This is a genomic window from uncultured Campylobacter sp., from assembly GCF_938015785.1.
GTDB lineage: Bacteria > Campylobacterota > Campylobacteria > Campylobacterales > Campylobacteraceae > Campylobacter_B.
Map to the genome: position 1 here is coordinate 57,672 of NZ_CALLWC010000065.1, position 88,696 is coordinate 146,367.

Below are 88,696 nucleotides of genomic sequence, written 5' to 3' on the forward strand. Positions count from 1 at the left end.
ATTCGACGAGGCGACTTCTGCGCTGGATAATGCGAGCGAAAAGGAGATCTCAAACGTCATCGAAAAGATCAAACAAAGCAAAATCGTCTTTGTAATCGCCCACCGCCTATCCACGATCGAGCGCGCCGATAATATCGCCGTGATGAAAAACGGCCGCATCCTCGCTATCGGCACCGACGCAAAGCTGACGGGAGAGTGCGAGGAGTATCGCAGCCTAAAGGGGATCATGCAAAACGGCTAGAATTTTAAATTCTGCCCCTTTTGCGCCCCGGTTTTGCTCTATGAAATTTTAAAATTTTATCTTTGAAGCAAGCCGCATAAATTTATCCGCAAAGACCGAGGCTCTACTCTGAAATTTAGCCGCGCGGATAGCCGCTTTGGCTGCAGAACTTTTTAATAAAGCTCGATTCTTTGGTGCGATGAGGCACGACTGCTAGAGCTTTAACGTTTGGATTAAAATTTTATCTTAAAATTTCAGCGCTTCGTTGCGAGCCCGCCTCTAAATTTAAACGCTCGCGCCGTTTTAAAACCGCTGCGGTAAAATTTTATCGTACGCTGGGCTTTTCGGCGCACTACCTGCACTTGATCTTAGGCATCTGCGGTAAAATTTTAGCTTTATTTTCCTTTATAAATTTTCGCATCTTTTTAAAATCTCTATCCGAATCAAAATTTTTCGCGTATTGCACAAGTACAAGTCCGCAGCTTTGCATATCTGCAACCATTAGATCGACTTCATATTTATTGAAATTAGGATCTCCGGGAGCGGGCGGATTGAGGAGTATTATTATAGCTTGCGTATGGTTGGTCTTTAAAATGCCGAAGGAGCGTCGATCCTCTTGTTTTTTTCCCGCATTGGCCTCTTCGATCGCTTGATATATCCCATACGCATACTCATCGATATTTTTTACGTCGTTGAAATATGATATAGATACGAGCTTACTCCAGCCAAATCCTTCCTCACCGTTTAAAAAATAATATGCCGCCGCAAGATTTTTATACTTTCTGGTAAAAGTTTCTCCATCTATCTTAATGCTATACGGTAACTCTATCGCGCTATATGCTTCCTTTACCTTGGGATCCTCCAATATATATACCTTGCCTCGAAACGCCGCGCATCCGCCAAATATCGCCGCCAGTAAAAATGCGGTTAAAATTTTTAATCTCATACCCGCTCCTTCAAAATTTCAAATATTTTGCCATAAAAACCGAGCTTTAATCAATAAAAGGCTACAATACGCCAAATTTAATTCCAAGGGAAAGTCATTGTTTGAATCTATGCGCGCGGCACGCTCGCTAAGCCCCCTATTTCTAGGGATTTTCTTTATGTTTATCGGCGACGCGCTAGTCATCGCAAGCGCGGGCATCATGCTAAAAGAATCCGGCCACAGCGAGCTTGAGATCGGAGCGATTTCTGCGTTTTTCTTTTTAGGTGCGATCTTTAGCGGCTTTTTCGTGCCTTCGATAATCGGCGCGCTCTCGTACGTGCGGGCATACGCGGTCTTTACGGCGCTTTTCGGAATTGCTGCAATGCTGCACGATCTTGGCTCAAACCTCGTGTATTGGGCAATTTTGCGCTTCATTTTGGGCTTTTGCTACTACGCGCTTTTGATGATAATCGAAAGCTGGATAAACTCAAAGATCACAAACTCCATCCGCTCCCGCGTGCTGGCGATCTACGAAGCGGTTTTTTACGGCGCGTTTGCGATAGGAGTTGCAATTTTAGCGCTAAATTTCGGAACGATGAAGGTCTTCGTGCTAAGCGCGTTTTTCATCATTCTGGCGCTGCTGCCGGTAAATTTAATCCGCTTCAACCCTCCCAGAGTTCCCGCTCGTATGCGAGTTTCGATGCCGCAAATTTCGATCGTGCCGCCGCTTGCGTTTGCGACGGTGGTTTGCGCGGGCATTTTGATTAACGGCTTTTTTTCGATGGCGAGCGTTTTCGTGCTAAGCGCAGGGCTTGGAGTGGGCTCGGTGGGCGCATTTATGGGATCGGCGATGGTCGGAGGTTTCCTATCGCAGCTCGTCTGCGGCGTAATCTCTGACAAATTCGGCCGCAAACGCGCCATAATGATAGTTTGCGCTATCGGCATCGTAGCTTGCGCAGCGCTATTTTTTGCCAAGAGCTTCATCCTAACATGCGCGCTTGCGTTGATGTTGGGATTTGGCGCTTTCCCTTTGTATTCGCTTGCCATAGCGCGCGCAAACGACTCCATCACCGGCGAGGGCGCATCTCGCGTGCAAATTTCGGCGGCGATGCTTTTTATCTATTCGAGCGCGTCGCTCTGCTCGCCTTTGATAATCGGCGCGATGATGAAATTTTTGGGCGCAAACGGCTTTATCTTGGTGTTTTTCGCAGCGATGAGCTTTTTATTTATATTTGCTATCTTCCGCCCCGAGATCGCGCCGAAAAGATAGCTTTAAAATTTTAAATTTTTTCGTAGATCAAAAATTTATAATAAAACGCCGCGATTGCAAACATAAAGCCCATGCCGAAGGTGATTTGCGAAAGCGAAAATCCAAGCTCGAAAAAAAATCCGATCGCAGCCGACACGAGCGTCGCGACGATGAAATACGCCATGTCGTTGTAGGCGATAACGCGCCCGAAAAACTCCCTATCGACGTGACTTTGCAGCTGCGTAAAAGAATACGACCACACCGTCGTGATGAAAAATCCCGCCGCGATCATGCCCGCAAACGAAAGCCAGTAGTTAAACTCCAGTGCCGCCCACAGCGCGATGCCCGCAAACTGCCCCAGCAATAGCCAAAAAAACGTATGTTTATTCACGATCTTGCTTAGCCATATCTGTCCGAAAAACGCAGCCGCCGAGCGCGACATATTCATAAGCCCGATGACTAGCGAGGCGCTTAAAATTTCTTTATATTTATACTTCGCAAGAAGCGCGATGAGATTGTCGTAGGTAGTGACGGCGACGAAAGCGTGAAGGACGATGAGATGCACCACCAAAGGATGCGAGCGCAGATAAGAAAAGCCCTCCTTTAGCATCTTAAACACGGGCCCTGGCGCGTTTCTTGCGAGGTCTTTAAAATTTAGCCGCAGCAGGATGAAAAACGAAAAAACATATAAACAAAAATCCAAAATAAACGCCGCTCGCACGCCGAAATAGTGGATAAAAATACCCGCGCTCGCCATACCGAAAGTATATGTGACCGTCCAGATAATGCCCGTCATCTCGTTAGCAAGCTTGAGATAGGGGCGGCTTAGAAATTTTGGTAGCGTAGATGATTCGGTTTGAAAAAACAGCGTGCCTGCGACACTGCGCACGACCACGATCAAAAGCAGCAGCCACAAATAATCCAAGCTATCGATAAAAATCAGCATGAAAATACTGATCATCTCGGTTATGAACATCGCCGTCATCAGCGGCTTTGGTTGAAATTTATCCACGATGATGCCGTTAATGGGCGCTAAAAAAACGTTCGGCACGAACGAAACGACGCCCACTGCCGTAATCGCCCACACCGGCGCGCCAAGTTCAATCAGCAGCGTAGCGATCCCAACGACCGAAAACCACAAGCCGAACATACATATAAAACCCGCCGAAAAGAGCAGGCGGTAGTTGCGCGAATGGCGAAGCAGCACGATGTATCTGATCATAAAATTTTATCCTGTAAATTTATATAAAAAATCTAGCGAAATTGTATCACGACGCGCCTTAAAAGCCAAAATAAGCTAAAAATGCTATAATTGCGAAATTTTAATTCAGGAGTGAAAATGGAAGGGTTCGTAACTACGGTAATAGTATTTTGCGTCCTCATCGCGGCAATTCTAAAGATGGGGGTCAAGATCGTCTCGCAATCGGAAATTTTAATCATCGAGCGGCTGGGTCGCTTTCACAAGGTGCTCGACGGCGGCTTTCACATCATCGTGCCGTTTTTTGACGCGGTACGCGCGAAAATGAGCGTGCGCGAGCAGCTGGTAGACATCAGCAAACAGCAAGTCATCACTAAAGATAACGTCAACATAAGCGTCGATGGTATCGTGTTTTTAAAAGTCATCGACGGCAAGATGGCGCTTTACAACGTCGAGGATTATCGCCGCGCGATTTCAAATTTAGCGATGACGACGCTACGTAGCGCGATCGGCGAGATGAGCTTAGACAGCACGCTTAGCTCGCGCGATCAGCTAAATTCCAAGCTGCAAATCGCTCTGGGCGACGCCGCGGATAACTGGGGCGTAAAGATCATGCGCGTGGAGATCTCCGAAATTTCGGTACCGCACGGCATCGAAGAGGCGATGAATATGCAGATGAAGGCCGAGCGCGAAAAGCGCGCGATCGAGCTTAAAGCCGAAGCGGAAAAAGCGGCTCTCATCCGAAACGCCGAAGCGCTAAAGCAGGAGAAGGTGCTCGAAGCCGAGGCGATCGAGCGTATGGCGGATGCGAAAAAATATGAGCAGATTGCGCTTGCGCAAGGTCAAAAAGATGCGATGGACAGTATAAATTTAGCGATGAGCGCTTCCAGCTTTGCGGCGGAATACCTGCTCGCGCAGGGTCGCGTAAATGCTTTCAGCGAGCTGTCCAAAAACCCGAGCAAGGATAAAATTTTGATCCCTTACGAAACGAGCGAGCTTATCGGCTCTCTTAGCGTGCTTAAAGAATTCCTCGGCAAAAACGGCGCGAAGGAGCTCAAATGAACGCGCTGATTTTTATCATAATCGGCGTGATTTTGGCGATCGTCGAGCTTTTGGTGATGGATTTTACCTTTATATTTTTCAGCGCCGGATTTTTCATCACGGGGCTATTGAGCTTCGGCTTTCATCTTGATTGGGATGTGCAAATTTTGCTTTCGTTTGTGCTTTCTTTCGTACTTCTAATCGTACTTAAAAGGCCGCTTAAATCGCGATTTTTCAAACCAGAAGAGAAACATGAGGATAATTTTTTAGACGAAAGCGGCACCGGCACCGTCAAAAACGGCATGGTCTATTTCAAAGGCACGTTTTGGAAAAGCGATGAAATTTCAGATCTTAACGATGGCGATCGCGTCGAAATTTTAGGCGTAAAAAACGGCCAGATCGTGCTTAAAAAAGATAGTAGTCGAAATTCTAGCGGTGTAGACGGCGTAAATTTAAATGACGGCGACGCAAATTTAGGCGGTGCGGACAGCACGAGTGCCGACGATAAAAATTCTAATGCCGCCGCGAGCGATGCAAATTTAAAGGGAGCCAATGGCTAGAATGAGCGCCGATGAGGCGCTAGAGCTGATCGAGCACGCCGATCTAAACGAGCTTGGGCGCGCGGCGTTTGCGCGCAAGCGCGAGCTGCATCCGGATCGCGTCACGACCTTCATCATCGATCGAAATATAAACTACACCAACGCCTGCATGATAGATTGCAAATTTTGCGCATTTTATCGCCACGCAAGCGACGCGGACGCCTATGTGCTGAGCTTTGAGCAGATCGGCGAAAAGATCGAGGAGCTCATCGCCGTGGGCGGTACGCAAATTTTATTTCAAGGCGGCGTTCATCCGAAGCTGAAAATCGAATGGTACGAGGATCTCGTGGAGTTCATCCACAAAAATTACCCGAGCATCACGATCCACGGCTTCTCGGCGATTGAGATCGATTATATCGCGCGCCTTAGCGGCATCAGCACGCTTGAAGTGCTTCGTAGGCTGCAAGCCAAGGGGCTTTACTCGATGCCGGGAGCTGGAGCCGAAATTTTAAGCGACCGCGTGCGAGAGCTAGTAGCGCCGCGCAAAAGCGACAGCGCCACGTGGCTTAGAGTGCACGAGGAGGCGCACGACATTGGCATGAAAACGACCGCCACGATGATGTTCGGCACGCTTGAAAGCACGCGCGAGATCGTAGAGCACTGGGATAAAATCCGCGAGCTACAAGACCGCACGGGCGGCTTTCGAGCGTTCATTTTATGGAGCTTTCAGGGGCAAAACACCCGCCTTTTGCGCGAGCATCCAGAGATCAAAAAGCAAAGCCCGAACCGCTACCTGCGCCTACTCGCCGTCTCGCGGCTATTTTTGGATAATTTCAATAACGTCCAAAGCAGCTGGGTCACGCAGGGCAGCTACATCGGGCAGCTGGCGCTGAAATTCGGCGCGAACGATCTGGGAAGCACGATGATGGAGGAAAACGTCGTAAAGGCGGCGGGCGCGAGTTTTCGGATGAGCAAAGACGAGATGATAGCGCTAATCCGCGACGTGGACGAAATACCCGCCAAGCGCAACACCAACTACGATATTTTGGAGACGTACGCTTAGGTGCGGGCTTTTGCGCGTTTACGGCAGGAATTTATGCGCTTGCGGCTAGAATATAGCGGTAGAATTTTGTCTTAAAACAGATAGCGAATTTTCGTGATCGTGAGCGTGGAATTTCGCGGCAGGATTTAAAATTTTGATATCGGTACGGGTTCAAATTTACGGATGCAAGTGAAATTTATGTAATAAAATTTCATTCCGCTATGGAATTTCGCCTTAAAATTTTTTTGACGCGAAATTTCGCGCCGCAAGATCAATGCGACCGAGACGGCACGTGAGAGACATTTCGTTTACAACGCTTGCCGTGTTTGAGTACGGATATATTTCGTCTCGTACTGCAAATACGGCGCGGCGCGCTGTTTTGGGCGCTGAAATTTTACAAAAAAGCGGTGCGATTAAATTTAAAATTTTAAGCAGGATGAGTAAAACCGTCCGAGCGTAAAATTTTAAAGCGAGTTTGAACGAAATTTTGAAAACTTGTTTTAGCGAAATTTTTAAAACGAGCCCGGCGCAAATTTTAAAAGCGGCGCGGCTATGTCAAAATTTTAAAACCGCGCCCGTAAGAACGATGAAATTTAAAAATTTTATAAAGGAAAACGATGGAAAAAAAAGAGATTTCACTTAAAACCAAAGGCGGTAAGAGCGCTAAAATCGACTTTTTGTATCAATTCGACGATTCGCTGCCGGTGGCGAGCTTCAAGCTAATTTTCAAAGCAAGCGGTGCGGTGAGCGAGAAGACCCTGGGTCTTGCGCGCATCTGCGCGGGCGTTTTGGGCGAGGGCTCAAAGACGCTGGGAGTGAGCGAATTCCACCGCAAGCTCGATATCCGCGCGGTCGAAATCAGTGCCGCGAGCAATTTTGAAACCTTCGGCATCCAGCTAAACTGCCTAAAAGAGCACTTCGATTTCGGCCTAGATATGCTGCGAGAGCTGCTTAGTGAGCCCAATTTAACGCCCTCGGTGCTCGAAAAGCTAAAAATGCAAACCATAGGCGAGATCGCCGTGCTAAAAAGCGAGTTCGATTACATCGCGACGTGCAACCTAAAAGCGCTTCTGTATCCGCGCACGAGGCTCGAGCGGCCGCTTATAGGCGACGAGGCGAGCATAGAGCGGATCACGATGAAGGACGTGCGGGAATTTTTCGCCTCGCTGAGTTTAGAGAATTTATACGTCGTTTTATGCGGCGACGTGAGCGATAAAAACCCAAAAATCGCGGAAATTTTGAGCCTCTTTACAAACGGAGAAAAGCGCGAGCTGCCGTTTTTCACGCCGAGCGATGCGAAAAAAATAAAGATCCAAAAGGAGCAGACACAGCAAGCCTACATCTACTTCGGTGCGCCCTTTACGCTGCCAAAGGAGCAGGAGTTCATCGCAAACACCGCGCTATTCGTGCTCGGAAGCAGCGGTTTCGGCAGCAGGCTGATGGAGCGCATCCGCGTCAAACACGGCCTTGCGTACTCAGTCTATGCGCGCGGCGATTTCGAGCTTAGCCACCGCGAGTTTTGGGGCTATCTGCAGACCAAAAACGAAAATTTGCAAAACGCCGCCGCGCTCGTAAAAGAGGAGATCGCGAAATTTATCGCCTCGGGCGTGAGCGAAGCGGAGCTGAAAAGCGCTAAAAAATTCCTAATCGGAAGCGCAGTGCTGCAAAAAGAGACGATGTTTAAGCGCGCAGCGATCGCACAGAGCGAGTATTACAAGGGCTATGTATTCGGCGAGTTCGAGCGAAATTTAAAGCGCATCGAGACGCTAAAACTCGGGGCGCTCAATGATTTCATCAAGTCGCACGACGAGATCATGAACCTAAGTTTTTCCGTCATTTGCGACGAGGCAGCTGCGAAAAAGGGGCTTAAAATTTAGTCCGTCGCGGCACAGCGAGTGCATACCTGCGACCGGCTTAAAATTTGGGTAAATTTTAAAATTTGTAAAGCGGCGCGGATAATATTAAGGCGCGAACGGCGCTAAATTTTACTTTTGCGCTCCGTTTGCGGACGGCTTGCGTTTTTAAATTTAAAACCGTGCTTGCGTCGCGCTAAAACTTGCGGGGCTTTGCAAAAGTAATTAAATTTGCAAGCCCTACAAGAGCGGCTAAATTTAAAGGCGCGCCGTGCACGACTCGGTAAAATTTCAGCGCGCAAAATAAAGCCCGATTTCGCACGCCGTCTGTAAGCCGCGCCGTGAAATTTCAAGCGATCGCGCTATGTTTTAAAACGAGGTGTGCACCGCAAAGACGCGGTTGCCAAACAAAGTGCGCGCAAACGAGTAAAATTTATGGGCGAAGCCGGCGAGCAAATTTGCCGCAATGGGCGAAATTCCGAGCAAATTTAGGCAAGCGTTCGATGCGGCGCGTAAAATTTCGATCAAATTTAGGCGAGTGATTTCGCTTCGGCGCGTAAAATTTCACAGCGCAAGGGCTTAAACGCCTATCAAATTTAAAGGATGAAAATTGATTTTTGAAGCAAAAGACGCGGCAGCGCTGCAAAAGGCGGGCATTACGACGCTTTTGGATCTGGCGCTGCTTCTGCCCAAAAGCTTCGACGATCTAAGCGTTAGAGACGCGCCCCGCGCGGGCGAGAGCACGGCGGAGGTCGAGTGCCTCTTCCAGCACAGGCGCGGCTCGATGCTCATCGTCACGGCGCACTGCCTCAGCTGGGAGCGCGAGATCAAAATAGTGATCTTCAACGCCAAAAGCTGGCACTTCGGCGCCTTTAAGCGCGGCAAAAAATTTTTCATCCACGGCAAATGCGACGAGAGCTTCGGCTCGTGGCAGTTCGTAAACCCAAAAATCGTAAGCGAGCCGGGCAGGATCGCGCCCAAATACAAAGCCGCGCTGAGCGACGCCGCGGCGCAAAAGCTGATCAAAAAATATCTAAGCGCGGGCGCGCTTCTAGGCTGCGGGCTGCGCGCGGACGAGGCGGCGGTACTGCTTGCGCTACACGAGAGCTCGCCGCGCAGCGTGCGAATGCTAGCCGCGCTAAATAGGCAGCTCAAGGAAGGCGGCGCGGAAAATTTTAGCGAGCGCGACGACGTTTCAAACAGCGGCAAAATTCCGAATGGGAATGAAATTTTAAGAGGCGAAATTCCAAGCAGCGATAAAATTTTAAATGGCGATGGAATTTCAGATAATAGCAAAATCCCAAACTCGCAAAGCCCCGCCGCCGCCAAAATTTTAAACGGCAGATCGCAAAACGGTGAAATTTTTAGGAGTAAAATTTCAAACTATCCGCAAAGCGGCGGAGCTCTTGCCTGCGAAGCAAAGCACGGCGCGGAGAATGAAATTTTAAGCGGCGGAATTCCAAATGGCGCAGAAGCCTCGCCCAGCCAAAATATCCACAGCGGAGAGGCTGTGAGCGATAAAATTTTGGACGGCGAGGAACCTCAGGCGCGCGAGGAGGAGATTTATAACGACGAAAATTTTAACGTCCAAAGCGACGAGGATTTTTTTGCCGCAAACGGCGCCGAGGCGCGCAAGGATGAAATTTCAGACGATCTCAAAAGCGACAATGATGCGGCGGCGAGCGGCGATAAAATTTCAAAAAATCTAGTATACGACACCCGAGCAATGGCACGGTCAGCAGACACTCGAGCTTTGACCGCGCAACCCATGCTAACTCATGTCGCGCCCGAGCAGTCCATAGCCGAGCAAGCCGCAGTCGCAAAACAAAATTTAAGCACCCAAGACATAGATACGCAACCCACAGCCGCCCAAACTCAAGACGTAGATACGCAATCCGCAGCAATCCAAACTTCAAGCCAAGTAGCGAGCGCGCAATTCGCGACCACCCAAACTTTGAACGCACAAGCTACGGGAGTGCAGCCCGTATGCGATCAAACCAAAAATATTCAGACGGCAACGGCTGTGCAGACCACAGAGCCTACGATCGCTCAAAATGCAAGCGCCGATGCTGTTCAAGACGCGCTCGCCGCACCGATGAGCGCTTCACGCGATTGTGCCGTGCAGCCTACGCATTATCAAACTGAAATTATCCAGACCGCAGCCGCCCAAGCTACAACCGCCATACCTACAATAGCTCAAATTGCAAGAGACGCTGGAACTGTCCATGCCGCCAAGACCGCTCGGGCCGTAGCCGTCGCAGAGATGAGCGGAGCTGCGATTTTACGTACGCTGAAATTTGTAGAAATTCTAAACTACCTGCAAAAACTAAGCGCGAAAAAAACGAGTTTCCCGGCGCAAATTTACCCATTGCACGACATTTCGGATTGGCTTGCTTCACTTCCTTTTGAGCCTACGCGCGATCAGCTAAGCGCGATAAAGGATATTGCTAGCGATCTGCAAAGCCCTCTGGCGCGCCGCCGCGTCGTCATGGGCGACGTAGGTAGCGGCAAGACTCTCGTGATCCTCGCGAGCGCGGCTATGAACTATCCGCGCATCAGCTATCTGATGGCGCCTACGAGCATCCTAGCCGAGCAAATTTACGCCGAAGCTCTCCGTCTGCTGCCGCCGCAGATCAAAGTCCTACTCGTAAAAAGCGGCGATCGCGAGCCGAATTTTGCGGGCGCGCACCTTATCATCGGCACTCACGCCCTGCTCTACCACGAGCTCGCGCCGTCAAATCTCATAATGGTCGATGAGCAGCACCGCTTCGGCTCCAACCAGCGCGAAAAGATCGCGCGCCTAACGGGAAGCGGCGAGTTTCGCGCGCATTTTATTCAGTTTAGCGCCACGCCGATACCGCGCACGTTAAGCATGATCCAATCCGAGCTCGTGAGCTTTAGCTTTTTAAAACAGCTGCCGTTTGAAAAACAGATCAAAACCAAAATCCTGCAAAACGACGGATTTACGGGCTTTATGCAGGATCTGCGCCGAGAGCTCGCCGCGGGCAATCAAGCAATCATCGTCTATCCGCTCGTGCAGCAAAGCGAAAGCTCGGTCTATCAAAGCCTTGAGGAGGCGGCGCCGTTTTGGAAGGCTCAGTTTGCGGACGTGATGATTACTCACGGCAGCGACAAGGACAAGGAGGAGATCCTGCGCCGCTTCCGAGACGAGGGGCGACTGCTGATAACCACGACGATCGTCGAAGTGGGCATCTCGCTGCCGCGGCTTAGCGTCATTTTAATCGTGGGTGCCGAGCGGATGGGGCTCGCGTCGCTTCATCAGCTGCGCGGGCGCGTCGGACGCAAAGGCCAGGCGGGGCGCTGCTACCTCTACACCAAGCTCAAATCTCCGCCGCAGCGCCTGCGCGAGTTCGCAGCGACGCTGGATGGATTTAAGCTCGCAAATATCGATCTGAAAAACCGCCAAGGGGGCGATCTGCTGGGCGGCTCGGTGCAGCACGGCGCGATGTTTGCGTGGTATGATTACGAAGAGGACGTGACGGCTGCGGCAAAGCAGCGGCTAAAGGACATAGGACGGGGCGCGTGAAATTCTACGAGATGCGATAGAATTTAAACGTAATTTTAGCCGCGGCAAAATTTTACGAAGCGAATGCGATTATGAGGTAATGAGCGATCTGATATAAAATTTGAAATTTCACGGTGCAGATTGCATCGGATAAAATTTAGAGCTTTACCAAGCGTCGTTTGCTTTTAATTTCTAAAATTTATGCAACTTAAAGTCCAAAAAAAGGAGAGCAAAATGGCTTACGTGACCTACGACAAGGCAAAATGGCACTGGGGCGCGAAAAATGCGCCGACTGACATTCCGCAGGAAAACGGCGCGACGCACATCGCGTTTTTCTTCCGCTGGTGTATGGAGCGCAAGCTCTACTCCAAGGACTTCGCGGCGGATTTCGCGGGCGATATAGCGCGGATGGACGATAGCTTTGATTATCGTCAGTATTTTTTTGGCGCCATGGACGGCGTGCTGAGCAGCGATGAGCTAAACACTGCGGGCAAGGCCTTTGCGAAGGCCTACTACACCACGGACCGCACGAAATTTGCCAAAACGCACGGCTGGTATTTGCAGGATTACGACGATTTCGTCGCGCGAAAATTTGGCGATAAAAACTTCGACAACGCCTATTTTTACATAGAAAACTCGCCGCAAAATTACGCCGAGATCAAAGAGATCATCGATCGCCGCTACGAGGAATTCTTGAGCTTCAAGGCGGCGAGGTAGAAATTTTACCGCCGAGCTTAACCGGTTTAAAATACACGCCTAAGCCGAAACGGCGCGCGATGCAAATAAGTAAAACCGACATAAAACCGCGAGCGGCAGGGCTTAAAATTTAGGAAAATTTAACTATAATCGCCGCAAAAATTTGAAAATTTTAAAATTTCACAAAGGATTTTATCGATGATCAAAGCACTTCGCGGTATGAACGATATTTCAGGCGAGCAAGCGCGCATCTACTCGCAAATTTTAAACGTGTGCGAGCGCGTGGCGCGCAATTACGGCTTTTGTCTCATAGAAACGCCCAAGCTCGAGCAGACCGCGCTATTTCGCCGCAGTGTCGGCGAGAGCAGCGACATCGTCGGCAAAGAGATGTATGAGTTTAGCGACAAAAGCGGCGATAGCGTCTGCCTGCGCCCCGAGGGCACCGCGGGTGTCGTGCGCGCCTTTATCGAAAAAAAGCTAGACCGCAGCGGCGGCGTACATAAATTTTATTATCAAGGCTCGATGTTTCGCTACGAGCGCCCGCAAAAGGGACGCCTGCGCGAGTTTCATCAATTCGGCGTCGAGTGCTTCGGGCAAAGTAGCGTCTATGAGGATGCGAGCGTGATTTTGATGTTAGCTCAAATTTTACGCGAGCTAAATGTCGCCGCAACGCTTAAAATCAACTCTTTAGGCGATGAGGAGTGCATGCCTGCGTATAAAACCAAGCTCGTAAATTTCTTGCAAGATCGCAAAGACAGGCTCTGCGAGGACTGCCAAAGGCGCATCGACACCAATCCGATCCGCGTGCTGGACTGCAAAAACGAGAGCTGCCAGAAAATTTTAGCCGCCGCGCCTCTTATAACTGAAAATTTAAACGACGCTTGCGCCGCGGAATTTGCGCAGCTGCAAAGAATTTTAACCCAAAACGGACAAAAATTTGAGATCGATGCGAAGCTCGTGCGCGGGCTTGACTACTACTGCAAAACCGCCTTTGAGTTCGTCTCAAGCGAGCTTGGCGCGCAAAGCGCCGTAGGCGGCGGCGGGCGCTACGACAGGCTCGTGGAGTTTTTAGGCGGTAGAAAGACGGCGGGCGTGGGCTTTGCGATCGGCATCGAGCGAATAGCCGAAATTTTAAAAACGCGCGAAGCCCCTCAAGAGCGCGAGGGGATTTATATCGGCGCGCTGGATGAGGCGTTTGTTAGCACGGCGTTTTCGTTTGCATTAAAGCTGCGAAAGTTTTGTAAAACTCAAATTTCATACGAGCCCAAGAGCCTAGCCAAGCATTTAAAAGCGGCTGACGCAGCGGAGGCTAAATTTTGCCTTTGCATCGGACAGGACGAGTTTGATCGCGCCGAGGTATGGTGTAAAAATTTAGAGGATCAAACCACCTTTGCGATTAAATTTAAAGAGGTCGAAGCATTTTTTAAGGATAGAGCATGAATGATTACGGACTAAATATTTGGGGAAATTCCAACTTCACGATAGACGGCGGCAAGCTATGCCTAAACTCCGATTTCAAGCAGCCTTTGGTGGATATCATAAAAGAGATCCGCGCAGACGGCGTGCGAGGCCCGATACTACTGCGCTTCCCGCACCTCATCAAAAAGCAGATCGTCGAAATTTATTCAAATTTTAACCGAGCCATAAAGGAGTTCGGCTACAAGGGAAAATTCCACGCCGTCTATCCGCTTAAAGTAAATCAATTCCCTGGCTTCGTTAGAAATTTAGTCGATATCGGCGAGCCTTACGGATACGGACTCGAAGCCGGCAGCAAGCCCGAACTACTGCTAGCGATGGCGTATAATAACTACGGCGCACCGATTACCGTAAACGGTTTTAAAGATAAGGAGCTTATAAATATCGGCTTCATCGCCGCAGAAATGGGGCATAACGTGACGCTTACGATCGAGGGGCTAAACGAGCTTGAAACTATCATCGAAACGGCTAAGGAGCGCTTTGCGCCAAAGCCTTTCATCGGGCTACGCATCAGGCTGCACAACTCCGGAAGCGGACTGTGGGCAAAAAGCGGCGGGATAAATTCCAAATTCGGCCTTACCTCGACCGAGCTTATAGAGGCGATAAACTTACTGAAGAAAAACGATCTCATCGAGCAGTTTACGATGATTCATTTTCATATCGGATCGCAAATTACAGAGATCCACCCGCTCAAAAAGGCTCTCATCGAAGCGGGTAATATCTACACCGAGCTTCGCAAAATGGGTGCGAAAAATTTAAAATCTATAAATTTAGGCGGAGGTCTTGCTATCGAATACTCCCAAGCCAAAGAAAGCTCCAGCCGCAACTATACGCTAAAAGAATACGCCAACGACGTGGTTTTCCTACTAAAATCGATCGCAGAGGATAAAAAAGAGGCCGAGCCGGATATTTTTATCGAGAGCGGCAGATACGTAGCCGCCAGCCATGCGGTGCTCGTAGCGCCGATTTTGGAGCTTTTTACCCAAGAATACGCCGAAGAGAAGCTCGCCCTAAAAAAGGATAATCCGCCGGTAGTCGCCGAGCTATACGATCTGTATAAAACTCTAAAGCCGTCCAACGCGCTAGAGTATCTGCACGACGCCATGTCGCATATGGAGAGCGTGCTTACCCTTTTTGATCTAGGATATGTCGATCTGATCGACCGCTCAAACGGCGAAATTTTGGTTCATCTAATAATGCGAAAGGCGTATGGAATTTTAGGCAACAAGCAAGAATACAGCAATTTCTTAAACTCCCTAGGCAACGCCCAAGAACGCTATTTGGTAAATTTCTCGATCTTTCAAAGCTTGCCCGATTTTTGGGGCATCAAGCAGCACTTCCCAATCATGCCGTTAGAGAGGCTGGACGAGCGCGCCACGCTATCGGCGTCGATCTGGGATATCACCTGCGATAGCGACGGCGAGATAGAATTCGACAGCCAAAAAAATCCGCTCTTTCTGCACGATTTCGATCCTGAAAAAGAGGAGTATTTTTTGGGCTTTTTTCTTGTCGGAGCCTACCAGGAGGTGCTTGGCATGAGCCACAACCTCTTTGCACACCCAACAGAGGCGACCGTGATTTTAAAGGATGACGGCGGTTTTGAGATCAAGGATTTCATCGAATCGCAATCGGTCATCGACATCTTGGAGGATATGGACTACGACGTAGTAGATATCCGCGAAAGCCTAAACGAGCGCGTCGAAAAATCAAATCTTATCGGAGATAAAGAGAAAAAGCATATCCTGGGCGAGCTATATCTGTTTTTAAACGACAATAGCTACTTAAAGACGATCAAATGAGTTTTTGGCAAATTTTAAAACAGGACTTTACCGAGCCCTTGCGTCAAGACCCCGCATGCAATAGCGTATTTGAGATATTTTTCTGCTATCCCGGCGTCTGGGCGCTGATAAATTACCGCTTCGCACACTTTTTCTACGAGCGAGGTTTTAAGCTTATAGCTCGCGCGATCAGCGGACTTGCTCGTATAATCACCGCAGTAGATATAAACCCGGGCGCACGTATCGGCTCGGGCGTGTTTTTCGATCACGCCACGGGGCTTGTCATCGGAGAAACGGCGATCATCGGCGATAACTGTCTGATCTATCAGGGCGTCACTCTCGGCGGCGTGAGCTTAGAGCACGGCAAGCGCCATCCGACGCTGCAAAACGGCGTCGTAGTGGGTGCGGGAGCCAAAGTGCTAGGCAACATCACCATCGGCGAAAATTCCAAAATCGGCGCAAATTCCGTCGTCATAAAGGATGTCGAGCCAAACTGCACCGCCGTGGGCGTGCCCGCTAGAATTTTAGGAAGCTGCGAGAGCGATCCTTTGGCACATAATAAAATTCCCGATATCAGCCAGGAGCTTATCAAATATCTCATCAAGCGTATCGAAATTTTGGAAGATTGCATCTGTAGCGGCAGAAAAGATATCGCCGAAATGGATGAGGATCTCAATAAATTCTACGAAGAGTATCTGAAATCATTAAAATAAGAGGGTTAAAGTGAAAAAAGCTCTATTTTTTATAATTTGTGCTATTTTGTCGGCAAGCGGCAGCGATGCTAATAGCGCAAAAAATTCCGCGGACGACGCCAGAATAAGCCTAGTAAAAAGTCTATACATCAAGGACACCTATTTTGGCGATCACAAAAATGCTCTATCGGCTTCTTTCAGATCCGTGCTTATGCAGGATGAAGCATCTACTGGCGAAGGTGAGGTAGGCTGCTTGGACTATGATCCGATAATCGGCGGTCAGGATGTCTGCGACGACACGAAATATGATTTTGAGCTAGGGCAGCGCGATACCGTCGTAGTAACTCAGACCTGCCCCTACGGTGCGCAGACGATAATCTACAAACTCGTCCGTAGCGGAGGTAACTATAAAATCGACGATATCTACGACCAAGACCCAAGTAGCGGCAGGGCTTTTAGCGTCAAAAATCAAATTTTAAATTGTCTAAACCAATCCAAGGAGCATCAATGAAATTAACACTTTCAAGTCGCGTAAGCAAGCTCGGCGAAAGCCTAACGATCGCAATCAGCACTAAAGCCAAACAGATGAAAGCCCAGGGGCAAGACGTCGTAATCCTAAGTGCGGGCGAGCCTGATTTCGATACCGCAGAAGTCGCCAAAAGGGCTGTCATAGAGGCTATGGCTAAGGGCTGCGGAAAATATACGCCGGTTGCCGGCACGCCTGAAATTTTAAATTTAATCGCGCAAAAGCTAAAGCGCGACAACGACCTAGATTACAGGCCTGATCAGATCATCACCAACGTAGGCGCCAAGCACTCGCTATTTAATGCCTTTAACTGCATCTTAAACGAAGGCGATGAGGTCATAATACCGGCACCTTATTGGGTCACCTATCCCGAAATTGTAAAATTCTGCGACAGCAAGCCCGTCATCGTAGACACCAAGGCGGAAAACCGATACAAAATCACCGCCTCGCAGCTCAAAGCCGCGATCACGCCGCGCACGAAGGCGCTGTGCCTTTTCAACCCAAGCAACCCCGCAGGCGCCGTATATTCGCGCCAGGAGCTACAAGAGCTTGCGGAAGTACTAAAAGGCACGGACATTTTAGTAATTGCCGATGAAATTTACGAAAAAATCGTCTTCGGCAAGAGTTTCATAGCCGCAGCAAGCATCAGCGAGGATATGTTCGGGCGCACCGTGACGATCAACGGGCTAAGCAAATGCGGCGCGATGCCCGGCTGGCGCTTCGGATACACGGCGTGCGCGATCGATGAGCTAAATAAGGCGATGGTAAACCTGCAAAGTCAAAGCGTCAGCAACGTAGCAAGCATCGTCCAGGCAGGCGCTATGCCGGTGCTGCGCGGCGAGGCGGACGATTTTATCGAGGAGATGAGGCGCGAATACGAGCGCAGGCGCGATTTTGGCACGGACGCGATAGGCGCGATCCCAGGGCTTAGTGTCGTAAAACCAGATGGCGCATTTTATTTCTTCATAGATTGCTCTCAGGTAGAACCTGATAGTATGAAATTCTGCATGCAACTGCTAGATAAAGGGCTCGTAGCCACGGTGCCAGGAAGCGGATTTGGTATGGATGGGCACTTCCGCATAAGCTTTGCATGCTCCATGGAAAATCTAAAACGCGGCTTTGAGCGCATAGAAAAATTCGTAAAAAATTACCACAGATAGGCATGCTAGCGAAATTTTGATCTAAATTTTAACGCAGCTCGCCGCAGTAATGGATTTTGAGACAAATTTGACTCGACGATACGGCGAATTTTGTGCAAATTTTGCGCGGCGCGACGACGAAATTTTGACCGTAAATTTAGTGCGCACGACAGCAAAATTTAAAACAAATCTAGTGCGGTGCAACTCGGCGGCAAAATTTAATGTAGATCCTATCGGGCGTAGTACGGCGCGGCGGTAGAATTTTACGTAATCCCGCGCGGCGCGGCGGTAGAGCTTAACGCCGATCTGACGCGATGCGGCTCCGCACGATACGGCTAGCGACGGAATTTATATGACCGCCGGGCGCGGCTAAATTTTGTGCCGCCTGAGGCGGCTTGGAATTTTTAGAATTTAATGCGGCGGCTCAGTGCGATTAAATTTCGCACCGTTTTAATTTAAGAGCATTTAAAATTTCATGCCGTTTTATTTAGGAGCGTTAGAATTTCATATCGCCGCATTACGGTGCCTGCCGCGCGAAATTTTATCTCGGCGGCGATAATTCTAACGCGGATACGGTCCTGCGCGGCGCGCAGGCAGATCTGACCGCCAAAGCCCAAATCCGCTTAAATTTAAAATTCCTAGCCCGCTCGGGTTAAATTTCAAACCTAGCGCCCGTTTAAGGCGAGTGCAGGGCAAACATAAATACGCGCGCCTCCAAACGGCGCATAGATGAGACGATCCGCCTCGTCCTATCGCGCCGGCAGACCTAGATAAATTTCAAATGCGCCGGCGATCCTGCTACGATGAACCGCGACATGCTTTTGCAAATCTCGCGCTGAAATACCGATTTGCGCTTGTATTTCGGCGGCATGCCGCGATACGTTTTTGCGAACGGCTCGTTCGTGGCGGAGTAGCAGGGCGGCACGGATCAAATATACCGCGGTTGCGAATGAGCGAAATGCCCGCTTAAATTTTACCCGTTCGCTTCTCGCAAGCACTTGCATGCGCTCCGCATTTGTACGCGGTGCGGCGGCGCATCCGCGACAAAAAATGCAGCGGCGCAAAATATAACAACGCAGCAAGCGGCCCAGCAGTGCACAAAACGAGCCGCAAAAGTGAAAGCACCTTTAGATTTGCGCTCTTGCAAGCCTTCAAAAATCGGCTTTTTTAAAATTTCCCTGCGCGCAGATCGCAAAAATCAGCTTTTTAAATTTTTTCGCCCGCTCAAATTTTAAAATCGGCTCTTTAAAATTCTCCCCTATGCGAGCTCTCGGATTTTCTCCTTTTTTTAAAATTTTAACGCACATTTAACTAAAAAATTCAATAATTTCAAATGTATATTTTACTTTTTTAAAGGAGAACATATGAGAAAAACCGCCCTTGTTTTAGCGCTTCCGCTCTTTTTTACGCCCGTTTTAGGCTTTGATTTAGCCAAACTCAACGCCAAAAAAGCCGTGCCGTACGAGCAAAAGACGCAGGAGTTTAGGCTGCCCGTAGGCATCGACGAAAACGGCATCATAGACGAGGCAAAGCTCGGCGACTCGCCTTATGCAAAGACCGTCATCTACGGCGCGAAGCTCATCAACGAGACGACGAGGTATCTCGGACCGCAGGCAAAGGATGAAAAAATGCGCTTTGCGGGCAACAACCTCTCTTGTTCGAGCTGCCATACGAGCGGCGGCGTCGTGCCCGATCAAAGCCCGTTCGTGGGTATCTACGCGAGATTTCCGCAGTATGTCGCGAGATCGAATCAGCTAGTCACGCTGCAAGACCGCATAAATGGCTGTTTTCAGCGCTCGATGGCGGGCAAGGCGATCCCTACGAACTCCAAAGAGATGCGCGCGATGATCGCCTACATGCACTGGCTCTCCGCAGGATATGAGGTCGGCGCAAAAGTAAAAGGCCAGGGGCTGCCGAAGGCGCAGTTTTTAGACCGCGCGGCGGATCCTAAAAAAGGACGCGAAATTTACGCCGCAAAATGCGCCGCCTGCCACGGCGAAAACGGCCAAGGGATAAAAAACGAGGGGTTTGCTCAAAGCGGTGATTACTACACATTCCCCGCGCTTTGGGGCGATGACAGCTACAATACGGGCGCCGGTATGTATAGGCTCATCGAAGGAGCGAGGTATGTCAAAGCCACTATGCCTAAAGGGGACGCCTCGCTAAGCTGGGAGGAAGCTTTCGACGTGACGGCGTATATAAACTCAAAGCCGCGCAAGATCAAACCCGATAGGAAGAAAGATTTCCCCGATCTAGACGTCAAGCAGATGGATATGGACGTGGGGCCTTACAACGACGGATTTGACGAGAACGATCACCGCTTCGGCCCATACAAACGCATGATCAAAAAATAAAATCAAACGCCGTCCTCGCGGCGGCGGAATTTTGACGTAAATTTAATGCGGCTCGGAATTTAACGCAAATTTAGTGCGACGCGACACGGAATTTAATACAAATGGCGCGATGCGGAACGAACCTTAAAGCATTCTGCTCGGCGCAGCGCGGCACGGCTCGGGATTTAATGCGGTTGCGCTAGCTAAGCGCGATTGAATTTCATGCCGCTTTAATTAAATTTCAAGCTGCCGTATTCAGGAGCGCTTAAATTTTATGCCGTTTTATTCAAATGCAGCTAATTTTGCGCTGTTATACTACGACGCCTGCTGCGTTACGCACTGCTCGCGATTTAAAATTTCGCTTCGGAATTTTAAAATTTTATCGCACGACGCATCCGGATTTCGTCGCGAAAGCTCTAGCATAAACGCTGCATGCGGCAGAGCTTTTAAAATTTCATCGTGAAATTTTAAAATTTTCCGCCGAGGCTTTCAAACCTTGCGCTGTTTGCCGCCACTACTCTAAAAATTTAACCAAATAGGCAATCGCACGAGATGCGACGGACAAAGCAGCTGCAATGAACACAACCTACGCCGCAGAGCGAGACGCGACGAATCAAAAAACTTACAACGCAATTCATAAGCGAGCTAAATTTTAAAATTTTACCGCGCCCGAAGCTCTCGTACAATTCAAAAATACGATAAATTTTATGTTTTAGTGCGCCTTTGAGCCCAAGCGTATCAAATAAATTTTAAACGAAATTCTAACGCCGCCGCGCTATTTTATATTTTTATAAAGACTATTTTAGTAAAATCAGAGCTTTATGAGCGAGATAAAAATTTTAATCACCGACAAGGATCTGTGCGCTCCGCGGCGGCTTTTGAGCAGGCGCGATAAAAAGCTGGCGTGCGTGCGAGCCCATCTGCGCGAGTTTCGCGTTTCGCGAGCACTTAAAACGCGCTTTAAAAAACGCGGCAAATTTTGCATCTCGCACAAAAGCGCGGATGGCAAAACGATCGTCGCCGTGGGTTTTGCGAGGCAAAAGTTCGGGCTTGATCTTGAAATTTTAAAACCGCGGAATTTTGCCGCAGCGAGCGAGTTTTGTTTCAACGCCTTTGAGCGCGAGCTTTTAGCGGCGACGGACGAGAGCGAAAAGACGCTCGTTTTTTATAAAATTTACACGATCAAAGAGGCACTGATTAAGGCGCGAAGCCTAGGTTTTTACGCGCTTGCTCGCGTGGGGCTGGCGCGCGGCGCAGATGGAGAGGCTTTGGCGCTTGATGAGCGCGGCAGGGCGTGGCCCTACAAGAGCTATATTTTGAATAGCGAGATTTTGATTTCGCTCGTTTTTAGGGAGAATTTTTGAGACCTGTTTGTCATTTTTACGCTATTTCCAAAACGGCTTTCATTCTGCTTTGCGCCGCGTTTTTTATAAGCGGATGTGCGCGCAAAGCGCCTGGGCAAATAGCGGAATTTAGCCAAAAACAGTTCATCTTGACGGATACTAACGGCGTGAAAAGTAGAGTCCTAATCTCAAAAATTTCGCCCGCAAGCGGCGAGGAGAGCCGCTACAAGCTCGTCTGGCTCGATATGCTAGGCGCGCCGATCGCACGTAAAATTTTATCGATCGCGGACGGCGAGGCTAAATTTCGCAACGACGGCTTCCTGCCGCCCGATTCGCAAAGCGAGCGAGTATTTTTAGCCCTGCTTGAAAATGCAGATAAAGCGAATTTCACCATAAACGCAAAGGGGCACCGATATGACGCAGTATCTAAGTAGCCCCGGGCTCATCTGCGCGGGTGCAAACAGCGCCGCAGAGCTTTTTGGCGCGTTGTGCGAAAAAAGATCCTCGCTGCGAAAACTTGGCATCTGCGGTAAAAATTTCATCTTTGGGCGCGTGGATACGCCGCTGCCGCAGATCAAAGATCGCGCCTACGCTACGCGCACGAACGCCCTAGCGCTTTACGCTTGCCTAGGCGTGCAGGGGCAGATCGAGCAAGCCGTGCAAAAATTCGGCGCGCACCGCGTAGGCGTAGTGTTTGCGACCACCAATACCGGCGTGCAGGAAAACTATGCGGAATTTTTTGCTTGCAATAAGGACGCGGAAAATTTTATCTCGCAAGACGGCGAGAGCTCCGCGCCGTGCAGTGAAATTTCTACTGCAAACAACGAAAATTTCGCCAAAAATTCAAAAGCCGTAAACGATAAATTTAAAAACTTCTGCTTCGAGCGCAACTCCCACGCAAACCCCGCAAATTTTATCCGCGAACGCTTCGGGCTAAAATCCGTCGCGATCGGGGTTTCGAGCGCTTGCACCAGCGGAAACAAAGCTCTCATCGAAGCCTCGCGCCTCATCTGCGCGGGACTTTGCGATGCGGTCGTATTCGGCGGCGCCGACGCATTAGACGAGCTCACGCTGCAGGGCTTTAGCGCGCTTGAAATTTTAAGCGAGCAGTCGCTAAAGCCGTTTTCAGAGGCGCGGACAGGTACAAATCTAGGCGAAGGGGCCTGCGCATTCGTGCTTTCGCGCGAACGCATAAGCGACGTCGCGATTTTGGCTCATGCCGCAAACTCCGACGCCTACCACATCACCAAGCCCGATCCTAGCGCGCGTATGCAGATCAAAGCGATCAAAACCGCGCTAAAATCGGCGCAGCTGCAAAGCGTGGACTACGTAAATCTACACGGCACGGGCACTGCGGCTAACGACGCGATGGAGGCCCTGGCTATGAGTGCCGCCCTGCCCTTAGCGCCCGCAAGCTCGTCAAAATGGGCGATCGGACACACCCTGGGCGCTGCGGGGGCGATCGAGCTTGCCGTGTGCTACGAGGCGATGAGACAGGGCGTGATCCCGCCGAATTTTACGAATGATAAAATTTGGCGCGGCTCGGAGATTGAAATTTTTCGCGGCGTGCAGCCGCGACGCGGAGAGCGAAACGATGAAATTTTAAATAGCAAAAGCGATCAAATTTCATGCAGCTTGGGCGATGAAATTTTACAAAACGCGCAGGGTGAAATTTCAAAAAGCAGCGCGGATGAAATTTTGGCTGCGTCTAAAGCTTTACGAGGCGCGGACGATAAAATTTTAAAAGACGCCGCGGATCAAGCTTCGCAAACGAGCGAAATTCCGGCTGCGCTGTCTAAATTTAATCTCGCATGCGAAGCCAAAAAAGCGCGCGTAGATACCGCGATGAATCTAAGCTTTGCTTTCGGCGGCGACAACGCCGTAACCATAATAGGACGCGTATGAAAGCCTCTAGCATCCTACCGCAGAGCGGATATATGGTCTTCGCGGATGAAATTTTAGAGATTAGCGACGGATATGCGAGCTGTGCATTTAGCGTTAAAGAGGACTCACCGTTTACCGAAGACGGCGAGCTCGACAGCTACGCGTATATGGAGATAATGGCGCAGTGTATCGGCGTGTATTCGGGCTACAGAAACGACGGCGAGGCGAGGCTTGGGTTTTTGCTGGGCGTGCGGAACCTGGATATTTCGCGTGCAAGCCTGAAGGTGGGCGAGCGCGTAATCACGACGGCGAGGCAGAGCGTAAGCGACGGCGAGGGACTATATATCTTCGACTGCGAGATCCGCTGCGGCGACGAACATATCGCAAGCGCCACGCTTAGCGTGATGAACCCAAACGATGAAATGCTAAAGAGTATAAATGGCTAAGAGAATTTTAATCACCGGAGCAAGCGGCGGTATCGGCGAGGCGTGCGCGTTAAATTTAGCGCAAAAGGGTTACGGCTTGGCGCTAAACGGGCGCAACGAAGCAAAGCTAAAAGACGTGGCGAGGCGCTGCTTGGACGCGGGCGCGGCGGAAGTTCAAATTTTAAAATTTGACGTCGCAGATACCGCTGCGGCGCAGAAGCGGATCGAAGCAGACATAGAGGCAAACGGCGCATACTGGGGCATCGTGCTAAACGCTGGCATCACGCGAGATAACTCCTTCGTGTGGTTCGAGCGCGAGGATTGGCAAAGCGTGATAGATACGAATTTAGGCGGGTTTTATAACGTCCTAAAGCCCGCGCTGATGCCGATAATCCGCGCCAAAAAGGGCGGGCGTATCGTGGTGATGAGCTCGGTTAGCGGAATTGCCGGCAACCGCGGCCAGAGCAACTACGCCGCTAGCAAAGGAGGCCTAATCGCCGCGGCAAAATCCCTGGCGATAGAGCTTGCAAGTCGCAAGATCACGGTAAACGTGGTAGCTCCCGGGCTCATCAAAACAGCGATGAGCGAAGGTATAAATGAAGCCGCAAGCGAGCAAATTTTAAGCGCAATCCCGCTAGGCCGCATCGGCGAGCCGAGCGAAGTGGCGCATTTGGTGGAGTTTTTACTAAGCGAAAATTCCGCATACATCACAAAAGAGGTTATTAAAATAGACGGTGGATTATGTTAAATAGAGTAGTTATTACGGGTTTTGGCAACGTCTGTGCATTCGGGCGGGACTGGGCGAGCATAAAGCAGAATTTGGCGCATCAAAAAAGCGCCGTAGTTTATATGAGCGAATGGGATATCTTCGGCGAGGAGCTAAACACCAGGCTTGGTGCGCCGATACAAAACTACGCGCCGCCTGCGCACTGGAGCCGCAAAGATACCCGCTCGATGGGCAAGGTAGCGATGTTTGGCGTAGATGCTGCGGGCGAAGCTCTGGCGGATGCGGGACTTTTAGATGATGAGCGCATAAAGGACGGTCGTATGGGCGTCGCAGCGGGTAGCTGTAGCGGCGATGCGAAGGCTACTGGCGAGGTCATAGATATTTTGCATGGCAAGGATAGCACCTTCAACGCCAACTCATACGTAAAGATGATGCCCCACACCGTCGCTGCGAATATCGCGATCTACTACGGACTAAAAGGCAGGCTCATACCTACGAGCTCTGCGTGCACGAGCGCGTCTCAAGCGATCGGCTACTCCTACGAAGCGATAAAATTTGGCCTTGCGGATATGATGCTGGCAGGCGGCGCGGATGAGCTACACCCAAGCCAGGCATTCGTATTCGATAAGCTCTACGCGACAAGCTGCAAAAACGACACCCCTACCCTCAGCCCTGCACCTTTTGATATAGCGCGCGATGGACTGGTTTTGGGCGAAGGCGGCGTTATATTCGTGCTGGAAAGCCTCAGAAGCGCCCTTGCGCGCGGCGCTAAAATTTACGCCGAGATAGTAGGATTCGGCACAACCTGCGACGGCACGCATATCACCCGCCCGCAGAGCGAGACTATGCGTGCGGCGATGCAGCTGGCGCTCAAAGATGCCGCGATTTCGCCGGATCTCATCGGGCACGTAAACGCCCACGCTACGGCGACCAAGCAGGGCGACGTCGCAGAATCTACGGCGACGCATGAAATTTTCGGCTCGCAGACGCCCGTGAGCTCTTATAAAGGCTATTTGGGTCATACTTTGGGCGCGTGCGGGGCGCTGGAGAGCTTCATCTCGGTGATGATGATGAATGAGGGGCTATTCTATCCGAATCTAAATTTACAAGCTATCGATCCGGAATGTGCGCCGCTTAGGTACCTCACGCAGCCACAGGAGATAGAGACGAATTACGTTATGAATAACAACTTCGCTTTCGGCGGCGTGAACACCTCTTTGATTTTTAAAAAATTTATCGATTAAAGGAGAGAAAATGAAAAAATTTCTATTTTTCGCAGTTGCGGCGCTTTTCGTCGCTAATGCGGCTTATGCCAAAAACGACATCGTGCGTTTTCCGATCGCCGCGGCACTCGCAGAGCCTGATGCTAAAGCTAAGCTTGATCCGAACATAAAATTCTACTTCGGCAACAAATCCGCAGGTAGAAAGATCACGCAGCAGCTAAGCTCGAACAAAAAAACAAACAGCATCAACAAGACCGATCAAGCCGCATGCAACCGCGCGTTTTTGTCGGCACTGCTTAGCTTTCAAGACCGAGCCAAAAAAGAGGGTGGCAACAAGGTCGTAAACATCACGAGCTACTATTACAAAAACGTTTTCGTGAGCGACAAGGAGTTTGAATGCGGCGTAGGCTCGATAATGAACGGCGTCACGCTAAGAGGCTATATTGCAAAATAAACTAAGCTTCGGCGTAGCTTACGCAAGCGCGATAATTTCGGGCGAGCCGGCGGAGTTTTATAAAAATTTCGCCGCTTGCTCGGACGGAATTTCCGAAGTAAATTTAGGCGGAAATTCCGATCTCGCTTGCGATACAGGTCAAAATTTTACGTATGATTTTACGGCAAATTCTACGCAAGATTTTACAGATATTTTGGACTGCGAGCAGAATTCTATCAATTCCTCAAATTTTGCAGCGTGCAAAAATAACGAAAACGCGGGTTGTGACCTTGCTACAGAAGGTTTTGATGAAAATTCTATTAAGCCCCACTCGGAGCTAGGATTAAAACAAGAAGCGGATGCGTCTAAATTTAACTCCTCGCGCGCTTTTGATTGCAACTCCGAAGAGGCGGCGGAGCTTTATAAAAATTTCGCCGCGCGCGAGGACGAAGCTTTACAAAATAGCTCTGTAGAAAATTTAGAAATCGCTGCCCGCTTAAAAGAGGAAATTTTAGCACTCGAAGCTTTAAAGAAAAAGCCGGCTCTTGCGCACATCCCGCCGTTGCAGCGCCGCCGCTTGGGGCTTGGGGCGAAGCTTTGCATCTCGCTTTTAGGCGAAATTTCGCAAAATACGCCGCAGAGCTTAGCCGAGAAAAGCTCCTTAAATTCTACGTCGCAAGATTTAGATGCGAATAAAAGCCAGGCCGCCGCGCAAAACCTGTCGCCGCAGGATTTTTCAAATGAAAATTCCTTAAATTCGGCAAGGCAAAATTTCAAAACAGACGATAATGCCGCGACGCAGCACTCGGAGCTGCCGCTCGTTTTTTGCTCGCGTCTCGGCGAGATCAACCGCTGTTTTAACCTGCTCGGCTCGATGAGGGAAAGCGTTTCGCCTTCGAGCTTTTGCGTCAGCGTACTCAACGCGATCGCGGCGCAAAATGCGATTTTTACGCAAAACCACGCCGAAATTTCGACGATCTCTGCGGCGTGTGCGCTTGAAAACGGCGCAATAATCGCCGCTGCAAGGCTGAAAGAAGGCGCGGAAAATTCCTACTCCGCGCAGGACGCAAACGAAAATGGAAAAAACGGCGAATGCAAGTCGGATAACGATAAAATCGCCCTGCTCTGCTATTTTGAAGAGGCAAATAACGACTATCTGAAGCGCTGCGACTTTGCCTGTGCCCTACTTCTGGTGCTTCAGCGAGGAGATGACGTGCAGATTGAAATTTCACCGCACATTACGGACGCGACGGCACAGAGCCTGGGGGCACAAGATCCAAAACCGCGAGCCGAGAATGAAATTTTACGAAGCTTTAAAAAAGGCGGCGAGATCCCGCTAGATACCGCGGTGGAATTTTTGGCCAAAATCCTCTTCGGCAAGCGCGAATGGCGCAGTAGCGACGGGGTTTTGGACTATCTTTGGCGCGTCAAAGATCCCGCCAAAATCGCAGCTTTTTTAAGGCAAAATCGTGAGCATTAAAATAGCAAAATTTCATCGCATGTGCAAGCGCGGTGAGACGAATAAATTTGACCAAAATCTCAGGCTACACGGAGCCGCAAAAGCCCGAATGACGAGCTTTAAATTTAGCCTCTCCTCCAAGCTCAGATATAGTGAAAGTTTTAAATTTAGCTGCGCTATCGAATATGAGCTCAGCCAAACGGCGCATCTTAAAAGCACGCCGAAAGGGCGCGCACCGTGCGCCCCCAAATCGCGTTGCAATGAGGCGCGCTGCGAAGATGCGCCGCCGAGGCATACGCAACAAACCCAAAAAAATCCGCCTAAACGCTGCGAGCTGCGAGCTATAAAAATTTTACTGCAGCGGCGCATGGAAGACACCGTAAAATTTCGCTATAAACACAGATGCGGCAGGCTGAAACGGTACGCGCATCAGGCTGTAAATTTCATAAATTTAGCAGAGCAAAGCTTGGGCTACGAGTTTAAATTTAGCCGCGCGATGAACCGAGTAGCCGCTCAGGCAAAATGCGCACGACAAAGCGTTGCGATGAATTTCAAATTTAACTGCGCCGCGAGCTATAAATTTAATCAAACGGCGCGTCATATGGTAGCGCCAAAACAGCATATACGGCGCTTCGCAGAAATTCTATCGCAACGGCGCGCGTGGCAAACCGAGGAAATTCTACCGCAACGATACGCGCGGCAAAAGATAGAAGCTCCATCGCTGCAATACGCACGACGAAGCACGTGGCAAGCTGAGGAAATTTTACTGGGGCAGCATATACGGCAAACGGCAAGAATTCCACAAAAACGCAGTTTATCGTGCGCCGCAAAAATTTTATTGTTTCGGCACACGCAGAGCGCCGAGATCGCCTCCGCTCAGATCATGAAAGCTCTATTATTTCGGCGCATACCGCGAGGAGAAATATCGCGCGCAGAAAACTGCGAAAACTCCGCTGCGATGCGGCGAGCGGCAAGCCGTAGAAATTTTATCGAGATCGCGCGCATGACGAGCCATCAAATCCCCGCCGAGAACCACAAAATCATCGCCGAAAACTGTAAAATCCTCATCGAGAGGCATAAAATCCCCGCCGAAAGAGGCGCCGCGTAATGAAGCAGGCAAATCCGATAAGGCGCAAGCTTAAACAGATCGGCATCGCGTTATCCTTCTCAAGCTTCGGCGCGCTGTGTATGATAGGCAACCTGCTCTTCCTCCCCGTAGCGCTGCTGAGGCTAAACCGCATAGAGGTCGTGCGAAATTTCGTGCGCGATTTTATAATGATCTCGTGGCGCATATTTTTGCTGCTAGCGCGTCTTTACGGCAGCATCGGCGTGAACTGGCGCTGCAAGCTCCCGCCTAGCGGCACTCTCATCATCGCAAACCACCCTAGCCTGCTTGACGTGGTGATCTTTTTAGCTCACGTGCGGCGCGCAAACTGCGTAGTCAAGGAAAGTCTGTGTAAAAATCCCTTCCTCTCCGCCGCCATCGCAGCCGCGGGCTACATCCCAAACACCGGCTCGGAAGCGATGATAGATGCATGCCGCAGCGCCCTTGAGCGAGGAGAAAGCCTAATCATCTTCCCAGAGGGCACGCGCACCGCAGATCGCATCGCCATGCACAAAGCAGCGTTTTACATCGCGATAAATTTCGCAAAAAATATGAATTGCGTCGCGATAAAAATGGATCCTAAAAGCCTAAAAAAAGGACAAGTATGGTACGATACGCCCGAGGTTCGGATGAAGTACGACCTCTACGAGCTGTGCGCGCTGGATCTAACGAGCTTTGAGCCGGATCGCCCAAACCCGATCCGAGTGCGCAAACTCTACGAAAAAATATCAAATCTATATGAAAAGGAGAATCTGTGAACGAAGAAATTTTGGAGCTTAAGGAACTGATCATTTCGGGGCTGAACCTCGAAGACGTCGCGCCGGGCGACATAAATGACGATGAGCCGCTTTTTGGCGACGGGCTCGGGCTCGATTCGGTCGATGCGCTGGAGCTAGGGCTTTTGGTGCAGAAAAAATACGGCATCGTGCTTAACTCAAAAACCCAAAATTTAAAGCAAATTTTCTCATCCGTTGCGTCTTTGGCGCAATACATCGCCGAAAATAGGAGTAAAAATGAGTAAAGATGAAATTTTTGAAATTTTAAAAAAGGCGCTCGTGGAGCTTTTTGAGATCGACGAGAGCAAGGTCGTGCCTGAGGCTAAAATTTACGAGGATCTGCAGATCGACAGCATCGACGCGATCGATCTGGTCGATTACGTCAAGAAAAACACGGGCTACAAGCTGATGCCAGATGATTTTAAAAATATCCAAACTCTCGGCGACATCGTGGATGCCGTAGCCACAAAGCTCGATCAGGGCGCGAGCGGGGAAACTACGAGCGGCGAGAGTTAAATTTCGCCGTGCGGCGCGGCAAGATCGCGTGCGTTGCGGTTTGGTAGTTTACTTTGCGGCGGCGTTTGGCTTGATAGATAGCATACGGCGGCGTTTGTTTGACGGCGCATGTTGAATTGATAACGTGCGGCACATATTATCAAAGGTGTGCGGCGAGCGGAGAACGTTTTATTAAAGCATGAGGAAGCGAGCGGCTTTTACGGGCTTAGCACTTAAGCGGCACGACACAAAGTCCGCTTGCCCACCGCTTTTGGGCTAGTATGTAAAGCGCTTTGCAGATTTAAATTTTAAAATTTTAATCTGCGAGCTTGAATGAAATTTTGAAATTTTAAAAGGCATTGTTTCTTTTGCGACCGCTGTTTTCGTAAAATTTCAAAATTTTAAAATTTCGGCTAAATTTGATTTAGCGGATCTGATCGCGGGTGCGGCAGTGCGAGTTAAATTAAGGTGCGGCTAAATTTAAAAGCGGCGAGCAAAACTAAATAAATTTTAAAAGTGTGGCATCTAAAATCGAACGCTAAGGCCAAATTTAAAGTATCGAAGCGTAGTAATAATCGCGCCAATCGCACCCGCGGCAAGAGCCTAAGCGCCGTAACAAAAACCAAAACTACCGCAGCAAAGCCCAACGCCGTGACAAAGCTAAACCGCCGCGGCAAAAACCAAGCCCTCGCGGCTAAATTTAAGGATTGCAAAGATTGCGACGAACGATATTTTTAAAAACGGCTACCATAATTTTAAGCGTGTTTTACCCTTTCGGCCTCTATTTTTTACACGGCGGCGCGCGAGTCTGCTTGCTCGCGGCGATGAGCGCGCTATGGGGAGCGCGAGCTGTTTTTGAAAGTAAAGATCGCGCTATTAAGGGCGCGTGTGCGGCATTTTTTGCGCTGTGCGCCATATTCAGCGGCGGAGCGCTCGCGTATCTGTATCCGCTCATAATAAATTTCTCGCTCGCGGCGCTTTTCGCGCTCAGCCTAAGATCGACGCCTGCGATCACGCGCCTAGCGCTTTTGAAGCAGCCAGGTCTTAACGAGCACGTCCGCGCCTACACGCGCAAGCTAACCGAAGTTTGGCTCGGATTTTTCGTGCTAAACGGCCTGCTTAGCGCGGCGCTGCTGCTACCGCGAGATAAAATTTATTGGAGCGTTTATTGCGGCGCGATCTCATATGTCCTCATCGGCGCGCTGATCGGCGGCGAGATGATTTTTAGGAAATTTTATGTTAAAAAATTTGATTAATTCTTTGAAGCCTTACGAGCGCGAAATCCTTGCCGCGGCGGCTCTTGCGCGCGATTTGGCAAAAACTGGATGCAAGCAGAGCGAAGCGGCAAACTTAAAAAGCGCGGACAAACTCCAAAGCAGCGCGGCAAATGTAAATTTAAAAGATGCGAAAAATTCTAACAGAAGCGCAAATTTCAATGACGCGGAAAATTCTAGCGGCGGCACAGATACCGCGCGCGACCTGCAATCGGCGCAGACGCAAGAGCAAGAACGCGCGTCGATGATTGAAATTTACGGCGAGGATGCGGCGGAGTTTATTGCGTTTTTTTTCGGCGCGCTGATTGCGGGTTTTGCGCCGGTGCTGCTGCGAGAGCCAAAATTTAGCGGCAAATTTCATCTCGGCGGCGACGTGAAAATTCTAAATCTCGCCGCAGCACAAAATTTAGACGAATTCAGCCCTAATGATTTAGAAAAAATTTCGCCGCACGATACGGGAAAATCCGCGCTTAAAATTTCATCTAAAAACGCGCCGCAAAATCACGCGCCGTGCGAGCAAGAGGCTGTCTCTTTGCATCTACTGCGCGCCGATCAAAAATTTTATATCAAAACTTCGGGCTCGACGGGCGAGGCGAAAAATATCGAAAAAAGCCTGCGCGATATGGTTTTGGAGGCGGAATTTTTAGTAGAAAGATTCGGCCTTTGCGCAAGCGATCGATTTTTATCGGGCGTCTCGCACCAAAATATGTTTGGGCTTACTTTTAGCATCTTCGTGCCGCTGCTTTGCGGCTCACGCACGCAAAAAGGCGGCCTAAATTACCCTGAAATCATCCTCGCAGCCGATCTTGCGGGCGCCGTGCTGATCAGCTCGCCCACGGTGCTCGGCGCGCTGTGCGAACACGCAGATGCTGCAAACATAGCGCCTTTGAGCACCATTTTTAGCGCGGGTGCGCCGCTAAGTCCTGCGATCCGAGATAGATTGGCAGTGCTTAGCAATGCCCGCATCGTCGATATTTACGGCTCCAGCGAAACGGGCGTGATAGCTTGCAACGAGGGCGCGGGACTTAAGAAATTTGCTCCCGTTAGCGTGCAGATCCGCACGGATATCGATAGCTGCGGCACGACAAAACGCGAGGGCAAGCCCTTCGATCTCGCGGCAAGTTCTTGCGACAAAAATTCTACGGCAGAGCCTAAAACGCGCTGTGCGGACGGGCAAGACGCAAACCGCTCGGGCAAGCAGGCGTCTAAATTTAATGCAGACGTTAGCGATAAAACCGCGACCGATACAGAAAACAGCTCCGCACCGAACTCTGCGACCAAACACGACGATAAATTTACGCAAGAGGGCGAGCTTTGCGATAAATTTGGGGCAAAGCAGCCCACCGACAAATTTTTGCAAACGGGCGAGTTTACGATCAGCTCGCCTTGGTGTAAGAGCTTCGAAAGCCGCGATTTCGGCTATGTGCGCGCAGATGAGATCACGCTTTTGGGGCGCGGCGACCGCACCGTCAAAATCAACGAAAACCGCGTGAGCCTCGATCTGCTCGAAGCCAAGCTTCGCTCGCACGAATTTATCGGCGAATGCAGGATCGATCTGCACCCGCAGCGCGACCGCGCCGTAGCCCTTATCAAACTTAGCGAGCGCGGCGAGCAGGCATTTCGCGTAGGCGGCAAAAAGGGCGTCACGGACGAGCTGAAGGCCTTTTTGAAGCCCGAATTCGGCGCGATTTTGCGCTACTTCAAAATCGCAAGCAAGCTGCCTTTTAACGAGCAGGGCAAGCTAAGCAAAAAGGACTTTTTAAGCGCCCTGCAGCGCTACGAGGTGCCCGTTTTCGAGCAAAGCGCGGAGAATGAGTTTCGCGCGAAGGTGCGCGCTAGCGATTTTTATTTCGACGGACACTTTGCGCGATTTGCGCTAGTGCCCGCGTTTATGCAGCTTCGCTTCGTATTGATCTGTGCAAAAGCCCTCGGCTACGAGCTAGACGGCACGCAAAAGATAGAAAATTTAAAATTTACGAATTTCATCCGCCCCGGCGATGAAATTTTAATCAAAATCACCGAAGCAAGCGGCAAGCTCCGCTTTGAAATTTCAAACGACAAGGTCTGCGCCAGTGGAAGAATTTGCCTTTAAGCCCGCGTTTTTGCTGCCCTACTTCAACCACCCCGCGCGCATCGCCGAGCTCGTAAGCGCCCTGGCGCCCATCGCGCCCGTGCTGATCGTGGACGACGGTAGCGACGAAGCGAGCAAAAGCGCGCTAAAGGGGCTTGCGGCTCAAATTTACACCCGCGCGCAAAACGGCGGCAAAGGCGCTGCCGTGTGCGACGGGCTGGCGTGGGCGAAGGAGCTTGGATTTACGCACGCCTTTCAGATCGACGCAGACTTTCAGCACGACGTAAGCAGGTGCGGGGAGTTTTTGGCGCTTGCGGCGCAGCAGCCCACCGCGCTGATCTGCGCCGCGCCCGCGTATGACGAAAGCGCGCCCAAATCCCGCCTGCACGGACGCAAGATAATGAATTTTTGGTGCGTGGTAAATACCCTTTCGCACCGCATAAAAGACGCGATGTGCGGCTTCAGAATTTACCCGTTAGAGGGGATCGTGCCGCTTCTGTCCCGCACGAAAAGCCGCAGGATGGGCTTTGATGCCGAAATTTTAATCCTAGCCGCGCGGGCTGGGCTAGAGATAAAATGGCTCGATCTGGCGGTGCGCTACGAAGCAGGCGGAGTGAGCCACTTCGCGCCGTTTCGGGATAATTTCGGAATTTCGCTGATGCACGCGAGGCTATTTTGCGGGCTCCCGCTCTGGCTTGCAAAAAGGGCGCTTCGCCGCTTTAGCTCGCTTTTTGACGACGATGGCGGGCATAATGACGCGATAAGGCCGCGCAACATGATCGGTGCGGCGAAAAAGTACGATCGAGGCGCCGTAGAAAATAGCCGCGATATGGGGGCGCAAAATGATCTCGCCGCCGCACGAGAGCCGAAGGCTAAGAGCGCAGATAGCGGGCCTTCCGTGCAAAAAGGTGTAAAGAGCACTCCCGTCGCTGCAGAAGAAAGCCCTTATGCCGTAAAAGATCTCGATTCAGGCACGACGGAAAGCAGCCGCGACGAGAGGGGGCGAGAGGATACCAACACCGCGCAAAAACCCATAGCAAAGAGCGAGCGCGAAACGACCAGCAGCGGTACGCAGGCTAAGCACTGGAGCGAAAACAACGAAAAAGCGGGCGTGGCGCTTTTAAATTTAGCTCGCTTCGTCACGCTTTACACGCCTGATTTTTGCATGCGAGGCACCGCGCTTTGTATCTCGGCGATCTATTTTGCACTGCTTAAAAACGAACGGCGCGCAATCAGGGAGTTTTTGCGGCGCGCGCTTGATCGCGAGCCCAAGATCCGCGAAATTTACGCGAATTTTTATAAATTTTCCCTCAGTCTGTGTGAAAAAATCGCGGTTTGGAACGGCAAGATCGCGCTGGATCAAATTCGCGTGCAAAGCGGTATGAAGGAGCTTTTAAGCGACGGAACGGGCAAAATTTTAATCACTTCTCACTTCGGCAACACCGAGATCGCGCGCGCCCTTTCGGCAAGCACGGCGGGGATAAAAATCAACGTGCTGATCTTTCGCAAACACAGCGAAAATTTTATGAAATTTATCGAAAAAATGGGCGGCGGCGTGAAAATTCTATACGTCGGCGAGCTCGGCATCGGCGAGATGCTGCAAATCAAAGAGCTACTGCAAAACGGCGAGCATATCGCAGTGATGGGCGATCGTATGCCGGTGGGCTCAGATAAATTTCAAAGCGAGGATTTTTTAGGACGCAGCGCGAACTTCCCGATCGGCGGCTATCTGCTCGCCAAAATTTTAGACGCGCCGCTATTTAGCCTATGGTGCTACGAGGGGCGCAGCGGCCACGAGCTTCGGCTACAACCGCTGCCTGCGCCGCTAAAAAGCCGCGATAAGGCGCGATCTGTAGCGGCGCCGCTTAAAAGCTACGTGCGGCAGCTAGAGCTTTATGCCAAAGAATTTCCTTCTCAATGGTATAATTTCTTTGATTTTTGGGCGCAAGGAAAAGACGTGAGCGAGACGATGCGCGACGGCACCGTAAATTTCGGCGAGACGAGCACGGATACTGCGTCAAATTTAAATGGCGCAGCGGATTTAAACGACACGGCAAGTTCGAATGCCGCATCAAATTTAAAAAATGCGGCGGACTCGGATACTGCGCTAAATTTAGATAATTCAAATTTGAGCGCTGCAAAATCCGCATCGCAAGACGAAAAATTTCATAGCGGAGAGAGGAATGAAAGAGTATAAATTTCGCGCCAGATTTTACGACGCCGATCCGATGGGCGTGATGTGGCACGGCAACTACGTAAAGCTCTGCGAGGACGCTAGATGCGAGTTTTGGCGCGACGCAGGCTACACATATATGCAGATGAGAGATGATGGATTTATATATCCCATTATCAAAATGGAATTTAAATTTATCGCGCCGATACTTTTTGACGACGAGGTTGCGGTAAGCATCGAGCTGCTTGAGTGCGACACGATCATAAAATTTTCCTACCGCATCAAAAGCCCATCGGGCACGCTATTGGCCAAAGCTACCACGTCGCAAGCCGCAGTGGAGCTTGATTCCAAAAGGACGCTGTATGAGATACCGCCGCAGTTAAGGGCGTGCGCGGATAAAATTTTAGCAAAGAAAAATCCCGCGAGTAAAATTTCAATGGTAAATAAAATTTCAGCAGCAGATAAAATTTCATCGGCAAGCAAAGCCGCGTCCGAGCAAGACCGCTCTCAAAACGTCGCGGCAAATGAACTTTTGCCTAGCAATAACGAGCAGTGAAAATTTAGCGAGCATAAAAAATTTAAAGGACTACGATGAAAATTTTAGCTTTATTTTTAGCGATTTTAGGGCTTGCGGGCGCGCTTGAAGTAGGCGATCTGGCGCTTAAGACCGACAATATCGGCGGCAAATTTAGCGAAACGCTCAGCATCGAGGGCTTTGCCGAGCCCGTACGAAGTAGCGGTGAGTTTAGGATCAAAGGCGGCGAGCTGTTTTGGACGACGCTAGAGCCGGTGCGAAGCGAGCTAAAAATCGGCGCGGACGGCGTCTTTGAGCGCAGCGGCGAAGCGTGGGTCAAAAGCGCCGATTCGCTTTTTGACAAGGACACCTTTTTGGCGATCTCGCGCCTGGACGTAGCGCGACTTAGCAAAAATTTCTCGATCGCGCTAAGCGGCAGCAAAGATGCGTGGCGTGCCGAGCTAAGCCCCAAGGGGATGCTGCAAAATATCTTTAAAAATATCGTGATCGAGGGCGGCGCCTACGTCAGGGTGCTGCGGATCAGCAGCGCTAACGGCGACGTGAGCGAAAACGTATTTTCGGACGTCGTGAGCTTAGATGAGTAAGAGCGCGATCCTAGCGGCATTCGGCGCGGTTTTCATCGCGCTTTGCGCCTTTATAACGTTAAATTTAAACCGCGTAAATTCCGATTTTTACAAGCTGAGCGGCATCGAAATTTCGGGCGAGCAGAAACAAAGCGTCGAGGATTTCAACCGCGAGATCGCAAGGCAAATCATCGTCGCAAGCGCAGAGAGAGCGAGCTTTGACGCGTTCATTGCAGATATGCAAAAAAGCGGGCTTTTTGAGAGCATAATCTACGAGGTCAAGGATGCGAGCGTGTATCAGAGCGAGCTTGCGCGCTTTGCGCCCGCGATGCTCGATGATGCGAGCGTGGAGCTTTTAAAAAGCGATCCGCAGGCCTTTTTTGAGCGTAGCGCGCGTGAGATTTATTCAAAATTTCGTCCGCTTAGCCTCTCGCAGGACTTTTTCTCGCTTAGCCTTCACTCGCGCCTCAGCTCTCGCGGCGCGATCAAGCTCGATCCTGCACAGAACCGCTTCATCGCGACCATTGACGGCGCGCCGCACTACCTCGCTACGGCCAAACTCGCTCCGAAAGCAAACGACGACGCGCTTAGCGCGCTGGTGCGCGAGGCGCAAAAGAGCGAAATTTTAATCTCCGGCACCGCCCTTTTTAGCGCATTAGGCAAGAGCGCGGGCGTGCGCGAAAGCTCCATCGCGGGCGCCGTTTCGCTTAGCCTGTGCGCGGCGCTGCTGCTGGCGGCATTTTCGCGCGCACGGATCTTCTGCCTGCTGCTGCCCGCGCTTTTCGGGCTTGCCTGCGGCGTAGCGGCTACGATGGCGATCCGCGGCTCGATCCACATCCTAAGCGCCGTGGTTTCGACGAGCCTAATCGGGCTGATGTTGGATTACGCGGTGCACTGGCTCGGCACAAATATCGCGCGCAAAATCGAGGCTCGCTCGATAAAAAGCATGCGAAACATCCTGCTTCTAGGGTTTTTCATCACGGCTGGAGGCTACTTCGTATTTTTATTCAGCCCGTTTTTTTTGCTAAAAGAGATCGCGATCTTTGCCATAGCCGCACTTGTGGGGGCGTTTTGTTTTAGCTACTTCGCCCTGCCGCTACTTCTTGAAGGAGCGGAATTTCGCCCTGCCCCGCTCTTTGCAAAAGCTCTTGAGCTCTACGCAAAGGCGCTTTGCAAGGTAAACCTAAGCCTAAAAGCGCTCGCCATCGTTTGCGCGGCGTTGCTTGCGTTTTTGTATTTTAAAATGGAGCTTAAGGACGACGTCAGTGAATACGCGAGCCTGGATAAAAACCTTATCGCGATGAGCGCCAAGCTCGCAAGCATCGGAGGCTCGAGCTTTGATCTGATCGTGGGCAACGATGCGGGCGCAGTAGCCAAAGAGGCCGTAGCGCGCAGTCTTGCGGACTCATACACCGGCGCGCCGATTTTGGATCCAGCTACGCAGAGCTTTATCAAGCAGGCCTTTGCAAACTACGATAGAAGCGCATTTTTACGTCTCGGGCTTAGCCGCGAGCTCGTGGACGCAAACTTTGCCAAGATCGCGGATGCGCCTATTTTAAGCTACGAGCAAGCTAGAAGCTCCGTTCTTTTTGCCGCGATGCCGAGCATCGATCCGCATATCGCTTTTTTGCGCGGCGTGCGCGATAAGGCAGCCGTAAGCGAGCTTGCCGCGCAGATGGGCGCGCTACATCTAAATATGCGAAGCGCCATAAGCGAGGCGTTTTCGCAGATCAAAATCAACGCCTTGTATCTAAAATGCGCCGCGTACGCCCTTGCCCTCGCGCTGCTGTGGGCGTTTTTCGGCGCGCGGACGGCGTGGCTGATCGTCATCTGTGTTTTTGCGACAAATTTGGCCGTACTTGCCCTGCTTAGCGCATTCGGCGTGAGCGTGAATATTTTTGCGATCTTTGCGCTGATCCTATCAGGCGCCGTAGGAATAGACTATATGATCTTTGCAAACAACGATAAGATGGCGCTTAGCGATAAAATTTTCGGCATCACGCTCGCGTCTTTAACCAGCATAATCTCTTTTTTTACGCTCGCTTTCAGCTCCACCAAGGCCGTGGCGCTGTTTGGGCTCTGCGTCAGCCTCAATATCGCGCTAGCGGCGATCTTAGCGCAAGTTTTGGCGGCAAGTAAGAAAAGCCAATCAAGCGAGAGCCAAATAACTGAAAGCACCGGATAGACGCTATTTGCGTCGCTTGCAGATAAAATTTTATAAAAGAGCGCGCCGTAAATTTACGTAGCCGCGGCGAATGAAAATTTAGCCTAGCGCGCCGCGAGGTAAAATTTAACTGATTAGCGCGAAATAAAATTTTAGATAAAATTTCAGCCAAGCAAGCTGCGAGCTTAAATTTAAAAAGCAAAATTGCAAGATGAAATTTTAAAAGCAGATCTTCGGTGCAGCGTCTCGCGGCGCGCTATTAAATTTGAACCTTTGCGGCGCGTTATTAAATTTAAACCCGTGCGCCCTACGCGTCGCTTTTGCCCGCTTTTATCATCTTTATAAATTCCTTTGCGAGCTTGGAGGGTTTTTTATACACGACCGAAAACGACACGTCCAAAAGCGGCTCATCTGCGACGTCAAAGAGCGTGATGTAGTCCTTCTGCGTCTCAAAAATGTACCGCGCAAAGCTGAAACTCACGCAAAGCCCCGCCGCAACCATCGCGTTAGCCACGTACAGATAGGAGGTGTCGCAGAAAATTTGAGGCGTAAAGCCGGCGTTTTCAAAGATCTTTTTGAAGTTCGATTCGCTTTTTAAAATTTTACTGCTAATTGCAAATTTATCGGATTTAAACTCGCTAAGTGCGATCTTGGGGTATTTATCGGTAGAATTTATACTCGCTCGCGAAACGGCAGGATGAGAGGAGCAGACGCTTAGAAGTAACCTGCGCCTTTTTATAAACTCGCACTCAAGCCCCTCCGCAGAAAGCTCGCCGAAATGCGAGGCATAGACGATGTCAAGCTCGCCGCTTTTTAGCATCTCGATGAGCGCAGGCTCGGAGTGAGCGTGCAAGACCCTGATATCGGCTTTGGAAAACCTGCTATAAAACATCGCGATGATCTTTTCGATAAATTTAAAGCTAGTCGAGGTCGCGCCGATAACGAGTTTGCCCGTTTTGATCGACGAAAGCCCGCGTATTTCGTTATTTAGCTCCTTATTGAGCCTAAGCATATTTTTCGCTCTGGCGATGTAAATTTCGCCCGCATAGGTAAGTTCAAGCCCATTTTTTCTATCGAAAATTTCGATCCCGAGCTCCTTTTCTAAAAGCATAATGCTCTTTGAAAGCGACGGCTGCGCGATTCCAAGCTCGCTCGCCGCTTTTGTAAAGCTTTTAAGCTCCGAAATTTTTACCGCAAATTCCATATGTCGCAGGCTCATTTTTTGCCCCTTCGGTTGAAATTTTATAGCCTTTAGCTATTAAATTATATACCAAATAACATTTGACTTACATAAAGATTTAATATAAAATTACGACATTAATCTTTAAGGTTAAAAAATCTCTAAGTAAAGGGGCAAATATGCAGAGACGCGACATACTGAAAATGGGTATGGTAGGAGCCGGCGCACTTGCGCTTGGCGCGGTGAATGCGCAAGCAAGCGCAGTGGACGCAAAGGACGTCAAATTTGACGAGGAGTGGGATGTAATCATCATCGGCAGCGGCTTTGCGGGGCTTGCGGCGGGCTTAAAAGCAGCCGAAAAGGGCAACAAAGTCTTGATTCTCGAAAAGATGGGTCGTATCGGCGGAAACTCCGTCATCAACGGCGGCGGCATGAGCGTGCCGATGAACCCCGTGCAGGAAAAAACGGGCGTTAAAGACAGCAAAGAGCTATTTATGAACGACTGCCTAAAGGCGGGCCTTGGCATCAACCACCCTGAGCTTTTAAGCACCCTAGCCGATCGCGGCTTGGATGCGTTTAAATTCCTCGTAGATAGCGGCGTGCAATTTAAGATGGATCACTGCGCCCACTTCGGCGGACACAGCGTCGCGCGCTCGATGCTAACTACAAATGATAGCGGCTCTGGCTACATCCAGCCGATGCTTGAAAAATTTGAAGCGCTAAAAGATAAGGGCTGCGAGCTTCGCCGCCGCGCAAAATTTGACGATTTCGTAATGGACGGAGATCGCGTAGCGGGCGTCGTGATCCGCGAGGAGTATAAATTTGATCCGAATCTCTACAGCGACGATCTTGAAAACACGAGCGGTACAAAAAAGACGCTCAAAGCCAAAAAGGGCGTAGTGCTCGCAGCGGGCGGATTTTGCCGCGATAAAATTTTCCGCAAGCTTCAAGATCCGCGCATCCCTGATGACGTCGATAGTACAAATCACGCGGGAGCTACCGCGGGCGTGCTGCTAAAAGCCTTTGAGATCGGTGCGTATCCGGTGCAGGTCGATTGGATCCAGTTCGGTCCGTGGGCAAGCCCTGATGAGAAGGGCTTCGGCACTGCTCCGATCCTAACTCAGCAAGGCACCTTTAAATACGGCATCGCCGTGGACGTTCGCAACGGCAAGCGTTTTATGAACGAGCTTGCAGATCGCAAGACTCGTGCGGATGCGGAATTTAAAATTTTACGCGAGGATCCAAAAGCCTATCCGATAACCTTCGCCGATACCAAAATGGCGTTTAAAGACCTAAGCGAAGAGATTATTTCTAAAGGCATGGCAAGTGGTAAACTCGTGGGTGAATGCGCGAGCCTAGATGAGATCGCTAGTAAATACGGCGTGCCTGCGGATGCGCTAAAGCAGAGCGTCAAAAAATACAATGAAGGCGTCAAGGCTAAAAAAGATGAGTTCGGCAAACAAGAAAGCGCGCTTAGCGAGATCAACGAAGCGGGACCTTTCTACGTCATCCGCCTCTCGCCGAAACCTCACCACACGATGGGCGGTCTAAAGATCAACACCAAAGCCGAAGTCTTATCATCTAAGACGAATAAACCGATCCCAGGCCTCTGGGCTGCAGGCGAGATCACCGGCGGAACTCACGGCGCGAGCCGCTTAGGCACCGTCGCGATCACCGACTGCATAGTTTTCGGAATGATCGCAGGCGAGCAAATCGCTTAGCTAGGTCTGAGCGCAAGCTCTTTAAAGCCTTGCCAGTAGCGAAAGCGGGTCGGCAAGGCAGTTTTCTAAAAGGTTGTAAATGAAAAATTTCAGTTTTACGGCGCTGTTTCTGTGCTGTATCATCGCGACTTTGTTCGGCGCGCCGTCTGCCAACGACGCCAACGCCACGACAATAGTCGTTTCGGATGAGCTTAGAGCAAAGCACAAACTAAAGCCGCACCACGAGCATTTGGCGTTTGACTGCGTCGATTGCCACGTAAATCAAGGAAGCGATCCGTCTAAATTTAAAAGTATCGGCGACAAGGGCTGTATCAGCTGCCACGGCGACAAAAAGCAGCTCGCTTTGAGGCTAAAATTTATGGATACGCTCAAGGCTAATCCGCATAACTCCGTCCACGACGGTCCTACGCTATACTGCGACGAATGCCACAACGAGCACAAGGCATCTACGAATATGTGTACCGAATGCCACGAGCACGAAGTGCCGCAATGGATGGGGGTGACGCCATGAGAATTTCTAAAAAATTACTAGCGCTTATCATCTTAATAAGCGGTATTATAGGGTTTTTCGTCGTCGTGCCGGTGCATTACGCGCTTGAGAAAACAAGCACCGATAAATTCTGCGACGTCTGCCACGAGATGGATCCGATGGTGATCGCCTATCAAGATGATGTCCACTCGGGCAAGGGCAAAACGGGCGTCAAAGCCAAATGCGTCGACTGCCACCTGCCGCACGACAACATCGTAAAATACGTCTATCAAAAAGCCAAAAACGGCGTGTTGGAGGGCTACTCGCACTTCTTCGACGAGCCTGAAAAATACGACTGGAATAAAAGGCGCGAAAACCGCGAGCACTATGTGTTTGACAACGGCTGCACAAGCTGCCACGCCACCGTGATCGACAGCAAGATCACCTCCGAGCAAGCGCAGCGCATGCACGCGCACTACAAAAAGCTCTTAGGCACCGAGCGAGAACTCAAATGCGCGAGCTGCCACGTAAGCGCGGGCCACGGCATCGGGCTTCGCAACTACCTAGAGTACTGGCGACCGACGTATAAAATTTACGAAAAGAAGATGATGCAGGAAAAGATCAAAGCAAAGAAGGAATTTTTCGGCGACGAGTATAAACCGAGCGCCGAAGAGCAGGCGTTTATGGATGCTTCTAGCGCGAAGAAATAACGCTTTGAGATTATAGGCGTTCAATTCACGCCTCAATTCATGCTCCGCCGCGGGTTAAATTTAAAGCTCAAATTTAGGGCTTCGATTTAATCTGCGGCGGCTTAAATTTAGCGGGGTCAAATTTTATCCCGCTTGATCCGACGAGCAAAATTTTATCCTTTCCCATCTTTTTTCGCTTTCGGATGAGCTTTAAAATTTATCTAAATTTAAAATTTCATCGAAAGAAGCCGTGCAAAAATCATCGCTTTTTTTGATATCTTAGCGCCGTATACTAGGGCGCAGCCAACGCCTGCTATATGAAGGGCTTAAAGACAAACATCAGTTTGCCGATGTCAGATATACAGTGCGCTTATTCTACGAAATGCTGCTGAAATTTTACTAGATTAAATAGCTGCGTTAAATTTAATAGTAAGGCTTTATAATTTTAAAATTTAGCGGAGCGGATCGGCAAATTTAAAATTCCGTCTCCCTGAAATTTCGCCGAATCTATCATTAAATTTATCGTCTAAATTTCGTCCTTGCTTCATTAAATTTAAGAGTCCGTGTAAATTTAGAGAGTTTAGATTAAAGCATTTATCAAGCGCGAGCCCGCTTGATAATGCAGATGAGAAAGAGTAAATTTTTCGGGTTTAAACGCTCTTTTTTGCGTCATATACGAGGCAAAATAATACGGATGAGAAAGAGCGGAAAATACTCCGCTCTTTAAAGCTTTAGTTGCCGCTTAGATCAAATTTATACGCAGCTTGCAACCATATCTCGTTCTCGTCGAACTTCCTATTTACGCCGCTAGCGTAGTGGTCGCTCCTCTCAAGCGCAGTGTAGGTTACGCCCAAGCTTAGCCCCTTAACGGCCTTAGGAGCGTAGTTTGCCGTTACCGCCCAGCCCTCTACGTCCATGCTGGTGCCGACCTTTTGGCCCGCAGCCCCGCTAGCATTGATATTATTCGTGCCACCTACTCTGTCCTGATCGCCTTTTACGTAGTGTAGCGCAGTTTTGAAGCCATCTAGGCCAATAGCGCCGAAGTCGTAATCAAGCACGATCTTGTGCGTATCCATACCCGCATATCCCGTGAAGACGAACGGACCTCTAATAGGCAGCGCGGTGTATGATCCCGGGCCATTGCCGACGCCCAAAATAACGGCATCGTCATCGCTAACGGTCGTATAGGCATACGATAGACCGAATCCGAAAAACTCGCTAACCGAGACTCTTGCGCCGAACATATCGCCGTCAAGCCTTCTTGACTCCAGCCCTCCGTCCACGCGCGAGCTTTTGTAGTTAAGATCAAATCCTAGCTTTAAAACCTCGCCTACCGGCACTTTTATATTTGCCTCGGCAAGATACAAGCTAACGTCGCCGTCTTTTAATGCGTTAGCGGGTTTTACGTCCGTTACCGCTGCGTAAGCGCCGGTTAAAGTAGTATAAGGCAAGGATTTATTTTGAACGTATGCGGAGAAGATATTTTCAAATTTTACGGCGATAGGACCCGTCATATTACCCAAAATCACCCTATCTTTAAACAAAGGAGCTTTTCCTTCGCCTGCAGGAGCGCCCATAGCGGTTTTGCTCCTTCCTTGGAATTTATAAAACCATCCGCCCCACAAGGTAGTATCGGAGATATCTTTATTAGATATCGCCACGCCCTCGAAAGCTTCTTTAAACGCCCTCGTATAGTTGCCCGCAACGAGCGGAGTAACGACATATTGTCTTCCTGCTTTTATATCAGTATTTCCTATGCCGTATCCTAGGTATAATTCCGATAATACCGCACCTTTAGTATACCACTCCTTATCGTAGGCGATCTTATTGCTTGAGCCTACGTGATACGGCATCAACCAGCCTTGCCCGGTAAGCCCTATTCTAAAGCCGTAAAGAGGATCGGTGACATATCCAAGTTCAAGACCCACGCCGAATGCCTCGTAGTCGCTATCGCCCGTAGCGGTTTCGCCTCTATTATCTACGGTTTTATTGGCGTAAGTGGTCTTTACCGTTCCGCCAAACTTACCGTTAGTGATCGCCTCAGCTACGCTATCCGCCGCGCTTAGCGAGGATACCGCACATGCGCAAACCGCCGCAGCTAAACTTAGTTTGATTAGTTTCATTCGAAATCTCCTTTCATAAAGATTTATAAATATTTATAAAATGAATTATATCAAACAATCTCGCTGTTTGCGATAAAAAAGGGGAAAATTTAAAATAAAATTACGCAACTTTGTAAAGATTAAATTAATGAATAGTGAAATTTATCGCCCGATTTATGATTTCATGCTTTGGCGAAAATTTTTGGCTTGCGCCCCAACCTCGACTCGCGAATAAAAGCGATCGAAACCTCAAAATTTCTAAAACGTCAAACCGAGCCGCCGGATAAAATTTTTACTGAAATCAGAGAGTGAAATTCCGCCGCTTTTAAATTTTAAAATTTAAAAAGCTCGTGAAGTTTGCCTGCAGAAATTTCTCTTTAAATTTAAAACGCGGCTACATAGATATATGCAGCCGCGCGGAATGTTGCTAGCGGATCGAAGCCTTAAATTTAGATAATCTTATAGAGCCTTTGCGATCAGCTCGTTTACGTTTTTGATAAACTCGCTCGGGTTTTCCAGCTCCTGCCCCTCGCTAAGGCGCGCCAGATCGTAGATTATTTCAGACACTTGCGGCAGCATCAGTTTATCGGCCTGCAGCTTTTTGATGATCTCGTGATCTGCGTTGATCTCCAAAATCGGCTTTATTGGCGGCAGATTGCGGCCTCCCATCTGCTTAAGCAGCTGCTGCGTCGCAAAATCAGGATCGTTCTCGTCAAAAACAAGGCAGGAAAGCGAGCCGCTTAGACGCGATGAAATTTTAACGTCTTTGACGCGTTCGCCTAAAATTTCTTTGATCTTTGCGGCGATCTCTTTGGCTTGCGGCGTCGCAGCGTCGTCGCTCGAAGCCTCTTGCTTGATCGAAGTCGCGTTTTTTACAGGCGTTTTATCAAACTCAAAAACGCCAGGCATCACGATCGTATCGATCTCATCATCGCAGAGTAGCACCTCCGTACCCTCGGCGTTAAATTTTTCGATCAGAGGCGAGCTTTTAAGCATCGCGGCGCTGTTTCCCGCGATATAATAGATCTCTTTTTGCTCCGCGCCCATTTTTTCCTTATACTCGCTAAGCGTGATGAGTCCGTCTCGCAGGTTCGATTTGAAAAGACAAAGCTTTAAAATTTCCTCTTTGTTTGCGCCGAAGCCGTAAAGCCCCTCTTTCAGAACTTTGCCGAATAATTCGTAAAATTTTATGTATTTTTCGCGATCGCTTCGCAAAAGCTTTTCCAGCTCGGATAGAATTTTTTTCACGCTCTGTTCGCGGACGTAGGCTAGAATTCGATTTTCTTGTAAAATTTCGCGGCTTACGTTTAGCGGCAGATCCTCGACGTCCATTATGCCGCGTACGAAGCGCAGGTAGCTAGGCAGCAGCTCCTTAGCGTCGTCGGTGATAAAAACGCGCTTGACGTAGAGCTTCACGCCGCTTTGATAATCGACGCGGTATAGATCGAAAGGCTCGCTGCTCGGCACGTAAAAAAGCGTCGTGTATTCGTGCGTGCCCTCGGCCTTAGTGTGGATGTAAAACAGCGGATCGCCGCTGTCGTGGCTGATCTGCTTGTAAAATTCATTGTAATCGCTCGGTTTTAGGCTGCTTTTCGGCAGCTGCCAAAGCGCGCTCGCGCGGTTGATCTGGACGTTTTTAACCTCGCTATGTCCCTGCTCGCCCTCTTTTTGCGCGGGTACGTATTCTTCTTTATCCATGAAGATCGGATAGGGGATGTGATTGGAGTATTTTTTGATAATGCCTTCGAGCCTATAGCCGTCCAAAAACTCCTCATCTTTCATATGCAGGATTATCGTCGTGCCGAAGTCCTCTTTTTGTGCCTTTTCGATCGCGTAGTTGCTCGCGTCGCTGCTCCATTTATAGCCGTCCTGCGAGAGCGGCTTGCGGCTGATAACATCGATATGATCTGCTACCATAAACGCCGAATAAAACCCGACGCCGAACTGCCCGATGAGGTTGCTGTCCTTCGCCGCATCGCCGCTAAGGCTTGCCATAAAGCCCTTAGTGCCGCTGCGCGCGATGGTGCCTAGATTGCTCTCAAGCTCGGCTTCGTCCATACCGATGCCGTTGTCGCCGATGCTTAGCGTTTTGGCCTCCTTGTCGATCTTTATATCGATGCGCGGCACATACGAAAGCGCCTTGTAATCGTCGTTCGTAAGGCTTAGGTAGTTTAATTTATCCAGCGCGTCGCTTGCATTTGAGATAAGCTCGCGCAGGAAAATCTCCTTGTTTGAATAAAGCGAATGGATCATCAAATTTAGCAGATCATTCACTTCGGTCTTAAATTTTTTCTTTGCCATTATGCGGTCCTTTTTAAAAATTTTGGCAGATTATATCATGGAGTGCTAATCTTGTCAAGAGTAGAATAAATAAACTTGATATGAATACTATCAAGTTTTGGAAATTTACGCGCGCCCGAAGTATATGAAATTTAAACCCGGCTGTGGATTATACAGCGAGAACTAATCCGAATTTAACGGCGCATCTGCGCTAAATTTACAAATTCTTTTTAGTCGTCGTTTTTTGAAAATTTCAAAATAAGATGATATAATTCACCCAGCTTCGATGCGATTTTGATGATAAAACCGGGTGTTTGACTAAAACAAAATTTATCTAGCAAAAAGGATTTCATTTGAATAACGAAGAAATCATACAACGCATAAATGAGCTGAGAAAAAAGCGGGGCAAAAATTTAAAAAGCCCAAGTGAAACTGTCTGCGAAACGGATGTTAATGCAGATATGGATACGGACGCTGCCGCAAATTTGACCGAAAAATCAGACGCAGGTTCGGCAGTAAATTTAAGCCAAAAACCGAGCTCTAAGCCCTCCGTCGCTACCGCAAGAGATAAACAATCGATCAAAGACGCAGATCTCCGCACTCCGCACAAAAATCGCTCTATGCCGACAATACTCCCTCTCGTCATCGTATGTATAGTCGCGGTCTTTATAGCGATAAAAGCGCCTTTTCGCACAGAAATTTTGAACGAAACCCGAATTCCCATCAATCAAGCAAACGAAGACGCGAATAAAAATCCTAAAGAAATTTCTATTCGCACCAAAGATGGCACTTTAAAAATGAAAAATCCCGTAAGATTTCGCGAAGATTGTGACGGCGGAGACGGCGATGCCTGCGCCGTACTTTCGAGCCTTCTGCTACTAAATGGCGAAATTTCGCAAGAAGGCGCCAAAGATCTGCTTAAAAAAGGCTGCTACGAGCTTAGCGGCGGCGAAAGCTGCACGAGACTCGCAGGCTACGAGGATAGAGATTCTCAAGAGGGCAGAAATCTGTATAAAAAAGCATGCAAGCTCGGCAATGGCGAGGGCTGCTTTATGTTCGGTTACGTCGCGTATTTTGATGATGACGACAAAGAAGCGGGTACGCGATACTTTGAGCGATCGTGTGAGTTGCGATTTGCGGAGGCGTGCTATTTTCTAGTGGGAATTTATTCAAATGATCCGGCAAAATCGCAAAGATATCAGGCTCTGTTTGAAAAATATCAACAAGAAAACGACGATGCGATAATCAGCTTTAGGCGCAGATAATTTTACGGCTTAATGCACTTTTGCGCATTGCGTTTGCGGATTTAAATTTGCGCAAATCAAAAAAACGTCCGTCGCCTGCAAGCATGTAAATTTCAAATTTTTACTCAAACCGAAGCGCCGCGTAAAATTTACGCAAACGCAAAAGTCAAATTTAATCGGTTTATAAATTTAAAGCCTCGTGCAGAGGTCGCCTCAAATTTACGCAAGCGCGCCTGTGCTCTTTTAAATTTTACTCATCACATCGTCGATTATCGCTTGTGCGCCGTTTCGATCAGCAAGCTCAAGCAGTCCTTTGCTCGCTCGCGCCACGTCGAAGCTCTCAATCAAGCCCAAGATCCGCTCGCTGCTCGCATCCTCTTGACGTAAAATTTCGCAAAGTCCGCGCTCTTTAAGAAATTTCGCATTGTAAAACTGATGATCCGCCGCCGCGAACGGAAATGGCACGAATATCGCAGGCAGGCCGTTTGCGCAGAGTTCCCACAGCGTGCTGGCACCGCTGCGTCCGACGCAAAGATCGGCGCTTGCGATGAGCTCGTGCATGTTTTTGCAAAAGCCCACGAGCTGTACGTCAAGACCCTGCTGCGCGTAAATCTGCGAGATGCGCTCAAACTCGCGCTCGCCGCACTGATGGATCACGCCGTAGCCGAGGCTCAAAAGCTTAGGCGAAAGCCCCACGGCAAGCGAGTTAATAAAGCTCGCTCCCTGCGAGCCGCCCAAAAAGATGACCCTCTTAAGCGCCGTGCGCGGCCGCGCCGTCTCGAAAAAAATATCCGCGATCGGATAAGCAAACGCGGGCTTTTCATAGGAGCTGTAAAACATGCGCGCAAAGGGCCTCAGCAGGCGGTTGAGCCTCCCACAAACGGCGTTTTGCTCGTGTATAAAAAACGGCACGCGAGAAAGGATCGCCGCGATGGATGCGGGCGCCGAGCTGTATCCGCCCACGCTGATGAGCGCGCGGGCGCCGTTTTGCTTTAAAATTTTACGCGCCGCAAGCGAAAGGCGCAGGATATTTAGCAGCGAGGCTAGCTTGGCAAAGCCCTTTTTATCAACGACGCCCGAGCTTTGCAAAAAATAGGTGCGCGCGAAAAGCTCGCTATCTTCAAACCACGCGCGATCCTGCCCGCGGTTTGAGCCAATGAAGATCGTCTCGGTGCCCTGCTTCGCAAGATGGGCGACTAAATTTTTAGCGATTATCAGATGCCCGCCGGTGCCGCCGCCGCTGATTGCTATGACCATACTTTTCCTTTAAATTTATAAAATTTCGCACTTAAATTTAAGCCTCGGCGCGCTTCGGCGCAGAATTTCAAACGCAAAATTCGCCTCTAAATTTACGCCTAAATTTAAATCGCACTCGCCCAAAGCCTGTAAAAGCCTTAAAATTTAGCTCTTTTCGACGCCATCAAAACGAGCCCCACCGCAAACGAAGCCGCGAGCAGGTGGCTGCCGCCGTAGCTTAGAAACGGCACGGCGATGCCCTTAACCGGCGAGATCGACGTGATGCCGTAGGAGTTGATGATGAACGAAAAGAAAAACATAAAGCCGATACCCAGGCAGAAGAGGAAATTTACGTTACTCGGCGACTTACTCGCCGTCTGAAAGATGCGAAATAGCATCGCATAAAATAGCGCCACGATGAGCAAAATCCCGACAAATCCCCACTCCTCGGCGATGCCTGCGAGCACGAAGTCGGTATGTACCTCGCTTAGATAGCCGAGCTTAAAGCTTCCCAGCCCAAGCCCCTGCCCGAAAAACTCGCCGTTGTTTATCGCATTTAGCGAGTGTCCGACCTGATACGGCGCGCTAGCGTCCTCTATACGCAGCCCGGCAGCTGTCTCCGGCGACATAAACGACAGTACGAAATCCTGCACGCCGCCCCACCACGAGCGCACGCGATCTACCCTGTGCGCGCTCGTGACGATAAAAACGTAAGCAAGTCCCAAAATCCCCATAAAGCTAAAGCCGATGAGCTTGAAGCTAGTGCCCGCGAAAAGCGACATAAAAATCATCGTAAGCCCCAGCACCGCGACCTGCCCCAGATCGTTTTGCACGATAGCGACCAGGATCACCACAAAGCCGAAAAGCGCTACGTAAGGAAGTAGCGTCGCGATCTCGCGCCCGATGCTTTTTTTGGAGTGATCGAGTTTGCGCGAGAAGCTCCACGCCAAAAAGTAGATAAAGCCCACCTTGAAAAATTCCACCGGCGCGAGGTTAAAAAACGGCAGCCTGATCCAGCGCGCCGCACCGTTTACGTCGGCGACCAAGGACTTGGGCAAAAAGCCCATCGCGAGCATCAAAATCCCCATTATCGCAAAAAGCGACATACACACCGGCGTTAGGCATTTATCGGGGTTGGCGCGCGAGACAATCCACATCACCGAGATGCACGCGATCCCCACCGCGCACTGACGATAAAAAAAATGCAGTGGCGTAGCGCCCAGCAAAAGCACCGTATATGAGCTCAACGACAGCGAAAATATCATGCCGATCGTAATGAGCGCGCAGGTGAAGTAGTATAGCCATTTATCGGTTCTCAATCGTCTCTCCGTTTTAAAATTTATTCGCATTTACGCGCGCCGTGCACGCTTCGTCCGCCGCACGAGGCTCAAACCTCGCATCGCGCCCGTGCCGCACGGCGCCGATCGTGGCACTGCCTTTTAAAAAGCATACGGCACGACCACGTATTATTGTCTTTTGGCACGCAGCACGATCGTGCGTCTTTGGCGCACGGCGCACATTCTATTTTCGCACATAAGGCGGCTTTGCGGTGCATGCTGCAGGATAGTACGCCACAAGGTACGATCTCTCGTTATCCCGTAAGACGCGTATTGCCTACGCTCTATTCTAACATATCGCGACGACTTTCGACGCACGCTGCAGATAGAGCGCCGCAAAACACAATCCACGCCGCTTTTTAAGCGTGCATTTTACTCTCGCGTATCGCGCAGCCTTTCGACACGCTACCACGCCGTAGAGCGCAACCTCGCACTATCTTTTAATACACAGGCGGGTGCATTCTACTCTAGCAGGCGTATTGCGGCGACTTTCGGCGCGCGATACAAGGTCACAAACCGCAACCACGCAAAATCGTACACGAATAGCGCGTGGTAGTTGCAAAATTTTACGCCGCAACATCATTGCAAACGCGCTCGCGTGCCGATCGATTTTCAGCGCTCGGACGATGTAAAACGCGCCGCATCTTATAATACAGCCACACTGAAAAATGCAACTTGGCTACAAAAACGCGTTTGTACTTGCAGTCGGTGCAAAATTTCGTTTTAAATTTATTTGCCGCTACGGCGCAAATTTCATTAAATTTATGCGCACAGCGATAAATTCTGTTCTAGAATTTTACGTCGCAGAGCATTTGTAAGCACTCGCTCGCAAAACATACCGCAAATGCAGTTGCACTACGAAACACGCCCGACAAAACACCGCGCGCCAAACAGCTTGTCGCGCGGCTTGCTACACAACGGTTTTTGGCGTGCGACACGGGTACTCGCGCTGCAAATCAGCCGCTGCGAACGACTGCGATACTCCGCTACTAGCCTTCAGCGCGCGACCAACTTCTCACTCATATACTCGCGCGCCGCAAGCCAAGCCTGCGGCAACTTCTCCTGCTTGTGCAGTCGCAAGACACTTCATATCGGCGCGGCGTGATTTAAAATTCAGGTCCGTTGCGGCAAATTTTAAAATTTCAAAATTCCAAAACCCTAAAAAAGCGAAATTTTAAATTCTGCAGGGCTCTATAAATTTATAAAATTTAAAATCGCAAAATTTTTAGCGCTCAATCTTTAAATTTTAAACCCCGCCCTGTTTCTACTCCGCTTGCACTCTAAAATTTCACGCCGCGATTAAAATTTGGCGCCAAGAACACAGCTCGCAATTAAACTACACCTTATAAATTTAGACAGCGAACACGCCACAAATGCAAGCTGCAAAACGCGCTGTTTGCACCGCGCTACATCCATCTTTAAAGCGCCGCCGCACCGCAAAGAACTTTGACACATCCTCGCATCCGTATAAACCGTCCGCCTTGTTGCAGCCACAGAAGCACAAGCACAAGCTGCAGAACGCGCAAATTTTAAAATTTAAAATCCGCCATGCAGATCAAAAAATTTTAAAATTCCATCGCTTCAAATCCGATAAATTTTAAAATTTTACCGATGCAGATCGATTAAATTTTAAAATTCCGACGCCGTAAGTCTAATAAATTTTAAAATTTCGCCGCTTAAATTTTATCGAAATTTTAAAGCTCATTTGATTATGTCGCGCTGACCTTTGGCGTTGATCTCGCTTAAAACGCCCATCTGCTCGAGCTGCTCGATGATCGTCGCGGCGCGGTTGTATCCGATGCGCAAGCGGCGCTGCAGGTAGCTGATCGAGGTCTTCTCCTCCTCCAAAACAATCGCCTTCGCCTCGTCATAAAGCTCGTCAAGCACGATATTTTGCGGATTGATTATGCCGCCTTCTTGCTTGGCGCCCTCGTTTTCGATCAAAAATCTCTCGTCATAAACGACGCTTTCTTGCGCCTTTAAAAATTCCGCGATCTTGTTGATCTCATTCTCGGTCGTAAACGGCGCGTGCAGACGGATGAGTCCCGGCGCGGTAGGCGGCGTAAAGAGCATATCGCCTCGCCCAAGCAGGCTGTCTGCGCCCATCTGATCCAAAATCACCTTGCTATCGACCTTCGAGCCCACTCGGAAGCTGATGCGGCTAGGTAGATTCGCCTTTATCAGCCCCGTGACGACGTCCACGCTAGGGCGCTGCGTCGCTACGATGAGATGGATGCCGCTGGCACGCGCCATCTGCGCCAGACGCGCGATGTAATGCTCTACGTCCTTGCCGCTCGTCATCATCAGATCCGCGAGTTCGTCGATGATAACGACGATGTAAGGCAAAATTTCGCCCCCCTCGCGCAGCATCTTTTCGTTGTAGTTGTCGATATTTTTCGTCCTGTTTTGTGCCATGAGCGAATAGCGCTGCTCCATCTCTGAAACGAGGTTGCTTAGCGCGATGATCGCCTGCTTAGGCTGCGTGATTACGGGCGTTAGCAGGTGCGGGATGTCGTTGTAGATGCTAAACTCGAGCATCTTCGGATCAATCATTATGAGACGCAGGCTTTTGGGTGAGTTGCGATACAAAAGGCTAAGCAGCATGGCGTTGATGCCCACGCTCTTGCCGCTTCCGGTGGTGCCTGCGATGAGAAGGTGCGGCAGCTTCTTAAGATCAGTGACGAAGGGCTGGCCCACGATGTCCTTGCCAAGCACGATGGTAAGCGGGCTGGAGGCACTTTTAAACACGTCGCTTTCTAAAATTTCGCGCAGATAGATCGTATCGATATTTTGATTAGGGATCTCGATACCCACGACATCTTTGCCAGGAACCGGCGCCTGGATGCGGATGGTCTGCGCCCTAAGAGCCATCGCCAGATCGTCTTGCAGCGTTAGAATTTTACTTACCTTAATGTGCGCGGCGGGGCGAAACTCAAATGTCGTAACGACCGGGCCCGAATAAGTCCGCACCACGTCGCCGTCGATCTTAAATTTACGCAGTTTATCGAGCAGGTCGTAAATTTTACGATCGATCTCGCTCTCGTCGATGCTACTTTTCTTTTTCGGCGGCAGGTTTAAAAAATCAAGCGGCGGCAGCTTAAAATCCTTGGGCTTAGCCACCCTGCCCTTGTCGAGCTGATCCAAAAGCCTTTTGTTTTCGGCGACCTCGCTTAGGCGCTCGACCCTTTTTAGTCTGCTCGGCTTTCCCTTTTGCGGTATTTTAAGCTCGCGTTCAGCGGAAGCCTGCGGACCCTGCGCGTCACCGAAATTCTGCTTATTCTCGGGCTCGCGAGCATCGTTTAAATTTTGTAAATTTTGCTCGCCTTCAAAACCACATCCGCTTGCACCCTGCTCCGCAAAACCGCTCTGTCTCGCCGAACTGTCCTCTGTGCTCAAAGCGTTAAAATTTTCCGCACCTCTCAAGCTCTGCGCAGACGAATACCTTGCGAGCCCGCCTCTTTGTACCGCATCTGCGTCGCTAGCAAAATCGTCTCCAATTTCATCCTGCGAGCTTTCATCTCTTGAGCCAATAAAGCAGTTTTTGATGATGTCGGTAAAACGGTCTTCAAATATGAGCACTAGCGAAAGCACAAAAATCGTAATATTAAAAATCCACACGCCGACGCTTCCGATCATTCGCCTAAGCCCGTCCACCGCGAAGCTACCGACTGCTCCGCCGCTAGCGCCGAAGAGACTCGACTGCACCATCAAAATGGTAAAAAACAGCAAAATCGCGCCAATGCTAAACTCAAAAAATCTAAAGTCAAAACCGCGAAAATGCTTATAGGCTACGTATGCTAAGGCGAGCAAAAATAGCGGATAGATGTATGCAAAATAGCCGAATAGCTGGGTATTAAATGAGCGGATGGCATTGCCGGCGCTGCCTACAAGCGCGGAATCGGGCGCAATAGTAGCAAGCCCAAAAAATATTATGATAGCCGATATGACGATAAAATATACTTCTTTGATTATGATAGATCCTTAAATTTAAAGCGGTATTTTAGCCAAACGAAGGTTAAAATTTTATTTGAAGGATGAAATTTTAATGCTTTGATAAAATTCCGCGCCCTCACAGGCGCGGAATTAAAGGAGTTAGTTTTTGACGGCTTTGCCCAGATCCCACATAGGCATAAAGATACCAAGAGCCAAAAGAAGAACCATGCCCGCCATAAAAAATAGCATGATCGGCTCTACGTAGCTTGAGATATTATCGATGATATCATCGAATTTCTCTTTATAATAATCCGTGACGTTACCGAGCATCTTATCGAGGTTACCGGCCTGCTCGCCCGCGCTGATCATCTGAATAAGCATACTCTCATAAAGCCCTGTATTGTTAAACGCCTCGGTTAGGCTCACGCCTTGCTGCACGGCAATTTTAACAGTAGAGAGTTTCTCTTTTAAAGTATGATTATCCACCATTAAAACAGATGTATCTAGTGCATCTGCGATAGGAATACCCGCTCGCACAAGCTCTGTAAAAATAAGCATAAATCGCGACATCGTCGAGAAAAATATGATCTTACCGAATAGATAGACCTTTAAAATCGTCTTGTCAAAGCCCTTTTTAAACTCGGGATTATTGCGATATGCCCATCTAAGAGCTATAATAGTGCCTATAATGCCCGCTAAAACAAAAATTCCATAATTATTAAGAGTGCTTTCGATACCAAGTAGAATTCTAGTAGGTAGTGGCAAATCTGCGCCCAAATCCTCAAAAATCTCGCGGAATTTCGGCACGACATACATCATCAAAACCGAAAACGCAATCGCCATAACGATCATAAGGATCATCGGATAACGCATCGCCTTTTTAAATTTACGCTGGTTTTCCCAAAGCTCTTGAAGCATAGCGGCAAGCTTGGCTAGGGATTCTGCCATATTACCGGTTGCTTCGCCCAGACTTACCATCGCAACGACGACATCGCCAAGCTGACCTCTAAATTTCTCCGTAGATTCGGTCAAACTAAGACCTGCATTAAGATCATCGTTCATAGCGCTAAAAATCTCTTTTAGCGTCTTATCTTCTGCCGCCCTTGCGACCTCTTTGATCGAGTCGTGGATTGAAATTCCGGCATTTGTCATAACGGAAAGCTGCCTGATCGACGCTACTAACGGCAGCGTTCTAACTCTTCCGCTACCACCTAGCATGCGCGAAACCTGCGCCTTAAAATCGCCGCCCGTATTGGCTACAACCTGGGTTTCACCTCTTTTTACGATCGTCCCGCCTACGCGCTGCTTCATGAGGTTGTTTGCTTGCACCTTATCGCTAGCTTGCAAAAACATCTTCCTTCTTGCGCCCTTGGCGTTGTATTCAACTTCTAATTGCTTTTTCATTGTTTAGCCACCCTATAAATTTCTTCTATACTAGTTACTCCGCGCGCAGCACGTATAACACCATCTTCAAACATATCTATAAAACCCTCCTCCTTCGCTAAGGCTCTCATATCGTCCTTTGAGCCACCGTTAGCGATCAAGCTCTGCATTTTATCGGTAATAGGTAAAATTTCACTAATCATCTCACGCCCCATATAGCCCGTTTGACCGCATTGATCACAACCTACAGCCTTAAAAAATGTGTATTTTTCAGGCAAAAATTCCTTCAGCTGATCAAGCATTGATTTAGGCAGATTCGTAGGCTGCTTGCAGTGCGGGCAAAGCTTTCGCACGAGACGCTGTGCCTCTACTGCAATGAGCGCACCACTTATGAGGTAGGCCTCTATACCCATATCCACTATTCGCGGGATCGCACTAACGGCGTCGTTGGTGTGTAGGGTCGAGAAAACCAAGTGTCCCGTAAGAGCAGCCTGGATCGCGATCCTAAGGGTCTCTTGATCACGGATCTCACCGATCATTATGATGTCGGGGTCTTGTCTTAAGATCGAGCGCAATGCTGAAGCGAAGGTAAGACCCGCTTTTTCGTTAACTTGGACTTGTTGGATTAAATTTACTTGATACTCGACCGGATCTTCTACGGTAATGACCTTAGTATCGATATTTTTAATATCGTTTAGCGCCGCATATAGCGTCGTAGACTTACCGCTTCCCGTAGGTCCGGTAACCAAGATAATACCATATGGAGCCTTCATAGCGTTATTAAATTTCTTAAAGCTATCAGGGTGCATGCCGAGCTTTTCCAGGCTTATGATAACTTTGGATTTATCTAGAATACGCATAACTGTAGATTCGCCGTTGATAATAGGCAGTGTCGAGATACGAAAGTCGTATTCGCGACCTGAAATTTTCATACTAAACCTACCGTCCTGCGGCTTGCGGCGCTCGGCAATATCCATATTCGAAAGTAGCTTCAATCGGCTTACTAGCGGTGGATAGATATCTTTATCAAAGATAAAAATTTCAGCGAGCATTCCGTCGATTCTGGTACGCACGACGCAGTTATTCTCGGTAGGCTCGATGTGAATATCACTACCGCGCATCTTAATAGACTGGCTGATTATCATCTCAATGAGCTTCAAAATCGCCGAGGTATCATCGCTGCTTCCGCTACCGCCAGTGTTGGCGAGCTCTTTGCGGATCTCTGCTACGAGCCCCTTAATACTCTCTGAAAGCTCAAGCTTAGATAGATATTTATTTACTTGATTTGGATCGGCTACTACGATTTTAAGCAGCTGTTTACTAAACATAGCCTGCGCTTTATCTTGCGACTCAAGATTAAACGGATCAGAAAAAGCAACGTAAATATTCAGATCATCCGCTTTAACCGGTATCACGCCGTATCTTTTAAGCTGTGCGGTAGGAGTGCGTTCTGATAGCCTAAAGTCTATGTCAATATCGTCTAAATTCATATACGACAGATTCATCTTTTTAGCTAGAATTTGCAAAAATTCCTTCGGATCCATCGAAAATTTTTCGCTTATATCGTCAAATTCTATCTGACGACGCTTGTATAACTCAACTAAAATCGAGCAAAAATCATCCTGGCTTAGATAGTTATCTCCGACTAAAACCTCGCCTAGCGTCAAGCCGATATCCATCTTGTCCTTTATTTCCGGAACAACGGTGCTAGTAAGGATATTGTTTCTTATTAAAATCGCAACAATCTGCTCTTCAATCTTCGTCATCGCAATCACCAATAAATTTTAATCGAGCTAAGCTTATCGCCAGCATAAATTGCAATTACCATCTTTTTTACCCCTTCCTCTTCTTTGATAAAAAGCTCGGCACGCTCGCCGTTTTCTAGGGTAAAGACATACGTATCACTCTTTTTTACGTATGCTCTCTCCGTAAATTTATCAAAAATTTCAGATAAAATATAATTAATTTTAGGCGTTCTTATATAGCTTATGTCTACGCCGTCGCAAAGCGCCAAATAAAGCATCTTTTTTTGAAAAATTATGGTCGAATAAAGAGAAGCATTCTCGCGAGCCTCTTTCGTCTTATAAAGCATCACCGTAGGCACGACAAGCTCATTTACTTTGTCCATCTTCAGGCACGCTTTAGCATACATATTTGCAAGCGCCTCGCTTTGTTCTTCAATGAATAAATTTCGCACGCTTTCTTGGCAGATACGGTTATACTGACCGATCTGATCCCAGTTGCGCACATCATCGGCGCTAACTGCAAATAACAACGCGATCGCAAAAGCTAAAATATATAAAATTTTCATAGTTTATCGCTTCTTATCTTTGAAATGAGGTTAGAAATTTCGCTATTTTTCGCCTTTGCATTAAAGGTTTCAAGAGCGTAAAGCGCGTCTTCTTTACGACCCTTTTTATAATTGGCTTTAGCAAAAATTATCCAGCTGGCGACGTTGTCCTTATCAAGCTCATTTGACGTAAGAGCCCATTTGATCGCATTGTCGTAGTCTTTCTTATTATACGCTTCTTCGGCTAGCGATAGCGAATACTCAATCTTATTCGTCGCGTAAAATTTGCTCTCCAAGCTCTGCTTGTCTTCGCTTAAATTTGAAGTTTTTATCTCAATTCTAGAACTTAGTGGAGCGCTTGCAGTATTTGTAGAACCTCCAGAGAAATTTGATTTAGGCGGCAATGGAGCACGCCCAAAATCTATAACCTCGTTTTTAGGCGGCTGATTTGCGAAAGCTGCGTTATTGGTATTAGGTACGTTAAACGTAGGAACATTTTGATTGCCAAAATTCTGATTGCCAAAATTTTGACCGCCGAAATTTTGCGCCTGAGCCTGCCCGCCATAGTTTCCGCCATTTTCGTAATTATTGGTTATCTTAAACCCACCGGAATCCTCGCTGGATAGCACACCCACATCGTTTAAATTTAAGCTTGGGCGTTCCTTTTCGTGCTTAGAAGTACGGGCAACTTTCGGCGCGCTAATGTTGTAATCCTCTTTGGAGATATTATTTTGCACTGCAAGATCTGCCGCCTGCTGCTCGGCATCATTAGCAGAATTTGAAGCACCGCCCTTGTCCTCAATATTTTGATTGATACTTGCCATACTGACGCTATCACTATCTTTAAGCAGCCAAAATATCGCTCCGATCGCAACCGAGATCAATATCAAAAGCCCCAAAATCGTCTTGTCGAATCTCAATACGAAATTCGGCTTAGATTTCAGGAAAGAAAACTGCTTTCTATTTTTGTTATACTCTTCCCATTTTTTTTCAAGTTCGTTTACTTCGTAAAATTCAAGCATTTATTATCCCCGAGCCTATCGCTGCCATCTCTATAATTTTATTATTAATCTGCGAAAAACTAATTTCCGTAGGTTTATTTACTTCGTAATACTCAAAAAGCTCATACATCTTATACATAAGCTTGTTGATGTTCCTCATGTTGCCGTCCGTTAAATTTAAAATCAAATCGAAATTATCGTCGCTAAACATAAAATAGTATTGTTGAAAGCCATGAAGCACAAGCTTCTTTTCAATATACAGCTTGACTTCGCCTAAATTTGAATTAGGAAGCTCGATGCTCTCCCAAATTCTGGTTTTAAAATAATCCTTTGCGAGGCGATCTTCCTCGTCCGTCTTATGAACCGTAAATAAAAATTTAAATAGTCTCGTATCTGCCATAAGGCGAATTTTTTCTATCAAATTCCCAGGATACAGCTGAGCCTCATCAAGCAAAATAACGACCTGCTCTACCGCTCCGACATTGGTAGAGATGCCAAACCTTTCTCTATAAATCCGCATAAAATTTTCATAATTATCAATCGGCTCGCTAGGAGTAGAATGAAAAATCTGCGAATAAAGCTCTAAGAAAAATTCTTTCTCATCAAAAAACGGTTGCGGTACAAATACGACTCTTACCTTTTTTTCAAGATCGACCTTGATCTTATTAAGCAAAAATGTTTTGCCGCAACCCGGTTTGCCGTAGAAAAGTATAAGTTTTAACGGCTTTTGCAAAGCATTTAAAATTTTATGATAAGCAAGGGTAGATTTATCGAGATTAACGAAGTCCGAGACTTCGTTATCCTCGATAAAAATCTCCTTGATCGCCGTATAATTATTACTCATTTTCGTAGATGGATTTTGAGTAACCTAGCTCTTTAAGCGAAGTAGCAAGCGGCGCGCCAGTATTGTCGATGATATGTGGAGTTACTACGAAGATTAGCTCCGACGTGCTCAAAACATCGGCAGTGCTTTTGAAAAGATTTCCGATTAGCGGAATTTCAGCTAGCACAGGCACCCTAGTGTTATTCTTGGACTTAGTTGCGCCGATTAAACCGCCTAAAATTACAGTATCGCCATCATCTACCCAAACTACACTAGAGAGTTTCTTTTGCAAAGTATCAGGTGCGATATCTCTTCTGCCATTCTCTCTCCTTACATTATCTTCCGCATATTTAAGAGAACTTAAAGATGGATTAATTCGCAACATAATCCTATTATCATCTGAAATTTCAGGCAAGATATTCAAAAGAATACCTACAAAGATCGAATACTGATCATCCGACTGAGTATCTCCACCTTGATAATCACCTGTAGTAGTGGATTTCAATACGTAGTTAATGGTATCACCTACGGAGATAATAGCTGGCTGATTATTCATCGTAGTTACTTTAGGACTAGATATGATTTTGGTTTTGCCCTTAGTCTCTAGGAAATTAATTAAACCGTCGATATTAAAATTTAGATTAGCCCCTATCGTCCAAGTTCCGTGAGTATCGCTAGCCTTTCCTCTATTTCCGTTATCTATGTGATAGCCTGAAAGTTTCTTTGGATCCCCGCCCACATAGGTATTAAATCCTAGTTGAAATTTACTCCAATCAATACCAGTAGTGTATTCGTTATTTAGCTCGACAGATATGATATTTACGTCTAGCAAGACTTGGCGACTAAGGCGTTTTTGCATACCGCTTAGATATCTATCGACGCGAGCTATCTGAGACTTCATAGCAGTAACGGTTACCAAACCGGCATTTTGATTTATAATAGGAGCGACTGCGACATATTTTTCGGTACCGTTATTTAGAACAGAGGTGATTTCCTCGCTAATCTTCTCCCAAAAATCGAATTTCTCTTTGGTAGTGATCTTATTATCTTCTTTATTTTCTTTATCGTCACTATCATCCACTTTTGTAGGTGCGGAATCGACAGAAGATTTAGTAACAGCAGTACCTTCTCTAATAGAAGTGATGTAATCCACTTTAAAAGTCCTAGTCTCTAGCGCTGAAATTTTTAATATGCCATGAGAATACTCATAGCTTAAATTATTCTCTTTTATGAGTAGATCTAAAACTTCGCGTAAAGAAAGGTCTTTGATGCTTACGCCTTGCAGTGGCTTACTCATCTCCTCTTGAGCGATAGCATCTTTTGCTACCACTGAGAAGCGGCACATATCAGATAGCTGAGTTAGCATCTCGTTTAGCGTAACGGTATCGTTAATCTTAATATTTAGCGCCTTCCTATCGCAGTTACCTGCAGTTGCGGGAGCGGCATATAGACTAGTAGCCGTAACAGACAAAGCAAGCATAGCGGCTATGCTAAGCTTTTTACTTATATGTAATAATGACATTTTGACTTCCTTGTTTTAGTGTTAGTTCGACTTTATTTTCATCGTCGTTGGTAATAATAACGCTATTACCCGTTATTTGCACGATCTTATATGAGCCTACATACTCGCCCAAACCATACCACTTATCGTTTAGCTTAACCTTATCGCCCATAATACCTACTAGCTGATAACCTAGGTCCACCTGCTGATTAGCTTCTCTAGGTGCATTAGCTTCTTTAGGATAAAACGGATCTTGCAAAGAAGCTATCTGCTCATCGCTAAGACCCACTCTAGGCTTACTAAGATCATCGAATATCGCATCGTACTTAGCTTTATAGGCTCCATTACTAGGCGCCACCGTCTGATTATTATCTACAGCAAATAGAGCAGTAGAAAGTAGCAAAGAGCATAAAATTAACTTTTTCATTAGTAATTTACTCCCCAGATAGATATACCGATGCTTCCACCGATTTTGCCATTTTTAGTGGCATTGATATCCATCTTATTTACATCTACGATCATCTCCGATTGTTCTATAAGATTGATATACCTAAGGACGTTCGAAAATGCTCCTTCAAATTTCACATCTATATCCAGCAAGGCTTCAGGCTGAAAAATTTGTTTGATGCTAGGCTCTCTTCTATCGCTGTGAATAGCGTAAATTTTAATATTGTTATTCTCTGCGATCGTTGAGAGGCTATCCATAAATTTAGCCCAGTTCTTTTCATTATAGGTAAGCTTTGAAATTTCTTTTAGCTTGCCGTCTAGATACCCACGCTCTTCAATAATATTGTTAAGGTTGGTCCTAGCACCATTGAGGATATTGCGTTTATTATTAACAAAAGCATCAGGATCACCGCCAAAAAACTCGTTATATTCTCTTTGTGCGCCTTCAAGCTTAGTCGTGGCAGTACTTAGATTAGTTTCGCTCTTCTCTAAATACGGATCGGCTTGCTGACTTAAAATAAAGTAAGCTACCACACCTACAAACAATAAAGCTATGTAAAAATAGTTATTTGCACTATTCCCCTTGGAGGCAAACCATTGATCAAGTTGATCTAATGAACTTTTCTTTTTCATTATCTAACCTCCACACTGATATTGCTATCGTAAAAGACAGTTTTATTACCCTCTTGTAGCGCGATTGTTTTAGTATCCACGCCATACACCTCTTTTTTACTGATATCCTCTAAAAGCTCAGTCATCTGCTTATCGTTTTTGGTGCGCACCTGAACAGTTAGAGTCCTATTCTCATCACCGATCCTAACCATATTGCCCTTATTTTTAACGACCATATTGGTTAGCTCGAAAATAGAAACACCCTTCATAGCGTAATTGTTTTTCTTATCTAAGATGGCATTAATTAGATCGCGCCTGTCGTTAAGCTCCTTGCCGCTCTTAGCAGCCTGGGCATTTACCTCTTTAGTCTCTTTATCCAAACGCGCACTTTCAGTTCTAGCAGGACCCATCTTTTCCTCTAAACCTTTATATTCGCTAGTTTTATCATCAGCTACCATATTATTATAATAGCCGTAGCCGAAGTTATACGCAGGATACACAGCCCCAAGTAAGCAACCTAACAACATATAGCCTATCAGCTTGCCGGTTGATCTTTGGGTCAAAGGCGGAGGTCTCATAAACGGCGAGTAGTTGTGATCGTCGTCTTTGGTAACCAAATAATCTTGACCTACCAAAAACATCAAAATATCTAGCTGAGTGAGCGGATAATCTTTTGCGTTGATTGCAACGTTAAAATTAAAATCCTTGTATCTTAGCTTTAGATTATTTTCAACAAAAACCTCGATCGCAGGAATTTTACCGATATCCGTTCCGATATAGACATTTTGAATATTGACGTTGTAAATTTTACTAATACCGTTTAACACGTCATTGATGTAGTAAAACATATCGTCAAAAATTTGGATCATATAATCGCGTTCGGTCGGATTTTCTAAATTTACTCCCTGCTTGGAAAGCAATCTATAAAAACTCTCTTCATCGACTCTACTGCCGACTAGCTCAACATATTTTTCATGCAAGAATTTTAGGTTATATCTTACTTGACGAGATTGAAAATATTCGCCGTTTTGATACACTACCAAAAACGCATCGTCGCGCTGCAAGTAGATGAAGCAGTCGATTCCGTCGCGAGTTAGGACGCCTCTATTATACAAGCCCTCGTATAAAAACGGAGCCATAGCCACATAGTCGATGTAGTTCGTCCTAGCGGCGATCGCATCGAATTCTGAAGTGAGTTTGGCATTATCTACGACGAAAACATTAAAAATTCTATCGTCGCCGCCAGCGCCTATTACCTCACTATAGGTGATTTTGTAATCCAAAGCGGTGTCAAGCCCCAGCTCCTCATACACCTTAACGACGATCGCATCTAAAAGATCCGCGTCCTCTACCGATCTGCTTATCTCGACCGTCGCAGTCATTATATCCTTATACGGAATATATGAGACGTAAGTTTCCTTCGCACGATTCGCTTTTGAGAAGTCGTGCTCGAAAACTTCATTCTCACTTAGACCGAATATGGTTTGCGTGACTTTGTTAATCGCAACAATCGAACTAGCATTTTTACTATTCTTTGCCATAACACTCCACTTCCAAATGAAATTTTCTACGCTGCTAATACTAATAGAAATAAAATAAAATGTCAATAGATAAAATCGGTTTTTACCCTAAATTCGTCATTTTTCCAGCTTTTTTTTACAAAAACCGTTAATTTTAAGTAAATTTTGACCTTAGAAAAATTTGAAATTAACTTTTTGGCTCGAATTCCGATCCGTTTGATCGCCTCGCCGTTTTTGCCGATTAACATCTCTTTGTGTGAATTGCTGTCCGTTATGATCCGCGCATATACCGAGATCAGACCGGGTTTTTCCACCACTTTTTCCATCACGACGTCGCTGCAATACGGGATCTCGTCGCTCATACTCTCAAAGATCGCCTCAAGTATGAAGTCGCGGTAAATTTCGCGCTCGTTGGTCGCGCTTAAAATTTCAGGATCGTAAAAGTACTCATGCTCGGGCAAAATTTTACAAATTTCATCCAAAACCTGCTTTTTATAGACCCTTTTTTTGATGCTAACGGGGATTATCGCTTCGAATTTATCGGTAAATTTTTGATATTGCAGCAGCTTTTGCACGATCTTTTCGTCGTTTGCTTCGTCTATTTTGGTTAGAATCACGATGTGTTTGGTGCTGGGGTTTAAATTTAAAAATTTCTCGTATTCTGAGGTATCGTCGTGCACGGGCGCCAAAAACAGCACCAGATCGCAGCCCTCAATCGCCCCGAGCGCCACTTCGACCATCAGCTTATTCATCAGCTTGGTGCTTTCGTGCAGCCCCGGCGTGTCCGTGAAAATCACCTGATCTGCGCCGTTCATCGCGATGCCGTTAATCTTACGGCGCGTGGCGTTGATCTTGTGTGAGACGAGCGAAATTTTCTCGCCGCAGAGGTAGTTTAACAGCGAGCTCTTGCCCGCATTGGTCCGCCCGATGAGCGTTACAAATCCGCTTTTCATATTTTCCTTAAATTTATAAATTTTATCCTGTTCGCGACCGCAGCGTTAAGCTCTTGCGGGTAAATTCTAAAATCTAGTTTTGCGCAGGCTGGCTCTTGCACAAGCGGTTGAAATTTGAAATTCTGCCATCACATAAGCGGATAAAATTTAAAATTTCAAGCTGCACGGTAGCGCTAAATTTTACCCGCCTCGGCGCAGAATTCTATCCACTTTAAATCTCGCGAGCTGTAAATTCTGCAGCTTTGTAAATATTATCTACGAAATTTTAAATTTCATCCCACGACGACATTATATATAGTCCGCGCCGCGCAGAATTAAATCATCCTTGAAATTTTACAATCTTAAAATTTCAAAGCATCGTCAAATTTAAAAGGACGAAATTCTGCGCATTTTAAAATTCCGCTACATTTTGCGCCCGAAATTCCAGCGCTTTGCAAATTCTAAGAGCGCATAATTTTCGCTATCCGCAAAATTCCGCGACTCTGCAGAATTCTAAGAGTAGCTACCGTGCCGCCTTATAAAATGTATTTCGCCAGATCCTCGTCGCTTGCGATGTCTGCGAGCTTTTCGCTTACGAGCTTTTCATCCACGACGATCTTTTGCCCTTTAAACTTATCCGCCTCAAAGCTGATATCCTCAAGCACCTTTTCCATTATAGTATGCAGCCTTCTAGCGCCGATGTCTTCTACTTTTTCGTTCGTGCTCGCCGCAAATTTCGCGATCGCTTTAACCCCGTCCTCGCTAAATTCCAGCTCCACGCCCTCGGTCTTTAAAAGCGCCGAGTACTGTTTAAGAAGCGAATTTTTGGGCTTAGTTAAAATTTCGCACAGCGCCGCCTCGTCCAAGCTGTCAAGCTCGACGCGAAGCGGGAAGCGCCCCTGAAGCTCGGGTATGAGATCGCTCGGCTTGCTGATATGAAAGGCGCCCGCGGCGATAAAAAGGATGTGATCGGTGTCGATATTGCCGAATTTCGTGCTTACGCTGCTGCCCTCCACGATCGGGAGCAGATCGCGCTGCACCCCCTCTTTGCTCGGATCCTGCCTGCCGCTATTACCGCTTGAGACAGCCACCTTATCGATCTCGTCGATAAAGATAATACCCTCATTTTGCGCGCGCCTAACGGCTTCGGCTTTGATACTCTCCATATCTAAGACCTTCTCGCTAGCCTCGCTTTTGAGGGCAACTTTGGCGTCTTTGACCTTCATCTCTTTTTTGCTTTTGCGCGTCGAAATTCCGATTACTTTGATGAAGCTTTCCTGCATATTCGCCATCTCGGGCGGCAAATTCGGATTTGACTCAAGCGCGTTTTCGCTTACTTCGATCTCGATACTAAGATCATCCAGATCGCCGCGCTCGAGCTTGGCCGCCATCTTTTCGTAGCTTTTTTCGTAATCTGCGATCTTCTCCTCGCTCGCGCCGCGCGGAAGCGGCGGAAGGACTTTTTCTAAAATTTTACGCTTGATGTAATCATCGATCTTGTCTTTGTTTTTTTCAAATTCCTCGCCGCGCACTAAATTTACCGACGCGGCAGCCAGATCGCGCACCATGCTCTCCACGTCGCGCCCCACGAAGCCTACTTCAGTATATTTGCTCGCCTCGACCTTAATAAAAGGAAGCCCGAACATCTTCGAAAGCCTGCGCGCGATCTCGGTCTTACCTACGCCGGTAGATCCGATCATTAGGATGTTTTTGGGCATCACCTCGTTTTTCATCTCATCTTCAAGCGCCATTCTACGGTAGCGATTTCGCAAAGCCACCGCTATCGTGCGTTTGGCGCTATTTTGTCCGATTATATATTCGTCTAGTTTTTCTACGATCTGCTTTGGCGTCATCATCTCTTTTCGTCCCAAATTACGTATGTTTTGATGTTTTCGTTCGTGTAAATGCAAATCTCACCCGCGATTTTAAGGCTTTGCTTTACGAGCTCTTCCTCGTCTAGGCTTGCAAATTTATCCAAAGCTCGCGCCGCGCTAAGAGCGTAATTCCCGCCGCTTCCGATCGCTGCGATCTTGCCGTCATCCGGCTCTACCACGTCGCCCGTGCCGCTAAGCAGAAAGATATTTTTGCGATCCAGCACCAGCATCATCGCTTCGAGCTTTCGCAGATATTTATCCTTGCGCCACTGCTTGCTAAATTCTATCACCGCCCTTAAAAGATCGCCCTTTGCGCCATCTAAGCACTTCTCAAACATATCAAAAAGATTAAACGCATCGGCGGTGCTACCCGCAAAGCCCGCCAAGACGCCCCCATCTTTGCCGATCTTTCGAATTTTAGTCGCATTGCCCTTTAAGACGGTGTTTCCGAACGTAACCTGTCCGTCGCCGCCGATGACAGAGGCCTTCGCGCCTTTGTAGGCTAAAATGGTAGTTGCTTCAAACACTAGCCACCTCTATCTCAAATTTAGCGCTTATACCGTGCTTTAGTTTGGCATTTACGTCGTAGATCCCGGTCGTTTTGATAGCTTCGGTCTCTAAAATTTTCTTATCGATTTCGATCCCTTTTTGCTCTTTTAGCGCGGTTGCAATCTCATCTTTGGTAACCGAGCCGAAAAGCGCGCCGCTCTCGCCCGTCTGTTTTACGATCTTTACGCGGATCTTAGCTAGCTCCTCGGCTAGTTTTTGCAGGCTCGCGACCTCGTATTTTTCAAGCTCGGCTTGCTTTTTCTTATCCGCTTCAAATTTACGCAAAACTTCAGTCGTAGCAGCTTTAGCGTAGCCTTTGCCGATTAGGAAGTTATTGCCATAGCCGTCCTTGACCTCTTTTATCTCGCCCGCCTTTCCGAGCCCCTTAACGTCTTTGATCAATAATACTTTCATCCACTATCCTTTTAAATTTAACTCTAAATTTATAAAATTTTATAAGCGGCGCGGACGGATCTGAAATTTAGTGAAATTTCATGAAACCTGCCCGCAGCCGCTCGCGCTTTTTCGATAAATTTTAAAATTTCGTTTTGTGAAATTTGCCCGTCCGCCGTGCGGCAAAATTTCAGCTAAAGCTTGCGTCCGTTCTTGCCTGCGATGATAAATCTTAGCGCGCTTAGCTTGATAAATCCGTCGCCGTCCTTTTGATTGAAAACCTTGTCCTCTTCGAACGTCACAAAATCTGTATTAAACAAGCTATCGCTCTTGCTCTGTCTGCCTAGCACGGTCACGTTGCCCTTATAAAGCTCAAGCTTAACCTTACCGTTTACGTGCTCTTGGGATTTATTTATCAGCTCTTGAAGCAGCAAGCGCTCCGGGCTGAACCAAAAGCCGTTGTAGATGAGCTCGGCGTAGCGCGGCATCAGATCGTCTTTTAGATGTGCCGCGCCGCGATCTAGCGTGATGCTCTCGATCGCGCGGTGAGCCTTTAGCATGATCGTGCCGCCCGGAGTTTCGTAGCAGCCGCGACTCTTCATGCCGACGTAGCGATTTTCTACAAGATCGAGCCTGCCGATGCCGTTTTTAGCGCCGAGCTCGTTAAGCGCAGCTAGCATCTCATGCGGCTTAAGCGCCTTGCCGTTTAGCTTCACGGGATCGCCGTGCTTGTATTCGATCTCGATGATCTCGCTCTTATCTGGCGCATTTTTAGGGCTCACGGTCCATCGCCACATATCCTCCTCAGGCGCATGAGCTGGATCTTCCAGCACCAAACCCTCGTAGGAGATATGAAGGATATTAGCATCCATCGAATACGGCGACTTGCCGGGCTTTGAAGCGATGTCGATGCCGTTTTTCTTAGCGTAGGCAAGCAATTTCTCGCGAGAGTTCAGATCCCATAGCCTCCACGGCGCAATCACCTTGATATCGGGATTTAGCGCATATGCGCCAAGTTCGAAACGAACCTGGTCGTTGCCCTTACCGGTCGCGCCGTGGCTTACGGCGTCCGCGCCGGTTTTTTTCGCGATTTCGACTAGTTTTTTAGCAATTAACGGGCGTGCGATCGATGTACCCAAAAGATACTCGCCCTCATAAACTGCGTTTGCGCGAAACATCGGAAATACGTAATCGCGCACAAATTCCTCGCGCAGATCCTCTACGAAGATATTTTCCTTTTTGATGCCCAGTTTCACAGCTTTGTTTTTGATCGGCTCCAAATCCTCATTCTGACCGATATCTGCGGTGAAAGTCACCACATCGCAGCCGTAAGTATCGCCGAGCCACTTTAAAATAATGCTAGTATCTAGTCCTCCGGAATACGCCAAAACGACCTTTTTTACATCTTTTGCCATCTCAAATCCTTTACGTAAAATTTGGCGAAATTCTACCAAAAATAGTTTAATAGTTGCTTTTAAGGCAAATATCGCTAAACTCACGCCTATGAGAATCGATAAATTTTTAAACGCAGTAAATATCACTAAGCGGCGCGCCATCAGCGAAGATATGTGCAAAAGCGGCGTCGTAGCCGTAAACGGCGCGGTAGCAAAGCCCGCCAAAGAGCTTAAAATCGGCGATGTAATCACAATAAGCTTTTTAGATAGAAAACAAAGCTTTAAAGTCCTAGCCTTTCCTAGCGCAAAAAATACGCCCAAAAGCGAGCAGGCAAAGTATGTCCAAGAGCTTTGAACTCATCTGCGGCGAGGATGAAATTTCGCGCCTCGTGCAAGCGCTGCCAAAAAGCGGCATAATATTGCTAATCGGCGATCTTGCCAGCGGCAAAACGACGCTTGCGCGCGCGATCGTGCGGGCGCACGGGCTAGACGAGCACGTGAGTTCACCTACGTTTTCGATCATGCAAAACTACGGCGAAATTTATCATTACGACATCTATAGCGGCGGCTGTGAGGGGATTTTAAAAAACGGGCTATTTGAAAATTTATTTGAAGAGGGGCTTCATCTGATCGAATGGGCGGATGAAAATTTGATAAATTTACTTAAAAAATATGAGCTTGATTTTTGCGTAGTGAGGATCACGCCGCACGCGCAAGGGCGAAAATACGAGGTAAGCTATGCATAAACTGGAAGTCAGGAGTCTAAAAAAAACCATAAAAGGCACGCCGATCATCAAAGGAATCTCGCTAGAACTTTACAATGGCGAGATCGTGGGGCTGTTGGGTCCCAACGGCGCGGGCAAAACCACGACGTTTTATATGATCTGCGGGCTGATAAGCGCTAGCGGTGGCGATATCTTGCTTAATGAGAGCAGCATCGCAAAGGTTCCGCTTCATAAGCGCGCCAAGCTCGGCATCGGCTACCTACCACAAGAAAGCAGCATCTTTAAGGAGCTCAGCGTTGAGGAAAATTTAATGCTCGCCGCGGAGATTACCTATAAAAATAAAGCCGAAGCCTCACGTAAGGTCGATGAGATGCTAAATCTGCTCAACATCGAGCCGATCAGATTGCGCAAAGGCGTGAGCCTAAGTGGCGGCGAGCGCAGGCGCTGCGAAATCGCGCGAAGCCTGATGATAACGCCAAAATTTCTGCTTTTGGACGAGCCGTTCGCGGGCGTCGATCCTATCGCCGTTAGCGACATCCAAAGTATCGTGCGAGACCTAAAAAAGCTCGGCATCGGCGTGCTCATCACCGATCACAACGTCCGCGAGACGCTTGCGATCTGCGACCGCGCCTACGTCATCAAAGACGGCGAGCTGTTCGCAGGCGGCACCGCAAAAGAGATAGCCAGCGATCCAAATGTCCGTAAATTCTACCTCGGCGAGGATTTTAGCATCTAAGCTGACCGGAGCGCTTTGGATTTTCACTTCCCGCTTCGGCGCGCGCGTTAATTTCTGCAATTTAAATTTTACGATTTAAAATTCAAGTGTACGGCTGCGATTAGTCGTGCACTTGAATTTCGCGTATTAAATTTTTGAAAAGTACCTAGGTTCGTTTTAAAATTTTTAAATTTCAAAGGGCGTTTTGTGCACTGCAAATTTTAAATAATTTTTGCGGCAGGTTCTCTTTTCGCGACCGCAATTTATACCCGTGGTACATAAAATTTAAATCGCATTTTAATCACACTTTATTTAAATTAAATCAAATTTTAAAGCGGAGGCGTCTTTAAACGTAACGCTTTCATCTGCGCATCAAAATCACGCCCACAATTTGCAAAAGAATATCTGCTCGTAGAATTAAAATTTTAAAGCAACTGCCTAAATAAATTACGTATGCGAAACTTGCGGTCCGCGCGATGTAGCTAAATTTTACAGCGTAATTCCGCGAGCGATGGCGTAAACCAAAGCGCACACAGACCTACTCGCTTCGGCTTCGACGCATCAAATTAAAAGCGACGCGCGAAGCAAGGCCTTCCGACCCGCTAGAATTTTGCCGATTAAGCCGCCTTGTTTAATTAAAATTACACTTTTATTTGCTCTGCGGGTTTAAATTTCGCTCATCTTAAAGCTTGCCGCGGAGTTTAAAATTTAACCCAGCGCCCGGCGTTTTCGGTTTAAATTTTAAAATTCTTAGAATTTTGGCGAGATCAAGGAGAGATTATGAAAAAAGTTCTACTTTCGTGCGCCTTGGCGGGCGCGCTTTTTGGCCTAGAGATCGACGGATTTAGCGCACCTAGTGGTTCGCTCATTACCGATGACGCTTTTTATATCGCAAATCGCGGCAAAAACGAAGATTCGCTAGGCAGAAGCGGCTTTATAAGCAGGATCGTGAAAAATTCCAACGTCGTTGAGACGAATTTTATAGACGATCTGGTAAATCCGGGAGGAATGGCGCAGATCGCGGGCGTGCTCTACGTGTGCGATCTGGATGCGATCAGAGGCTTTAGCAAAGGTCAGGAGGTTTTCAATCTAAAAATCGAAGGAGCGCAGGTCTTAAACGACGTCGTAGCGCTCGGCAGCGAAGTTTTGCTCGCAAGCGATCCCGCGCGTGGGAGGATCTGGCGCATCGACCTGCTCTCGCGCACCGCGGATGAGTTCGTACGCATCGATCCATCGCTAGGCAGCCCAAACGGACTTTTGGCTAAAGGCGATAAGCTTCTGATCACCACCTTCGATCTTAGCGGAAAGGTCCCGGGGCGCGTGCTAAGCATGGATCTAAAATCTCGCGAAATTTCGATCTTTGCCGATATGAAAGGGGTTTTCTACGGCATAGCGCGCGGAAAAAACGGCGAAATTTTAGTTAGCGACTGGGGCGAGGACCTTTTAAGCGGTAAAATTTGGCGTATCGATGCGAACGGACAGATACGCAAAATAAACCTCGGCGCGATGCAAAGACCTGCGGACATCTCAAGCGACGGCAAGGTTTTATTGATCCCAAAATCGCTGGAAAACAAAGTCGAGCTAATAAATTTGCCCTGAATAAGCCGTTTTCTTTTTACTCCGCCGCTTAAGCGGCGGTATCTGCTAGAGAATCGAAGCTAGTTTCTACAGTGCCGAAACCAATCGTCCTTTTTCGCGCACTCAAGAGCCAAGTACGCCCAAAAGTCGCGTGTGTCGTCTTGCAATATGCAAATGCCGAGCCTGCCGTAAAATTTGCAAATCCATCTGCCCTCATTTTAAATTCCATCGCCTTAAATTTCCTCGCCGCGGATATTTTCGCAGGCCGAGCGGCGCTAATTTCAGCGTGAGCTTGGACGCCGAGGCGTGCTTTTAACATACCGCGTCGTATCTGCGCGCGACCGAATTCTACGCGGCGGCATGATCTCGGCTACTGCGCGCTGTCGCTGTACGGGCGCGGAGCTTACGATTATATGCGGCGCGTACGCCTAGGCTGCTCCTGGGCCCTCGCGCGCAGAACCTGCCTCTTTATGCGCCTTCCCACACGGCGGGAGCGTCAAGCTCTGTGGATGAGTTTAAAATTTCATAACTTACCCCTCTACGCGCCCCTCCCACACAGCGGGGGCGTCAAGCTCTACATATGAGGTTAAAATTTCATACGGCTCGTAGCTAAATTTATACGCCAGGCTCGGGCATTGCTTCACCGCGTAGCCCAGATAGATCCAGCGTAGCCCCAGATCTTGGGCGAACTCGATCTGTTTTAAAAGCGAAAATTTACCCAGACTTAGATGCGGCAGATACGGATCGTAGTAGCAATACACCGAGCTAATGCCGTCATCCACGATATCGATAAGATCGACGCAGATAAGCCGCCCGTCCTCGCCGTAGTAAGAAATTTCTTTGCCGAAGTCTCCGTGGCCCTGGACGTAAATTTCATCATACCGCTCAAAATCGATCTCTTGCAGAGGCCAGCCCTTTTTTAGACGCATGTAGTCGTGATAGAGCGCAAAAAGTTCCAAACGCGCATCGTTTAAAAGCGGGCGAGGTTGCCACGCATAGGCGGTCGTGCGATTATTTTTATAGACGCGGCGGTGCGATCTGCTAAATTTAAATTTTGAAGCATCGATGCGTAGGCTTTTGCACTCCGCACAGGCTGCGCAAATGGGCTTTTGGAAGTACCTGCCGAAGCGGCGGTAGCCGTGCTGCACTAAGCTTGAATTATATTCAAAGTCGCAGCCTTTTACGTAGAGATACTCGCTGCGCGCGGCTCTGCCGTCCAGATAGGGGCAGGCAAAATCCAGCGTGCAAAATGGAATTTCAGTCATTCAGCTTTTTGATATTTGCCGCGTCCACGTATTTTAAAAACTCGTCTTTGAGGCGCTTTTCGCGTGCGGCGATGCTCTCTTTGGCTACGTCGAATTCCTCCGCGACGCCGTCTAAGCCGCCCCCGCTTTGCAGGCTTAAATCATCATCTCTGAAAATATCTTTAAACTCGTCGCGATTAGGATTGAGCTTTTTAGGCTTTTTGAGCGCAGAGCTCGTCGCCTTGTCCTTAAGCATATCCTTTTTTATATCTTTTAGGCTATCTAAAAAATCCATAACTCTTTCCTAAATCCGCGCCGATTTGCGCATCGCAGCGGCGATAGCGGCGACCGCTTCGTTTTTACCGGGCTGCATATCGTCGATGGTGTTTTCTAAAATTTTAGCTAAATTTTTCTCGACGTAGCTAGTGTCGAAAAAGCCGAGCCGAAACTCGCGCGACTTGCTGATGCTAAGCAGAAACGGAATGATCGTACGCACCCCCTCGATGCGAAACTCTTTCAGCGCGCGCTCGAGCTTATTGACGGCTAGATCGTAGTCGGTGGTCTTGATGATAAGCTTGGCTAGAAGCGAGTCGTAAAACGGCGGAATTTTATAGTCTTTATAGATGTGGCTATCGACGCGCACGGAGGGACCTAGTGCAGGATAATAATCGCTAACGGTGCCGGGAACCGGGGTGAAATTTTTCCAGACGTTTTCGGAGGTAATACGCGCCTCGATCGCATAGCCGTGCGGCTTAATATCGCTTTGTTCAAGCTCTAAAATTTCGCCGTTTGCGATGCGGATCTGGCGCACGACAAGATCGACGCCCGTAACTTCCTCGGTGATGCCGTGCTCGACCTGGATACGGGTATTCATCTCCATAAAATAAAAATTGTTGTAATCATCGAGTAGGAATTCCACCGTGCCGACATTGGTATAATTCACCGCTTTTGCTGCGGCTACCGCGGTCGTACCCATCGTTTTACGTAGATGCTCGCTTATCGAAGGGCACGGCGCAATCTCGATAATCTTTTGATGGCGGCGCTGGATCGAGCAATCGCGCTCGCAAAGGTGAATGATGTTGCCGTAATTATCGCCGATGATCTGAAACTCGATATGGCGCGGTTTGACGACGAGTTTTTCCATAAAAATTTCATCGTTGTTAAAAAATGTTTTCGCCTCCCTCGTGCACGAATCGTAGGCGCTCTGCATATCCTTCTCGTCCCACACCTCGCGGATACCACGTCCGCCGCCGCCGCCGCTAGCTTTTAAAATCACGGGGTAGCCGATCTCGCGCGCATATTTTTTGATCGTATCCATGCTCTCGTGATTGAGCTTTTCGGTGCCCGGCACGATCGGAATGCCATTTTTGCGCATCAAATAGCGAGCGATGTTTTTGTTGCCCATTTTTCGGATAACGTCGGGCTTTGGGCCGATAAAAATAATGCCCGCGTCCTCGACCTCTCTTGCAAAGTCAAAATTCTCGCTCAAAAAGCCGTATCCCGGATGTATCGCATCAGCACCGCACTCTTTGGCGACTTCGACGATCTTTTTGGCATCCAGATAGCCTTTTAGCGCGTCCGCGCTTACTTCGTAGGCCTCATCGGCGATTTTTACGTGCAAGCAATCGATGTCGGGTTTGGTGTAGATCGCGACGCTTTTAATATGCAGATCTCTGCAGGCCCTAATGATGCGAACCGCGATCTCGCCGCGATTAGCAATAAGAATTTTACGTATCATAAATAATTGCCTCTTTTAAAAAAATACCGCGGTAATAATAGTATAAAAAATTTTATAGCAAGTTGAAATTTACAAAAGGCGGTTGAAATTACGGATAAAATTTAAAGAATATTTATGGTGCCCGAGGTCGGAATCGAACCGACACGAGGTCGCCCTCGCCAGATTTTGAGTCTGGTGCGTCTACCAATTTCACCACTCGGGCATTTAAAAAGTTATGATTGCATAAATTTAAAAGAGAAAAGCCCCGAAGACGGGGCTTGGAGCAAGAAAATTATTTTTTCTTCTTGCCTTTTGCAGCTGCAACAGCCTCTTTTAGCTGTTTGCCGACTTTAAATTTTACTACTTTAGTAGCAGGAGATTTGTAAGTTCTGTTTGTGCCAGGAACTTTACCCTCGCGAGCTGCACGCTCTGCGATGCCGAAAGATCCGAAGCCGATGAAGCTTATGTCATCACCTTTTACCAAAAGCTCTTTGATAGCCTCAAGTGCAGAATCTACTACCTTAACGGTATCTTTTTTAGAAAGACCTGCCTTATCGGCAACTACTTGGATAAAATCAGCTTTTTTCATGCTAATCCTTTAAAATAAAGTGGTTTGGGCGGTATTCTACAATAGTTTCGCAAAAAATACAATAGTTTTTTAAGAAAAAAACGCAAAAATCGGCAAAATTTAGCCGAATTTAGCCCAAATTCGTCAATTTTTCAGATTTTGCTTCTTGGAATTTCAAAATTTCGCCATATTTTTGGGGTCGATTTTTGAAATTTTGCCCAATTTCAAAAAAAATTCAAAATTTCTCCCCGCCGCGCCTCATTTTTATAAAATTTCTCCCCAGCCTGCCGCTTTAAAATATATAAACTATATTTTGTTATAATCCGCGCAAAATTTCAAAGGTTTTTTATGACTAAAATTTTAATGATAGAAGACGATTTAGAACTCGCCGAAATTTTAAGCGAATATCTGCAACAATACGATATCGATATCACCGTCGCGGACGATCCGTTTTTGGGGCTTTCCAAGCTAAATTTAGAAAATTTCAACCTCGTGATTTTAGACCTCACGCTTCCTGGGATGGACGGGCTTGAGGTCTGCAAAGAGATCCGCAAAAACACCGATATACCGATCATAATCTCAAGCGCCCGCCACGATCTGACCGATAAGATCAACGCTTTTGACTTCGGCGCGGACGATTATCTGCCAAAGCCTTATAATCCGCAAGAGCTTTTAGCGCGCATCAAACGCCACATCGAGCGCTACGACATAAACTCGCTTCAGCGCGCCGCTAAGCCCAAAAAAGACCTCGAAGTGGATGATTTCCGCCACGTCATCAGCTTCAAAGGACAGCCCCTGTCGCTCACCATCGCCGAATACGACGTACTTTCGTATCTCATCAAAAAGGAAGGCGGCGCGATCACCCGCGAGGAGCTCATCTACAACTGTAGCTCCATAAGCGAGGAATCCTCGAGCAAAAGCATCGACGTCATCATCGGTCGCATCCGTCTAAAGCTCGGCGAAACGTCTAAGGCGCCTAGCTACATCCACGCTATCCGCGGCGTAGGATACAAGCTGATACAGTAAGCGGGCCTGCGTACGCCGTCAATTTTAAAATTTAAAATGGTGAAAAGCCCAATATAGCGCAAACGGACGCAAAATGAAAGGATAAATATGATAGAGTGGATACAAAAATTTTTTAGCGGAGCGATACCGAAGCTGCTGCTAAATGCGACGCTAGAGACGCTGTATATGACCTTCGTAAGCACGGCTTTGGCGTTTATTTTAGGGCTCGTACTTGCGATCGTGCTTATCCTTACGCGTCGCGGCGGGCTTTGCGAAAACCGCATCATCTACGCCGTGCTGGACGTCGCGATAAACACGCTGCGAAGCTTTCCGTTTATAATTTTACTGATCGTGCTCTTTCCGCTTACGAAGCTTCTTGTCGGTGCGAGTATCGGCACCACCGCGGCGATCGTGCCGCTTACTATCGGCTCGGCGCCCTTCATCGCGCGGCTCATCGAAAGCGCGCTGCTGGAGGTCGATAGCGGCGTGATCGAGGCGGCGAAGAGCTTCGGCGCGAGCAAGACGCAGATCATCTTTCGCGTGATGTTCGTCGAGGCGCTGCCTAGCATCATCGGCGCGATTACGCTCACGCTCATCGTCATCATCGGATTTACGGCGATGGCGGGCACGGTCGGCGGCGGCGGGCTCGGCGACGTGGCGATCCGCTACGGCTTTCAGCGCTTCCGCCCCGATATAATGGCATACACAGTCGTGATCCTGATCGTGCTCGTGCAGATAATCCAAAGCATCGGAAATTTACTCTATAAAATTACGAAAAAGTAGGGGTTTAGACGGGGCCTCTTGCTATCGCGAAAAGTAAATGTACGAGCAATGACGCATACCGCAAGCGGTATTTGACTGCGCCCAAGCTTTGTCTTTTTGTGTTCGTATCTGGCTATTCGGCTATTCGTACTCTTGCTTGCATTGAAATTCTACGCTTAGCTTCGGCATCCATTCTCCGTGTTCGTAGCGGCAGAGTAAAAATTTTGATTTAAAATTTAACTGTAATCGTTCGGTAAAAATTTAAAGAATTTCGAGCATATAAAATACACAGAGGTGGGCTTGCCTTAGTATTTCTCGCCGGGCGGTTTGAAATTTCAGGCGGGTTTGGGGCGGCGCATAAATTTACGCTAAAATTTAACGAAAATCGGTGCGATCTGCTCGCAAAATTTTAAAAAGGATAGTTATGATTCTACCTTCAAACTACGATGATATCGACTTTGACGCGCTTTATAAGGCGCAAAAGGCAAAAAGCTCATTCGGCAAAAAGTTGGCCGAGCATTGGGATAAAAAGGCGCCCAGCTTCAACGAAGGCGTGATGAAAAGCGCCTACGCGCGCGAGTTTATAGACAAGGTCGATTTTGCTGGCGTCTCCACGCTGCTTGATTTCGCATGCGGCGCAGGCGCGCTAAGCGTGCTGGCGGCGGAAAAGGTGGATCAAATTTACGGCTATGATTTTTCGCCCAAAATGCTGGAATTCGCCCGCGAGAACGCTAAAGCCTACGGCGCGAAAAATGCGAAATTTGCGCAAAAAGCCTTCGAGGACGACTGGTCTGACGTGCCCGCGTGCGACGTCGTTTTCGCCTCGCGCTGCCTTGAGGTGGACGATCTAAAAACTGCGCTTAATAAGCTTCTTTCAAAGACCAAAAAGGCGCTGTATATCACGTTTAAGGTGGGCAGCAGCTTCGTGGACGGGGATATTTTGGACGCGATAGGGTGCGAAGTGGAACAAAAGCCAGGCTTCGTCTATCTTTTAAATATCTTGTTTCAAATGGGCTATCTGCCGAGCCTCAGCTATATCAAAGCCTGGTGTCACGGCGGCGGAGCGAAAAGTGTGGAGGAGTTTGTGCAAAAGACGCGCTGGGGGCTTGGCGGCGAGCTAAGCGGCACGGAGGAAGCACTGCTGGCGGAGTATTTTAACAGCGGCAAATACGAGCCAAAGCGAGATTTTATGCACTGGGCGTTCGTGCGGGTGGATAAAATGGATGAGCTTTAGCTTGGTTGCCTTATTTTATGAATGAAGCAGGATAAATTTTGAAGCTAAATTTAGCTAGAAAAAAAGCGTAAATTTAGCCTGCCAAAAATTTTATCGATAAAATTGCAAGAGCCGGTAAGTATTCATTTTTAAAAATTTAATGCAAAATCGAGATTGTTTGCCTGCTAAAAAAGAAGCAAGCCAAAAAAATCTCGCTTCATTAAATTTAAAACACTACGGAGTAAAAAAGCAAAATTTGAGCTAAAATAACCAGGAAAGGCGGTAAAATGCAAACGCAAAAAGACAAAATCCCCGCGGACATCAGCCAAATTCCGCAAGAAATTTTAAAAAGCTACGATAGATTTCGCTTTTGTAGATATCTGTTTTTAGGGGCACTTTTGACCTTCCTGATTTATATCGTCGTGTTTCTTACGTTTGTACATGATGCGCCCATAATGTCGTTTTTATGCATGCTTGCGCTATCTGCGATAAATATACTCGTCTGCCTAAACAGGCTGAAGTATAAAAAATACGCCCTGCTTTTATTTAGCGATGCAGATAAAGCCTTTATGCTTATATGCATACATGTGGCTGCGATATTTTACGTTCTTTATGCTTTTGTCGGATTTTATTTACAGATAAAATATCACATAGACTGGGATACGCGTCAGATTATACCCGCTATTTTTATCGCTATTCCGGTGGCGATAATAACATATAACGCAAATCCGGAATTTGACGCCGATGAGACCGTGTATCTACCAGCGCCAAAATCGAAGACAAAAATTAGCGGAGCGGTCGCTGATAAAATTTCCGGCGAGCAAAATTTTAACAAAACAAACGGCGAGGCGCAAGCTACCCAAGATGAAACCGCTAAATTTGAGCAAAAATTTAATGACACGAGCCTTGAAGCAGAATCTATCCAAAGCAAAGTGGAAGCGCTAGAGTACGGCAAAGCTCTAGCACAAATCGCAAAAAATTTAAAGCAAAAATATCAACTTCACCGTTTGATCAGATTTACTTTCGCGAGTTTTGCGACAACGGTTTTTTTGATTTTATTTTTACCAAATTCGTACGAATTACACTGGGCGTTTATAATTAGCGCCGTTTGCACGATTATATTTTTCTTTTCAAAACGCAGATACAGCAAATTTTTCGTAGAAAATCCCGAAAAAAGCAATACGATTTTCGCGATAGAAAATTTTGCGATTGTGACATTAGTTTTGTATTATCCCATTATGGCTATAGCGTTATGGCTTGCCGGCGGCGGTAGTGAATCTAACGATATAGGGCTATTTTTTGGCTTATTTTATCTTCTAGCAGTGACGCCTGTGTCCGTTATTACTACCCTTGTTTGCCTAGCACGCAACTTAAGCGTTTATAAAGAGATAAAAGAGTGAAATTAGTAAAATTTAAACGAATTTTTAAATAACTTTATCGCGCAAATATATTTCATCAGCTCCTTGTCGGAGTATCCTTTTGCTGTGGAATAACAGCTTGAATTTAGAATTTAAATCAATCCAAAGCAGCACTTTGCGTCTTTAAATTTGCAAGCCCGCCATCTTTAAATATATCTATTATCTGCGTTTATTAAAACGCTCCAAATTAGCTGAGTGTAGAAGTAAGAATAAAGAAGCGTGGAGATTTTAGGCATAGCAAATGCGTTTAAATTTGATCTTAAACGCTCAAGGCTACTGCGTTAGCTTGCATTTCAGCGCCTCTTGCAAAAGTGCATTGGCTACTACTCTCTCCTTTTTTACGAAGATAAAATTTTCGCCGTATTCGCTCTGCAACTCACTTTGCGGATCGGCGCCCGTATGCATCACTATGATATTTGCTTTTAAATTAGAGCCGTTTAGCATCTTAGCGACGATGTCGAGCTTTTGCTGATTTGCGATCGTCAGGATGATGACCGACGCATCGCGCGCATGCAGCTCGTCGATCGCAGTTTTTTGCATTATATTTACAAAGTATATATTCTCTCCGCGCGATTTGCCCAGATCCACAAGCTCTAAATCACTCTCGGCGACTACGTATAGCAGCCCCTGATCTTTAAGGCGTAGCACAACTTCTTGCCCTATCCTGCCGTAGCCTGCTACAATGATGTGATTTTTCATCGGCGGGATTTGAGTTTTATGCTCCTCATCCTCGAGCTTTTCAACCTTAGATTCGAAACGGTTGGCGATTTTGTTTAAATTTTTAAGAATAAACGGCGTTAAAATCATCGTCGCGGTTACGACTGTAATTAAAATTTGCCCGTTTTCCTTACTTAGCATATCGCGGCTCATCAGTAGCGAAAAGATCGCAAGCGCAAACTCACCTATCTGGCATAGCGACAGCGCCGCTTTTAGCGCTATCCTTTTGCCGGTCGAGAGAAATAAGATCGCGTAAATCACAACCGTTTTAAGCGCCATTATAACGATAATAGCGAGCAGGATCAGCCCATAGTGCGAGACGATTACTTCAAAATTTATCTGCATGCCAATCGTGATAAAGAAAAGCCCCAGCAGTATGTCTCGAAACGGCGTCAGATCGGCCTCTATCTCGTGTTTATACTCGGTTTCTGCGATGAGCATGCCCGCGATGAATGCGCCCAGCGTGTACGAAAAACCAAAAACATGCGCCAAAAAGCTAGCCCCCACGACAGTAAAAAGAATGGTCGCGATGAAAATTTCTTTAGAATTTGTCCTTACGACGTAGTAGAGGAAGCGGTTAAAAGCAAATTTACCGAGCACGAAAAGGATCACTACCACTATGGCGGCGCTTACAGCGGTTTTTAAGATTAGATAGTTCACGGGGGTATTGTCAGTCGAGCCGAATATGTCAATCATCAGCAAAATAGGGATGACGGCGAGATCTTGAAAGAGCAGGATCCCAAGCACCTTGCGCCCGTAGTTTTGGTTGATTTCGCCTGTTTCGTTGAGCGTTTTTAGCACGATCGCCGTAGAGCTAAGCGCGAGCGCAAGCCCGATAATCATCACGGTTTTTATGTTTCCGCCGAAAGCTTGATCGATGATGAGCGCTAAGATAATACCGGTGCCGAGTACTTGGAGTATGCCATTAAAAAACACGTCCTTTTTCATACTCATCAGGTGATGGAAGCTAAACTCAAGCCCGATGGTAAACATCAAAAAGACGATGCCAAATTCCGCCAGCTCGGACATATGGGCGTTTTCGACACTGCTTAAGCTATAGATCTGCGAAAAGCACACGCCCGCGACGATATAGCCGATGATGGTGGGAATTTCAAAGATTTTAAAAACGATATTTAGCACTATCGCAAGCGCGGTGATCGCAAGAAATAGCTCTATAACAAGCTCCATTAACTCCCTTTTTTGTAAGATTATACGTAAAATTTAGCGCTAAATTTATTGTCAAATTTTACATTATCCGTGACCATTTACCGGAGGCGATAATTGATGAAATTTATCTTTTCATATAAATTTACGGGTAAATTTTATAATGTGATTCTACTAAAATCCCGCTTAAAAATAGAGAAATTATGTCGCACTTTATCGCTAAATTTAGAGGTTCGCGGCAAAATTTTAAAGCCTAACACGGCTTGGAATTTTAAATTTTAAAGCTAAATTATATAAGACGGCTTTTAAATTTAATCGCAAGCAAATTTACTTGGGTTTGCTTAGCGCAACTTTAAATTTAACGCACCCACAAATCCTCTCTGAAAGTCAAAATTTATCGCTTGGATCTACGCTTGCGAGGCGATCTTGCTTTTTGATAGCATTAAAATTTTAGCTTATAGCGCTAAGATCTCGATTTTTGTTAAGCTTTAATCTTTATCTCGCAGACCTTTATTCTGTCTCTCCGCCAAGCTCTAAAATTTTAGCCCGCAGCTCCTCGATCTCGCGCTCATACTCGGCGATCCTTTCTTGCAGGCGAAAGATCACGTCCACGCCCGCAAGATTGACGCCAAGCTCCTTTGTAAGGTTTAAAATCATGCGTATGCGGTCCATATCATGCGCCGAGTACAGGCGCATCTTGCCCTCCGTGCGCCCCGGGCTTACGAGTCCTTCGCGCTCGTATTGCCGCAGCGTCTGCGGATGGATATCTAGGACCTTCGAAACTATCGATATGAGATAGACCGGCTCATCGTAATCATGCATTTTGATGCCTCCTTATAGCTTTTGCAGCGCGGCTTTGACGTCCTCGTCCAGCGAATCGACGTCGGGCAAAACGACATTTACCACCGCGTATAGATCGCCTAAAATTTTACTCTTGCGGTTTTGCACGCCATAGCCTTTTAAGCGGTATTTCTGCCCGTTTTTGGTATTCTTTGCGATCTTTATCGTTGCGCTTTTACTTGGCGTCGAAATTTCTACTTTTCCACCAAACATCGCCGTTTTTAAAGGCACGTCGATTTTTTTGAAAAGATCGTCGCCTTCACGCGTATACTCGGAGCTTGGCGCGATTTTTATTTCCAAAATTAGATCGCCGCTTTGAGCACCTGATTTTTGTCCTTTACCCCTGATGCGCAGCTTTTCGCCCGCATTGATGCCCGCGGGTACTTTAAATTTAACCGTCTCGCCGCCCACGCGCACGCTCATCTCGCCGCCTTGTATCGCGGTTTCAAAAGGAATTTCAATCGAGCTGTGCGTATCTAGGCTCTGCGCGCCGCCAAATCCGCCACCGAAACTACTGCCGCTAAAGCCACTAAAACCCTCGCCACCGCCGAATGTGCTAAAGCTAAATCCACCGCGCGAGCCTGCGCTTTTTGCGCCGAAAGAGCCGCCGAAAATGCTGTTTAGGATGTCGTTTAGATCACCCATGTTTGCCGAGCCCTGCGCGAAATCATGGAAATTCTGTCCGCCGAACATCTCGTCGCCGTGGCGGTCATACTGCGCGCGCTTTTTCTCGTCGCTTAAAATTTCATACGCGGCGTTGATCTCTTTAAATTTATCCTCAGCTCCTGGTTCTTTATTGATATCCGGGTGATACTTGCGAGCCAGCCTGCGGTAAGCTTTTTTAATCTCCTCGGCGCTTGCTGATTTATCCACGCCTAAGGTTTCGTATAAACTGCTTGTGCTTGCCATTTTAATCCTTAAAATCTTAAAATTTATGTAGATTATATCATAAAACTTTAGTGAGTGTCAATCAAGTTTGCTAAATTCTATTTATAAATTTTAATTTTGCGTTAAGAATATATTAGCGGACAAAATTTATAATTCCGCCAAAATTTCATTATCACAAAGGAAGCAAAAATGAAAAAATCGATCATCATATCGATAGCTTTAGCAGGTACGCTTTTTGGCGCCAGTATCGACATTAAAGAAGCTCCAAGCAATTATGAGCGCGTAAATCCGGGCTTTAATCAAGACGTGGTGCTTTCGTATCACAGCTCACTTGCGGACGTAAAAAAATCCGTCGTCAATATCGCAACTAAAACCAAGATCAAAGCAGGCAACAGCCCGATGTCACAGATGTTTGACGATCCGTTTTTTAAGCAATTTTTCGACTTTGACATTCCGCAGCAGCAGGAGCGCGAGGGAAGCTCGCTAGGCTCTGGTGTCATCATCTCCGAAGACGGCTATATTGTCACAAATAATCACGTAATAGAAAATGCCGACGAAATCGTAGTTACACTACTAGAAGGCGATAAAGAGTATAAAGCCAAGGTAATCGGCACCGACCCTAAAACCGACCTTGCAATCATTAAAATCGACGAAAAAAATCTCTCTGCGGTTAAATTTGCCGACTCGTCCAAGGCTATGGAAGGCGACATCGTCTTTGCCATCGGAAATCCGTTCGGCGTGGGCGGCACCATCACTCAAGGCATAATCTCAGCACTAAATAAAAACAACATCGGATTAAATCAATACGAAAATTTCATCCAAACCGACGCTTCGATCAATCCGGGCAACTCAGGCGGCGCGCTAGTGGATAGTCGCGGCGCGCTTTTGGGAATAAATTCCGCTATTTTAAGTCGCGGCGGCGGAAATAACGGCGTAGGCTTTGCGATCCCTTCAAATATGGTAAAAGAGATCGCTGAAAAGCTCATCACAAACGGCAAGATCGAGCGTGGCTTTATAGGCGTTACAATCTCAGATATGTCTAAAGACCAAAAAGAGCTCTATGAAAGCAAAGAGGGTGCACTAATCTCAAGCGTCGAAAAAGACATGCCTGCCGATAAAGCGGGCATCAAGCGCGGCGATTTGATTACCAAAATAAACGGCAAATCTATCAAAAACGCCAACGAGCTAAAAAATTTAATCGGCTCAATGGCTCCAGGAAGCTCAGTGGATGTAGAATTTGAGCGCGACGGCAAAAGCAAGAGCACGACTATCAAGCTAGACGCGATGAAATCCGACTCCACCACCTTAGGCTCAGCTGGCGAGGACTCAAAAAGCGCAATAGAGGGGCTAAAGCTAAGGACGTTAAATGACAGCTTGCGCCGCAAATATAACCTCGACGACGATGTCTCGGGTGCCCTCGTCTTAAGCGTCAAAGATGGCTCAAAAGCCGATGATTACGGCTTTGAGGTAGGCGACGTGATCATCCAAGTCGGTCAAAACGATGTCAAAAGCACAGACGACTTCGATCGATACATCAAAGATTACAAGGGCAAGAAAACCCTAGTTTGGGTTATCAGACGCGGAATTCCGCAAGGTCTTGTAATCCGCTAAGCTTGGTCCACCAAGCTTAGCGGCGAGAAACGCGAAAGCGTTAAAATTTAACCGCGGCAAACCCGGGACAAAGCATTAGCGGAGCATTGCGAGTAAGTAAGCAGAAACTTTTGAGATTTTGGGCTTTTTGACAAGCGAAATTCCTAGCTTTCGAGCGTAAGAGATACATAAACTATAAAAATGGGCTTTTGGTGAGCATTAAAATGCTGCCGAAAGCCCTCTGCTATTTTAAAGCACCTCCGCTGAAAGCCCCGATTTCGCTTGAAATTCTTAGAATTTTGCTTTTGTTTTCACTTAGAATTTTTAAAATTTAACCCTTCGCGCCGCTACTTTATCGTTTTTTCGACTCACCTGGAACTGCTTTAAAATTTTAAACGACATACCGTAGAATCATGTGCTTCTAGCCTAGAATTACTTCAAATTTTAATTCCTCTCATATATATTACTTCACTTTAAATTCTATAAATCCAAATTTATAAAATTTATGCCCTACCATATTTCTGCTACCAGAAACTACCACCTTTTTATTCTATCACTTTTTCCAGCTACGTCACTTCTTGGGAATTCCGCTGGCTAAATTTTAAAGTCGGAATTTTAAAATTTCATCATTTTGTAATCGTAATTTTTCGTTTAAGCTTCGATAACAAAAATAAGCTGAAATTTTACTTTATTATCGAAAACGTTGCATCACAATACCCATTTTTTCGCATTAAGCTACCTTTCGTTAGAAATTGTATTAAATTTATTGTAAATAGGTATTTTTATAGTATAATGGATAGTTTTTATTTTTTACGAAGGATTACAACTATGAAAGATATTAAGATACCGATTATTTCCGGTTTAAGTTTGGCGGCATGCTTAGCCATTGCTCCTTCACAAGCTTTAGCCGGTAATGGAGTCATAACGGTAACTAAAAGTGACGGCACCCCAAGTCAATTATATAAATCATCAGGCGAAAATTACTCGGGCGGCTTTGAAAGTAAAGCAAATGCTCACGGACAAAACGATAATAATATCGTAACAATAAGAGGCGTTACCTCGGGCGGCGAAAGTACTTGGAAGCGCACGATCTATGGTGGAGGCAACGGCGATGGTACCAATTTGGGGCAGGGTTTTTTATATGAGCAAGTTACCTCGGCAAATAATAATATACTTAATGTCAATAATGGCGCTACGGTGGCGATACTTGTGGGCGGCGAAGGAAAAGGCGCACAAAACAATACTGTAAATTTGAATGACGCAGAAGTTCATTATGTCGTACTCGGCGGTAACGGCACGTGGTACGGCAGAGCAAGCAATAGCGGAGACGCCATACACAATATCGTAAATGTTAGCGGCGCTACTAAGATATACTACAAGAATTTTAATAATTTTAACAGCACATCGCTAATGGGCGGTAGAGCGACCGGTACAAACCAAGCAAATAATAATGAAGTAAATATCAGTGGAACACCTATCATCGACGGTAGAATCGCGGGTGCTGCGGTAGAAAACGGCGGCGCAGACGGTAATAAAGTAAATATTACCGGTGTTGTAAATTTATCAAACGTAAATGGAGTAATAGCTGCAGAAAATAGCACCGCTATTTTGCAAAACAATGTCGTAACTATAGATAATAACGGCGCTAAAGTCACTGATGTTTTGGTCGCCAACGGTACAGGCGGCGGCATTACCGGAGGCGGCGGTAAGGCAACGGCTAAAAACAACCACGGTTGGTTGAAAAAAGGCGAAGTTGGAAATATCAACGGCGCGTATATGGTTAGCAAAACCGAAAAAAATCACTCTACTATAGAGGGTGGTCATGTAACTAACTACGTATACGGAAGTTATTATAGAAACGACGCTCATAATCTTGCTTCCAATAGCCAGGGCGATTATGTTACCATCAGCGGCGGTACCGTAGATAAAGCGATTTATGGCGCTTTTACATATTACGGCGACATAGATGGAGCTCATGTAGATATGAGTGGTGGTAAAGTCGTGGGCACGAATGTTGCTGGCGATGACGGAGTATTTGGTGGGCTTAGCTACGACGGCACTGTTAATAATAGCTATTTAGATCTAACAGGCGGTGAGATAAGCGGTGATGCAATCGGCGGAAGAAGCAACAATAAAGATGTCGCGAATAACTACGCAAAAATTAATGGTGGCGCAAAAATAGGCGGAAGATTGATCGGTGGAGAAAGTCGCGGCGGAACGGTTACTAATAGTTATTTAGATCTGACCGGCGGCGAGATCGGTCAACAAGCCATAGGCGGCAAGAGCAAAACAGGCGCTTCAAATAATAAAGTAACCTCTATTGGCACGACTTTTAAAAAGGGCGTTACCGGCGGAGAAAGCTCTAACGGCGCCGTAACCGGCAGTAGGGTATTTTTGACTAGCTCCAAAGTCGGCGAGAATATTTATGGTGGTAATGCAGCAGGTGGCAAAGCGGAAGATAACCATGTCAAACTTAGAGGGAATAACGTCGTAACCGGTGAAATTTACGGCGGCACATCCACTACTAACGATGCTTCAAGAAATATAGTAGATATAGAAGACGGCGAAGTAGGCGGTACGATTTTTGGCGGAAGAGGCGTAAACTCATTTAACAATACCGTAAATTTAACTCGCACTCACGCCAAAAATCAAGTCAACGGTGGCGGCGTTAATACGAGTGGCGGCAGTACCCACGATAATAAAGTAACCTTAGACGGCGCTAAGGTGGACGGTATCGTAAGCGGCGGTCAAGCCAATAG

75 protein-coding genes, 1 tRNA gene and 1 pseudogene (1 of these 77 running past the window's edge) are annotated in these 88,696 nt (G+C 47.7%); 47 read left to right on the forward strand and 30 right to left on the reverse strand.

Features of this window, described 5'->3' with window-relative positions:
• Positions 1-241: the end of an ABC transporter ATP-binding protein gene (locus Q0393_RS09270; protein ID WP_298979692.1), read on the forward strand. It extends 1,481 nt beyond the left edge of the window; only the last 241 of its 1,722 coding nucleotides appear in the window; the start codon falls outside the window, past its left edge; the stop codon is at positions 239-241.
• Between the two features lie 331 nt (positions 242-572).
• Here the strand turns inward: Q0393_RS09270 and Q0393_RS09275 are convergent, their stop codons facing one another.
• The gene (locus Q0393_RS09275) at positions 573-1,166 is read right to left on the reverse strand and encodes a hypothetical protein (protein WP_298979694.1); all 594 of its coding nucleotides are present in this window, start codon (positions 1,164-1,166) and stop codon (positions 573-575) included.
• A gap of 97 nt (positions 1,167-1,263) precedes the next feature.
• Between Q0393_RS09275 and Q0393_RS09280 the strand changes: the two genes are divergently transcribed.
• Positions 1,264-2,415, forward strand: coding sequence for an MFS transporter (locus Q0393_RS09280; RefSeq protein ID WP_298979696.1), 1,152 nt, complete (start codon positions 1,264-1,266; stop codon positions 2,413-2,415).
• Positions 2,416-2,425: 10 nt separating this feature from the next.
• Here the strand turns inward: Q0393_RS09280 and Q0393_RS09285 are convergent, their stop codons facing one another.
• The gene (locus Q0393_RS09285; RefSeq protein WP_298979698.1) at positions 2,426-3,616 is read right to left on the reverse strand and encodes an MFS transporter; all 1,191 of its coding nucleotides are present in this window, start codon (positions 3,614-3,616) and stop codon (positions 2,426-2,428) included.
• Between the two features lie 117 nt (positions 3,617-3,733).
• Here Q0393_RS09285 and Q0393_RS09290 point away from each other — a divergent pair, with 117 nt between their 5' ends.
• From Q0393_RS09290 to Q0393_RS09435, 30 genes and pseudogenes are all read left to right on the forward strand, one after another.
• A complete protein-coding gene (locus tag Q0393_RS09290) occupies positions 3,734-4,654 on the forward strand; it encodes a stomatin-like protein (protein WP_298043472.1) in 921 nt (306 codons plus the stop codon).
• Entirely contained in the window at positions 4,651-5,193 is a 543-nt protein-coding gene (locus Q0393_RS09295; RefSeq protein WP_298979700.1) for an NfeD family protein, read from the forward strand. The genes Q0393_RS09290 and Q0393_RS09295 overlap by 4 nt, the downstream gene beginning before the upstream one ends.
• On the forward strand, positions 5,186-6,235 hold the full coding sequence (locus tag Q0393_RS09300; RefSeq protein WP_298979701.1) for a dehypoxanthine futalosine cyclase: 1,050 nt from the start codon (positions 5,186-5,188) through the stop codon (positions 6,233-6,235). The genes Q0393_RS09295 and Q0393_RS09300 overlap by 8 nt, the downstream gene beginning before the upstream one ends.
• A gap of 596 nt (positions 6,236-6,831) precedes the next feature.
• A complete protein-coding gene (locus Q0393_RS09305) occupies positions 6,832-8,091 on the forward strand; it encodes a pitrilysin family protein (protein WP_298979703.1) in 1,260 nt (419 codons plus the stop codon).
• Between the two features lie 2,236 nt (positions 8,092-10,327).
• Positions 10,328-11,614: pseudogene (recG, locus tag Q0393_RS09310) on the forward strand (ATP-dependent DNA helicase RecG); the annotation flags it as partial.
• A gap of 213 nt (positions 11,615-11,827) precedes the next feature.
• Positions 11,828-12,310 carry a hypothetical protein gene (locus tag Q0393_RS09315; RefSeq protein ID WP_298979705.1) on the forward strand — a complete coding sequence of 161 codons (483 nt, stop codon included), beginning with the start codon at positions 11,828-11,830 and terminating at the stop codon, positions 12,308-12,310.
• A 177-nt stretch (positions 12,311-12,487) separates the two neighbouring features.
• The gene (gene hisS / locus Q0393_RS09320) at positions 12,488-13,729 is read left to right on the forward strand and encodes a histidine--tRNA ligase (protein WP_298979706.1); all 1,242 of its coding nucleotides are present in this window, start codon (positions 12,488-12,490) and stop codon (positions 13,727-13,729) included.
• A complete protein-coding gene (gene speA / locus Q0393_RS09325) occupies positions 13,726-15,564 on the forward strand; it encodes a biosynthetic arginine decarboxylase (RefSeq protein WP_298979708.1) in 1,839 nt (612 codons plus the stop codon). The genes hisS and speA overlap by 4 nt, the downstream gene beginning before the upstream one ends.
• Complete coding sequence (gene cysE / locus Q0393_RS09330; RefSeq protein ID WP_298979710.1) at positions 15,561-16,256, forward strand: serine O-acetyltransferase; 696 nt, start codon at positions 15,561-15,563, stop codon at positions 16,254-16,256. Before speA ends, cysE begins: the two co-directional genes overlap by 4 nt.
• Positions 16,257-16,266: 10 nt before the next feature.
• Complete coding sequence (locus Q0393_RS09335; RefSeq protein WP_298979712.1) at positions 16,267-16,746, forward strand: hypothetical protein; 480 nt, start codon at positions 16,267-16,269, stop codon at positions 16,744-16,746.
• Positions 16,743-17,921: a pyridoxal phosphate-dependent aminotransferase gene (locus tag Q0393_RS09340; protein WP_298979714.1), complete on the forward strand. Its 1,179-nt coding sequence runs from the start codon at positions 16,743-16,745 to the stop codon at positions 17,919-17,921. Before Q0393_RS09335 ends, Q0393_RS09340 begins: the two co-directional genes overlap by 4 nt.
• A gap of 1,343 nt (positions 17,922-19,264) precedes the next feature.
• Entirely contained in the window at positions 19,265-20,254 is a 990-nt protein-coding gene (locus tag Q0393_RS09345) for a c-type cytochrome (protein WP_298979718.1), read from the forward strand.
• Between the two features lie 800 nt (positions 20,255-21,054).
• On the forward strand, positions 21,055-21,597 hold the full coding sequence (locus tag Q0393_RS09350) for a 4'-phosphopantetheinyl transferase superfamily protein (RefSeq protein ID WP_298979720.1): 543 nt from the start codon (positions 21,055-21,057) through the stop codon (positions 21,595-21,597).
• The gene (locus Q0393_RS09355) at positions 21,594-22,010 is read left to right on the forward strand and encodes a hypothetical protein (RefSeq protein ID WP_298979722.1); all 417 of its coding nucleotides are present in this window, start codon (positions 21,594-21,596) and stop codon (positions 22,008-22,010) included. The genes Q0393_RS09350 and Q0393_RS09355 overlap by 4 nt, the downstream gene beginning before the upstream one ends.
• On the forward strand, positions 21,991-23,481 hold the full coding sequence (locus tag Q0393_RS09360) for a beta-ketoacyl synthase N-terminal-like domain-containing protein (RefSeq protein WP_298979725.1): 1,491 nt from the start codon (positions 21,991-21,993) through the stop codon (positions 23,479-23,481). Before Q0393_RS09355 ends, Q0393_RS09360 begins: the two co-directional genes overlap by 20 nt.
• The gene (locus Q0393_RS09365; protein WP_298979726.1) at positions 23,478-23,906 is read left to right on the forward strand and encodes a hypothetical protein; all 429 of its coding nucleotides are present in this window, start codon (positions 23,478-23,480) and stop codon (positions 23,904-23,906) included. The genes Q0393_RS09360 and Q0393_RS09365 overlap by 4 nt, the downstream gene beginning before the upstream one ends.
• Positions 23,899-24,633, forward strand: a complete 735-nt coding sequence (gene fabG, locus Q0393_RS09370; RefSeq protein ID WP_298979727.1) for a 3-oxoacyl-ACP reductase FabG — start codon at positions 23,899-23,901, stop codon at positions 24,631-24,633. Before Q0393_RS09365 ends, fabG begins: the two co-directional genes overlap by 8 nt.
• Positions 24,627-25,856 carry a beta-ketoacyl-ACP synthase gene (locus tag Q0393_RS09375; RefSeq protein WP_298979728.1) on the forward strand — a complete coding sequence of 410 codons (1,230 nt, stop codon included), beginning with the start codon at positions 24,627-24,629 and terminating at the stop codon, positions 25,854-25,856. The genes fabG and Q0393_RS09375 overlap by 7 nt, the downstream gene beginning before the upstream one ends.
• A gap of 10 nt (positions 25,857-25,866) precedes the next feature.
• The gene (locus tag Q0393_RS09380; RefSeq protein WP_298979730.1) at positions 25,867-26,289 is read left to right on the forward strand and encodes an excinuclease ABC subunit A; all 423 of its coding nucleotides are present in this window, start codon (positions 25,867-25,869) and stop codon (positions 26,287-26,289) included.
• Complete coding sequence (locus Q0393_RS09385) at positions 26,279-27,748, forward strand: beta-ketoacyl synthase chain length factor (protein ID WP_298979731.1); 1,470 nt, start codon at positions 26,279-26,281, stop codon at positions 27,746-27,748. The genes Q0393_RS09380 and Q0393_RS09385 overlap by 11 nt, the downstream gene beginning before the upstream one ends.
• Positions 27,738-28,835: a hypothetical protein gene (locus tag Q0393_RS09390; RefSeq protein ID WP_298979732.1), complete on the forward strand. Its 1,098-nt coding sequence runs from the start codon at positions 27,738-27,740 to the stop codon at positions 28,833-28,835. The genes Q0393_RS09385 and Q0393_RS09390 overlap by 11 nt, the downstream gene beginning before the upstream one ends.
• On the forward strand, positions 28,835-29,590 hold the full coding sequence (locus tag Q0393_RS09395) for a lysophospholipid acyltransferase family protein (protein ID WP_298979734.1): 756 nt from the start codon (positions 28,835-28,837) through the stop codon (positions 29,588-29,590). Before Q0393_RS09390 ends, Q0393_RS09395 begins: the two co-directional genes overlap by 1 nt.
• A complete protein-coding gene (locus Q0393_RS09400) occupies positions 29,587-29,853 on the forward strand; it encodes a phosphopantetheine-binding protein (RefSeq protein WP_177388711.1) in 267 nt (88 codons plus the stop codon). Before Q0393_RS09395 ends, Q0393_RS09400 begins: the two co-directional genes overlap by 4 nt.
• Complete coding sequence (locus Q0393_RS09405) at positions 29,846-30,124, forward strand: acyl carrier protein (protein ID WP_298979737.1); 279 nt, start codon at positions 29,846-29,848, stop codon at positions 30,122-30,124. Before Q0393_RS09400 ends, Q0393_RS09405 begins: the two co-directional genes overlap by 8 nt.
• 695 nt (positions 30,125-30,819) lie before the next feature.
• Positions 30,820-31,359 carry a DNA gyrase subunit B gene (locus tag Q0393_RS09410; RefSeq protein ID WP_298979738.1) on the forward strand — a complete coding sequence of 180 codons (540 nt, stop codon included), beginning with the start codon at positions 30,820-30,822 and terminating at the stop codon, positions 31,357-31,359.
• Positions 31,340-33,469, forward strand: a complete 2,130-nt coding sequence (locus Q0393_RS09415; RefSeq protein ID WP_298979740.1) for an AMP-binding protein — start codon at positions 31,340-31,342, stop codon at positions 33,467-33,469. Before Q0393_RS09410 ends, Q0393_RS09415 begins: the two co-directional genes overlap by 20 nt.
• On the forward strand, positions 33,450-35,645 hold the full coding sequence (locus tag Q0393_RS09420; protein ID WP_298979742.1) for a glycosyltransferase: 2,196 nt from the start codon (positions 33,450-33,452) through the stop codon (positions 35,643-35,645). Before Q0393_RS09415 ends, Q0393_RS09420 begins: the two co-directional genes overlap by 20 nt.
• Complete coding sequence (locus Q0393_RS09425; RefSeq protein ID WP_298979744.1) at positions 35,632-36,177, forward strand: thioesterase family protein; 546 nt, start codon at positions 35,632-35,634, stop codon at positions 36,175-36,177. The genes Q0393_RS09420 and Q0393_RS09425 overlap by 14 nt, the downstream gene beginning before the upstream one ends.
• Positions 36,178-36,212: 35 nt before the next feature.
• Positions 36,213-36,740, forward strand: coding sequence for an outer membrane lipoprotein carrier protein LolA (locus tag Q0393_RS09430; protein ID WP_298705875.1), 528 nt, complete (start codon positions 36,213-36,215; stop codon positions 36,738-36,740).
• Entirely contained in the window at positions 36,733-38,904 is a 2,172-nt protein-coding gene (locus tag Q0393_RS09435; protein ID WP_298979745.1) for a hypothetical protein, read from the forward strand. The genes Q0393_RS09430 and Q0393_RS09435 overlap by 8 nt, the downstream gene beginning before the upstream one ends.
• A gap of 286 nt (positions 38,905-39,190) precedes the next feature.
• Here the strand turns inward: Q0393_RS09435 and Q0393_RS09440 are convergent, their stop codons facing one another.
• The gene (locus Q0393_RS09440; RefSeq protein ID WP_298979746.1) at positions 39,191-40,102 is read right to left on the reverse strand and encodes a LysR family transcriptional regulator; all 912 of its coding nucleotides are present in this window, start codon (positions 40,100-40,102) and stop codon (positions 39,191-39,193) included.
• A gap of 140 nt (positions 40,103-40,242) precedes the next feature.
• On the opposite strand from Q0393_RS09440, the gene Q0393_RS09445 reads away from it, so the two are divergent.
• From Q0393_RS09445 to Q0393_RS09455, 3 genes are all read left to right on the forward strand, one after another.
• Positions 40,243-41,784 (forward strand): flavocytochrome c, encoded by a 1,542-nt coding sequence (locus Q0393_RS09445; RefSeq protein ID WP_298979748.1) that lies wholly within the window; start codon positions 40,243-40,245, stop codon positions 41,782-41,784.
• Between the two features lie 79 nt (positions 41,785-41,863).
• Complete coding sequence (locus Q0393_RS09450) at positions 41,864-42,295, forward strand: cytochrome c3 family protein (RefSeq protein WP_297995816.1); 432 nt, start codon at positions 41,864-41,866, stop codon at positions 42,293-42,295.
• A complete protein-coding gene (locus Q0393_RS09455; protein ID WP_298979797.1) occupies positions 42,292-42,963 on the forward strand; it encodes a NapC/NirT family cytochrome c in 672 nt (223 codons plus the stop codon). The genes Q0393_RS09450 and Q0393_RS09455 overlap by 4 nt, the downstream gene beginning before the upstream one ends.
• 710 nt (positions 42,964-43,673) lie before the next feature.
• Here the strand turns inward: Q0393_RS09455 and Q0393_RS09460 are convergent.
• Positions 43,674-45,065 (reverse strand): OprD family outer membrane porin, encoded by a 1,392-nt coding sequence (locus Q0393_RS09460; protein ID WP_298979750.1) that lies wholly within the window; start codon positions 45,063-45,065, stop codon positions 43,674-43,676.
• 438 nt (positions 45,066-45,503) lie between these two features.
• Positions 45,504-47,345: a molecular chaperone HtpG gene (gene htpG / locus Q0393_RS09465; RefSeq protein ID WP_298979751.1), complete on the reverse strand. Its 1,842-nt coding sequence runs from the start codon at positions 47,343-47,345 to the stop codon at positions 45,504-45,506.
• Positions 47,346-47,677: 332 nt separating this feature from the next.
• Here htpG and Q0393_RS09470 point away from each other — a divergent pair, with 332 nt between their 5' ends.
• Positions 47,678-48,589, forward strand: a complete 912-nt coding sequence (locus tag Q0393_RS09470; RefSeq protein WP_298979752.1) for a hypothetical protein — start codon at positions 47,678-47,680, stop codon at positions 48,587-48,589.
• A gap of 222 nt (positions 48,590-48,811) precedes the next feature.
• On the opposite strand, the gene Q0393_RS09475 is transcribed toward Q0393_RS09470, so the two are convergent.
• Positions 48,812-49,825 carry a UDP-N-acetylglucosamine--N-acetylmuramyl-(pentapeptide) pyrophosphoryl-undecaprenol N-acetylglucosamine transferase gene (locus Q0393_RS09475; protein ID WP_298979754.1) on the reverse strand — a complete coding sequence of 338 codons (1,014 nt, stop codon included), beginning with the start codon at positions 49,823-49,825 and terminating at the stop codon, positions 48,812-48,814.
• Positions 49,826-49,962: 137 nt separating this feature from the next.
• On the reverse strand, positions 49,963-51,123 hold the full coding sequence (locus tag Q0393_RS09480) for an FtsW/RodA/SpoVE family cell cycle protein (protein ID WP_298979756.1): 1,161 nt from the start codon (positions 51,121-51,123) through the stop codon (positions 49,963-49,965).
• 862 nt (positions 51,124-51,985) lie between these two features.
• Between Q0393_RS09480 and Q0393_RS09485 the strand changes: the two genes are divergently transcribed.
• A complete protein-coding gene (locus Q0393_RS09485) occupies positions 51,986-52,246 on the forward strand; it encodes a hypothetical protein (RefSeq protein ID WP_298979757.1) in 261 nt (86 codons plus the stop codon).
• Positions 52,247-52,842: 596 nt separating this feature from the next.
• Here the strand turns inward: Q0393_RS09485 and Q0393_RS09490 are convergent.
• From Q0393_RS09490 to Q0393_RS09560, 15 genes are all read right to left on the reverse strand, one after another.
• The gene (locus Q0393_RS09490) at positions 52,843-55,074 is read right to left on the reverse strand and encodes a DNA translocase FtsK (protein WP_298979799.1); all 2,232 of its coding nucleotides are present in this window, start codon (positions 55,072-55,074) and stop codon (positions 52,843-52,845) included.
• 159 nt (positions 55,075-55,233) lie between these two features.
• Positions 55,234-56,478, reverse strand: coding sequence for a type II secretion system F family protein (locus Q0393_RS09495; protein WP_005870289.1), 1,245 nt, complete (start codon positions 56,476-56,478; stop codon positions 55,234-55,236).
• Positions 56,475-58,223: a GspE/PulE family protein gene (locus Q0393_RS09500; RefSeq protein WP_040303655.1), complete on the reverse strand. Its 1,749-nt coding sequence runs from the start codon at positions 58,221-58,223 to the stop codon at positions 56,475-56,477. Before Q0393_RS09500 ends, Q0393_RS09495 begins: the two co-directional genes overlap by 4 nt.
• A gap of 5 nt (positions 58,224-58,228) precedes the next feature.
• Positions 58,229-58,768: a hypothetical protein gene (locus tag Q0393_RS09505; protein WP_298979758.1), complete on the reverse strand. Its 540-nt coding sequence runs from the start codon at positions 58,766-58,768 to the stop codon at positions 58,229-58,231.
• Positions 58,765-59,769, reverse strand: a complete 1,005-nt coding sequence (locus Q0393_RS09510; protein WP_298979759.1) for a hypothetical protein — start codon at positions 59,767-59,769, stop codon at positions 58,765-58,767. The genes Q0393_RS09505 and Q0393_RS09510 overlap by 4 nt, the downstream gene beginning before the upstream one ends.
• Complete coding sequence (locus Q0393_RS09515) at positions 59,762-60,592, reverse strand: ATP-binding protein (protein ID WP_297946458.1); 831 nt, start codon at positions 60,590-60,592, stop codon at positions 59,762-59,764. The genes Q0393_RS09510 and Q0393_RS09515 overlap by 8 nt, the downstream gene beginning before the upstream one ends.
• Positions 60,585-62,093: a pilus (MSHA type) biogenesis protein MshL gene (gene mshL / locus Q0393_RS09520; protein ID WP_295152093.1), complete on the reverse strand. Its 1,509-nt coding sequence runs from the start codon at positions 62,091-62,093 to the stop codon at positions 60,585-60,587. The genes Q0393_RS09515 and mshL overlap by 8 nt, the downstream gene beginning before the upstream one ends.
• Positions 62,071-62,499: a hypothetical protein gene (locus Q0393_RS09525; RefSeq protein ID WP_298979760.1), complete on the reverse strand. Its 429-nt coding sequence runs from the start codon at positions 62,497-62,499 to the stop codon at positions 62,071-62,073. The genes mshL and Q0393_RS09525 overlap by 23 nt, the downstream gene beginning before the upstream one ends.
• On the reverse strand, positions 62,499-63,152 hold the full coding sequence (locus Q0393_RS09530) for a hypothetical protein (RefSeq protein ID WP_298979763.1): 654 nt from the start codon (positions 63,150-63,152) through the stop codon (positions 62,499-62,501). The genes Q0393_RS09525 and Q0393_RS09530 overlap by 1 nt, the downstream gene beginning before the upstream one ends.
• Positions 63,152-64,672, reverse strand: a complete 1,521-nt coding sequence (locus Q0393_RS09535; RefSeq protein ID WP_298979765.1) for a hypothetical protein — start codon at positions 64,670-64,672, stop codon at positions 63,152-63,154. The genes Q0393_RS09530 and Q0393_RS09535 overlap by 1 nt, the downstream gene beginning before the upstream one ends.
• A gap of 62 nt (positions 64,673-64,734) precedes the next feature.
• A complete protein-coding gene (gene era / locus Q0393_RS09540; protein WP_298979767.1) occupies positions 64,735-65,604 on the reverse strand; it encodes a GTPase Era in 870 nt (289 codons plus the stop codon).
• A 515-nt stretch (positions 65,605-66,119) separates the two neighbouring features.
• Entirely contained in the window at positions 66,120-67,439 is a 1,320-nt protein-coding gene (gene hslU / locus Q0393_RS09545) for an HslU--HslV peptidase ATPase subunit (protein WP_298979769.1), read from the reverse strand.
• On the reverse strand, positions 67,436-67,984 hold the full coding sequence (gene hslV, locus Q0393_RS09550) for an ATP-dependent protease subunit HslV (protein WP_297961944.1): 549 nt from the start codon (positions 67,982-67,984) through the stop codon (positions 67,436-67,438). The genes hslU and hslV overlap by 4 nt, the downstream gene beginning before the upstream one ends.
• Positions 67,977-68,420: a 50S ribosomal protein L9 gene (gene rplI, locus Q0393_RS09555; protein WP_297960775.1), complete on the reverse strand. Its 444-nt coding sequence runs from the start codon at positions 68,418-68,420 to the stop codon at positions 67,977-67,979. Before rplI ends, hslV begins: the two co-directional genes overlap by 8 nt.
• Positions 68,421-68,593: 173 nt before the next feature.
• Complete coding sequence (locus Q0393_RS09560; RefSeq protein ID WP_298979770.1) at positions 68,594-69,814, reverse strand: argininosuccinate synthase; 1,221 nt, start codon at positions 69,812-69,814, stop codon at positions 68,594-68,596.
• Positions 69,815-69,902: 88 nt separating this feature from the next.
• Between Q0393_RS09560 and Q0393_RS09565 the strand changes: the two genes are divergently transcribed.
• The 4 genes from Q0393_RS09565 (at position 69,903) to Q0393_RS09580 (ending at position 72,832) form a co-directional block, all read left to right on the forward strand.
• Positions 69,903-70,148, forward strand: a complete 246-nt coding sequence (locus tag Q0393_RS09565) for an RNA-binding S4 domain-containing protein (protein ID WP_297904011.1) — start codon at positions 69,903-69,905, stop codon at positions 70,146-70,148.
• Entirely contained in the window at positions 70,132-70,539 is a 408-nt protein-coding gene (gene tsaE, locus Q0393_RS09570; RefSeq protein ID WP_298979772.1) for a tRNA (adenosine(37)-N6)-threonylcarbamoyltransferase complex ATPase subunit type 1 TsaE, read from the forward strand. Before Q0393_RS09565 ends, tsaE begins: the two co-directional genes overlap by 17 nt.
• A complete protein-coding gene (gene lptB / locus Q0393_RS09575) occupies positions 70,532-71,254 on the forward strand; it encodes an LPS export ABC transporter ATP-binding protein (protein WP_298979774.1) in 723 nt (240 codons plus the stop codon). The genes tsaE and lptB overlap by 8 nt, the downstream gene beginning before the upstream one ends.
• 759 nt (positions 71,255-72,013) lie before the next feature.
• Positions 72,014-72,832, forward strand: a complete 819-nt coding sequence (locus Q0393_RS09580) for an ATP-binding protein (protein WP_298979775.1) — start codon at positions 72,014-72,016, stop codon at positions 72,830-72,832.
• A 509-nt stretch (positions 72,833-73,341) separates the two neighbouring features.
• On the opposite strand, the gene Q0393_RS09585 is transcribed toward Q0393_RS09580, so the two are convergent.
• From Q0393_RS09585 to Q0393_RS09605, 5 genes are all read right to left on the reverse strand, one after another.
• Positions 73,342-74,076, reverse strand: a complete 735-nt coding sequence (locus Q0393_RS09585) for an arginyltransferase (protein WP_298979777.1) — start codon at positions 74,074-74,076, stop codon at positions 73,342-73,344.
• Complete coding sequence (locus Q0393_RS09590) at positions 74,069-74,350, reverse strand: hypothetical protein (protein ID WP_298979779.1); 282 nt, start codon at positions 74,348-74,350, stop codon at positions 74,069-74,071. Before Q0393_RS09590 ends, Q0393_RS09585 begins: the two co-directional genes overlap by 8 nt.
• Positions 74,351-74,359: 9 nt before the next feature.
• Positions 74,360-75,793: an acetyl-CoA carboxylase subunit A gene (locus Q0393_RS09595; protein WP_298979780.1), complete on the reverse strand. Its 1,434-nt coding sequence runs from the start codon at positions 75,791-75,793 to the stop codon at positions 74,360-74,362.
• A 115-nt stretch (positions 75,794-75,908) separates the two neighbouring features.
• Positions 75,909-75,995 (reverse strand) — tRNA-Leu (locus tag Q0393_RS09600).
• A gap of 69 nt (positions 75,996-76,064) precedes the next feature.
• Entirely contained in the window at positions 76,065-76,361 is a 297-nt protein-coding gene (locus Q0393_RS09605) for an HU family DNA-binding protein (RefSeq protein WP_291937435.1), read from the reverse strand.
• A gap of 327 nt (positions 76,362-76,688) precedes the next feature.
• Between Q0393_RS09605 and Q0393_RS09610 the strand changes: the two genes are divergently transcribed.
• The 4 genes from Q0393_RS09610 to Q0393_RS09625 all read left to right on the forward strand — a co-directional run bounded on the left by Q0393_RS09610 (position 76,689) and on the right by Q0393_RS09625 (position 80,720).
• Positions 76,689-77,366 carry a response regulator transcription factor gene (locus tag Q0393_RS09610; protein ID WP_297882598.1) on the forward strand — a complete coding sequence of 226 codons (678 nt, stop codon included), beginning with the start codon at positions 76,689-76,691 and terminating at the stop codon, positions 77,364-77,366.
• A gap of 87 nt (positions 77,367-77,453) precedes the next feature.
• Complete coding sequence (locus Q0393_RS09615) at positions 77,454-78,128, forward strand: methionine ABC transporter permease (protein WP_298979782.1); 675 nt, start codon at positions 77,454-77,456, stop codon at positions 78,126-78,128.
• A 403-nt stretch (positions 78,129-78,531) separates the two neighbouring features.
• Positions 78,532-79,341, forward strand: a complete 810-nt coding sequence (locus tag Q0393_RS09620) for a class I SAM-dependent methyltransferase (protein WP_298979783.1) — start codon at positions 78,532-78,534, stop codon at positions 79,339-79,341.
• A 266-nt stretch (positions 79,342-79,607) separates the two neighbouring features.
• Positions 79,608-80,720 carry a hypothetical protein gene (locus tag Q0393_RS09625; RefSeq protein ID WP_298979785.1) on the forward strand — a complete coding sequence of 371 codons (1,113 nt, stop codon included), beginning with the start codon at positions 79,608-79,610 and terminating at the stop codon, positions 80,718-80,720.
• 291 nt (positions 80,721-81,011) lie between these two features.
• Here the strand turns inward: Q0393_RS09625 and Q0393_RS09630 are convergent, their stop codons facing one another.
• The 3 genes from Q0393_RS09630 to Q0393_RS09640 all read right to left on the reverse strand — a co-directional run bounded on the left by Q0393_RS09630 (position 81,012) and on the right by Q0393_RS09640 (position 84,368).
• Positions 81,012-82,643 (reverse strand): cation:proton antiporter, encoded by a 1,632-nt coding sequence (locus Q0393_RS09630; protein ID WP_295152028.1) that lies wholly within the window; start codon positions 82,641-82,643, stop codon positions 81,012-81,014.
• Positions 82,644-83,129: 486 nt separating this feature from the next.
• Positions 83,130-83,441 carry a helix-turn-helix transcriptional regulator gene (locus tag Q0393_RS09635; protein WP_298786524.1) on the reverse strand — a complete coding sequence of 104 codons (312 nt, stop codon included), beginning with the start codon at positions 83,439-83,441 and terminating at the stop codon, positions 83,130-83,132.
• Between the two features lie 12 nt (positions 83,442-83,453).
• Positions 83,454-84,368, reverse strand: a complete 915-nt coding sequence (locus Q0393_RS09640; RefSeq protein WP_298979787.1) for a DnaJ C-terminal domain-containing protein — start codon at positions 84,366-84,368, stop codon at positions 83,454-83,456.
• 168 nt (positions 84,369-84,536) lie between these two features.
• Between Q0393_RS09640 and Q0393_RS09645 the strand changes: the two genes are divergently transcribed.
• Together Q0393_RS09645 and Q0393_RS09650 are read left to right on the forward strand one after the other, a co-directional pair.
• A complete protein-coding gene (locus Q0393_RS09645; RefSeq protein WP_298979788.1) occupies positions 84,537-85,958 on the forward strand; it encodes a Do family serine endopeptidase in 1,422 nt (473 codons plus the stop codon).
• A gap of 807 nt (positions 85,959-86,765) precedes the next feature.
• Positions 86,766-88,696 (forward strand): hypothetical protein (locus Q0393_RS09650; protein ID WP_298979790.1); only part of this gene is annotated, 1,931 nt, incomplete at its 3' end.

Coding starts and splice junctions, on each gene's coding strand:
- Q0393_RS09275 (WP_298979694.1), bottom strand. CDS start 1,166: ATGAGATTAAAAATTTTAACCGCATTTTTACTGGCGGCGATATTTGGC.
- Q0393_RS09285 (WP_298979698.1), bottom strand. CDS start 3,616: ATGATCAGATACATCGTGCTGCTTCGCCATTCGCGCAACTACCGCCTG.
- Q0393_RS09290 (WP_298043472.1), top strand. CDS start 3,734: ATGGAAGGGTTCGTAACTACGGTAATAGTATTTTGCGTCCTCATCGCG.
- Q0393_RS09295 (WP_298979700.1), top strand. CDS start 4,651: ATGAACGCGCTGATTTTTATCATAATCGGCGTGATTTTGGCGATCGTC.
- Q0393_RS09300 (WP_298979701.1), top strand. CDS start 5,186: ATGGCTAGAATGAGCGCCGATGAGGCGCTAGAGCTGATCGAGCACGCC.
- Q0393_RS09305 (WP_298979703.1), top strand. CDS start 6,832: ATGGAAAAAAAAGAGATTTCACTTAAAACCAAAGGCGGTAAGAGCGCT.
- Q0393_RS09315 (WP_298979705.1), top strand. CDS start 11,828: ATGGCTTACGTGACCTACGACAAGGCAAAATGGCACTGGGGCGCGAAA.
- hisS (WP_298979706.1), top strand. CDS start 12,488: ATGATCAAAGCACTTCGCGGTATGAACGATATTTCAGGCGAGCAAGCG.
- speA (WP_298979708.1), top strand. CDS start 13,726: ATGAATGATTACGGACTAAATATTTGGGGAAATTCCAACTTCACGATA.
- cysE (WP_298979710.1), top strand. CDS start 15,561: ATGAGTTTTTGGCAAATTTTAAAACAGGACTTTACCGAGCCCTTGCGT.
- Q0393_RS09340 (WP_298979714.1), top strand. CDS start 16,743: ATGAAATTAACACTTTCAAGTCGCGTAAGCAAGCTCGGCGAAAGCCTA.
- Q0393_RS09345 (WP_298979718.1), top strand. CDS start 19,265: ATGAGAAAAACCGCCCTTGTTTTAGCGCTTCCGCTCTTTTTTACGCCC.
- Q0393_RS09350 (WP_298979720.1), top strand. CDS start 21,055: ATGAGCGAGATAAAAATTTTAATCACCGACAAGGATCTGTGCGCTCCG.
- Q0393_RS09360 (WP_298979725.1), top strand. CDS start 21,991: ATGACGCAGTATCTAAGTAGCCCCGGGCTCATCTGCGCGGGTGCAAAC.
- Q0393_RS09365 (WP_298979726.1), top strand. CDS start 23,478: ATGAAAGCCTCTAGCATCCTACCGCAGAGCGGATATATGGTCTTCGCG.
- fabG (WP_298979727.1), top strand. CDS start 23,899: ATGGCTAAGAGAATTTTAATCACCGGAGCAAGCGGCGGTATCGGCGAG.
- Q0393_RS09375 (WP_298979728.1), top strand. CDS start 24,627: ATGTTAAATAGAGTAGTTATTACGGGTTTTGGCAACGTCTGTGCATTC.
- Q0393_RS09380 (WP_298979730.1), top strand. CDS start 25,867: ATGAAAAAATTTCTATTTTTCGCAGTTGCGGCGCTTTTCGTCGCTAAT.
- Q0393_RS09395 (WP_298979734.1), top strand. CDS start 28,835: ATGAAGCAGGCAAATCCGATAAGGCGCAAGCTTAAACAGATCGGCATC.
- Q0393_RS09405 (WP_298979737.1), top strand. CDS start 29,846: ATGAGTAAAGATGAAATTTTTGAAATTTTAAAAAAGGCGCTCGTGGAG.
- Q0393_RS09415 (WP_298979740.1), top strand. CDS start 31,340: ATGTTAAAAAATTTGATTAATTCTTTGAAGCCTTACGAGCGCGAAATC.
- Q0393_RS09425 (WP_298979744.1), top strand. CDS start 35,632: ATGAAAGAGTATAAATTTCGCGCCAGATTTTACGACGCCGATCCGATG.
- Q0393_RS09430 (WP_298705875.1), top strand. CDS start 36,213: ATGAAAATTTTAGCTTTATTTTTAGCGATTTTAGGGCTTGCGGGCGCG.
- Q0393_RS09435 (WP_298979745.1), top strand. CDS start 36,733: ATGAGTAAGAGCGCGATCCTAGCGGCATTCGGCGCGGTTTTCATCGCG.
- Q0393_RS09440 (WP_298979746.1), bottom strand. CDS start 40,102: ATGAGCCTGCGACATATGGAATTTGCGGTAAAAATTTCGGAGCTTAAA.
- Q0393_RS09445 (WP_298979748.1), top strand. CDS start 40,243: ATGCAGAGACGCGACATACTGAAAATGGGTATGGTAGGAGCCGGCGCA.
- Q0393_RS09450 (WP_297995816.1), top strand. CDS start 41,864: ATGAAAAATTTCAGTTTTACGGCGCTGTTTCTGTGCTGTATCATCGCG.
- Q0393_RS09455 (WP_298979797.1), top strand. CDS start 42,292: ATGAGAATTTCTAAAAAATTACTAGCGCTTATCATCTTAATAAGCGGT.
- Q0393_RS09460 (WP_298979750.1), bottom strand. CDS start 45,065: ATGAAACTAATCAAACTAAGTTTAGCTGCGGCGGTTTGCGCATGTGCG.
- htpG (WP_298979751.1), bottom strand. CDS start 47,345: ATGGCAAAGAAAAAATTTAAGACCGAAGTGAATGATCTGCTAAATTTG.
- Q0393_RS09475 (WP_298979754.1), bottom strand. CDS start 49,825: ATGGTCATAGCAATCAGCGGCGGCGGCACCGGCGGGCATCTGATAATC.
- Q0393_RS09485 (WP_298979757.1), top strand. CDS start 51,986: ATGCAGTTGCACTACGAAACACGCCCGACAAAACACCGCGCGCCAAAC.
- Q0393_RS09495 (WP_005870289.1), bottom strand. CDS start 56,478: ATGAAAAAGCAATTAGAAGTTGAATACAACGCCAAGGGCGCAAGAAGG.
- Q0393_RS09500 (WP_040303655.1), bottom strand. CDS start 58,223: ATGACGAAGATTGAAGAGCAGATTGTTGCGATTTTAATAAGAAACAAT.
- Q0393_RS09505 (WP_298979758.1), bottom strand. CDS start 58,768: ATGAAAATTTTATATATTTTAGCTTTTGCGATCGCGTTGTTATTTGCA.
- Q0393_RS09510 (WP_298979759.1), bottom strand. CDS start 59,769: ATGCTTGAATTTTACGAAGTAAACGAACTTGAAAAAAAATGGGAAGAG.
- Q0393_RS09515 (WP_297946458.1), bottom strand. CDS start 60,592: ATGAGTAATAATTATACGGCGATCAAGGAGATTTTTATCGAGGATAAC.
- mshL (WP_295152093.1), bottom strand. CDS start 62,093: ATGTCATTATTACATATAAGTAAAAAGCTTAGCATAGCCGCTATGCTT.
- Q0393_RS09525 (WP_298979760.1), bottom strand. CDS start 62,499: ATGAAAAAGTTAATTTTATGCTCTTTGCTACTTTCTACTGCTCTATTT.
- Q0393_RS09530 (WP_298979763.1), bottom strand. CDS start 63,152: ATGAAAAAGAAAAGTTCATTAGATCAACTTGATCAATGGTTTGCCTCC.
- Q0393_RS09535 (WP_298979765.1), bottom strand. CDS start 64,672: ATGGCAAAGAATAGTAAAAATGCTAGTTCGATTGTTGCGATTAACAAA.
- era (WP_298979767.1), bottom strand. CDS start 65,604: ATGAAAAGCGGATTTGTAACGCTCATCGGGCGGACCAATGCGGGCAAG.
- hslU (WP_298979769.1), bottom strand. CDS start 67,439: ATGATGACGCCAAAGCAGATCGTAGAAAAACTAGACGAATATATAATC.
- rplI (WP_297960775.1), bottom strand. CDS start 68,420: ATGAAAGTATTATTGATCAAAGACGTTAAGGGGCTCGGAAAGGCGGGC.
- Q0393_RS09560 (WP_298979770.1), bottom strand. CDS start 69,814: ATGGCAAAAGATGTAAAAAAGGTCGTTTTGGCGTATTCCGGAGGACTA.
- Q0393_RS09565 (WP_297904011.1), top strand. CDS start 69,903: ATGAGAATCGATAAATTTTTAAACGCAGTAAATATCACTAAGCGGCGC.
- tsaE (WP_298979772.1), top strand. CDS start 70,132: ATGTCCAAGAGCTTTGAACTCATCTGCGGCGAGGATGAAATTTCGCGC.
- lptB (WP_298979774.1), top strand. CDS start 70,532: ATGCATAAACTGGAAGTCAGGAGTCTAAAAAAAACCATAAAAGGCACG.
- Q0393_RS09580 (WP_298979775.1), top strand. CDS start 72,014: ATGAAAAAAGTTCTACTTTCGTGCGCCTTGGCGGGCGCGCTTTTTGGC.
- Q0393_RS09585 (WP_298979777.1), bottom strand. CDS start 74,076: ATGACTGAAATTCCATTTTGCACGCTGGATTTTGCCTGCCCCTATCTG.
- Q0393_RS09590 (WP_298979779.1), bottom strand. CDS start 74,350: ATGGATTTTTTAGATAGCCTAAAAGATATAAAAAAGGATATGCTTAAG.
- Q0393_RS09595 (WP_298979780.1), bottom strand. CDS start 75,793: ATGATACGTAAAATTCTTATTGCTAATCGCGGCGAGATCGCGGTTCGC.
- Q0393_RS09605 (WP_291937435.1), bottom strand. CDS start 76,361: ATGAAAAAAGCTGATTTTATCCAAGTAGTTGCCGATAAGGCAGGTCTT.
- Q0393_RS09610 (WP_297882598.1), top strand. CDS start 76,689: ATGACTAAAATTTTAATGATAGAAGACGATTTAGAACTCGCCGAAATT.
- Q0393_RS09615 (WP_298979782.1), top strand. CDS start 77,454: ATGATAGAGTGGATACAAAAATTTTTTAGCGGAGCGATACCGAAGCTG.
- Q0393_RS09620 (WP_298979783.1), top strand. CDS start 78,532: ATGATTCTACCTTCAAACTACGATGATATCGACTTTGACGCGCTTTAT.
- Q0393_RS09625 (WP_298979785.1), top strand. CDS start 79,608: ATGCAAACGCAAAAAGACAAAATCCCCGCGGACATCAGCCAAATTCCG.
- Q0393_RS09630 (WP_295152028.1), bottom strand. CDS start 82,643: ATGGAGCTTGTTATAGAGCTATTTCTTGCGATCACCGCGCTTGCGATA.
- Q0393_RS09635 (WP_298786524.1), bottom strand. CDS start 83,441: ATGCATGATTACGATGAGCCGGTCTATCTCATATCGATAGTTTCGAAG.
- Q0393_RS09640 (WP_298979787.1), bottom strand. CDS start 84,368: ATGGCAAGCACAAGCAGTTTATACGAAACCTTAGGCGTGGATAAATCA.
- Q0393_RS09645 (WP_298979788.1), top strand. CDS start 84,537: ATGAAAAAATCGATCATCATATCGATAGCTTTAGCAGGTACGCTTTTT.